The sequence below is a fragment of the Natronosalvus rutilus genome, from assembly GCF_024204665.1.
Lineage (GTDB): Archaea > Halobacteriota > Halobacteria > Halobacteriales > Natrialbaceae > Natronosalvus > Natronosalvus rutilus.
This window is the reverse complement of record NZ_CP100355.1, coordinates 1,916,881-2,032,223: the sequence shown is the minus strand read 5'-3', so window position 1 is coordinate 2,032,223 and position 115,343 is coordinate 1,916,881. Positions and strand designations below refer to the sequence as shown.

Genomic DNA, 115,343 nt, shown 5'->3' with positions numbered 1-115,343 from the left:
CACTATGATCCGAAGAGAGTGGCTCCACTTCGGCATGCTCTTTCTCGGTTTCGTACTCTTCTTCCCGGCTACACTCAGTGGACTCGCTGCGGTGGAGTACGAAATTGCCCTCGAGGAAACCGCTACGGACGGCGGTGAGGTCTCGGAGGAGATGGATCGGTACGGAGTCGCTCGGTACGACGAACTATCGACCGAGCACCGGCGGATCGTCGACGGCGCGGTCGAGGGTGAACGATATCGATTCGACGACGACGAGACCGTCGCCATCGCGTGGGGCGACGGTCGCGTCGTCTCCCGAGACGGACAGTATCACGTCATTCCTCGAGAGACGAACGTCGACTGGACTAGCACGAACGGATTGCTCGCACTGGCGTTCGGGGTCGGAGAGGTGGCGCTGATCGTGGAATCGATTCGACGGCACCACTTTCCTCGGTACCGTCCATTCCGAAGGTGAGGTCGTTTTCCGCTATTCGACCTCGGACAACCTAACGGCTACTCTTCCTCGAGCGACTCGTCGTTCACGCCAACAGCTCTCGACACGTCCACGTTCTCTGGCTCGTCCTGGCCGCCGACGACCAGTTCGCCGTCCTCGTTTTCGACGTAGACATCGTCGGCGAACCCGCCCTCGGCGTGGGGATGCACGGGATTCTCGAGGCGCTCGGGCGTCGACGGCGCCTCCGGAAGCCCACCGTCGGGTCTGAACTCGCCCAGGGGTCGATCGATCGTGATCCCCCAGGTCGCGAAGAAGTCGTAGTACCGGTCGTAGTGATCCTCGAGTTCGTCGGCAGGGAACTCCATCATCTCGGTCCAGCCGTGGTTGTAGAAGTCGAAGTTCGCCTGGATGTGCGTGATTTCGCGGGCCTCGGCCTCGGAGTACCCGGCGCGAAGGGCCTCGAGGTAGCTGTCCATCGTCGCCTCGAAGAGGCCGTCGAGGTGGGCCTTGCGCTCGTCGGCGCGGGCCGGGTCGGCCTTCCCCAGGAAGATCTTCGTGTGGAGGCGGACGAGACCCGAAATGGCTACCGAGCGAACGACTGGGGTCTCGAGGGCCTTCCGAGAGGCGAAGTGACGGGCGTTCTGGCGGAGTTTCATACTCGAGCGGACGGACTCGAGCCTAATGAGCGATGTGGAGTGGACGGGTCGTCTAGCTATAGAAAATATAGTATGTCCGACTCCTGGATGACGAACGAGCGACGCCCGCGACGAGACTACTCGACGATGGCGTATCGAGTTCGAGGGTAGTCCAGATAGCAACCGACTTTAACCCCCGTTACGAAATTTCCCGACATGACCGAGTACGTTATCATCGGGGACGGGATCTCCGGCAGTTCGGCCGCGGAGACACTCCGGGAGGAGGATCCGGAGTCGTCGATCACCGTCATCACCGATGAGGGCGAACCGCTGTACAATCGCATCCTGATCAAAGAACACGCTAAGGGCAAACTGCCCGAGGCGCCGATTTCGATTCACGACGAGGACTGGTACGACGAGCGCGACATCGACCTATCGCTAAACACGCACGTGACGACGATCGACACCGACGAGAAGGTCGTCCGCACCCACGAAAAAGACGACATTCCCTACGACAAACTGCTGATCGCGACGGGCGGGACGCCCACGCAGTTGCCGGTCGAAAACAGCGACGCCGAGGGCGTCCACCACTTCTGGACGTTCCAGGACGCCCGGAAGATCCGCGAGAGTGCCGAAGCGGCCGACGACGCCGTCATCGTCGGGGCCGGGTTGTTGGGCATCGACTTCGCGGCAGTCTGTGGCTCCCAGGGCGTCGACGGCAAGTTCCTGATGCGCGGGGACCGCTGGTGGCGCTACGCGCTCTCGGCTGACGGCGCCGAGATCATGCACGACGGGATGCGAAGCGTGGGCGTCGAGCCGATCTTCGACAGCGGCGTCAGCGAGTTTGAAGTCGACGACGACGGCCGCGTCGAGGCCGCCATCGGCGGCGACGGCAACCGCTACCCGTGTGACTTCGCCGGCGTCGCGATCGGCCTGACGTTCAACACCGAGTTCCTCCACGACACCGACCTCGAGCAGGACAACGGCATCGTCGTCGACGAGTACATGCAGACGAACCTCGAGGACGTCTACGCGGCGGGCGACCTGACGCAGTTCTACGACGTTCTCCTAGGAGAGCAGGCCCAGAACGGCTCGTGGGGCTCGGCCAAAGAGCAGGGTCGAGTCGCAGGCATCAACATGGCCGCCGACGAGGAGGCTGAGCCCTTCGAGTGGGTCTCCTCGTACTCGATTACCCACTTCGACTTCCCGTTCCTCTCGTTCGGCCATCCCACCCTGGGCGACGAACACGCCGAACGCCGCTACTCAGACACTGAGTGGCGCCGCATCGCGTTCAAGGACGGCAAGGTCATCGGCGGTGTCCTCATCGGCGACCTCTCCGCCCAGAGTAAGCTCAAACAGCTCATGCGCCAACAGCGTATCGTCGCCGACCAGGCCGAGGTCCTCCTCGAGAAGCAGGTCGACCTCGACGAACTCGCGCCGAGCCAGGATCAATAGTCGGGTAGTCATCACGAAGGGCCTGTCGCTCGTTCATCGACACACAGCAGGTATTGTTATTGTTGACGCCCTCGTGCGGTGATACGTTGTAGCGTTGTGCTGAACTCACAGCGCAAATGTTGCAACGACAAATGCTCGAGGAGCGGGTATCTGGATCACTCGATCCGTGTTAACGAGATCACTTCTGGGTTGACAGCTGCCTGCGTCTGGCGAAACTACCGGGTAGCACGCATGCGGATGTCAGGCCAGCGAGTTCGTCGGGTTCTACCGACTCTCGTCGAGATTCACCGCACTCGACAACTCCTGTTACTCGTCCGGTTCGTCCGTATTCGACTGCCGGCGCAGCCACTCGAGGCCGAGGAGTCCGCTGAAGATTCCTGCGCCGGTCGTAAAGCCGGGTGACTCGTCTGCGTCGGTCTGGTAGGTGCGTTCTTCGGACTCGGTAGCCCCATCGTCTCCGTCGTCGGAGTCGGTTGCGTTCTCGTCGTCGTCGTCGGATCCGGTCGTGTTCTCGCCGTCGTCGTTTTCGTCGCCGGGAACTTCGCAGCTGTCGCCGTCGCCAGACTCCTCATCTTCGTCCGACGTCTCCTCGTCACCGGTGTCGTCGGTGTTGTCGCCGTCGTCTGCGTCATCTTGCTCGTCGTCGGTTCCGTCTCCCTCGTCGGCGGAGTCGTCTTCGTCGTCCGTCTGTTCTCGAAGCGCGAAGAGTTCCTCTTCGTGTTCGACGTATATCGTCTTGCCGCTGATCGCCCGAATGTGTCCGACCGGTGCGTCGTCTTTCGAGAGCGTCCACTTCTCGCTCCCGTCGCGTTTGTCGAGCGCGACGAGTTTCTGATCGTAATCCCGGTCTCCGTAGTTGTGGCCGTCCACCTCAAAGTAGACGTAGACGGTCTCGCCACTGAAAACGGCCTCCCCGTAGGTGTACGTGACGTCGATACTCCAGTCGTACTCGTCGCCGTGGACCGAGTAACTGCCGTAGCCATTATCGTCTCCTCCGATCGCGGATTCGTTGCTGAGCGCCCGTCCGGAACGCGACGAGACATGGTTCAGCAACTCTCCAGTTTGTGCATCGTAGAGGGGGTTTTCCTCCCCCGACAACTCGGCGAGAACCGCCTTCTCAGTCGCGTAGATATCGTGTCCTGAGTTGTAGCTATAGTACCCTCGCCAGTTCTGCCAGACGGTCTCTCCAGTCGTGTGATCGAACGCGAGAGTGCCGTCCTCCGTACCGGCGTAGACGACGCCGTTCGCTGCGGCGGTCCCGGTGATAAATCCGGACTCCTGTTCGTCACCTTCGCTCGACTCGACGACGGCCGTGTCTTTTTGCCATCGGACCGACCCGTCGTCAGCCTCGAGCGCGTACAGAGTGCCGTCGACGACGGCGAAGACGCTGTCGTACGCTACCGTGTGGTTTCCCGTCCACTCCTCGGCACCGAGCGTGCTCTCCCAGCGGACGCTGCCATCGTCTCGATTGAGCGCTACAATCTCGCCGCCGTTGAGATACACCGTCTCACCGACTACCGCGGGACTGTGCGCGTCGATATCGGTGTTCTCCCAGAGGAGCGAGCCATCTGCCGCGTCGAGGGCGATGACCCCGTCCGTCGTCGTCGTGTACACGGTGTCGTCGGCGACCGCCGTCGTGTACACGTTGTCGTCACCGATTTCGATGGAGCCCGTCTGGTCGACGGACCAGGCGACCTCGAGCGAGTCGCCGTCGAACTCGTACCCGTCCTCGATGAACCTGGCGTGGCCGGCGTCACCACGGTGCGACGCCCAGTCTTCGTCCATCTCCGGATTGGGGACCAGCGACGGGTCGGGGAGGTCCCCATCGACGTCGGACGCGCCTACCCCACTCGAGGCGAGTCCAATTCCTGTCGAAAGCGCTGCACCTGCTGCAAGGACCGAACGGCGATGCACATCGTGCATACCCCTGTCACCATCACTGAGTCCCTTTACTATCCAGTTATTATGACTGAGTTATTCTATTTGCAACTATTTCACATGTCGAATTCACCCTCGTTGACCGGTTCGGGCAACGATTGCCAACAACAACTCGTTGCGATGAATCGAACCTCTGTCTCTCCCACTACACCTCTGACAACAACTCAGTAGTTTGTCGAGGTACTGCAAGATAGAACGGCGCAACTGTTTCACAAGATGCAAGTCAACAAACCAGAAGTAGTGGTTTCGCAGTATAGAGCGATCAGTTAACGGACGAAGCAAGTTAGTATCATAGCGACTCCGTGCGGGAGATACACTGGCTCTAGCCCAGCGATACACGTATTGACCCCGCCGTCAGGCGAATAGGTGGCTATCTGGCCAGTAACTCCCTCGAGTTCGTAGCCACCCAGCTGCCCGCCAGGCCCGTATTCCACATCACTACACGTTGACCAGAAGAATAGTGGACTGATGAGGACGAGGAGGACTCCAGAATAAAACAGTCTCCGCCTCGTCTTTGGCTTCATACGACGGCTTCCCGTTCGGGAGTCGTAGAATTTTCTAAGCTTGTACGAGCGCCGCCACCCACATCAGTTGGTTCCAGACCAAACGAAGCGATCAACAGCGGATTGCACCTCGTTCGATGCGCATTTTCCCACCTGTAATCGAGTATCAAACGACGTTCTGGTAACGCATCAATCATTGAACTAATAGCTCGAACGGAGCCACAACACGGATAACGTCCGAACTCACAGAAGAATGCGTAGAGACTCGCGCCGGGAAGCAGTGAAAGACAACTCATGGAATGGCACGTATCACTGTGGACGGCGCTTCTCGGTGTTACCGCGCTCGTTTCGTTTGGGTTCGCGGTGTACGTCTTTCGGAACTACTACCGACGAGACGACGCCGTCGCCGTGGCCTTTTTCGGCATCGCTACCGCGACCGTCTGGTGGTCGCTGGCCTACGCACTCCAGGTTTCGGTGACGACAGTGTCGGCCAAACTAGTCTTGAATCGATTCGTCTGGGTCGGCGTCGCACTGATGATGCTCTCGTGGCCGCTATTCATTCTCGTCTACACGGGGCACGATCGGTGGGCTCGTGGGAGACGGTTCGCCATGCTCGCCGCGATACCGACGGCGACGCTCCTGGTCGTGTTGAGTGGCAGGGCGGACCAGTTTCTGTATCTCGAGCCGACCGTCGAATTCGTCGATGGGCTCTATTTGCTCACGTTCACGCCGGGGGCGTTCTTCCTGTTCGTGCAGGCGTACTCTTACGCGATCAACATCGTAACGTACGTGCTGCTCTGGCGAACGATCCGGCGCCAGGCCGGGCCGGTCCGTCGGCAGGCGATACTCCTGTTACTCGCGGGAATCGTCCCGGCCGTCGCCACTATCGTCGGCATGGCCGGCTGGATCACGCCGCTGTTTTTCGATCTCACGCCGGTCGCGTTCCTGTTCACGACACTGCTCGTCGCCTGGGCGCTGTTCAGCCACCGGCTGTTCGAAATCTCGCCGGTCGCCCGGGACGTGGTGTTCGAGAACCTGGCGGAAGGCGTCGTCGTCCTCTCGGACGAAAATACCGTTATCGACGCCAACGACCCCGCACGGTCGCTGTTCGGTGATCGAATACTCGGAACCACGTTCGTTGACGCGTTCGAAGCGTATCCGGAGGTCGCCTCGGTCGTCGAGAACGAATCCGAGGACGCGCGCGTAACGGTCGAAACGAGCGAGGGAGCGAAACGACTTGAGGTATCTGCGCTGGGAGTGGCACCTGGAGGAACCGTCGCCACCGTCCTCCTGTTCGAGGACGTAACCGACGAGGAAACGCTCGAGCGACGGTACCAGAGTATGATCGAAAAGTCACCGAACGTGGTCGCGACCGTCGACGAAAGCTGGACGCTTCGTTACGCGAGCCCGTCGATCACGCGGGTGCTCGGTTACGAGCCGGCGCGGTTAGTCGGACGCTCGCTCCTCGAGTACGTCCATCCGGACGACCGCGAAGACGTCCGCGAGTTACGGAGCCAGGTCCGTGAACAGTCCAGGACCGGTTCGGTCCAGCATCGCGTTCGACACGTCGACGGGACCTGGAGCCTGTTCAGGACGATGATCGAACCGCTGTTCGACGGGGCCGGCGAGTTCGTCGTGACCGGGACGGACGTCACCGGCGAGCGGATTTACGAACAACGACTGCAGGTACTCAATCGCGTACTCAGACACGACGTCAAAAACAACGTGAACGTCATCACGGGCTACGCGGGTCTACTCGAGGATCACGTCGACGCCGATGGCGAATCGTACCTCGAAACGATCGAGGAGAAAGCGACGGCACTCGCTGAGCTCAGCGAACTGGCGCGAGACGTCGACATGGTGTTACACGGAGAAGCGGACCATCGCACGGTCGACATGGCGGCCGCAGTCGATGCGGCAACCGAGCGATTGCAGCGGAGGTACGACGACGCGGCCGTCACTGTCGACGTTGACATCGACGTCGACGTCGACGATAATGAAAAGGCACTCGCCCTGGTAAATCCCCTGTACTCCTCGGCGATCGACAACGTCCTCAAGAATGCGGTCGAGCACAGCGATCGGTCGACCCCGTCGATCGAGGTCACCGTCGACCAAACGGAGACGACCGTCGACGTGATCATCGCCGACGACGGGCCGGGCATTCCGGCGGTCGAACAGGAGGTGCTGACTGCCGGACGGGAGACGTCGCTGGAGCACGCCAGCGGACTCGGGTTGTGGCTCGTAAACTGGGTCGTCGCCCGATCCGGCGGAGACGTCGAGTTCGCCGAGAACGAGCCACGAGGGAGCATCGTTCGACTCCAGTTTCCGCGAGCGACCACGGCGACAGCGAGCGCGCAGGCCAGTTGATTCCTCGAGGGACTCGAGTCGGCCGTTTAGTTCTGTTCACGCTCGAGAAGGTCACTCGTCGCCGATTGCTGCACTGCGATGGGAAGTGACTGGAGCGAGTTCGCGTCCGGGGTCGAACGACTCTCTTCGTCCACTATCGGATCATTGGTGAGTGCATCGAGTTGCTGGTACGCGAAACGAATCGTCGGTGGATGAACATATTGTTCTGTGCGATTCTTCCTGGAACCGAACGTTTATGAGCGACCGTGTCAATTGGTATCCTGGAACATGTCCTCCAGTGACACTGAATCCCTCCATCGGACGGTGACTCTCCGGCGAACCGACTCGATCCCGACGTCGTCACGGGTTCGCCACGTCGATCAGCTGAGCGAGGAGGCACTGACCCGGTTCCTCGAGGTCGTGGAAGCCGGTTCGACTGCCGTCCGCGAGGACATGGAACTGGCCGATGGTGACGTGATTATTCACACCGGCTACTTCTACGTGAGTTACGACTGACCTCGATTCGTCCCAGTTCCAGGTCGCCGGTCCCAGGGCGTCGAACCACCCCACCTGCGGCTGGGTCGTCGATCAGTCTCTGGCCGGTGTGCCATCGGCCAGCCGCCGGGCGTATCGAAGCGGTTTTCCGGAGTGCGGCGCAATCTAGGCGACATGAACGGCGGAAGCGACATGACGCTCGCGTTCGAACTCGAGGCCCTGCAGATGCTCGCCTCGCCGGAGGCCGTCTTCGACGACGCCCGGGGCTGGAGTTCCTACGTCGGCGTCGTCTCCGAAGAGCCGACGTACGTGGTGACGAACTTCACCCGGAAGAACCGGGTCCGACAGGACTTCTTCTCCGGCCCGCGCGGCAAGGCTGAGAGCCTCGAGAGCGTCAAACGCCAGTTTGACACCGAGCGACACGTCTTCGTCGGTGTCGGCGACGACGACGAGGCCCTCGCCCACGAGGTCGGCTGGGAGTTCCTCCACGTCGAGGACGCCGCGGAGTCGGCCGAGTGGACGCTGGCGACCGAGCCGAAGGAAGCCGACGATCCGGACGAGGCGATTCGCGACGATTGGCCCTGAGCATGGCCCAGCTCTCGGTACTGACGGCTATCGACGAAGCGTTCGAGCGCATCAGCGACCGCCGCGCCGTGACAGTGCTCGGTGGGCTGGTCGTCATCCAGGCGCTGATGCTGGTCGGCCTCCAGAGCCAGCTCGAGGCCCAGCGGGCGCTCATCGAGGAAGAAGAGCTGTTCGTCCCGGGGTTCGAGACGCTCCCCGATGAGTTTCCCCTCGCCGTCGACCTCTCGGTCGGGGTGGCGACGGCACTTTGGCTCGCCATGCTGGTGGCGTTCGTCGCGCTCTCGATGGTCGCGTTTCGGGTGCTCTCTGACCAGGCGGCGCACACGCGGAGGCGGGCAGACGCCGTCAGGGATGAGGTCGAGGCCGAGATGGAGCCCGCGTCGGCCGAGCAACCGGCGTGGAACGACGAACTCGGCCGAACGACGCTCTCGGCGGTCGTCGTCGCGTTCGGCGGGTCACTGGTGGTAGGACTCGGCCTCGCGCTGTTCGTCGTCCCCGGACTCGTCGCCGCCACGGTCCTCGCGTTTACCCACCCGTACCTCGCGATCGAGCGAATCGGACCGATCGACGCGGCCCGCCGGAGCGTCGAGCTGACCCGCGGCTCCTGGCTTCGCGTCTTCGCCCTCCTCGTCGTCATCGTCATGAGCTTCCTCACCGTGAGTTCGCTCGGCACCGTCGCCCTCGCCGCCCTCGAGTCGGCGCCTGTCGCGGGCGAACTCGCGAACGTCGCGTTCGGCTCGCTGGCCTGGCTCTTCGCGCTGGCTCTACTCGCGAGCGGATTCGACCAGCTCGAGGCTCGCCGCGCCGAGGAGGACGAAAAGTGGGCGGGCATCGACGACGAACTCCTGCCGTAGGCTCGACGCGGGGTCGCCTCGAGTCGTCGTCCTTATCAGGACACCGGCCCAAACCCCGTCGATGGCCGACCCCGCGCCTCGCGTTCCGGGCGACGACACCAGCCGCCTCGAGCTACCCTGCGGAGAGTCGCTCGACCCGCACGAGATCGACCTCGGCATGCGCGAGTACAGCTGTTCGTGCGGTGATCGCCACGCCGTGGTCACCGACGTCCACCCGCCCTCGCGGTTCGTCCCCGAGTCGCTCGTCGCGGTCCTCCAGGAGACCGTCGACACAGCCGACGACTTCGACGAGTTCGGCACGCCCCACCTGCTCGGCATCGTCATGGAGGAGTTTCCCGATGAGGTGGTCGTCCACGACGCATCGGAGGACGGCGCCGTGGGGTACACGCTCCTGTGGGTGACCGACTTCGAGGCCCGGCGACTCCACGTCGTCGTCGTCGAACTGATCGTCGAGTTGATGGAACACGCGATCAGCCACGCCGACGATGGCGACGCAATCACCGAGTTCGAGACGCAGATGCTCGAGTTCGACGTCGAGTCGTTCGTCGATCAGTACCGTGACGTGCGGGACTTCGAGAGCGAGTACGACGCGCCGGTGTGACGCCGGCGTCCATTTTCGCCGAGACGTTTCGTGTCCAGGTCACCGTTTTATTGACGTCGAAGGTGTACTAGGAGCGGTGATCTACCGTGGCCTCGTTTCTGATACTGTACGGAACCGGTGAAGGACAGACGGCAGCTGTCGCGAGGCGAATCGGCGAGAAAATCGCCGAGCGCGGCCACGAGACCACGGTCGTCGACGCAGCCGAGACCGAACCGGACCTCGAGGTAGAGGACTTCGACGCGGTGCTCGTTGGGGCATCGATCCACGCCGGGACACACCAGGAAGCGGTCACCGAGTTCGTCCGGTCGTGGAGAGCGGTGCTTGCGGCGAAGCCGACTGCGTTCTTCCAGGTGTCACTCTCGTCTGCTTCCGAGGAGGGGCGGACGCAGGCGGCAGGGTACGTCGACGAATTCGTCGAAACTACTGGATGGCATCCGGATCGAGTCGGCCTCTTCGGTGGCGCACTCCGGTACTCGGAGTACGGCTTCCTCAAACGACTACTGATGAAACAGATTGCGGGGCGGACGATCCCCGACGTGCCGCCGGCGGACGAGTCCGGGGACGTCGAGTTCACGGACTGGCACGAGGTCGAGTCGTTCGCGGCCGACGTGGCCGCGTTCGTCGAAGGCCGTCTCGGGGTAGCTCCGCCAGCGAGCGATCCATCCGAACGAGATAGCTGAGTACGAGCATGGTGGCACCGTGAACGGCCCTATAGCCCTTCGCGCTCGAGTCACCGTGGCTCGACGAAACGAGGCCTACTCCGTATCGATCTGTGTCACTCGTTCTTCATCCCTGTTGCCGTCGCCATTGCCATCGACACCTCTCCCATCTTCTCCGAGCGAAACGTCGAATCGAGCGCCGCCAGCCTCGCTCTCCGTCACCGCGATCTCCCAGCCGTGAGCATTCACGACTTCCGTCACGATCGCCAGCCCGAACCCCGTTCCCTCTGGATGGGTCGTGTAGCCGGACTCGAGGACTGCCTCCCGTTCGTCCGGCGGGATTCCCGGCCCGTCGTCGGCCACGTAGAAGCCGTCGTCGGACGAACCCACCGTGAGCGAGACGTCGGACCCGACGTGCTCGAGGGCGTTTCGAAACAGGTTCTCGAACAGCGCGAGCAGTCGCGTCTCCTCGCCCGTCACGGCCGGAAGTGAGCCGTCGACGTCGAGGTCGAGCGCTGGATCGACCGTTCGGCTGGCCCGACGAACCACTGTCTCGAGGGAGATTGACTCGGTGTCGGTGAGTTCTCGCCCGCTGCGAGCGAGCACGAGCACGTCGTCGATGATGTCGTCCATCCGCTCGAGCGCCCAGTGGACTTCGCTGAGGTGGTCGCGCCACTCCTCGTCTCGTTCGGCGGCGAGCATGTCGATGTGGCCGGTCGCGAGCGTGAGCGGGTTTCTGAGGTCGTGTGAGACCGTTCCCGCGAACTCCTCTAAGCGCTCGTTCTGACGCTCGAGTTCTCGACGACGGCGCTCGAGTTCGCTCTCTCGCTCGGCGCGCTCGAGGGCGGCCTCGACGTTCGCAGCGAGTATGTTCGCGAGCGCGAGCGATTCCTCCTCGAAGTCGTTTCGTTCGGTCGAGGAGACGAGGAGGATGCCGTGCTCTCCCAGGGGAAGGTGGGCCTCGCTTCGAATCGACGTCTCGGGATTTCGTACGCCGTCTTCGTCCCGGACGTCACCGTGAGCGATTGGATCGCCCGCTTCGAACGCCGTCCAGGCCAGTCCACCATCGCGTTCGATGACGGGCGGCTCGCCGAGGAGGCTGGCGGCGTCGTCCGATATCGCCTCCGGAATGAGGGCGTCGACCTCCGGGTCGTACCGGTAGACGCCGGTGAGCGAATACTCGAGGATGTCGGTCGCGAGCGCACAGCCGACGGTCGCTACCTGCTTAGCGTTCTCCGCGGCCATCAGCCGTCGGGTGCCGTCGTGGAGCGCGCGAATCCGTTGTTCGCGCTCTTTTCGCGCACCGATGTCGCGTATAACGCCGACGTTGCCGACGAGGTCGCCGTCGTCAACCAGCGGGGCGACGTTCGCTTCGGCGACGTGGTTCTGATCGTTGGCGTCGGTGTATTCGAACTCGAACGTTCCCCATTGTCGGTCTTCCCGGAGAATTCCCCGAAGCTCCCGTTTTCCCCGTTCGAGTGCCGGTTCTGGCATGAACGAGCGAGCGGGAGCGCCGACGACCGCTTGCCGGGATCGGCCGATCGCCTCGGCCATCGCGTCGTTTGCCACCGCCACGGTCCCGTCCGCGTCGAGGACGTACATGGGATCGCCGACCGTCTCGACGAGCGTCCGATACTCCTCGAGTTCCCGTTCGCGTCGTTTTCGTTCGGTGACGTCGGTGTAGATGATGTACTCGTAGACGATGCCGTCGAGTTCGACGGCGAACCCCCTGAGGAGGAACTCTCGCGGGCCGTCGGCCGTGAGTCGCGTGACCTCCTCGGTGACGACTTCTCCCAGGCCAACCGCATCGTAGATCGGGACGACGTCTTCGCCCGCCGGAAGCAACAATTCGTCGAGGATCTCGCCTTCGATCTCGTCCGTCTCGTAACCGAACAGGCGCTCGAACCCGGGGTTGACGGCGACGATCCGGTCCAGTCCCGATTCGCTGACGACGACGACGCCGTCGGGGACGTTCTCGAACAGCGCGCCGAACCGATCACGTTCGCGACGGACGGCCCGTTCCGATCGAATGCGCGAGATCGCCGCGGAGACGTGGGCCGCGAGTAGTTCCGCCAGCGTGCGGTCGCGCTCGGTGAACGCCGCCGGGTCGCGCGAGGTGGCCTGGAGCACGCCGAAGGACCCGACGGGCACGCTGAGCCCGGAGCGAAGCTCGTCATCAACGGGATCGGCGTCGCCGTCGGAGCCGATGTCGAGGTCGAGGGACGATTCGCCGGACCGGTAGGTTCGCCCGACGACCCCCTGGTCGGGTTCGAACGTCTCGGTGAGTTCGGAGACGATGGCGCCGTCGGCGGCCGCCGGCCGCAACACGCCCCCTTCCTCGACGTAGAGTGCGCTGTCGTCGCTCTCGAGGACGTGAATCATCGCCTCGACCGCGAGCCGGTAGACGGTTTCGGGGTCGTGGCAGGTTTCGAACTCGAGAGCGACGTCGTGCATCGCGTCAACTCGGCGAAATCGGTCGCCGCCACTCTCGGCCAGGATGCATTCGATGCGGTCACACAGGCGTTCGGTGGCGTCCTCGGGGTTGTCGGGGCCGTCGAGCCCGTCGCGAGTGGCGGGGACGTACGCCGTCACATCCGTGTCGATCGCGCGACTCGCGAGTTCTTCGGAGCCGTGACGGGCGTACAGCACGATCGGAAGGGTGGAGTGGGTTCGACGGATCGTTTCGACGAGCGCGAGTCCGTCGGAATCGGGGAGTCGGTCGACGGTCACTACGCCGTCGACAGAGCGATTGCCAAGCGCTCGAACCGCGTCCGCAGCCATCTCGGCCCTGTGAACGGACAGTCCTGGACACGACGACTCGAGGGCGTCGACGACTCGCGGCGCTCGGTCGGTCGGGTCGACGTATACGAGCGACCCACCATCGAACGCTCGCTGCTCACCACCACTACCACCAGACATGTAGTTGGAGATAAATGAGGCGGTATTCCTATAAGGCGTTCGGCCGTTTGTGCGGCCTCGGCGACCGGGTGTGACGGGTCGGTCGTACGAAATTCGAAATTCTATTTCGAGAATCGCACTATTTCGTGGCGCTTATTACGATGTACACACTTCGGACGGACAACGAATGAGCACCGACCACGATACCGGGGACGACGGACGCACGATCCTGCTCATCGGCAGCGGGCCGATTCAGATCGGACAGGCCGCCGAATTCGACTACTCAGGCGCGCAAGCCTGCCGGGCCCTCCAGGAGGAAGGCGCGCGCGTCGTGCTCGTCAACTCGAACCCGGCGACGATCATGACCGATCCGGAGATGGCCGACCGGGTCTACCTCGAGCCGATCACGACCGACGCTATCGCCGAGATCATCCGGAAAGAGCGCCCGGACGGCGTCATCGCCGGCCTCGGCGGCCAGACGGGACTGAACGTCACGGCCGAACTCGCCGAGGAAGGCGTCCTCGAGAAGTACGACGTCGAGATCATGGGAACCCCCCTCGACACCATCTACGCCACGGAGGACCGCGACCTCTTCCGCCAGCGCATGGAGGGCATCGGCCAGCCAGTGCCGCGGTCGACGACCATCTCGCTGGATTCGGGCGAGTCGGTCACCGAAATCACGGACGAGGACCTTCGCGAACGCGTCGAGGACGCCGTCGACGCCGTCGGCGGCCTCCCGGTCATCGCCCGGACGACCTACACACTGGGCGGCTCCGGATCGGGCGTCGTCGAGGAGATGGACGAACTCCTCGCTCGCGTGCGGAAAGGACTCCGCCTCTCGCGGAACAACGAAGTCCTCATCACGGAATCGATCGCCGGCTGGGTCGAACTCGAGTACGAGGTGATGCGCGACGCCGACGACTCGTGTATCATCATCTGCAACATGGAGAACCTCGACCCGATGGGCATCCACACCGGCGAGTCAACAGTCGTCACGCCCTCGCAGGTCATCCCCGACGACGGCCACCAGGAGATGCGTACCGCGGCGCTCGACGTCATCCGCGAACTCGGTATCCAGGGCGGGTGTAACATCCAGTTCGCCTGGCACGACGACGGCACGCCAGGCGGCGAGTACCGGGTCGTCGAGGTGAATCCCCGCGTCTCTCGCTCGTCGGCGCTCGCCTCGAAGGCGACGGGCTACCCCATCGCCCGCGTGACCGCGAAAGTCGCGCTGGGCAAACGGCTCCACGAGATCGAAAACGAGATCACTGGCCAGACGACCGCGGCGTTCGAGCCAGCGATCGACTACGTCGTGACGAAGGTCCCCCGCTGGCCCAAGGACAAGTTCGACGACGTCGACTTCGAACTCGGCACGGCAATGAAGTCGACTGGCGAGGCGATGGCAATCGGCCGTACCTTCGAGGAAAGTCTGTTGAAGGCGCTTCGCTCCTCGGAGTACGACCCCGCCGTCGACTGGGCCGACGTTTCCGACGAGGAACTCGAGGCCGACTACCTCGAGACGCCGACGCCCGACCGCCCCTACGCCATCTTCGAGGCGTTCGAACGCGGCTACACCGTCCAGGACGTTTGCGACCTGACGGGCATCTACGAGTGGTACGTCGAGCGATTCGAGAACATTGCGGAAGCCTCGGTCGCCGCTTCCGAGGGCGACTTCACTGAGGCCGCCGAACTCGGCTTCACGAACCAGCAGGTCGCGGCCCGCGCTGGCGCCGACGTGGGCGCGGTCGAGTCCGCCGCCCCCGAGCGCACCTTCAAGCAGGTCGACACCTGCGCCGGCGAGTTCGCCGCCTCGACGCCGTACTACTACTCGGCGCGTGACGCCCTCGAGTCGGGTCCCTCGCCCATCGCCCACGACGAGGTCCAGGTCGACACCGACGTCGAGAGCGTCGTGGTCGTCGGCGGCGGCCCCATCCGCATCGGGCAGGGCGTCGAGTTCGACTACTGCGCCGTCCACGCGGTGCGCGCTCTGCGGGAACTGGGCATCGACGCCCACGTCGTCAACAACAACCCCGAGACCGTCTCGACGGACTACGACACCAGCGACGGCCTGTTCTTCGAGCCGATCACCGCCGAGGAGGTCGCCGACGTGGTCGAAACGACCGGTGCTGACGGCGTCATGGTCCAGTTCGGCGGGCAGACATCCGTCGACATCGGGGAACCGCTCGAGGCCGAACTCGAGCGCCGCGGCCTCGATTGTTCGGTGATGGGCACCAGCGTCGAAGCGATGGACCTCGCGGAAGACCGCGACCGGTTCAACCAGCTCATGGACGACCTGGGCATCGCCCAGCCCGAGGGTGGCGCCGCCTACAGCCGCGACGAGGCGTTCGACCTCGCCCACGACCTGGGCTACCCGGTCCTCGTCCGTCCGTCCTACGTCCTCGGCGGCCGCGCGATGCAGGTCGTCCACAGCGACGACGAACTCGAGACCTACATCGAGGAGGCCGTCCGGGTGAGCCCCGACAAGCCGATCCTGATCGATCAGTTCCTCGAAGACGCGGTCGAACTCGACGTCGACGCCGTCTCGGACGGCGAGGACATCGTGATCGGCGGTGTGATGGAACACGTCGAGAGCGCCGGCGTTCACTCAGGCGACTCCGCGTGTGCGATCCCGCCGCGCTCGCTCGACGACGAGACGATGGCTCGCGTACGCGAGGTCACTGAGGAGATTGCGACCGCACTCGAGACCGTCGGCCTGCTGAACGTTCAGCTGGCGGTCACCGGCGTCGGGACGGACGAGCCGACCGAGGTGTACGTCCTCGAGGCCAATCCCCGTTCCTCGCGCACCGTTCCGTTCGTCTCGAAGGCGACCGGCGTCCCGATCGCCAAACTCGCCGCGAAGGTGATGGCCGGCGAGTCGCTCGCGGAGCAAGGCGTCGACGAGCGGATCCCCGAACACACGTCGATCAAGGAAGTCGTCCTGCCGTTCGACCGCCTGCCGGGAAGCGACCCGCGCCTCGGCCCGGAGATGAAGTCGACCGGTGAAGTGATGGGCACCGCGAGCGACTTCGCGACGGCCTACTGGAAGGGGCAGCAGGCTGCCGGCAACGCCGTCAGCGAGGGGACCGCCGTGATCGACCTCGCGGTCGACGGCTTCGAGCAGTTCTTCGACGTCGCCGAGTTCGAGGACGTCCCCGCTGCGATCATGAAGGGCGAGGTCGACTTCGTCGTCAGCGACGACCGCGACGCTCTCGAGATGGCCGTCGAGGAGGACGTCCCGTACCTCTCGACCGAGGCGAGCGCCCACGCGTACCTCGAGGCGCTCGAGGGATTCGACGGCGACCTCGACGTGGCGGCCGTGACCGACCGGCCACAGCGGGTGGCGAACTGGGGCGGCTGATCGGGCCGGCCCCACCCTGGTGAGAAGTCACACACCACCGAAAGAATTCTGTCGAACGATTCGGTATCCGGGCTATGGACGACGTTCCCGAAGCCCGAGCGCTGTCGGCGTCAGCCGTCGACACGATTGTCCGGACGATCGACCCGGCGCTCGAGGTTCGAGACACAACTGCCGTCGAACGCGGCTTCTGTTCGGTCTACCGGCTCGAGGTCGCCGACGACGATGGATCACGGAGTCTGTTCTTGAAGTGTTCTCCCGACGGGCAGCCGTGGGGAATCTCCGACGAGGCGCGCGTCCAAGCCGTACTCGACGCCCACACGTCGATCCCGGTCCCCGAAGTACTCGGAGTCGTGGACGACCACGAGACGCTCCCCGCACCGTGTTACCTGATGGAGGCGCTGCCCGGTGAGGCGCTCCCCTACGAAGACGTGTGCTACCTCGAGGATGACCCCCTCTCGCGGCTTGCGCGGGAGACCGGCGAGTACCTGGCCGAGTTACACGCGGTGCCGGCGGTCGAGCGGTTCGGCCACGTCCGCCGCGACGGGCCCGACCTGGTCGGCGGGCGGCCCGAGTGCGAGCTGTCGACCCTGACGGTCGGCAATCCGCGGACGACCTGGTCGGAGTTTCTGCGGGCGTACGTCGACCGCGAACTCGAGCGACACGCCGACTCCCGGTTTTCGACGCTCACGTCCGACCTGACCCGGTGGCTCGAGGCGAGAATCGACGCGCTGGCGGTGGAAGGACCGTTCGATCCCGTTCTGGGCCGCAACGACCACGGATTGCACAACCTCCTCGTCGACTCCGAGACGGGCGAGATCACCGCGATGCTCGACTGGGGTTACACCCTCGCCGTCCCTGCGGCGTTCGATTTCGAGTTCGCCGCCTACCTCTACAGCGGCGCCTTCCTGGCGGGGCTACCCGACGTGTCGGATCGTCGCCCCCTCGTCCGCGAGGCGATGCTGTCGGGGTATCGAACGGCAAGAACGAATCGAGCGGAGGCGGTTTCGACCCCCGAACCGCTCTACGAACTGGTCGCGATGGTCCGAATCATGAACGACTTCGAACACCTCGAGGTGCCCGACGGGAGCGAACGCGCCGTGATGGACCGAATCGAGGCGGACGCTCGAGCGATTCTCGAGAGCCAGAACAGAGGGTCTTCCCGGGCGGAATAACGTACAGAACGCACTCCCTCGTGGTCACGTTTGCCTGTGCACGTGGACGGCCGTTCGTCGACTAGTCGTCGAGCTCGCTCCACGCGACTCCGAGCGCAACGCCGATTCCGACGCCGATAGCGATCCCCGCACCGATATTGTCCATTGCCACGCCAATAGATACCCCCATTCCGACGCCCACCGCAATTCCCACGCCCAGTTTCGACTCGTCGCCATCCGTTTCGATTCCCATAGCGATACAGACGCCCGCCGGATTATTACCGTATTGCTCGCCCCATTTAGCAGCGACGACGAGCGTGCGAGAGAGCCAAGCGACGACTCTCGAAGGACATCTCACGTCTCGTCGCGTTCGACGAGTCACCGCCACTCCTACGGCAGGTTCCCGGTTATCGCCGGGATTATCAAAACAAATTTGGCGAGCGACCCCGTACCGTCTACCGGTGATCGCAATGACGACGAGAGGCATCGATACGCCAACTGATCCCCGATTCGACCTCGAGACCGACTTCGACCGCTACGACCTGCATCTCGCGATTATCCCGCTCGCCTTCCTGGCCACCGCTGTGGCAAGTATGTTGGCCGACATCACACTCGAGACCGCGCTCGTGATGGCCAGTATGGTGGGTCTCGTGGCGATGCTCGACGGCATGGTGTTGCGGCCGCCGAACGGTCACGGCGGAGTTTGACGTCCGTTCGACTCGCGGTATCGAAGCTGAACCGCGCGTGGGAGTCGAGAGGGTCAAAGCTATAAAAAGTGTAGTAATGGAATCGGTACGGGGCTATCGCTTCGAATACGACATCTACGCGTGCCACCACTTATCGCGCCACCACTGATTTCGAAACGCACCACCTCTCGAGTCTCCGCTCACCGAGGTCCGACACCCTAAAGCGGCCGCGCTCTGAGTGACGCGTATGGAATACCACGAGGCGGCGGACCTCCTCGTCGGCCTTCGTCGATTCCGTCCCAGTCCGGGCACGGAGTCGACCCGGGCGTTCCTCGAGCACCTCGGGGACCCACACGAGGGCGTCTCGTTCGTACAGATCGCCGGGTCGAACGGAAAGGGCAGTACGGCGCGAATGCTCGAGTCGGTCCTCCGCGAGGCGGGGTTGACGGTGGGGCTCTTCACGTCCCCACACCTCGAGGACCTCCGCGAGCGGGTTCGCGTCGACGGGCGAAAGATTCCGAAGGCTGCCGTTCGGGAGTTCGGCGAGCGCACTGGCGAATACCTGACCGCCCAGGCTTCCGAGGGCGCCTCGCCGACGTTCTTCGAGGCGATGACGACCCTCGCGTGCTGGCACTTCGGTCGGAAAGACGTCGACGTCGCCGTCCTCGAGGTCGGCATCGGCGGCCGCTACGACGCCACCAGCGTGGTCGACCCCGTCGCCAGCGCGGTCACGAGCGTCAGCCTCGAGCACACGGGGATCATCGGTGACACGATCGAGGAGATCGCCGCGGACAAGGCCCAGGTCGCCCCTGCGGACGCGCCGCTGGTCACCGCCACGACCGGGACGGCCCTCGAGACGGTGCGGTCGGTCGCGGGTGAGGTGGTGACGGTCGGCGCTCTCGAGGATGAGGGTGAACCGACCGACCGACCCGACGTCACCGTTCGCTACGGAGGCCGAACGAACCACGCCGAGGCCGCCGTCTCGATCGACGGCGAGGACTGGGCCGTCGACGCCCGCCTCCCGGTACTGGGCGCCCACCAGGCCGAAAACGCCGGCATCGCCGCCGCGCTGGCCCGGCAGGTCGCCGACGTCTCGACGCGCGACCTCGAGCGCGGCCTTCGAAACGCCCACTGGCCGGGCCGGTTCGAGGTCATGGGGACCGACCCTCTGGTCGTCCTGGACGGTGCTCACAACCCGGGGGCCTGTGAGCGACTCGCCGAAACGCTCGCCTCGTTCGAATACGACGACCTCCACCTCGTCATCGGCGCGATGCACGACAAGGACCACCGCGAGATGGCCGCGGCGCTACCGACTCCCGACCGAGTCACCGCCTGCGAACCGAGCCTCGAGCGCGCCGAGGACGCCGACGTGCTCGCGCGGGTCTTCGCGAACGCCGGCGCTCCGTTGGTCGACACCGAACCGGCGGTCCTGGACGCCCTGAACGCGGCACTCGAGGCGGCGGAGCCGGGCGACTGCGTCCTCGTCACCGGGTCGCTGTTCGCCATCGCCGAGGCCCGTCGTCGGTGGACGCGAACGGCCGTCCCGAAGCGAGTTCGCGACCGGAACGACGCCCGTAACGTGCTCGAACACGCAGACGTCGACGCGGCGACGATCACCGACGTGACCGAGAGCGGCGTCCACCGCGTCGTCACGATGGCCCTGCCCCGCGACGGGGCGAGCACGATCGAACGGGAACTCGTGCGAGTCGGCGGGGAGTGTTCGCTCTCGCGCGTCCGGTCCGGGGACGATCCGGTCGAGGCCGTCCTGATGGGGACGCTCGCCCAGTTCGACCGCCTGACCGAGACGCTCGCCGACCGGTCGGACGGCCTGGCATCCATCGCCCGCGACCTGCGGACGACCCTCGAGCTCGACGCCCCTGCAAACGGGCCCGCGGGGACGAATTACCCCTGGGAGACCGGTCCCTGTATCATGGGCATCCTGAACGTAACCCCCGATAGCTTCCACGACGGCGGCCGATACGACACCCTCGAGGACGCCCTCGCCCGCGCCGAGCGCATGGTCGACGCCGGCGCCGAAATCGTCGACGTGGGCGGGGAGTCGACCCGCCCCGGTGCCGACCCCGTCTCGGTCGACGACGAAATCGATCGCGTCGTGCCCGTGATCGAACGGCTGGCTGGGGGTGGGGACAGAGGTGGAGATGGGGACGGGAACGGTGACGAGGGCGTGGACGCCCTCCTCTCAGTCGACACCCGTCGGGCCGCCGTCGCCGAGGCCGCCCTCGAGGCCGGCGCGGACGTCGTGAACGACGTCTCCGGGCTGGCCGACCCCGAGATGCGCTTCGTCGCCGCCGAGTACGACGCCCCCGTCGTCCTCATGCACAGCATCGACGCACCGGTCGTCCCTGATCGTAACGTCCAGTACGACGACGTCGTCGAGGACGTCATCGAGCAACTCACCGAGCGCGTGTTGCTGGCGGAGAAAGCCGGCCTCGAGCGCGACCAGATCCTCATCGATCCCGGACTCGGCTTCGCGAAGACGCCCGACGAGAGCTTCGAACTCCTGGACCGACTCGAGGAGCTTCGCACCTTCGGCTGCCCGATTCTCGTCGGCCACTCGCACAAGTCGATGTTCGAGCGTGTCGATCGTGCCCACGGCGAGCGCCTCGAGCCGACGATCGCGGCGACGTCCCTCGCAGTCGACCGCGGCGCAGACGTCGTCCGCGTCCACGACGTCCCAGAGAACGTCGTGGCGATGAAGACGGCGCTGGCGACTCGCGGCGGCGTCTCGAGTGGCGAGCCCTGATCGTGGGATCGGGGTGGAATTAGAACTGGGACCGAAACTGAATCGGGATCGGGGGCAGAAACTGAATTGGAACCGGGCTCAGATACTGAATCAGATCCGGAATCGATCCACCCAGCGATCACTCCGCACGAACCGCGGGAAGCGTAAACGAGAACGTCGCTCCCTCGTCAGGCGCTGACTCAACCCAGATCTCGCCGCCGTGGCGTTCGACGATGCGCTCACACAATGCGAGCCCGATGCCTGTACCCGGATGTTCCTCGTGGGTGTGCAGCCGCTGGAACACCTCGAAAATACGCTCTGCATCCTCCCGATCGATCCCGACCCCCTCGTCGCGAACCGAAAGCACCCAGTGGTCGCCCGCTCGCTCGGCGGAGGCGTCGATCTGCGGTGGCTCGTCACCTCGGTACTCGATCGCGTTCGTCAGGAGGTTCTGGAACAGCTGTCGTAACTGGCTGGCGTCGCCGTTCACACGGGGCAGGTCGTCGGTCGCGATCTCGGCGTCGCTCTCGTTGATCCGCACCGTGAGGTCCTCCCGAACGTCTTCGAGCACGTCGTCCAGGTCGACCGGTTCGAACGGGTCGCCGCGCGTGTCGACGCGCGAGTACTCAAGGAGTCCGTCGATCATCTCGCGCATCCGCTCGGCGCCGTCGACGGCGAATTCAAGGAACTCCTGTCCATCGTCGTCGAAGACGTCGCTATACCGGCGTTCGAGCAATTGGAGATAGCTCGTGACCATGCGAAGCGGCTCCTGAAGGTCGTGGCTGGCGGCGTAGGCGAACTGCTCGAGTCGTTCGTTCGACTCCTTGAGTTTTCGCTGGTACGCCCGGCGTTCGGTGATGTCGGTGAGCGTTACGACGGCGCGGCTCACATTTCCGCGCTCGTCTCGTACCGGCTTGCCGTGTTCCATGATGATTCGCTGTTCGCCGTCGAACGCGTCGATCTCGTAGACGTTCGGCTCCGTGACTTCCTCGCCCTGGAGCACCTGATACATCGTCCAGTCCTCGGGCCCGACCGGCTCGCCCGAGTCCGACCACACCGCAGGGTACTTCTCGTACTCCTCGACGGATTCGGCGTCGAAGACATCGCCGCCCCAGATGTCCCTGGCCGTGTCGTTCGCTCTACGCAGCGATCCGTCCGCGTTCGCGACCACGGCGCCGACGGGCAGGACCTGAAACAGCGTCTCGAGTTCTCTCGACTGTTTTTCGACCTCAAGTTCAGCTCGCTTGCGTTCGGTGATATCGGTGAGTGCGCCGGGGAACCGCTCGGCGTTGCCGTCTTCGTCGCACTCGACGTGACCGCGGGCGACGACCCACCGAAGTTCGTCGTCGGCGTTCCAGACGCGATACTCCGCCTCGTACGTCCCGCAGTGCTCGACGGCCGACTCGATTTCCGCAGCGACGCGGTCGCGATCGTCTTCGTGGATCGACGACAGTATTCGGTCGAGCGGGACGCCCTCACGAGCGGCTTCCGGATCGACACCGAACGTTCGCGCGAAGGAGGCGCCGGTGACGAACGAATCCTCGAGGACGTGCCACTCCCAGGTACCGACGGCGCCGGCTTCGGTCGCGGCCTCGAGTTGCGTCTTGGCTGCCTCCAGGTACTGCTCGCGCTCCTTGCGCTCGGTGACGTCCCGGAAGTACACCGACACGCCGGTCTCCGAGGGGTAGATTGTCGCTTCGACCCAGAACTCCAGTGGATCGTAGTAGAGTTCGTACCCCTGGGATTCCTGAGTTTCCATCGCCGCCTGAAAGGCGTTCCACACGTCGTCGATTTCGGCAGCCTCCGGATACAGCTCCCACAGCACTTCGCCGAGCAGTTCGTCCTCGGTCGCCTGGAGCAACTCTTCGGCCCGGTTGTTGACGTGGGTGAACCGGAAGTCCTCGTCGAGGGCGTAGAACGCGTCGGTTACCCGTCCGAGGATCTCCTCGACTTCGCTCTCCGCGTTGTGTTGGTCGGTGACGTCCTCGAACACGAAGACGGCGCCGTCGAACTCGTCGTTCTCGTTCCAATGTGGCGCGCCGTCGACCGACAGCCACGTGCACGCTCCGGAGGGGCGACGGAGGCCGACAATCTGATCAGAGATCGGGGTCTGTCGAGCGCGAACGCGATCGAACGGGGAGTCGCCTGGCTCGAGCCGTTCGCCGGCCTCGTCGACGAAATTCCAGCGAGCATCGTCAGCGAAGACGAGAACGTCTCGGGGCCGCTCGAGGAGGTCCCCGGCACGCTCATTCTCGAACGTCACCTCGCCGGCGGCGTCGACGACCGTGATCCCGTCGTCAATCGCGTTCACCAGCGATCGACAGCGCTGGCGGGCTTTGAGGCCGTCTTCGCTGTCCCAGAACCTCGCGTCGACGTCCTCGGCTCGCTCATTCATTATCGGCTACAGGGCATCGAGTTGGATAAGAGCCTCGGCAGACGATCACCACTGGGTTGGATGGGACCCCGGCAGACGATCTCACTACCCAACTAGAGCAGGCCGCGTGCGTCCTGGAGCTCCCGATAGGTCTCGAGATACGTCTCCAGCACCGCCTCTCGATCCAGGTCCGCGAACGACTCGTCGTAGGTCCGGTGCTCGAGGTCGCCAGCCTCGAGGATGGCGTCGGCGAGTTCCTGCTCACTCGTGGTCCGGAAGCCCCGTTCCCAGCCCTCGACGAGTTCGTGGGCCGCGGAGTCGGCGTGGTACTCAACGATGCCGACACAGCCCGCACCGAGCGCCCAGGCGAACTCGGTCGGGAAGACGCACTCGGTGGCGGTCTGGGCGAAGACGTGTGCGCTCCGGTAGGCCGCGATGCGCTCGTCCCGACTCGTCTCCCCGGCGAAGGTCACCCGGTCGTCGATCCGCAGGTCCCGCGCGAGTTGCTCGTACATCCCTCGCTGCGGGCCGTCCCCGAGGACGAGCGTGTGCCAGTTGCGGTCCCGGAGTTCCGCGAGCCCCAGGAGCAGGCTCTCGAGGTTCGCCCCCTCGTCGAGCCGCCGGGCGTAGACCACGTCGACCCAGTCGCCCGGCGGCGTCGCCTCGATCCGCTCGACGTCGATCGGGTTCGGGACGACGTCGACCCGGTCGCCCGACGCGCCCCGCTCTCTGACCCAGGTCCGGACCATCCGCGACGGTGTGACGATGTGGTCCGCGTTCCTGGCCGCGTAGCGATGGCCGCGGTCGTCCGGGATGCCGACGGCGCCGTCGACGCCGATCCCCGCACCGTACCATTCGAGGACCAGCGGGGCTCGAGCCAGCGTCGCCCCCCAGTTGGCCGCTCGCACCTGGCCCGTGGGATCGGCGCTCGCGTGAATCACGTCCGGGCCGATCGATCGGAGGACGAACGGGAGGCGAAGCAGGAACGATTGGCGTGCCTCGAGGCCGGTCGAGACGCCGTGGTAGGTGATCTCGTCTCGCTCGAGCGTAGACGCCTCGCCTGGCCAGAACTGGGCACAGCAGACGTGGATGTCGTGGCCGCGGTCGGTGAGGAGTTCGAGAACGGTCCGGAACCGTTCGTTCGTCTCCGTCTCTCGGTGGTGGGCGGTTTCGAAGGAGACGAACGCGATTCGCATCTACGCTGTAGATGCCAGCGAGGGGGTAAAAATATAGGGCATTTGGAATGCCGCCCTCGCTCGAGATGGTCAGTCACGACCTCGCAGCGAAGCGGGGGAGGTGACTCGTCACGTCCCCGCGGCGAAACGAGAGCGGTGGTCCGCCACCTCCCGCGGTGACGTGGGACCGTCTACCGGACGCGTCGACGGCACCTCTTTATTCTCCACTAGGACGAAATCGACGTCCGACCACGCGCTCGCGAGAGACGACAGAAACACGTAATTACGTAGACGAACAGTTGTCGCCGTTAATACCGTTGCACCCTCTCGCTCGTCCCAATGGTCACCGACGCGTCCGGCCGGGGAGCGGTCCTGCTCCCCGCGAAATTCAACCCCGCCTGCTACACGTGCGTTCGCTCGCTCGCCGACCGCGGGGTCCACACGGTCGTCGCCTCGGAACACGAAGACGTTCCCGCTGGCGGATCGCGATTCTGTGACGAACAGATCCAGATCTGTTCCCCCGACGACGACCTCGTCGCGTACAAAGACGCACTGAAGGGAATCGCCGCTCGACCGGACGTCCGAACGATCCTCCCGCTCCGCCCGGCCGATCCGTACGTGTTCGCGACCTACCGAGACGAGTTCGAACGATACGCGTCAGTGATCGCACCGCCGACCGAGGCGCTCGAAGTCGTCAACGACCGGACGAAACTCTTCGACGCCGCTCGCGAGGCCGGCGTTCCGGTTCCCGAAACGCGATGTCTTGACGAGGTCGACCGGTGGGACGACGCGTTCGTCATCAAATCCAGGTACAATCTTCTCACCGCGGAACTCACTCCGTCGCTCGCCTCGGATACGTCCGCGGTCGAAAAGGACGTCGTCTACGTCAAACCCGGAGACGAACCCGACAAAGCGACGATTCGCTCCGGTATGCGACACGAACCGATCGTCCAGGAGTACATTCAACACGACGACCAGTACGTGTTCGGCGCGCTGTACGACCAGGGCGAGGCGGTTGCGACGTTCCAGCACCGACAGATCCGCGGGACGTCCTACACCGGCGGTGGCGGCGTCTATCGGGAATCCATACACGATCCAGAACTGGAGGCGGTCGGCCGGACGCTACTGGATAGCCTCGACTGGCACGGTATCGCGTGCATCGAGTACGCCAAAGACGTCACCACCGGCGAGTACAAACTGCTCGAGATCAACCCCCGGTTCTGGCAATCGCTCCCCTGTGCGGTCCGGGCGGGCGCCGACTTCCCGGCGTACTACTGGCAGCAGGCGCTCGGCCGTGGCTCGTCGATCGACACGAGGTACGAACGTGGCGTCAGGAGTCACTACCTCTACGGCGAAGCACACTACCTGCTCAGTCTTCGACGAGACAAGCCGATACTCGTCGACCGACCCCCGGTCCTGGCTATGGCACGAGACATTCTCGAGTCGTGCGTCCGGACGCCTCACTTCGACGTCTTTCGACTCGACGATCCCGTTCCGTTCTCGCGCGAACTCCGACGGGTTCTCCAGAACAGGATCGGGTAGGGAGTTGAAGTGGGGTAGGAAGGAGCCAAAGCAGGTAGAGAGGAGTCGAAGTGGGCAACGGGTTCGCCGTTTCTCCATCACGAATACTCACGAATCGCCTTCCTCGACCCACAGGTGCACCCGGTATGGTGCGGACTCGATCGACGGCTCCGCAGGAGCGTCGCCGTCGACGTACAGCAACCAGACGATGCGCACCTCGCCGTTCGTGGTCGGCTCGACGTCGTGAGCGAGACGCCACGTCTCGCCGTGATCGGTCGTCATCTCGAACCGCTCGAGTTCTCGCTGGTCCACGACACGGGTTTCGTTTTCCGAGACGTCCATCTCCTGTTCGACGACGACGACCGTGTACGTCGTCGTACGTCGTTCGTGGTTGTCGACCCCCACGACGACTTCCTGGCTCTCTCCTGGCGGGATCTCGAGTACCGAATCCGCATCGTCCTCGGAGAGAACGTAAATCGTGGAGTACTCGTCGTCCTGTGGGAGTGCCGTGGCGGCGTATCCAACGCTCGCGATCACGAGCAATATCGTACAGACCAGTGCGACGTTCAAGATCGCTGAACCCCGAGAGTCGGGATCGAACACCGCCGCACGAAGGGTGCCCGTCCACTCGCCATATGGAACTCGAAACCGATCGTCCGGCGGGAGTGCCAGGCGTCTCCAGATTGCACCGACCGTGAGGGCGACGGTAACGGCCGAGACGGCGACGAACGTCGGTCCAAATCGGAACGTCCCCTGCGCAGTGATCAGGATGAAACCGATCACCGGAACGATAATGGCACTCGAAGCGATTGAAAACGCGATGCGTTCCGGGCCGTCGATCGTTCCCCACCACGACCGGGGGCGTTCAAGAATGGTCGTCGGTGACTGAACTTTGCCACTGGCATCGTCGAACCGGTCTACTGGCCCGCGCTCCGGGAACACGAGAGCAATCAGCGCGTATCCTGGAGCGACGAAGATGAAGACGAGGCCGATCGGAACGCGAAGGGGCGTTTCACGTATCACCGGGGCCAGCACGACGACGTTCGTCAGGGCCGTCAGAGAGAGGATTACCGTCAGGTCCACTGGTAGTCGACGAACGTGCGGTCTGACGAGGGAGCGGATCATCCTCTCTGTGTCTTTCACGAACCGCGATTAAAATCGGATGGACGGTTGTCCGGACTGTCTGGGCCCGATGATAGTTGGACCACCAAACGCTGTCGTAATGCGCGATATGGCCGCGGCCTCACTGCAAGAAATCGTCCGTTTAGACCCGTCAACGACAGGTAAACCGTGATTGACGACCAGCAATTTAAAGCAGTGGTCCTCGGTAGTTTGGGAAGAGACACTGTGACGACCCCCACAGACGGCCACGATCGCTCGCACGTCCCTCGGTGGCGGGACGAAGCTGGTTCGTGCCCTCGACGCCTATCCGACCCTCGCTGGCTTCAGAAGGCACGGTGGTGCGTCGACGAAACCTCCCATCCGAACGAACCGACGTCTCGCTTGAGTACCCCCACATGAGCCCGGAAGAGTACGATAGCACGCCGGATGCGTCATCCGCTGCGTTCGATCAGGGCGGTGAAAAGCGGGCTTTCGAAGGAGGAACTGCTCCAGCCAATGGTGCCGGAACCTCCGTCGTTCGTGATCGGACGGTACAGTTCCCCGTCGCCACTCGAACGACACGCGAGCGACTCACGATAGCGGGATTCGTCGCCATCGGTGTGTTCTGTTTCGCCGCCGGGTTCGTCGTATCGGCGGGTCGTGAAGTCCTCTTCTCGCTCGGCGGGATCGGGTTGTTCGCCAGCGTTCTAACGTACGGAGTGACGGGGACGCGATCGATCGAGGCCAGAGATGGGGCCGAGGTGTACAAGACGTGTGCGACCAACCTCGAGGCGATCACAGCGACGTTCGGTTCGAATACCGAGCGAATTTACGTGCCGAACCCGGACGGTGTCGAATCCGAGGCTCGGCTATTCGTCCCGGCCGCCGTCGACGGCGGCGTCCAAGATGCGGCTGGATTCTCTATCGTCGACTCGGGGGAACGTGGACTCGTCCTCGAGCCGACCGGGGCAACGCTGTTCCGGGAGTTCGAGCGGGCACTGGACGAACCGGTCGCAACCTCCCCGGAATTACTGGTCGAACAGTTGACCGATTCACTCAAACGCCGTTTCGAGTTCGTCACGGACGCCGACGCGACCGTGCGACCGGACGAAAGAGTTGTCACGATCACTATTTCGGGGAGCGTCTTCGGCCCTCTGGATCAGTTCGACCACCCGGTCGCCTCCTTCCTCGCAGTGGGTCTCGCAGTGGGTCTCGACCGCCGGATCTCGTTCGAGGCCACCGCGCTATCCAACGACGGAACGTGGGTCCTCGAGTATCGGTAGGCGTCGTTCGAAACAAAGGCTGTCGCTGATATCCCGGCTGCCACCGGTGAACTGGTGTCGTGTCGAATCTGAAGTGGTGAGACGAACCGATATTCGTGTCCCGTTCGTCTCATCGATTAACGCGTGACGGAGCACTGGCTATGGCGACAGGACGAACAGGGTGACGAAACGGTAGCAGAGCACCGCTGCGGCGCCCGCCAGCAAGACCTTGGTGAGGATTCGTGGTCGATCGACCCATCGCGGCTGCACGTGTGACATAGTGAGCAGGTTCGTCAAGATGGCGACGCCGAGTGCGGAGAACAGAATAAACAGGCCGTAAGTGAAGAGTCCGGTCACCGAGAGCACGAGTACCGTTCCCAGCAACCATGAACACTGAACGAGGACGAACCGCATTCGGTGCGGTCTCATCTGTGGACGGACCGAACGAGCAACGCGGTAAAAACTATAGCGACCGTATTCGTGGCGTTTCTCGAGTAATCCACGATTGAAATACGTTCGCCCCACCGTCTGTAAGCCGTATCCCCGCTCATTGATCCGTGACCTGAATGTAGTGATCGGGTACTGGCTGCAGAACAGATGTGAGGCGCGTCTGTCACCCGGATCGATGCCGTTCACAGTGTATCTGAAACGGTATACCGACCTCTTCGGTAGTCAGGAATTCCACACGATCCGAGACGTCTATCTCAACCAGATAGCGGTGATCCGAAATCGCGATCGACATCGTCGGTCAGGTGCGAACGGAACCATCGAAACGAGGACCAACGATATCGGGGCAGACGAGTACTACTCGGTTCGACTCGAGAGGACCGATGGGAGTTTCGCCGTCGCAGGATTCGATTCATCCTCGAGCCACGGTCGAAAACGTCACACTACTCTGAGGATTCGGACGAAGTTATTTCTGCCTCCCCGTGGGCTGTTGATCGACCGTAACGAAGCCCTATGTCCCTCACTGTAACGCGACTCGACAGTATCGAACAGGCCGATCGAAACCAGTGGAACCACGTCGTTGAGCAGGCCGATCTGGGAAGCGTCTTCCATCGTTACGGCTGGCTTCGAGCAGTCGAACGGGGCCAACCGCTAGAGTCACGTCATCTACTCGTCAAAAAGAAGGGCAATCCCATCGCGATTTCTCCAAACTTCGTCGGTTCGATTGGGTCAATCCCGGTTCGACGCCTCAACAGTATTAGACCGGGCTCGGGAGGTCCGATCGCCATGGGCGACGAGGAAACCGCGCTCGAGCTGATACTCGAATCGACGGCCCGCCTCTGTGACGGGCCGGTTCGCTTCCATCAGATCAGCAACGTCGATTCGTCCTACGTTCGATACCACGATAGCTTTCTGGAACACGGGTACAGCCTGCGAATTACTAACTGTGACATGCTCCTCGATACGTCGCGCGACTGGGACGCCCTCCTCGCGGAGATGGATAGCTCGAGGCGACGGGCGATCAGGCGAGGACACGATCACGACGGGGAGGTCGTCGAAGAAGAACTGACCAGAGCAGTCCTCAGTGAGATGCATTCGAATTATACCGACGTCGCGGAACGCGTCGGCGGCGCTCGATTGACTCGAGCGTTCTTTCTCGAACTCCGCAACTTCCCCGAACGGATCAAGGTATTCTCGCTCCACATCGATGGAGCGCGACGTGGACTGATGGTGTTCGTGCTGGACGACGAACGGTCGATGCTTCACTACCTCTGTTCGGGCGTTACGGAGGATCACTTCGAGCACAACGCGTCGGAGTTGATCCACGAACACGCCATCAAGTGGGCCATCGACAATGGCTACGAGACGTACAACTTCCGCGGAACGGAGCCCGACTTTCGAAATGGACTGTTTCGATTCAAGGAACGCTTCGCTACCCGCGCGGCCCCCAGCCTCACGTGGGAACGGGGCTATCCACAGGTCGCCCTGGCGGCGCTGAACGGCGGACGTGTCGCTCACCGGTGGGTTACGTCCTCGACGCCGGATACCCCCGAGACCCTTCGAGAAAGAACGGCGGAAATCAAATCGAGAGTTGTTGGTCAGGTTTTCTCGTGATCAGACTTCCGAGTAGCACGCGGTCACCGGGACGAACGCACGCTCCAGTCTGAACCATGCGCAATTCATTTTCATCCGCGGTCGTCTCGATCATCGTTTCGAAGGCGTACATCTTACTCCTCGGAGTGGGGTTCACACCGGTTCTCGTTCGGCTCCTCGGACCGGTCGAGTACGGTCGGTACGCGCTCGTCCTATCCGTCTATTCCGTCGTCGGAATCGTTCTGGTCTCGGGAACGGGCGATACGGTTCGAAAGTATATCTCCGAGCGGTCGGACGCGGCGTGGCAAGCCGCCATCTTCGGGTACGTGTTCAGAGCGGTGTTCTTCATCGGGCTCCTCGCCGCTACGCTATTCTCTCTGGCGGCGTACACGGGTCTCGCAGCATCCACGTTCGGACCGGCGTTTACGTCACTCTTCTACGTGCTTGCCGCGTACCTCGTTTTCAACCAGCTGGCGACGCACGTCCTGTGGACGCTCATGGGACTCCAATTGGAGTCTCGCTCGGAACCGCTAAAAGTAGTCAAGGAGACGCTATTCGTCGCGTTCGCGATCACGTTCGTCTACCATGGATACGGCGTCGAGGGCGTATTGCTCGGATCCATCGTCTCCAGTGCGTTCACCATCGTGTTCGGATTGGCAATCGTCAGCCGTCTGTTGCCCGTTCGCCAGGCCTTCTTCTCAAGCGGTGTGGACCTTCCGAAACGACAGATTCTCACCTACACCGCGAGCACGATCGGTTTCTTCCTCTTTTTGACGTCCCTGTACCACGTCGACGTGCTCTTGCTCCAGGTCTGGTTGTCCGACGAATTCGTGGGATACTACAAAGGCGCGCTGGTGATCGCCGAAGTCCTGTGGTTCGCACCGATCGCCGTTCAGTACGCGCTCTTACAGCGTGTCTCGCACCTCTGGGAGCGTGGGGACATCGACGCTATCGAGCAACAATCACAAATCGTTACGCGGTACGTGTTCCTGTTTACGACGTTGCTGGTACTCGGCCTCGCTGCGCTGGCAGCCGACTTCGTTCCGCTCTACCTGGGTGAGTCGTTTCGACCGGCGATCACGCCCCTGTTGTTGCTGCTTCCGGGGGTGCTCGGGTTCGCGGTCGCGAGACCGTCCCTCGCCATCAACCAGGCCAGGCGATCGCTTCGTCCGCTCCTCGTCGCGACTGGTGCCAGTTCGCTGATCAATGTACTGTTGAACCTGCTGTTGATTCCGGGCTACGGAATGATCGGGGCCGCCATCGCGACGTCGATCGGCTACGGAAGCCTCGTCGTGTTCCAGACGGCCATCGCTCGACGGATGGGGTACCGACCGCTCGCGGGCATCCGCTGGGGGGCTACGTTCGTCACGATCATCGTATCGGCAACGTCGATCTTTCTCGTTTCGTGGACGATCGACTCGTCGATCCTCTCCCTCGTGATCGTCCCGCCGTTCGGTGCGATCGTGTTCGCCGTCGCCTCAATCATGACCGGTGCGATCACGAGTGACGACCTCGAGGAGATTGCTAGCGCGACTGCGCTGCCGAAAACGGTCGAACGTCAGTTGCTCGAACTGATCGAGCGGATTCCGACCCGCCACGAATGACGTGAATAGGCCGACGCGTCGTACATCCGATCGCTGGAGGCTACGTTCGGCTTCCGAACGACTCAAATCTATTTGCGGCTCGAATTGAGCGGCTGACTCGAGAACCGTTTTCTCAGCCTGGTGCGAGTTTCGTGACGAGTTCGTTTCGATCCCGAAGCCTGAGATACAGCTGAACGGCGGCGGCCATTCCCCGACCGGACCGATACATCGTATAGTACGTCCGGACGTTCGGATTGTACTTCGACTTCCATGCGTTAATTCGTGGGATGTTGGCGTCGACGAGTTCGTAATCACTGACACCGCGTTCCATGGAGTCGGTGAGCATCCGCCACTCGAGGAGTTCGTTCGCTGGAAGAGACGTCCCGGGCTTCGTTCCACCTTGCCATCGGTGAGCCGTCTCCCCGTCCACGAGGAGAATCGTACCGGTGACGGGGTCTCCGTCGACGGAAAGCACGTACGGGTTCACGACACCGTCGGGAAGCCGTTCGTAGAGTTCGGCTACGAACGACGGCGACATTGTTGCGGTCTTCCCTTGCTCTTCGAATCGGCTGACCACCTGCTCCATGATCCACCTGGCCTCGTCGACGCCGCCGACCGTCACGGTGTACTCGTCGTCGAGATGGTTTCGGATCGTTCGACGCGTCGTTCGACTGAATCGACGGATCAACGTCTCTTCGTCGGTGTCGAGGTCGACGACGTAGGTGTAACTCGGGTGGACGTCGAAACCGTTCCACTTGAACGGTCGGACGTCGTCGTACCGCCAGGACGTTCGAATCGAGGTGTACCTGGGCTCGAGTTCGCGGTCGATCCACTCGAGACACCCGTCGATGAACCGACTGTGTCGCTTCTCGCGCTTGCGTTGCTTGAGTTGGTCCATGTTGAGCAATGCGGGCCCGAGAATAGGGACGTGTAACCCGTGTGGTGGGGAGAAGGCGAACGTGACTGGACCTTTGTGGCTTTCAAATATGGGAAAGATTCCGATTGGTTCCTGGCCCTTGTATCCAACGAGCGGGTACAGTCTGGCGTCCGAGTACGTCGCCTGTGTTCTGAGCGCGTCGTACCGATGGAAGACCGATCCTTGCGGCGACCGGTCGACGTATTCGTTCCACGATTCTCGATCGGCGGGGTTCAATACCGATATTCTGATACTCATCTCTAGTATCCTCGAGACCGGACAGCACTGGCCGAACTGTCGATACGTGCGTCTGAGATGGCCTTTGTTATCCTACTGGTACGGGACCGGAATGCGATATTACTCCAGCGTCGGAGGCGTGTCTCCATCCTCGCAGCCCTGGTTCAGGTGGCGGCCACTCGCCGTTCGTCCGTTCGCAAATCGGGCTGGCACTCTTACCAGAGAATGCTGCCAACGACGGATACTCAGGCGAAATATCAAATTGAACTGGTCATATAGGCATGCTTCTGAGAAATTGGTATCCCTCCACACGTGGTCTCTCGCCACGTATGGACCGCCGGAAGTACCTGACGGCAATTGGTGGCCTCCCACCGACAATCACTGGCTACATGTTGTCCAGCCAGGGTGCAGATATAGACGAAGACGGGAACGTACCGGCCCCCGACACCAACGAGGCGACGCTCGCGGATCACTGGCGACACGTCGACGTCGTCAACTATGGAGCGGACCCAACCGGCGAAGACGACGTCACGCCAGTTCTGGAGGAAATTCTCGCCGAGGAAGGCGGCGACGAACTCCTCGTACTCTTTCCACCCGGGACGTACCGGATGGACGCTGGATTCGAGCACGACTCGTTTCGAGACTTCGGGTTGCTCGGCTACAACGCAACGATCGAACCGTCCTCGACGTTCGAAGGGGTTGGTGTCTACGATTCCAAGGTGTTCGCGCTTGGTCCGTCCCGGTCGTACAGTGGACACAACGTATACATCGGCGGCTTCGAGTTCGATTTCCGGAACGTCGAGGAAGAGGACGGCGTTGCAGGCTCGGCCGTCGTCTCGTACGCGACCGGAGACGTGATTTTCGAGCACATCATGACAGTGGGCAGGCCGACGAGCGGGCGTCGCATGATCGAACTGATCGGGATGGAAGACTGCCGCGGACAGATTTACGATTGCGTCGTCAACGGGGGGCCAGGTGCCGGCGTGTACGTCGAGGCGACCGACAACGCGGTCGCAACGATCACGCACAGCCTGGCTCGAAACTGCGCCGACAACGGATTCTACTGTTCGAACGGGTCGGTCGTCGTCGAGAACTGTACAGCTATCGATAACGACATCTCGAACATTCGAATCGGCGGTGTCGTTCGCGACAGCGCCGTCTGGGTTCGCGATTCCGAGTTGTCCGACGCCCGCGGCTACTGGCTTCGAGACGGCGACTGCCGTCTCGAGAACTGCTACGGGTACAACGACGCCGAGGGGTCGCGGTCGGTGCTCGAGGTCGCGTCTTCCGGCAGGTCGGTGACGATAACCGGCTCCCGGTTGGGATCGGACGCGGACCGACGGATCGCGGTCGTCAACGAGAACGGCGAGGGCGGCGACGGCCTGGTAACGTTTCGAGACTGTACGTTCTTCGGTGAAAAGAATTCCAGCGCTACGGAGGATGCGATCATCGTCGCCAGGGATGAAACGGCGTTCCTCGACTGCTCGTGTACGCTCACCGGCGACGTGTATCCGATACGATTCAACGGGAGCGCACAGAACTGTCGCGTGATCGGCGGTCGATACGAGTCCGTGCGGCCAATTCGTTTCGAATCGGGCAGGGGCGGGGTCGTCCGTGACGTCACCCTCGAAACCGACCGCCAAGATGTCGTACTGGAGGTCGACGTCCCGGACGTTGCCGTCGACAACGTCCAGGGGGAGATTTCGACGGACGTTCGAACGGTCGTCAATGGACTCGGTGACAACGGATCGTCGAATCCGGCCGACGATGGCGACTGGCACGAACACGGGCGTGAGGGCGCCGTCGTCGCCTGGACGGACACGGATTCAGACGCAGAGCGACTCTCGATCTATCGAAACGGGGACTGGTACTCCTGGACGGTCGAGTGAGCGGCCAGCGTCGTCGTGCCTCGAGGCGGAAAGGGACGCTGTTTGTCGCTCATCGAGACGAGAGAGTCGTACTACCGGTAGAACGTGACCGAACCGGAGTCGTACACACGGTTACGCTCTGCCAGGTTCTCGAGCGGAATCTCCTCGTCGACGTACGCCGTGAACTGCAACGGACGGCGCTCGAGTTCGCCGTCTCGTACCAGTACGCTCTCTGCTTCCGCGAACATCGCGTCCTCCGCACCAGCGTCGACCACGACGCACTCGGCGTCGAGCATTTCGCCCACGTATCGACACGACGGCCTATCGGTTTCGATCAGCCCGTCGTACATCGCGTCGATATCCTCGTACGACTGGCGTTCCTGCTCGGTCAGGTAGTAGGTATAGAACGGACGCTCGACGGCGGGGTTGTCCCTCGCGACAAAGTCGTTGGAGACTGCAGTGAAGCCGAAGAGCGATAGCAGAAGCACGAGAACGACGAAGTATTTGAATCCGCCTCGTGAGAACAGCCGATACGCGCCGATGGCCCCCGTCAGCGCGAAGAACATGTACGTGTAGTGGACGAACCGATTAATGTTGATCCCGGCGAGGCCCTCGAGGAGAAGGGTGGGCCCCGGGACGGAGAGGGGCACGAGTAGGAGCGCGGAAATGCCGATGACACCGGCCGCGATCCACTCGCGGGTGTCGTCCCGGAGCCACAGCAGCGCACCGAGGAGCATGAAGAAGATAAAAAACGAGTACGGGACGTAGTTTGCGACCTCCGCCCACGGACTGGCGACGACCCCCTGCGGTGGCGGTTCGGTTCGAGAACCCGATGCGGCGCTCGTCAGTGCTCCGATGATCGTTTCGACCAGGGGTTCGGCCGCGTACAGCCAGTAGGTGAGCGTCATCACCCCCGTGGTTACCATCGTGAAGGAGTCGACGGTCGGCGGTTGGGCCCCGACCGCAGACGAGCGCCTGACGATTCGTTCGACCGCGTAGACGATCGTCATGATGATGAACACGAACGGGATAGAGACGGGGTGGTAGACGACGATCGCGACGAGAAACACCAGGCCAGCGAGGCGCATGCCAGGGGCCGTCCGGCCGAGAAGGGTGACGAGGAGCGCGAGAAAGACGATCGAGGTGACGCTCCGCGGAATCGAGTACATTCCGTAGAAGGTGTAGAACGGATGGAATATCGTGAACAGCGCCGTCAGGAGCGCTACTCGTTCGTTCAGCGTGACCCGTCGTCCGAATCCATACGCTGCGAGGATGCCGGCTCCAAACAGCACCCCGCTGAGTACGTACACCGTTCGGTGGGTCGTCAGGTATCCGCCCAGCAGCTGGTGCGTCGTCGCCGCGTACACGTGCCACAGCTGGAACGGTTCGTACAATTCTAACGACACTGGCGCACCGGTTTCGACGAGCGAATCGATCAGCGAGACGTGGACGATCAAATCTGTGTTCCCGATAAAAAAGTCGTACTTCAACGTCACGCTGAACACGGTGAGCGCGAAGGCGACGACCATGTGGTACAAACAGATCGGCGTGCGACCGGAGCCGAGGCTGGGCAACCAGATCAACACGATGATCAGTCCGTACAGGACGGCGAGTCCGACGAAGAACGCGAGAGGACGGACGTCGTAAATCGCAAGCGAGACGACGAGGCTCGAGACGACGAGGTGAAAAACGATGGAGAACACTCGCCAGTCGACGGCGATCCACCCGACCGGCTCTCGGTAGTGACGCTTCCCCCCACGCCACAGTACGACGACGGCCAGCGTCATCGGCAGGGCCAGGTAGAGTCCCAAGATCGAGAGGTTCACGCGGCCGACGACGAATGGACCAGCGACGCCCAGGGCGGCGAGGGGAATCAGAAAAACCTTCGAAACGAGGTAGGCATGGTCGAACATCGTCCTCATGCATCACCACGCTCCTTCTGTCCGCCTCTCAATGATCGTTGGCCAGTTGACTCTTCTCGAGGCACGCTCGAAAACCGCTCGCAATACCGGACGAATAGCTCATTGGAAGTACGCTCGAGACGTGCGGCCCGGCTGTCGTCCTGGCTGGAGCAACCAGCGCAGGGTCCACGGTCAACTCGCTGACACCCGTCATTGTCGATTCGGTTCCCACTGAAGCCTATCATCGTCGATCCTCTCCCACGTTCTGAGATTGACGGCCGGTTACGGCCCCGACGGCCGCCTCGACTCGAGACTCTACGTCGGGTACCCGTTCCATCGCGGCGACAGGTGGCATCAGCCAGGCGACAGGGTCGGTCCAGTCGAGACTCCACTTCGCCCCTGGGGTCAGTACCGTCCTGAGAGCGGTCGAGATTTCGTTCCGGGTCGGTTGCCGAACGCAGTACTGGAGTTCTCGAAGCGGAAATACCATCTCGTCGACCGTTCCGATAGACCTGACGGGGAGATCGACGTCTAAGTCGAGAGCGGCCGCGATCATCGTCGAGGCGAATCGGTAGCCACGCTCGCTTGCCAGTGCGTACGATGCCCAGAACTTTGGGTTCACCTCCATGAGCACGAACGACCCATTGGGACGGCGCTTGAACTCGACGAGTGCGATTCCGTGCCACCCCAGATCCTGTAACAAGTCCGTCGCCTGCGCCTCGAGAGAGGGGTTTCGGTAGGTTCGAAGATGCGTCCCACTTCCGCCCCATCGAGGAACGGACTGAAGTTCCTCGTGACTGAACCTGAGCACGACGTCGTTGTCCGAACAGAGGACGCCGACTCCGTAGGTCGACCCCGTCCCCTCGATTAGCTCCTGGACGAGTACGTCCCCGTCCGGAGCGACCGCCACAATGCGGTCGTAAGTCCGCCAGAAGCGAGCAGGGTCGTCGACTCGAGCGGTCGTCTCGCCACCGCCGGATTCGTGTCTGGCCTTGAGAAAGACGGGGAAGTTCAGTTGGTCGAATGCACTCCTCGGCCGCCCGTTCGCGTCGATTCGCTCGACGACGCTCGAGTACTCCGTCGGAACGTCGATTCCGAGACGGGCCGCACGGTCGAGGACGGCGGACTTGTCGGCACCAGTACGGAGCGACTCGCTCGAGGGGAGAGAGGTGGAAACGGAGGAGGGAAGGATCGACCGAAGTCGGTCGACTGCGACCGTCGATTGGTACCCGACCGGCAAGACGAAGTCCGGGCGATGGGTTCGAACCGCAGACTCGAGGGCGTCGGCGTATCCTTCGCTCTCCGGCGGAGGGGCGAGGATTTTCTCGTCGCAGTATCTCGACCGGAGCAGTCGGCTGTATCGCGTCGTTCCAACGCCGACGATCGTCGCACCGAGATCCTCGGAGAGTTCCCTCGCGACGGTCAGCGCTGTCGGGTAATCCCCATCGAGGAGGAGGACCGTCGGATCGGCACACATAGGGTTCGTAACCACCACCCTCCGTGAAAAGCCAACCGGTGGTACTCGATCATTGCGTTCGGTAACGCCTGTTTTCCCGTTCGAGTCGCTTCACTGACTGCGTGATTGACCGGCGTAGCAACAAGCAAAACCGTCACGATCACGAACCGAATACGCGAACGTCGCTCTTCCAGGGTTCGCTCCGAAGGTCAGATCGGTCGGTTTACCTCTTCTGACTGCCAGTATATTCTCTGAGCTCGAGTGTCTTTTGAAGTGGAAATTAAAATTCCGATTTATGAGATAAATGTACGATTTTCACACGACAAGGTTGATAACTGAAGGTTACTTCCTCGGTTTTGTATGCGAGGCAAGCAATCTGATGTTTCCGGCGACGAGCCCCGTGGCGATACGCGGCGAACGAAACGGCGCACGCTCGGCCGACGCTCGTATCTCTCACTGCTCGGAGCAACGGCGACGGGTGCGTTGTTCTCGAGCGCAGTTCGAGGGGAGGCGGGCGACCCGAAGGCGACCGACCTCGAGTTCATCGACATCGATTATGGCGGGAGCTACGATGCCTCATCGAGGTACAACGGCCTGGAAGACGTCTATCGCGTGTGGAATCACCGCTCGGGGGCCGATCCGGAGATCACAGCCGGTCAGCCAGAACCCGGGGACCGGTGTCTCGCACACCACTTCCAGGGGAACCAGATGACGGCCAATACGGTCTACTCGTTCGACGCCAATCACGGCGGCGTCGTAGACGAGACGTACCAGCGATTTCGATTCCACCCGAACGGAATGACACTGGCGGACAGGGGGACCTTCCGGTTCTTCTGGGCAGGACTTCGGAACGGACCGACGTCGTCGGGCGGGACGACCCAGGAAGATATCCCGAACGGCAAGGACGGGTGGTCGGTCCGACTGGGGTACGCCCGACGTGGATCTCACAACCATCCCGACGAGTACCCGCTCTTCGTCTACGTCTACCACATGGACCAGGTCAACCCGGTCCCCGAATTGAACGTCACTGAAACGGATGTTCGGATGAACGAGTGGAACGACATCCGGTGTCACCAGGTGCTGAATACGGTTGAAGGAGGTCAGGCGAACGCCGACGGCGAAATCCGCGTCTGGGTGAACGGCGAACTGGCGTTCGAGCGAACCGACTACCGCTGGACCAGCGTTCCAGGACAGGGTATCGAGGAGGCCGGCCCCTACGGCTACTGGTGGGGGTCGAATCAGAACGGTGAGACCGTTTACTTCGACGATCATCACATCGTTGTCGGCGGAATTCCCGAAAATATTGTACCGCCTACGCAGTCCTGACGTCCGCAAGCGGCGTTCGATTCGATTGCGCGCCAATAGAATCGGCGAACGGGCGTACGTGTCGATGTTTTCACTCGAGCGATTGCTCTGATTCGCAGGCGATTTACTACTATCTGACCCGTGAATCGAGTCTAACGGTACTGAATACCCTCTCTTACCGATTCGTGTATCTCGAGTACGGGTATCGTTTTCCGAGGTTAGACGAGGATACTACAGCCAACCTGACAGTAACTCATCGACGTATAAAGTTCCGATATGTTCATGAGAGCGTTGAGGTCAGCATAGTTGGCTAGTCAAGTTGCATGGCACGTGAGCGCTCGAAACGAGCAATCGATAGCACACTGGAAAGCGGCAAAGAGAACGGGACGGCGAACGACATCGAACGCAGAACGTATCTCAAGGTACTCGGTTCGACCGCGATCGCCGGTGGGGCACTCCTGAGTTCGGGCACCGCCGCGGCCGATTCTCACGACCAGGATCTGATCGAGATCGATTACGACCAGTACTACGATCCGTCGTCATCGTACAATGGCCTGGGTGACGTCTACGACGTGTGGAACCAGCGCTCGAGTACGAGCCCCGACATCACGTCAAACATCTCTCGAACGGGAGACACGAGTTGCGCACACTACCTCGACGGCGACCAGATGAGCGCGAACACGGTGTACCCGTTCGACGACCATTACGGCGCGGACGTCGACGAGCTGTATCAGCGGTTCTACGTCCACCCGAACGGGATGTGGCTCTCGGAGAACAACACGATGCGGATCTTCTGGGCTGGGCTACGGAGTGAGGGAGACCAGGACAGCGGAAACTTCGTCACGCCGCCGCCGTTCACGGGCGAAGACGGGTGGTCGGTCCGGGTCGGCTTCACCCGTCGGGAGAACCACGACCACCCCGACACGTACACGTTCTTCGTCTACTCCTACGACGCTCGACTCACCGACAGCACGACCCCGTACATCGAGTACGGCAACCGGGTCCAGATGCCGATGAACGAGTGGGTGAAGGTTGAAACTTACCAGAAGCTGAATACGTACACCTCGAGCGGGTCGATGAACAACGACGGCGTCTTCCGTGCGTGGGTGAACGACGAACTCGCCTACGAGCGGGAAAATCTCGCGTGGCGGTCCGCCGACGGAAACGGGATTGAATACGCGGGTCCGCTCGGGTACGACCTCTACCAGGACAACGATCCGCACACGATTTATTTCGACGACCACGTGATGCTGGTCAACGGAACCCGCGAAGACTGGCTGAACTACGACGGTGGAGAGAGCGGTGACGGTGGAGACGAAGAGAAGGAGACAGACGATACCGGGGACCAAAACGAACTGGCGATCCTGACAGAAGCCGGTGCCGACCGCGTGCGCTACCGGTTCGTCGCCGACGGCCCCGTTTCGACCGCCGACCTCGGCACCTCGCCCTCCGGCAATTCTGTTTCGGCGAACGGCAACGACACGATCACCGAACGCGAGGACGGCACCTACGAGGTCGAAGGATTGACGGGCAACGGCTGGGGCGATGGTTTCGCCGTAGACGGCGAAATCGTCGCTTTCGAGGCCGAGAACGCCGATTCCGACGCCGACCCCGCCTTCTGGCTCGAGTGGAACGGCGAAGAAGTCGCCGTCGCCGACCTGGTCGGTGACGATGAAGAAGGAACAGAAGACGATTCCAAGAGCGAGAACGAACTGGCGATTCTGACGGAACCCGGTGCCGACCGCGTCCGTTACCGGTTCGTTGCCAACGGCCCCGTCTCGACCGCCGACCTCGGCACCTCGCCCTCCGGCAATTCCGTCTCGGCGAACGGCAACGACACGATCACCGAGCGCGAGGATGGCACCTACGAGGTCGATGGTTTGACGGGCAACGGCTGGGGTGACGGCTTCGTCGTCGAAGGTGACGTCGTCACCTTCGAAGCCGAGAACGCCGATTCCGACGCCGACCCCGCCTTCTGGCTCGAGTGGAACGGCGAGGAAGTCGCCGTCGCCGACCTGACCGGTGGGAACGAAGACACCGATCCGGAACCGGCCGAGTTCGCAATCCTGACCGAACCGGGAGCAGATCGGGTGCGCTATCGATTCGTCGCCAACGGTCCCGTCACCGTCACCGACCTCGAGACGTCGCCCTCCGGAAACCCCGTCTCGGCGAACGACAACGACACCATCACCTACTACGAGACCGGGTACTACGAGGTCGAGGGGCTGACCGGGAACGGCTGGGGAGACGGCTTCGTCGTCGAGGGTGACATCGTCACCTTCGAGGCCGAAAACGCTGATTCCGACGCCGACCCCGCCTTCTGGCTCGAGTGGAACGGCGAGGAAGTCGCCGTCGCCGATCTCTAGGCGGCGCTTCAGGACATCGAATTCGGTCGGGCCACGGCCGATACCGGTCAGAACGGCTCATCGTGGGTTGATAGCGATTTAACGATTTTTGCGGTCACCAACAGTAACCGCAGGTTCAAGAATAGTCGATCATCTCATAGTGGGCGTATACCGTTCCCTCGAGATTGGCGAATGCCACCGCATCCGGGACCGTACGGATCAGAGCGTTCACGTAGAACCCGATCAGATCGACGGCCTTGTGGTATATTTGAATGTCATTAGTACGCCGCATCTGGAGGCTACGGGCGCTCTCGAACTGGCTTTCGCTCCAATTCTCTCGATCCGTCGACGCGCCGGAGAAACTCCGCACAGGAGCCGACCCAGGCGTTGCGCTCCTGGGCGTACTCGACGAGGTCGACGTACAACTGGCGATACCCACTGAATTCGTCCTCGTTGAAAAATCTCGGGTGCCATAGCAACGTGGCGACGGCGTCGTTTCGCTCGGCCTCACGGAACAGGTCGTAGCCTCGTTCCCGGGCCGACTCGAGGTCCGTTTCCGGCCCCAGAAGCGCGACTTCCATCGCGGTGAGCGGGAAGACCGCGAACTCGTCGTCGAAGGGGCGCAAAAGACCGTACCCGTGGCGAAAGCCGACCTCGTCTGTCGAACCGAGACTGGCGTCGTACCGTAACCCGAGTTCTCGGTGAATCTCCCACGTATCCGGCCGGGCCAGTCGGAGATAGTGCTGCCTCCCACCGGTGATTTCGTGACCCAGGACTCGTTCCAACTGCGACTTCTCCTCTCTCAACCGAACCGGATCGTCAGGAGACTCGTAAGAACCGTGCAATCCGACTTCCCACCCGCCGGCATCGAGCTCGCGAATTACGTCGACGATCGCCGGATCCGTAATCTCGTATCGGCCCACGAAGAGTTTCCAGTTGGCCGGCCGCAGCCACTCTCGCGGCGATTTGTCGCGGAACAGGCTCTGCTCGTTCAGAAAGAAGAACGTCGACCTGACGCCGAGGTCGTCCTCGAGAGCCATTATCTCCTCAAACTGCCAGTACGGTCGCTCCCTCGAGAACAGCGACCGCAGTTGCGACAGGTCGCGGTTCACGAGAGCGTAGTACGGCGCCTGGTACGTTTTGTACGGACGGTCGACGTCGTGGGTGAGACAGACCGCGAACGCGTGGTCATCGAGCACGCTCGAGCACCTCGACGATGGATTCGGCCGCTCGCCCGTCGCCGTACGGCGAGGGCTTGTCCTCGAGGGAGCGTTCCCGTTCCAGGGCACGTTCGATCGCTCGTCGATCCGTGCCGACGAGTTCGTTCCAGCCACACTCGAGCGTCTCGGCCCACTCGGTCTCCTCCCGGAGCGTGACACAGGGGGTATCGAGGAAGAACGCTTCCTTCTGGACGCCGCCCGAGTCGGTCACGACGCGGTCGGCGGCGTCGAGTAACTGGACGAAATCGAGGTATCCAACCGGCTCGGTGAGGTGCAGTTCGCGTCTCGCTCGCTCGAGGAGATCGTTGCGCTCGAGTCGGTCGATCGTTCGGGGGTGTGCCGGGAATACGACCGGCAGCGACGACGTCGAGAGAGCGTCGACGATCGATCGCAGTCGGGACGGATCGTCCGTGTTTCGCTCGCGGTGGACGGTCGCCAGGACGTAGTTTCCAGGCGTCACCTCGAGTCGCTCGAGGATTTTCGACCACCCAGTAGAGCGGTCGACGACCCGCAAGAGCACGTCGTACATAACGTCGCCGCTCCGGTAGACGCCCTCTTCGAGGCCTTCGGCGGCGAGGTTCGTAACCGCTCCCGCCGTCGGCGCGAACAGCAGGTCAGCCGCGTGATCCGTCAGTCGTCGGTTCACTTCCTCGGGCATATCGGTGAAACTCCGCAGACCGGCCTCGACGTGAGCGACCGTCGCATCGACCTTCGAACCGACGATCGCTCCGGCGAGCGTCGAGTTCGTGTCACCATAGAGGACGATTACGTCCGGTTCGACCTCGGCAACGACTGGTTCGAGGCCGTCGATCATCGCCGCCGTCTGTGCGCCGTGAGATGCCGAACCGACCCCCAGTTCGAAGGCGGGGTCGGGAATCTCGAGTTCCTTGAAGAAGACGTCCGAGAGTTCCGCGTCGTAGTGTTGACCGGTGTGAACGAGTTGCTCGTTGTGGCCGGCCGCGTTCAGCGCACGCGAAACGGCCGACGCCTTCACGAACTGTGGACGAGCACCGACGACGGTGAGTACCTTCATCGACCAGCCTCCGTCTCGAGATCGATCCCAGGTTTCCGACGCGGTTCGCCCGCCGTCTTGAGGATAGTGTCGAGGAGATAGGCAGTGACGTCGATCTTGTCGTCGAGGAGTCGCCGTCGCTTTTGCCTCCAACGCGCTTTGGCGTCGGGATCGGTCGAGAGGTCGCGAGCGAGCGCCAGCGTCTCCCGTTCGTCGGATAGAGAGGAGAGGAGGCCGTACGTGGACTCGAGTTCCACGAAGTTGCTCATGTCGTCATCGCCGACGAACGAGTTCGATCGGATCGCCGGCGTCCCCAAGATGGCCGCCTCCGTCGCCATCGTCTGGGAGTCGCCGACGTAGAGATCGGCGTAGTAGAGCAGATCGTGAATCAACTCCGGCGGGACAGGGAGACGATAGGGCTCGAACTCCGGCGAAAGCGGATCCTCGCTGGTGACGTACGTCCGTCCCTCCTCGGAGAGGATCGAAAGCAGTTCGCGTTTTCCCTCGGGGGAGAACCCGCGATTGCCGGTGTCGTGGTTGGCACTCCAGGAGACGAATCGACAGACCGAGTAGTGCTCGTGCGGATCGACGCCGACGGCTCTGAGTCGGTCGGGATCTGGTTCAAACCGATTCGGATGGAGGTACGCGAGTTCGTGATACCCCGCGTACCGCTCCTGTTTCGCACCGAGGTCACGACCGTAGTTTACCGGCGTACAGATTTTGGTCGCGAACGGATGCGTCAGCCGTGCCTGCAACGTGGCGACCTCGCTGTCGTCGAAGACGATCATCGGCGTCCCGGTAACTCGTGCGGCGTGGGCGGCCGGCGGCATCGGTGAACTGACGACTACGTCCGGATCGACTCGCCGCATAGCCCGGAGGGTTCGAATCTCGCGCTCGAGGAGTTCGAGAAACAGTCCGGCCACGCTCGATCGCTTCCGTGAGAGCAGAGTGTGGTCGATCCCGTACCGGTCGAGGAGCGTGACCGTGAGGTCCTTTTCCCGGGAGAACACGTGCGTGTCGTGGCCGAGATCCTCGAGTTCTCGAATAGCGTGTTTGAACAGGTGAACGTGTGCCGGATGGCCGACGTCGAACAGGACGGTCGCCGTCATTCGTGAATCACCACCTCACGGTCTTCGTTTTCCTGCATGTCGAACACCATCGCGAACAGCAGGAACAACCAGCCGACGAGAAACAGCTGGGTGCTCGCGAGGACGCGAACGAACAGCGATTCTCCGGATCGGCCGCGGGAGAGGAACGACCAGAGCACGCCGAGTGATCCGAGCGCGGACGCGCCAGCACCGAAGAGGTAGAATAGGACGACCGGGTGGAAGTCGAACCGCAGGTACCGAGTTTCGAGCCGCCAGAGGAAGTTCCGAAGGAGCATTCCCGAGACATTCCGGACGTACGTCGAGTAGACGATGCTCGACTTCTCGTCGCCGTAGACCGCGGGAATCGAAACATCGGCGACACGGGTACTTCTGGCGTTCAGCTTCACGAGGAGGTCGTTGCAGTAGCCGTAGTACTCGTACATCGACTCGAGGTCGACCGCCTCCAGTGCGTCCCTCGAGATGGCGGTGTAACCGTTCTGGGGGTCGCTCAGCTTCCAGTATCCCGATGCGATTTTCGTCAGTAACGAGAGAAGTGCGTTGCCGAACAGTCGGAACCGCGGCATCGATCGCTGGTGATCGGGTGCGAGCAGTCGATTCCCCTTCGCGTAGTCCGCGACTCCGTCGACGATCGGATCGAGGAGCTTCGGCATCGCGTCGAGATCCATCTGACCGTCGCCGTCGACGGTGACGACGATGTCGAGTCGTCCGGCCCGCGCCGCCAGATAGCCGGTCTTGATCGCGCCGCCGGCACCGCGATTCTCACGGTGATCGATCGGTACGACGCGACCGATCGGCTCGTGAACGGTTGCTCTCGCTGCAAGCGCGGGGTTCTCTCCACCGTCGGGTCGAATTCGTTCGACCCGGTCCGCAACCGCCCCCTCCCGATCGATCCGGCGGCGTGCGTCCGTCTGCGCCGCCTCGAGAATTGCCTCCCACGTACTGTCCGTGGAACAGTCGTTCACGACGTACAGTCGGTCGACGAACGGAGGCATCTCTCTGACGACGTCGCCGATGAATCGTTCCTCGTTGTACGCCGGAACGACGGCGGCGACGGAGTGATCCCGGTACATTACAACCTCCAGTAGCGACAATCGTGTTCGCCCACCCGATCCTCGAACATCCCGTCGACGTCGACGAGGACGGGATTCTCGTTCATCTCGGCGAGTAGCCCTCCGACATCGAGTTCGTCGAAGGCGTCGTGGGGCGTTCCGATCACGACGGCATCGATCCCATCCCCGGACGGTTCGGGAACGACGTCGATACCGAAGCGCTCTCGGATCTCGGCGTCGGCCGCGTACGGGTCGTACCCGACGACCGAGATGCCGTACTCGCGGAGATAGTCGATCACACCGCCGATCGACGACCTGAGGTCCGCCACGTTCGGCTTGTAGGTCAATCCGAGGATCAAGACGGTACTGTGCTTGAGTACGTTCTCGGCGTCGTTCAGGGTCTTTACAGTCATCTCTCCGACGTGGGTTGGAACGTAGTCGTTGATCTCGCGCGCGGTTTGAACGAGTTCGAGCTTGAACCCGTTTCGTTCGCTCTCGTAGACGAGGTAGAACGGATCGACCGGAATACAGTGGCCGCCGACGAGGCCGGGTCGGTAGTCGTGAAAGTTCCACTTCGTCTTCGCCGCGTCGAGCACGGCCTGTGTGTCGATCCCAAGGTGCGTACACGCCACCGCGAGTTCGTTCACCAGCGCGATGTTAACGTCGCGCTGCGTATTCTCGACGCACTTCGCGGCTTCGGCGGTTTCGATCGTCGGCGCCTCGTGGACGCCCGCGTTGACGATCGATCCGTAGAGGTCGACGAGATTCGCCCGCGACCCTTCAGTCAATCCGCTCACGATCTTGACGACGTGGCGCAGACCGTGGTCGTCGTCACCCGGGACGATTCGTTCGGGCGAATAGCCGACCCCGAATTCCTCGCCCGCCGTCATACTCGAGCCCCGCTCGAGTGCCGGAACGAAGATCTCGCGAGTCGCCCCCGGATACACCGTCGACTCGAGGACGACGGTCGTCCCCTCGGTGAGGTGTTCGCCGACCGTCTCCCCTGCCCGTTCGACCAGGCTGAGGTCAGGCTTCTCGAGTTCGTCGACCGGGGTCGGCACCGCGACGACGACGTAGTCGGCCGTCGATATCACGCTCGGGTCGGTCGTAAACTGTATCGAGCTCTCGGCGATCGATCGATCGCTGACGTCGCCCGTCGGATCGATTCCACGCTCGAGCGTTCGAATTTTGTCCGTATCGACGTCGTAGCCGCGGACGTCGTAGCCGACGCTGTCGAACTCGCACGCGAGCGGGAGTCCGACGTAGCCGAGTCCGACGACGCAGATCCGGTTGGCAGATGGAGTGAAAGCAGTGCTCGCGTTCGCGGTATTGCTCACGAATCCCACCCCTGCTCTTCGCGAACCCCGCCACCGATTTCGTATACCCGCGAACCGATCGGGCCAGCGACGGTTCCGCGACCGTCGACGACGACCGGACGGTGGTCTCTATGAGCACTGGGTTCGTCTTCACGGTCCGTTCCCAGGTCAGCCCACCGAATCTCGTCGAACTCCTCGTGCGGTGTGACGAGAATCACGCCGTCGATCGGGAGGTCACACGCCGCCTCGAGCGAAATCGCCTCGAGATCGAACGCTTCGAGGTCGTCCGACTCGAGCATCGGATCGACGCCGTAGACCGTCGCGCCGGCCGAAGCGAGTTCGGCGGCGATGTCGATCGACGGCGAGGCCCTGATCTCTTCGACACCAGGTCGATAGGTGAGTCCGAGCACCAGTACCGTCGCGTCCGACAGCGCCGTCCCCTCGGCCTCGAGGCCGTCGCGCAGTTTTGCGACCGTGAACGCCGGCATCGAGTCGTTGACCGCTCGAGCGGTCTCGAGCAACGGGGCGTCGGTCTCGAACGGAGCGATCACGAAGTACGGGTAGAACGGGATGCAGTGGCCACCGACACCGGGTCCCGGTTCGTGGATGTCACAGTAGGGCTGGGTGTTCGCGACGTCGATTGCCTCGCGGACGTCGATTCCAAACTCGTCGGTGAACGTCGCGAGTTCGTTCGCGAGCGCAATGTTGACGTCGCGGTACAGTCCCTCGAAGACCTTGACGCACTCGGCGGTGGTCGCGTCGGAGACCGTAATCACGCCCTCGTCGTTGATGGTTTCGTAGATCGCTCGCGCGGCCGCGGTGCTCTCCGCGTCGACGCCTCCGACGACCTTCGGGTACGCACCGCGGATGTCCTCGAGGGCCCGTCCCGAGGACGTCCGTTCGGGGCAAAAGGCCACGCCGAACGACCCACGGGAGAGTCCCGACGTCGCCTCGAGCGCCGGAAGTACCCGATCGCTGGTCGTCCGGGGTGGAACGGTACACTCGACGAGCACCAGGTCGCCCGGGTCCAGTCCGGTGCCGATCGCCTCGATCGCGGCGTCGAGGATCGAGAGGTCGGGCGCTCGCTCGTCCGTGATCGGCGTCGGCACGATGACGACGTGAACCGAGCATCGCCTCGCAGCCTCGCGGGGGTTCGTCGTCGCCTCGAGCGCGCCGGCGGACACTCGTTCGGCAACCAGCTCGTCCAGGCCGGGTTCCCGTTTGACGTGACAGTCTCCGGCCTGAATCGTTGCCACGACGTTGGGGTCGATATCGACGCCGAGGACATTGTCGGTCGTCTCGGCGAACACTGCGGCGAGGGGGAGTCCCATCTTTCCGAGTCCGTAGACGGCCACCGGGACCGACCCCGAGACGAACGCCCGACGCAGTCGTTCGCTCGAGCGGCCGGTTCCGTACGGTCGGGTGCTGGCCGCTGTGGATTCCGTCGACGAGTCACGGTCGTCTGCACGGCCGACTGTTCCGTCGTCGGCCTCGGTGACCTCAAGTCCGCCGGCCCCATCGACCGACCCGCCGTCGGTATCAGTGGCCTCAAATCTGTCAGTGTCGGCGACCTCGAGTCCGTCACCCTCGGCGATCGATCGTCGATCAGTCATCTGCCACCCTCACTCCGAGGTCAGATCGGTCGCCCATGGCCTGGGCTTCGATCTGGTGGGTCAACTCGAGCGCGGCCAGTCCGTCGTCGATGGTCACGGTCGGCGTCTCGTTCGACGCGACGGCCTGGACGAACGCCTCGAGTTCGTTCCGCAGCGGTTCCTCGTTCGGCACCTGCGGCCGTTCGACGACGCTCTCGTGCTGGAATCGAACGTTGCCGTCGCGTTCAGCGTACTTGGGAATCGAGTTGCGGTGAATCGCGATTGATTGAGCGATGTAATCGAGTTCGACGAGACACTCCCTGGCGGTCACGGTGAGGCGACGGACTTTCCGCTGGGTGAGTCGACTGGCGGTGAGCGACGCCATGATCCCGGAGTCGAACTCGAGCAACGCCGACGCGTGGCGATTGTCGTTTACGCCGGTGCTCTTGACGCTCGTCGGCGACTCGTCAAGCAACGAGAGCACGACGTCGATATCGTGGATCATCAGGTCGAGGACGGCGCTGTCGTCGATTCGCCGGTTCGGCGGTGGCCCGAGCCGTTCTGTGTGTATACTGATGATCGAGAGATCCTCGACGATCTTGCGGAGCGTCACCACGGCCGGGTTGAACCGTTCGACGTGACCGACCTGTACCGGCACGTCGGCGCGGTTCGTTCTCGAACGGAGCCGTCGCCCCTCCTCGAGATTCGTGACGAGGGGTTTCTCGATGAGCATCGCGACGTCCGCCTCCAGACACTGCACGGCGACGTCGTAGTGATGCACTGTCGGGACGGCGATCGAGGCGGCGTCGACCGACGCGAGGAGCGACTCCAGGTCCATCGCAGCCGCGCCGTGTTCGCCGGCGACGCGAGCGGCGCGTTCGTCGTCCACGTCGAAGACGCCGACCAGATTCGCTTCCGGCAGCCCGGCGTAGACGCGCGCGTGCTGTCTCCCCATCGAGCCGACGCCGATTACGCCGACGTCTATCCGTCGTTCAGTTTGCATACGCGACGCTCACCTCCCTGGCGAACGCGACGACGGCGATCATGCAGCGTTCCCCCCTCGAAGCGACGGCGGAAGTGGTTCGTGTCTCGCCGGCACGCCGACGGCCAGCGTCTCCTCGGGGACGTCCGCCGAGACGACCGCACCCGCGGCGACGAACGAGCCTCGCCCGACGGTCACGCCGGGGAGGACGGTCGCGTTCGCCCCGATCGAGACGTGATCCTCGAGAGTCGGGCCCTCGAGGTCGCCCTCCCGACGGAGTGGATAGGGATCGTTCGTCAGGACGGCGTTCGGACCGAGAAAAACGTGGTCTCCGATGGTAGTCTCCGCAGGTACGTAGACGCCGGTCTGCATGCTCACGTTCGAACCGACGGTCGACGTCCCGTCTATAGTCGCGTTCGTCCCGACGAGTACGTCGTCGCCAATTCGGGTTCGCTCGCGAATCAGCGCGTAGTGACCGGTGCTGAATCGGTCGCCGATCACGACGTCATCGTAGATAATCGACCCCGCCCTGATCGTCGGATCGGCGCCGATGACCGGCGATCGCGTATCGTCGTCGTACTCATATCCAATCGACAGCCCTTCGGTTGATCCGCTCAGCAATTCGTTGTCTCTCATTCTTAACCCCTAACCTCGGATGAACACACGCTCTCAAAAGGGACCGCGACCGTTACAGCCGTTAATTCACGGCCCGAGCCCTGCAACCGCTGTGTAGCCAGCGGAGCGACGGACCCCACTCGTCGGGAACGACGTCGTTGCTTGACGACGATTTCACGCCCTCATCGATTCACAGAAACGGGTGAACACCGCCGCCAGCGACGGTTGCCGTCTCACCACATCTCGAGTGCGAGTAACGGTTTCTAACCTCGCTGTTTCACCCATATCGACGGACGCTGTTCGACTCTCCCCGTTCAGCACTAAAACACCGGAACCGCGAGCGAACAGTCGTGGACCCGGTAATACGAATTTATCCCCATAGGGTCGAGCAACGATGGCCCAGCTTGAGTGCCCTTCGTCCTGGAAAGCATCGACTGACCGGTTTCGTCGAGGACACAATGCCGGGACTGGATGGGACCGAGCACGCAGGTCAGTCCTGGCACTCGAGGGACCGAGTCGAAACCGTTACCATTTCGAATCGAGACTGGTGAGCCATGGGAACGTACGACATCGAGCGCTATCTCAATATTCGAAGCGCCTACGGCGCCTCCCTCGGCCCGGCGGGCGACCGACTGGCATTTCTGATGAACACCACCGGGACGCCCCAGGTCTGGACGCTCGAGGAGGCACAGGCGTGGCCCGAACAGCGAACGTTCTACGACGAGCGGGTGACCTTTGCCTCCTGGTCGCCCGAACGCCCGGAGCTGGCGTTCGGTATGGACGAGGGCGGCAACGAGCGCGCGCAACTGTACCGACTCGACGCCGAGACGGGCGAGATCACGAACCTGACCGGGATGCCTGCGGCGAAACACCGCTGGGGCGGCTGGAGCCACGACGGCGAACGATTCGCATTCACCTCGAACCGCCGCGAGGAGAGCGTCTTCGACGTGTACGTCCAGAACCGAGCGGACATCGGCGATGACGCCGAGCTCGTCGCCGAGGGCGACGGCTGGCTCACGGTCGGCGGCTGGAGTCCCGACGATTCCCGACTGTTGGTCTCGCAAGCCTACTCGAACTTCGACCAGGACCTCTACAGCCTCGAGGTCGAGACTGGAGCGATGGCCCACCTCACGCCCCACGAAGGGGACGTCCGCTACCAGAACGCCTCCTGGGCACCCGATGGCGAGGGACTCTACCTCGTGACCGACGAGGAGACCGACACGCTCGTGCTCGCCTACCTCGACCTCGAGACCCTCAAGATCGAAACGATGGTCGAGGGAGATAGATGGAACGTCGACGGCCTCGCCCTGGACGACGAGACCGGCCGATTCGTCTACTCGAGAAACGTCGAGGGCTACACAGAGCTCACCGCGGGCGAACTCGCGGCCGGCGACCCGACGGCGTTCGAGACGTTCCCCGAACCCGACCTGCCGGGCGGGCTCTCGGGCGGCGTGAGCTTCGGCCCGGACGCCGAAGTCTTCGCCTGCTCGACGACCGGCGACGCGGTCAACGCGAACGTCTTCGTCGTCGACGTCGAATCCGGCGAGAGCGAGCAGTGGACGCTCGCCCCCACGGCAGGCATCCCGCCCGAGACCTTCCGGTCCTCGGAACTCGCTCACGTCGAGAGCTTCGACGGCCTCGAGGTGCCCGGATTCCTGACGCTCCCGGCGGGGTCGGCGGAGTCGCTCGAGGACGTAAGGGATGGGAACGGAACCGCCGCCGACGGCTACCCCGTCATCGTCGACATCCACGGCGGTCCCGAGAGCCAGCGCCGGCCCTCGTTCTCGAGCGTCAAGCAGTACTTCCTGAACCGGGGGTACGCCTACTTCGAACCCAACGTCCGGGGCTCTTCGGGGTACGGGAGCGAGTACGCCAGCCTGGACGACGTCGAAAAGCGGATGGACTCCGTCGCCGACGTCGCGGCTTGCGTCGAGTGGCTAGTCGGCCACGAAGCGATCGACCCCGACCGCGTCGTCGCCATGGGCGGCTCCTACGGCGGGTTCATGGTACTGGCCTCGATCACCGAGTATCCGGAGCTCTGGGCCGCCGGGGTCGACGTCGTCGGCATCGCCAACTTCGTCACCTTCCTCGAGAACACGGGTGACTGGCGCCGGAAGCTCCGCGAGGCCGAGTACGGCTCGCTGGCCGAGGATCGCGAGTTCCTCGAGTCGATCTCCCCGATCAACACCGTCGACGCCATCGAGGCGCCGCTGTTCGTCCTCCACGGCGAGAACGACCCCCGCGTGCCCGTCGGCGAGGCCGAACAGATCGTCGAGGAGGCCCGCGAGCAGGGCGTCCCCGTCCGAAAGCTCATCTTCGAGGACGAGGGCCACGGCTTCAGCAAGCTCGAGAACCGGATCGAGGCCTACTCGGCGATCGCCGAGTTCCTCGAGGAGCACGTCTGATTGCGGTCCACTGGCCAAGACGGTCGCGCCGAATACCGAACAGTGAACGTTCCGTTCCCCGACAGTACGTTCAAGTCAACGAGTGTCGTTGCTCCCGGCAGATGCGCCGATTACGGGTGGTCGCCGGCTTCGCCGTCGCACTCCTGATCACGGGGATACTGGTATACAGTGCCGGCTGGGAGGCCGTGGTCTCGAGTATCCGTCGTGCTAATCCGATTCTCGTCACCGGTGGTGCGGTCGCCGGAGCGACGATGCTCGCGCTCCGCGCCCTGATCGTTTACCGACTGCTCGATCCGATCGAGGGATCGGCCGACGGAACCGCGTTCGTCGGCGCGTTCCTGGCAGGGTACTTCTCCCGGAGCGTCGTGCCGTGGGGACAGTCCGTCGGCGTCGCCGTGACCGCGTACCTGCTCGCGGGATCGTCCGAGTCGCCGTTCGAGGACAACGCCGCTGTCGTCAGCGTGGCCGAGGTACTCGTCTTCCTCACGTCCGTCGTCGTAGCCGTCGTTGGACTCGTCGGGGTAATTGCGAACGGCTCCATCGACGTCTCCTCGAGCGTGACCGCCGGGTCGCTCCCGTCGAACCGTCTGAGGACCGGCCTCCTGGGGGCGCTGTTCGCAGCCGTTCTCGTCGCCGCCTCGGTCGTCTCAGTCACCCGCGGCGGCGTCGCGCGGCCGATCCTGTTCGAGATTACCGCTCGGCTCGAGGGGGCGCTGGCCAGAGTGCCCGGTGTCGAGCGCGCTGCCGTTCGAACCCGCGTCCGTGGGTTCCTCTCGACGATCGACGACATCGCGGCGGATCGGTCGGTCCTGATGGGGGCGGTGACGGTCGCGCTGGCGAGCTGGATCTTCAACGCCCTCGCTCTGTTCCTCTCGCTAGTCGCCCTCGGCGTCGACGCCCCGTTCGCGGTTGCGCTTCTCTGTGTGCCGCTGTCGACGGTGGCAGCCGTGGTCCCGCTCCCGGGCGGGATGGGCGGTGTCGAGGTGTTCCTGGCCGGGCTACTGGTCGCGACAACCGCCATCTCGGGCGACGTTGCGACGGCCGCTGCGCTGCTCTACCGGCTGTGTACCTACTGGGTACACGTCGGTCTCGGGGGAATCGGCGCGACGTACGTGTCGGCCACCGGCGTCGGGCTGGTTCGCGTCGACGGGTGATGTACGTTCAGCCGGCGACATCAATTCAGCCGATAACGCCCGTCTTCACCGCAACCTCTCGAGCGGCCCGCTCGTCCATCCCGTCGCCCAGAATCGTGTACCGGTCGCGGATGGCGTGACAGGTCGTCAGCGCCTCGATCACGGTTTCGTCGTCGATGCCGAGATCGGCGGCCGTGGTCGGCGCGTCGATGCTCGCCAGCGCGTCTCGAATCTCCGTCCAGATGCCCGACTCGCCCTCGTGCAGGTAGGCCGTCATGATCGACCCGACGCCGACCTGGTGGCCGTGGAGGGCTGCGCCGGGCGCGAGGCGATCCAGCTGGTGGGAGAAGAGGTGCTCGGCGCCGCTGGCCGGCCGGGAGGAACTCGCGATGGACATCGCCACCCCCGAGGACATGAGCGCCTTGGTGACGATCCAGGCGGACTCCTCGAGGCCGGGGCGGATCATGTCGGCGTTACCCACCAGAATTTCGGCGGTCATCTCCGCGAGGGCGGCCGCATACTCGGAGTACTCGACGTTCTTGAGTCGGTGGGCGAGTCGCCAGTCCATCACCGCGGTGTAGTTGGAGATGATGTCGGCACAGCCCGCGGTCGTCAGTTCCCAGGGTGCGTTCGCCAGAATCCCGGTGTCGGCGACCACGGCGAGCGGCGGTTCGGCGGCGACGCTGTGGCGCGTGTTGCCGTCCGGGACCGAGCCGCGGTTGCTGACGATGCCGTCGTGACTCGCGGCCGTCGGCACCGAGAGGAAGCCGGTGTCGAGGTGGTCGGTGGCCATCTTGGCGATGTCGATGGCCTTCCCGCCGCCGACGCCGATCAGGTACGAGGCATCCACCTCCTCGGCAGCGTCGATGACCGACTCTACGGCCTCGAAACTCGCCTCCTCGACGGTGACGATGGCGGGTTCGATACCGCGCTCCTCGAAGTCGGCGGCGATCGGTTCGGCCGCGAGTTTCCGCGGCGTTGGGCTCGTGACGAGCAGCGGCCGCCCCTCGAGGTGAAGGTCGTCGACGACGCTCACGGTCTCGGCGAGGACGTCGTGGCCGACGACGACGTTCCGCGGGAGGCGGATCCACGTCGACTTCTCGAACATAGGTGAGAGGAGGAGGGGAACGATATAAAGGCGTTCCCGTCGATCGAGCGGTGCCAGCCTCTCGAGGCGAGGGACCTCGAGGAGAGCGTTCGAATTGTCTCTCGATGGTACGTCGGACGAGACCGGCTAGACTCATCTCGTGGGTTGTGCTTTTTGCGGCGGGGACAAACCGGACAACTGCGGAATCGAAAGATCCACTCGCCGGAGTAACTGCGCGTTAATCGCGACGATCACGGTGCTGAGCGACATGAGCAGGGCGCCGATGGCAGGGGAGAGGAGGATCCCAATCGGCGCGAGAACGCCGGCCGCGAGCGGAATCGCGAAGACGTTGTACCCCGCCGCCCAGACGAGGTTCTCCTGCATCTTCCGGTAACTCGCGCGGCTCAGTTTGACGAGTCGGGCTACGTCCATCGGGTTATTCTGCACGAGAACGATGTCCGCCGACTGGACGGCGACGTCGGTTCCCGATCCGATCGCGATCCCGACGTCGGCGCGGGTCAGAGCCGGGGCGTCGTTGACGCCGTCGCCGACCATCGCCACCAGTTTGTCCTGGTCCTGCAGTTCGGTCACCTTCTCGTCCTTGTCCTCGGGCAGCACCTCGGCGAAGACCGTCTCAATGCCGAGTTCGTCTGCGACGGCCACGGCGACGTCCTCGCTGTCGCCGGTCAGCATCGCCACCTCGATGCCGAGGTCGTGGAGCGCGTCGACGACCCGGTAGCTCTCCTCGCGGATCACGTCCGCGAGGGCGAAGGCGGCGATTGGTCTTGCCTGGTCGATACCTGGCTCCTGATCGGCACCTACCACTGTGTTCGCCTGGGCGCTCGAGTCGCCGTCACGCTTGCCCTCGCGAACGAGGTAGACGACCGTTCGTGCGTTTTCTCCGGACCGATCCGCGAACTCCGCCAGTTCCGGGGGGACTTCGGCCTCGAGGTAGGACAAGAGGTTCGGTCCGCCGACGTAGAGCGCGCCGCCGTCGACGGTTGCGCGCACCCCGCGACCCTTGAGCGCTTCGAAGTCCGAGACGTTCGGTGGCTTCAGACCGCGGTCGGCCGCGGCCTCGCGCATTGCCTGGGCGATCATGTGCTCGGAATCGCTCTCGACGGCGGCGGCCAGCGCGAGCGCCTCGTCCTCGTCCACGCGGTCGACTGTCGCGACGTCGACGACGCCCTGTTCGCCCGCCGTGAGCGTCCCCGTCTTGTCGAAGACGATGGTATCCAGGTCCCGCGCTCGTTCCATGGCGATTCGGTCCCGGATTAACATCCCATTGCGCGCGGCGAGGGACGTGTTGATCGCGACGACGAGTGGAATGGCGAGTCCGAGGGCGTGCGGACAGGCGATCACCAGGACGGTCACCACGCGCTCGATGACCGTGGCGTTGAACTGCATGGCGGCGGTCCAGGCGACGGCGGTCACTGCGGCTGAAGCGAGAGCGACGTAGAACAACCAGCCCGCTGCCCTGTCGGCGAGCATCTGTGTTCGAGACTCGCTCTGCTGGGCTTCCTCCACGAGACGCATGATCCCCGCCAGGGTCGTCTCCTCGCCCGTCGCGCTGATCCGAACGCGAAGGCTCCCGTCGCCGTTGATCGTGCCGCCAATCACCTCGTCGCCCGGGTCCTTCGAAACCGGTTTCGACTCGCCGGTGATCATCGACTCGTTCACGTCCGAGTCGCCCCCCTCGACGACGCCGTCGGCGGGGACGTTCGCCCCGGGACGGACGAGTACGAGGTCGCCCTCCGACAGGTCGCTGACGGGGACCTCCTCAGTGTCACCGTCCTCGGTGATGCGCTCTGCGGTGTCCGGGAGCAGTTTCGCTAACTCGTCGAGCGCGCTCGAGGCGCGACGAACCGATCGCATCTCGATCCAGTGACCGAGCAACATGATGTCGATCAGCGTCACCAGTTCCCAGAAGAACGCCGACTGGGTGGGGAAGACGACGCTCGCCAGGCTGTAGACGAACGCGACGGTAATCGCCATCGAGATGAGCGTCATCATCCCTGGCGATCGGTCCTCGAGTTCGGGCACGGCCATTCGAAGGAAGGGAACGCCACCGTAGGCGAAGACGATCACTGCGAATACGGGATTGATCCACTCGCTTCCGGGAAACGCCGGAACCGAGAAGCCGAGCCACGATTGCAGGGTCTCGCTGTACAGGAGAACGGGGATCGAAAGCAGCGTCGAGACGAAGAATCGCCGGCGGAACATTTGCTCGTGGCCCTCGTGCATGCCGCCGTGGTCGTGGCCGCCGCCCCCGTGGCCGTCCTGGTGATCGTCGTGACCACCGTCATCGCCGTGCTCGCCGTGTCGGTCAGCATCCCCGTGACCCGTACCGTGTTCGTCTCGCTCGCCGACCTCGCGTCTCGCCTCGTCGGCGTCTTCGGCTTCATCCTCGAGCATGGACTGTTCTACTCGGTCGCCCTCTAATTGGTCGTCCGAGTGATCGTGGGAGTCCGAATGGTCATCCTCACCAGACCGCCGGTGGCCCGCAGAGGGCTCGTGACCGCGGTGGTCGCTTTCGGACTCGCCCTCGTCGGAGGTGTCTCTGTGGTCGTCCATGCGATAGGTCAGTATACGCTGTCACGTGTGAAGAGTCTACGTCCGGTCGGCGGGTGATCGTGACCGGCGAACTCGAGACGGACAGCGCCCTCCCCCGCGAACCAGACGCTGTTTCCTTCTCTGGTCGGTGGTGTCCGCGGGCCACCGGCACCCGTCTGATTCGCCGACCGGCTCTACTCGGTCGCAGTTGCCGACTGTCCCCATCCAGGCAGTGATGCGCGACCGAATCAAAACTGGTACCAGGGAGCCTCGCTAACGAGTACCCATGAGCGAGTACCGTGACGACTCGAGGTGGGCCTGATGGATCGACGCCGCGTCGACCTCGTAGTCGGACTCGCCCTCGCCGCCGTTCTCGTCGTCGGTGGCGCGCTGAGCTGGCAACTCTACCAGCAACAGCGCGTTCACGGTCAGATGATGGGATCGATGATGGGGTCCCCCTCTGGATTGGGGGCGCTGTGGCCGCTGCTCGGGGCGCTCTTCGTCTCGGTCGCCGTCGGTGGCCTCTATCTCGTCGTCCGCGAGAGTCAGTCGCCCGCCGAAACCAGCGCTCGGTTCCCGACGAATACGACGGAGCCTGCCGCCTCGACGGTCGAAGACCCGCCGAACGCGAACGTACAGCCGAACACCGCGAATACGGCAGGTAACGCGGAATCAGCGCCTCGAGCCCGCGTGCTGGACCTCCTCCCGGAGGACGAGCGGCGGGTGCTCGCCCCGGTACTCGAATCCCCTGGTATCACGCAAATCGAACTGCGTGACCGATCGAACTTCTCGAAGAGCAAGGTGAGCCAGACCGTGAACGCCCTCGAGAAACGGGGGCTGTTGTATCGGGAACGGCAAGGCCGAACCTATCGCATTTATCCCAGCGACGACCTGGGTCAGGAGCCGAATCGCCCCGGCTGAACGTCGTTTATCGACGCCGCTGTCCAACCCGTTCAGCGACGGTTCCCAGGCAGCCAGATTGCGGGTGAGGGTGAGAGTGACTCGAGAGGTGCTCCCGAACGTAGTTGTCAGCGATCAGCTCCGGTCAGCGTCTCGGTAGCCGTTCGATGGCCAAATTCGGCACGTACGAACGATCTCGTTCGCAAGAAACGATTAGATCGCACCATAAACGTTCTCGGACGTTCTCCTGCGTGTGTTCACACCCTCGTCGATAACCCCTGGTCCGGTCTACGAGTAACTGAGGAGATCGACCATGATATCTACCACGCTCGGACGCTGGCTACTCGTCGCGATTGCAGTCGTCGGACTCGCAGTCGCCGTGCCGCTGGTCGGCGCACATGGCAACGACACAGCTGGAAACGACACGGCTACAGAAACCGATGGAGCCGATTGGATCGCCTGGATGATCGGTCACGTGAACGGCGATGGCGACCACGCGGGATCACACGGAGCTGGCATGCACGAAACCGGCACGCATGGAACTGGCATGGACTCACACGCAAGCGGTAGTATCGACGATATGAACCAGCACATGGCCGGTACCCACGACGACGGACAGGTACACGGCCAGGGGAACGGGTGCTAACCGTCAGATCCGATCCCCGCAACTACCAAAACAAGTGAATACAACATGACACCACGAATCGAAACCGTCGGACGTACTGGTCGCCAAACAGCGATGCTCGCGATCCCATTGTTCGTCGGAGCGACCGAGTCGGTCGCCGCCCACGGCGGCGAGAGCACCTGGGGTGGAATGATGGGAGACGGATGGGGGCTCTTCGGTGGAGCAATGGGTCTCTGGGGGCTTCTCTGGATGGGCGCCCTGATCGCCATCCCCCTCTTCCTCGTCTACTCGATGGTCGACCGCGGAACGAACGGCAGTGACGACCGATCGCTCTCGGTTCTTCGCGAGCGATACGCCCGCGGCGACCTCTCCGACGACGAGTTCGAACGACGGCGGGAACGGCTCGAGCGAGACGGCTAACCGCCATTGGCTCGTTCGCTGACCCGGTCCCCGTTTAGAGCGTATCGAGAATCCCAAGCACCCGTTCTTCGGCGTCCCGTCCGGGATCGTACTCGCTCCCGTCCCGGTCGCTCGCCTCGTGTTCCTCGAGCGTCCGCGCCATCGCCTCCTCGAGTGGGGTCGACTCCCAGCCGAGGGCGGCGAGTTTCGCGGTCGAGAGGACGTGCGGGTAGTCGCGGTAGAGGACGTAGTCGTCCGTCGAGAGGCCGCCGGCCTCGAGTTCGCGCGGGCCGGCGTGGACGACCTCGACGTCCCTATCTGCGGTGTCGGCGATCAGATCGACCATCTCCTCGAGCGTGACGATCCGGCGGTCGCCGACGTTGTAGAACTCGCCCGGCTCACCCCGCTCGGCGACGATCCGGAGGGCGCTGGCGACGTCCTCGACGTAGGCGCGGTGCCAGACGTTGGTGCCGTCGCCGGGGACGATCACGCGGTCGTACTCCAGGACGCGGTCGAGCCAGAAGTCCAGTCGCTCGGTGTAATCGTGGGGGCCGTACACGATGCAGGGCCGGACGGACATGGTGTTCACCCCCCGGTCGGCCGCGGCGACGACCGCGCGGTCGCCCTCGGCCTTGCGATTGCCATACGTGTCGTCCGACTCGTCGGTCGCCTGGTCGGGGCTGCAGGGTCGCATCGGCGTCTCGTCCTCCCGCTTCGGAATCTCCTCGCGGCCGTAGGCGTCCCCGCTCGAGATGTAGACGTAGGCGTCGACGTCGGCGAAGATCTCGGTGGCCGCGCGCACGTCCCGTGGGTAGTAGGCCACGCAGTCGAAGACCGCGTCCGGATCGACGTCCGCCGCGGCGGCCTCGAGCGCCGAGTCGTTCGTTCGGTCCCCCTGAACGTGGTCGACCCGGTCGTCCTCGGCGAAGGGGTCGTCGTGGTTCCCGCGGTTGAAGAGGGTGACGTCGTAGTCGTGTGCGAGGAGGTCGTCGACGAGGTGGCGGCCGATGAATCGCGTGCCGCCGATGACGAGTGCGGTGTCCATACCGGACGCTCGCTCGAGAGGGTCAAAACGGTGCCGGAGGCGGCGAGGGAGACGCTCGGATGGCCGTCACACGTGTGAGTTACTCGAGTGTAATCGACCCACACTCGAGAACGGCGCACGAGCAATCGCCAACGTTCATTACGAAGGGCTTCGTCCCCCTGGGTATGGGATTTGACGAGATGGACGTCGACACGATCTGGATGGACGGCGAGTTCGTCGACTGGGAGGACGCACAGACCCACGTCCTCACGCACGGACTCCACTATGGGACCGGCGTCTTCGAGGGGGCGCGCTGTTACGACACCGAGAACGGGCCCGCGCTCTTTCGCTGGGAGGAACACGTCGACCGCCTCTTCCAGTCCTGCAAGCCCTACGAGATGGAAATCGGCCACTCCCACGAGGAACTGACGGAAGCCACGAAGGAACTCATCCGCCGCCAGGATCTCTCGTCGTGTTACATCCGTCCACTCGTCTACTACGGCTACAAGAGTCTCGGCGTCAGCCCCCAGGACTGTCCGACGAAGACGACCATCGCCGTCTGGCCCTGGGGCGCCTACCTCGGTGAGGACGCCATCGAGAACGGCATCGACGTCAAAGTCTCCTCCTGGCGCAAGCACGCCTCGAGCCAGATTCCGACGAATGCGAAGACCACTGGCCTGTACGTCAACAGCCTGCTGGCCGGCGAGGAGGCCCGCCGAAACGGGTTCGCCGAAGCCATCGTCCTCAACAAGGAGGGCAACGTCGCGGAGGGCCCCGGCGAGAACATCTTCCTCGTGCGGGACGGCGAAATCTTCACGCCCGGCCTCTCCGAGTCGATCCTCGACGGCATCACCCGCAACGCGGTCATCCGGATCGCCCGCGACCTGGGCTACACCGTCCACGACACCGTCTCCATCTCGCGAGGCGAACTCAACACGGCCGACGAACTCTTCTTCACCGGCTCTGCCGCTGAGGTGACGCCGATCAAGCGCGTCGACAACGTTACGATCGGCGAGGGAACCCGCGGGCCGATCACCGAGGAGATCCAGCAGACGTTCTTCGACGTCGTCGAGCGCCGGACCGACGAGTACGAGGAGTGGTTCGACTACGTCGAAGCGTAAATCGCATTCAGTTTTTCGAGTTGTGCGGTTCGCACGTTCCGAGTCGTTCGCTCGAGACACTCACTCGAGCCCCTCGCTACCGAGAAACGCGTCGAACGCATCCGTCGGTCCGTCGTCCACATCGACGTCGGCGGCGTCTCCGTACGTGTAGAAGTAGCCGTTCTCGTCCTCGGCGATTCGGGCCTCGAGGTACGACTGGGCGGCCCGCCGCGAGAGGACGCCCATCTCGACGACGTCGGCGAGGGCGGTCTTCGTGGCGCGAAACCAGGTCCGGACGGCAAGGTCGCGCTCGCCCGGTTCGACGGCGACGAGTGCGCCCCGGCCCTGTTCTCGGCCGTCACCCCACTCAAGCCAGCAGACGCGGTAGGCGCGAATCTCGTACTCGGGTGAAACCAGAATCAGCGCCTCGTATCCACAGGGATCGAGGTAGTCGGTGAGGACGCTGTCCAGGGCGACGGAGTCGGCGAGCAGGTCGGAGTCGATTCGCCCGCCTGCGAGTGGCGTGTCGACGGGGAGGGATTCGAGGACGCTGAGTTCGTCGCCGCCCCAGTGGCTGTACCGGAGGTCGTAGAGTCGGTCGGGGCGACGGTAGGCGACGAGCGCTCAATGCCCCATCGTGCCACCTCGATCGGTGTTGCTGGATCGGCCGTCGAGAGGGGCGAGCAACGACCCGACGGACGACTCGGATACGCGAACGGGAGTGCATCACCACCCTCTGGCCGCGGACTGGTACTTGAACTCGAGGGTCGTCAGCGGGGTATCGACGACTCGAGGGTTGGACGACCCCGCCGGTCCAACAGCCTGCCGACCCAGCCATTCGACGGTCCAGCGATCCAACGATCTGACGATTTGACGATTTGACGACCCCAGAGCCCACCGGGCGTAAGGCCAAAACCCTCTCGCCCCCTATCTCCGCTGAATGGCATACGACGCAGTCGTCTTCGACAACGACGGCGTGTTGACGACCCCGACCAGCTACGAGGCGCTCACGCGAGCGATGACCCTCGCGTTCGAACGCCACGGCATCGACGACCCCGCCCAGGACGACCTCGAGACCCTGATTTCCCCGACGATCGACGAACTCGAGGCCGTCACCGATCGGTACGACCTCGAGCCGGAATCACTCTGGGCGGCCCGCGAACGGGCGGCGATCGAGGTCCAGCGTGAGGAACTCCTGAACGGGAACAAGACGCTCTACGACGACGTGTCGACGCTCGAGACGCTCGACGCCCCGATGGCCATCGTGAGCAACAACCAGCACGAGACCATCGAGAACATCGTCGACCACTTCGAACTCGAGGCGTTCGACCCGTACTACGGCCGCGAGCCGACTGTCGACGGCATCAGACGAAAGAAACCCACGCCGTACTACCTCAAGCGCGCGATCGGCGACCTGGGATGTGCGAACCCGCTGTACGTCGGCGACAGTTGGGTCGACGTCGCGGTCGCGGAGGCCCTCGAGATTGACTCGGCGTTCATTCGTCGCCCTCACCGCGAAGACTACACCTTCACCGAGTTCGGCTACGACGGCGAGCCTACCCACGAGATCACGTCCCTGGAGGCGCTGTCGCGGCTCGACCCGTCGTCCTGACCCGTCATCAGGTTTCGATTTCGGCGCGCCGACCCTCTCGAAGCTACGTTCAGACGGTCGCCCGAACCCGGCGCTCCGCTCGGTTCCTGAGCGCCCGGTTCATCGCGCGGAAGCCCCGTTCGATTCGACGTCGGTGGAATAGTACCGGTACCAGCGCTCCTCGAAACGTCTCCCGCTGGAGCAGCCGCGTCCGTCGTCCGCCGTCGATCGGCTCGAGGTGAAACTCGTGGTAGCCATCGAAGGCGAACGGGACCCCTAGCCGGCCGAGCCAGACGATCCGACGGTTCGTCTCGACGGTGAGCACCGTCGTTCGAATCGTTCTAGTCCGGCCACCCGGCAACCGGACGCGGATCGACAGCCGCTCTCCTTCGACGGGGAGTCCCTCTACGGAGCGGAGAAACGGGTTCCACTCGGGATAGGCGTCGAACTCGAGGAGGACCTGCCAGACGGTCTCCGGTGGGGCGTCGATCGTCTCGAACACCTCGAGTTGTTCCATGGCAACATCGAACGTGGCGAATGGCAAAGCACCTGTCGGTCACGCGACCCACCACAACCCCCATTACCGCGTAGTCCCGAGAGCCGAATATGACGCGTTCGTCGCGCACGATTTCGCGCCGATCCTTCGTCCGTAGCGCCGTCGCCATCGGCGGTGCGAGCGCCCTCTCCGCCTGCCTGGATCGAGAGAGCGGAGATGCGGACGCTCCGCCTCGAGGCGTCGACGCCGGCGGCCTCGAGGAACTCCCCGAGCGCCAGCACGCCTGGACGGCCGCCCAGCGGACCGACGAGCACGGCAACCCGCTCGTCCCCGAACACCACGTCACCCTCCACTTCTCGTACATCGGCGGCAGTCCGACCGACGAAGAGCGCACGCAGGTCGAGACGGCGTTCGAAACCCTCGAGCGAGCCTACGCCCGGAGCAACGAGGGCTTGCTGTTCACCGTCGGCTACGGTCCCACCTACTTCGACCGGTTCGACGAGTCCCTGCCAGAGCACGTCGACCTACCCGAGCCGACGGCGCTCGCACCCATCGAGACGCCCGAGTTCGATAGCTACGACGCCATGTTCCACCTCGCCAGTGACCGCGGATCGGTCGTGTTGAGCGCCGAAGAAGCGCTCACCGGCGAACTCGAGTCGATCAACGGCGTCGACGTCGAGGCCACGCTCGAGGGCGTCCTCGAGGCCGAGGAACGCAGAACCGGGTTCACGGGGGCCGGATTACCCGCCGAAAATCAGGACGGCGTTCGCGGGATTCCCAACAGCGAACCCGTCTCCGAGGACGCTCCGATGTTCATGGGCTTCAAATCCGGGTTCAAAAAGAACCAGGCCTCCGAGGACCGTGTGACAATCCAGGAGGGGCCGTTCGCCGAGGGCACCACGACGCACCTTTCTCGCATTCGCCTCTCGCTCGACCAGTGGTACGAACAGGACAGCCGAACGATCCGCGAACGAAAGATGTTCTGCCCGGCCCACGCTGAGGAGGGGAAAATCGAGGGTGCGGGCGACAACCTCGGCGACTCGAGTCAGCTAGGCGACTGCCCGGCGCACACGCTCGAGGACGCCCGCGAGTACGGGACCGTGGGCCACTCCCAGAAGTCAGCGCGTGCCCGCGAGAACGACGAACCGATCATCCTTCGTCGGGACTTCAACTCGACGGACGACGACGAGGCGGGCCTGCACTTTCTCTCCCACCAGCGTCGCATCGAGGACTTCGTGAAAACGCGCGAGGCGATGAACGGGACCGACGTCGCCGAACAGTCGGCAATCGGCGCGCGGACGAACAACGGAATCCTCCAGTACATGACCGTTCGACGCCGGGCGAACTATCTGGTTCCGCCGCGACGGCACCGGTCGTTGCCAACGCCGCGGCCCAAGTAGGGCTGGACGGCAGTACCGAAGACAGACGAGTCTGAATTCTCGAGCCAGGTCCTCGAGTACGCGGTCGAGAGTAGCTTCTCGAGGCAGTTCTCCGTGAATTGACCGCGAAATGCACCGCTCGAGGGTATCTGAAGACGAAACAGGACGGACCTTGAAAACACCTCGAACGCGAAAACAGAACAGTCGGGGCTCCCGCCCGCCGCCTACATCAGGTAGAACAGCGGGAACAGGAACACCCAAACGATGTCGACGAAGTGCCAGTAGAGCCCGAAGTACTCGACCGGCCGGTGATCCTCGAGGTAGGCGTCGACCGTGGCCACGCGGTAGATCATGAAGCCGGCGACGAGCAGCCCCAGGATCACGTGCAGGGCGTGCAGGCCCGTCGTGACGTAATAGATCGAGTACTCGAGGCCGCTGAACCAGTAGTCGCCGTGAGAGAACTTCTGGCTCCACTCCCAGCCCTTGACGCCCATGAACGTCAGGCCGAGCAGGACCGTCACGCTCATCGTCGTGAGCAGGCCCTTCTTGTTCCCGCGTTCGGCCATCACCAGCGCCAGGATGACCGTGAAACTCGAGGTCAACAGGATGTAGGTGTTGACGAGTCCGGCCATGGGGATCGCGTCGAACTCCCAGGCAGACCACCCCATGTGGATGCGCATGAACACGAACGCGCCGATGGCCGCTCCGAAGACGACCACGTCCGACGCCAGGAAGAACCAGACGCCGAGTTTCGTGTTGTTGACCCCCTCGAACGGCCAGCGCTCGGCGACGTCCATCACCGGGGCGTTGAACTGTTCCATACCGAAGTTCCAGAGGGTGTAGCCGAGCATCCCCACGCCGAGTACGATCAGCGCCGGAGAGAGCATGCTCGGCTCTTGAGCGGAGACGTCGGCCCCGTTCGCCGCGGCGAACTCCGCGACGTACGGCGTCAGGCCAGACAGCCCGAGGAAAAAGACGGCCAGCGAGAGTCCGATACCGAACGGCCAGATGCTGGCGTGGTCGGCGTGTTCTTCCTCGTGGGCGTGCTGAGTCGTTGCCGGCGTCGCGTGACCATGGCCCGTCTCAGGAACGGCGACGGTCCCGCCGTCGGTCGCGGCACTCGAGTCGTCGTCGACGAACTCGAGGCGACCGCTCGCGTAACTCGGGCGACCAGACCAGTTCTCGAGCGGGGGTGGGGACGGAATCGCCCACTCGGCCGTCCGGGAGAACTCCCACGGGTTGTCCGGCGCGTCCGGGCCGGAGATCAGGCTCTTGCCTAGGATGTAGAACATGAGCAGGAACGACGCGCCGAAGATGAACGCGCCGATCGTCGCGAGCTGGTGGTAGATTTCCAGTCCCTCACCGAAGTGGAAGACGCGCCGTGGGGTCTCCCAGGCGAGGAACATCGGGAAGTAGAGCAGGTTGAACCCGAAGAAGTAGATCGCGAAGTGGATCTTTCCGAGGGTTTCGTCGTACATCTTCCCGCTGATCTTCGGCCACCAATAGTAGATACCGGCGACGAGCGCGGTCACGCCCGAGACCATCACGTAGTGGAAGTGAGCGACGACCCAGTAGGTGCCACGGAACTCGTAGTCGAGCACGACGGCGCCGAGGAACACCCCGGTGATGCCCCCGAGGATGAACAGCAAGAGTGCACCCAGGCTAAACAGGAACGGTGTGGTGAACCGCACCCGGCCCTTGACCATCGTGTAGATGAGCGAGAAGACCATCAGGTCGAACGGCAGCGAGATCCCGATGGTCGTGGCCATGAACAGCGTCTTGATCTCGAGGTTGATCGTCGTCAGGAACATGTGGTGCATCCAGACCAGGAAGGACTGCACCGCGACGAGGACCATCGCGATGATGACCCACTTCCGACCGACGAGACGCCGACCACAGAAGGTCTGGAACGTCTCGAACATGATCCCCAGCGCGGGGAAGAAGACGATGTACACCTCGGGGTGGCCGAAGAACCAGAAGACGTGCGCCCAGAGCAGACTCGAGCCCTGGTCTGTCGCGAAGTACTGGGTCAAGAAGATGCGATCGATCCCGAGCAACAGCAACGCGGCGAGCAGGGCTGCGAACGCGAACAGCATCATCCAGATGGTCATGAGCCACGACCAGGTGAACATCGGCATGTTCCACAGACCGAGGCCTTCCGCGCGCGAGCGGTGGATCGTCGTGAGGAAGTTGACCGTCCCCAGCGTGATCGACATCACGAACAGCATCAACGCGAGGATGGTTGCGGTTCCGCCGGTGGTCGCCTCCACGGCGGGGGTGTACGTCGGCACGTTCAGCGGGGCGTACATCGTCCAGCCACCCTCGAACGTCCCGCCCTGGAAGAACGAGATCATGAACATGGCGCCCGAGAACAGGTAGAACCAGTAACTCAGGGCGTTCAAACGGGGGAACGCGAGGTCTTTTGCCCCGATCTGGAGCGGGACGAAGTAGTTCGCAAAGCCCGAGGCGATGGGCGAGAGGAACCAGAACACCATCAACAGTCCGTGGGCGGTCACCGCCTGGTTGTAGGAACTGTCGGAGAGGAGACCGGCACCGCCGCTCTGCCAGAGGTGGGCTCGGAACAGGAGCGCCATCAACCCTCCGAAGAGCAAGAAGAACAGGGCCGTCGCCATGTAGAGGATCCCGACGTCTTTGTGGTTCGTCGTGACCAGCCACCGCTTGACGGACGTCATCGGTGGGAAGTCATCGGACATCAGTTCTCACCTCCGCTGTCGTCAGTTTCGTTTCCGTTTCCATTTTCATTTCCGTCACTGCTGGATTCGTTACCGCCGTTTCCGCCGAGCTGGAGCGATTCTTCGGGACCATCGACGATCTCGAAGTCATCCTCCGTGGTCTCGAAAGAGCCGTCGGTCGACTCGACGATCACGGTGTAGGTGTCGCCCTGCTCGACACCGATTTCGAGGGCGCCCTCGTCGTCGAAGTCGTCGCCAGTGTAGGTTCCGACCGTTTCGCCGTCGGGGTCCTGCACCGTGACCTCGACGTTTTCGGTGTCGTTGATTTGATTACCGTCACCGTCCTCGAGGGTCAGCGTGAGCGTGAGCTGATCCTGAACCCACTGGTCGTAGGTTTCCTGGCTCGTGACGTTGAGCGTGCCCTCCATGCTGGAGTGGCCGGGGCCACAGAGTTCGAAGCACTCGATCAGGTACTCACCTTCTTCGTCGGCCTGGAACCACGTCTGGTCGGACTCGCCCGGAATTGCGTCGGCTTTCACCCGTTGTGAAGAGATGCCGAACGAGTGCCACACGTCTACTGACGTCACATCGACCCAGACTGGTGTTCCCGCGGGAACGACGAGTTCGCCGTTCGTTTCGACGCCGTTCTCGTAGTAGAACGACCAGCTAAAGGTCTGGCCTTCCACGTCGACCTCGAGGGCGTCTTCGCCGGGGCTCTCGGGCCCGTTCTCGACGTCGATCAGCATGCCGTACGACCAGAGCGTGAGCGAGATGACGATGAGCGCGCTCAGGAAGAACGACACGAAGAGTTTCTTCCCACCGGTTCCGCCAGTCGGAAGCTCTCCGAGCGTCGGCAGGTCCTCGTCCGGGTGGCGCTCTCCGTCGTCACGGTATTTGTACGCATTGTACAGGATGTACGCTACGACGATGATGCCGACGATCGTCCCTAATCCCAGGAACACGAGGAAGAGTTCCTGGAAGATGTCGACACGCGTCATCTGCGTCTGAAGTGGAGTGGAGATTGTGTTCACCTCAATTATACGGGTCTCTTAGTGGGGGCTCATTGCCGCGTGCACTTATCTATTTGGAAACGCCCGATGGCGACCGTAGTCCGACGACGGCGGGACACGTTGTGGCCGCCTTCGGAGTCTCCTGGGAACCCCCATGTGCCCTTGGGTAGACCGATTGACTCGGGTACCTTCTGTCTATCGTTATCGCGGACGGACACTGTCGTCGCAGATGATCGTTGGCGGAAACATGTTCGGGCGTGCTCGGGCAATGCCCGATTATCGGACGTCGACTACCCTGGACGAAACCCTGGATCCCGGTCTCTCCGCGTATTATTTACACCTGGACACCCAAGGAAGGGTATGCCAGAAGAGGTACTCTTTACGTTCGAGCAGTCACTGACGCGAGCCGAAATCGGCGATTACCTCCGGACCGTCGCCGATCGACTCGAGAGTGGCGACGACCTCGTCCTCGAGAGTGGGGGCGACTCGGTCACGATGCAGCCACCGGGGCGGCCGACGTTCGAAGTCAAGGCCGAACGGGAAACCTCGCGGTCGGGCGGTCCAGCCGAGTTCAGCGTCGAGTTCGAACTCGAGTGGGAGGAAGGAGACGACGAGAACGGAGACGGTGACGGCTCCCTGACGATTTCCTAATTCCAGGACGTTCGGAGTTGCCTCAGCACCCGATCACTCGCCCTTGAGCGCCGCGTTCGTCACACGGCGGCGATCCAGATCGTCGCATCCTCTGGACACTCGAACACTGCACGCAAAACGTGCTCGCAGAACTGGGCGATCCGGTTGGGGTCGGCCTTCGCGCTCACGCGTACATTCGTTCCGTCGGCGTCTTCCGGCCGCGTCAACTCGTCGATTTTGAACGCGGGGTACTCGTTCAGCAGCGTTTTCAATCGCTCAAGTTCGTCGTCCGTGCAGTCGAGGCTCACGACCCCATCGGCGAACTGGATCCAGGGCACGCCCAGGTCGGGATCTGGGGCGTCCTCGCGCTCGAGGACCGCTTCGTCGACCTCGATGGTCAGAAACGGGCTCGCTCGCTCGCGGTGGGCGACGATGGCGTCGACGATCAGGCGTCGCCGCTCCTGTGGGTCGGCAGCCGAGAATCGCGTCATACCCGGACGATTGTGCGCCATTCTTTAAGCCTTTATGCGCTGGGGCAGAAGGACGGAGTATGGCACAGCCACGGATTCTCATCCTCGGTGCCCCCGGGGCGGGGAAAGGGACCCAGAGCGCAAAGATCGTGGAGCATTTCGACGTCGAACACATCACCACGGGCGACGCCCTTCGGTCGAACAAGCAGATGGACATCTCTCACCTCGACCTCGAGTACGACACTCCGGCCGAGTACATGGACCAGGGCGAACTCGTCCCCGACGAGGTCGTCAACGCCATCGTCGACGAGGCGCTCTCGTCGGCCGACGGATTCATCCTCGACGGCTATCCGCGAAACCTTGAGCAGGTCGAGGCGCTCGAGGACATGACCGACCTGGACGTCGTCCTGACGCTCGACGTGAGCGAGGAGGAACTCGTTCACCGCCTGACGGGCCGCCGGATGGACCCCGAGACGGGCGACATCTACCACGTGGAGTACAACCCGCCGGAGGACCCCGAGGTGGAAGAACGGCTCGAGGAGCGCGAAGACGACACCGAGGAAACCGTCCGCGAGCGCCTGCGCGTGTACCAGAAGAACACAGCGCCAGTAATCGAGTACTACGAGGACGAGGGGTCCCTCGAGCGCGTCGACGGCGAGCAAGCGCCCGACGAAGTGTGGGATGACGTGAAGGCGACGATTGAAGAAAACGCGTAACGGCAGTCGATTGAGCAGCAATTAGCTTTCTTCTGCAATCTCGACGTTCCAGTGATCGACGGCGATGGCGTAGTCGTTCGATCCGCCGACGGCGGAGTAGTCGGCGTGGACCTCGAACCGCGTGTCAGCCTGGACGACGTCCTCTGCGATTCCGTCGAAGATATCCATGAGATCGTCCGCGTTGTCTGCGTGTCTGTATTCCCCGCCAGTCGTCGTAGCGATTTCCTCGAGGAGATCCTCGTCTGCCCCGTCTCCGAGACCGATCGTGTATATCGTAACCCCTGCATCGGCGGCATCTTCAGCAGTTGCTACCGTCTGACGGTCTACAGCGGCTGAATTGCCGTTTCCTACGTCGTTGTACCCGTCACTCAGGAGTACCATAATACGGTCCGCGTCTCTGTCGTTAGTCTCGAGTTCGTTCAGCCCGGTCTCGAGGCCGGCAGCCATGTTCGTACCGTCTTCGTGGTTGTTTTCGACGCTCGCGTTGACCGACTCGAAGTCAGTCGAAAGGTGATGGCGAAGGATCCCCTCCGTATTGAATTCGATGACCGCCGCACGATCACTCTCTTCGAGCGACCCCGTGGCGTTCAACTGTCCAATGAACGACCGAGTTGCATCGACGCGAAGGCCATTGGGGTCGTATCCCGGGTGATACCAACCCGTTCCAGGGAACCCGTGCGGCCCCATCGAGCCAGACCGATCCAGGACGAATCCAACGTCGATCGGATTCCTGGTTGTCACGTTTTCGAACTCGAGCGTCCGGTTCTCTTCCGGAATCGGGACGTCGGTTCGAAGTGATCGATCGAAGTGCACCTCGAGGTCGGAGCCACCGTCGGCGTTCCCCAATTCGCCGATTCCCTCGAGTGCCCCGCTCACGATGGCGCCGTAGATTTCGGTCCCGTCCTCGACCTCGAGGGAACCGGCACCTGGCGCGTAGACGACGCCCTGGACCGTGCCCGCGACGGCGACATTGGTTTCGCTCGTCCCGTATACCCAGAGCTGTGACGCCCGGTCGTCCGGGACCGTCACGGACTCAAGGTCGATTGCGGAGCCGCCGGCATAGATACTGACCTGTCCCGGGCCGACGATGGTGACGTCCTCGAGGGAGACGTCGCCGTCTACAGCGACGTAGACGTCGCCGCTGGTCGTGTCGAATTCGATGCCTTCGCGAGTGAAATCGCCGTCGACGGTGTACGCTCCGGCTTCGATGTCGCCGTCTGCGTTCGCCTCGAGTTTCGTCTCGTTTTCGAGGAGCGTCGTCGTGCGCGCAATCTCGTCGTCGATCGGTTCGATGGAATCGAACGCGTTCGCCAACTTCGCGGCCGGAACGTCGACGCTCGCCGGCGAGCGATCATCCCTGACGTACAATGCGGCCGGTGAGACGTCCGCCTCGGGCTGAATCTGGATGTCGCCGTTCACCACGGGAAACCCGGTGATCTCGGCCTGTTGAATCCAGAGCGTATCGACGTCCGCAACGAACAGGTCGTCGGTTACGTTACCCGAATCGGCGTACGATCCCACGCGTCCATCGTAGGAGTCAACGATGAGAGATTCGTGGGTTCCGAACTGGACCGTCTCGTCCGACACGTAGAGGCCGCCGTAAATCGTGGGGTCGACGCCGAGATAGTCGTCGATGGAACGATCGACGTCGACCGTGGCGAGAACTGACACCGTCCCCGTCGATTCGTCGTGGCAGACGGTGTTCTCGTCGCCCGCGTTCTCGAGTGAACAGTCCTCGGCTGCGGCATCCTCCACGTCGGTCGCCTCGAACTCCTCGCTCAGGAAGTCGTACCAGCCGTCGTGGTAGGTCTCGTCGGTGATCTCCAGGTGGACGTACCGGACGAATCCGAGATCAGACACGCAGTCGGCCGTCCCGGTCTCGGAACGCGTCGCCGTCATCGAGTGCTCGCCGACTCCGACGTCCCCCTGGAGATCCGAGACAGAGAACTCGAGGTACTGCGTCCCGCGTTCGTCCGCGACGTAGCGAAGGTCCGGTTTCGACTGAATGACGGTTCCGCCGTCGCTGTGCCTCCAGGTCCCCCCGGCCTGCTTGGCCAGCCGTTGCCCGTCGGATTCGTACTCGAGCGTCCCGAGCGTAGCGTCGTCGAGCACCGTGCATGACTGTCCGAATCGGTTGGCCACGGTCAGCGACGCGGATCCCGAGTCGGTCAGTTCGTAGGTCCCGTCTTCTGCGTCTGGAATCGTGACAGCCGCCGAATCCGAACTCGAGTGCAGCAACGTCGTCAGTTCGTGATCGAACGTGGAGAACGTCTGTTCGGTTCGTTCGTCGCCGAGGTCTCCCTCGAGCGCGTCCAGCGCGATCATCCCGGTTATCCCGACCAGCGTAGCACCGACGAACACCATTCCGAACAGCAGGACGATGCCGACCAGGGGGGCGGCCCCCCGGTCCCCAGTCCGACACCCCATAGATGCACCAAACATATCACTGTATTCAAGATAGTTAGGTTATAAAAAACCACCAGATGTGGGCGTTCGAAACCGACGTTCACAGCACCGGAGTCGTGAAACCGCCGTACGTCTCGGCGTCTCAGTCACCCCTTTCCGGAGAGATAGGACGGATTGAATCGGGCGCTGGAACGGATAGGCGGCATTGAAACAGTGGTGGGCCCCGTCACGAGCGGCTTCGAACAACTCTCCTGTGCGTAGCTGCTCGTGGATCACGCGATCGCTGGGCCTCGAGTCGAGCGAGAACGAGCGTCACCGTCACTACCGTTCGGTCATCAATGCAACGTCACTACCGCTCCGTCACTACCCTACCACTACCGCTGCCACCACTCCGCCTGCACTCCGTCACCACCACCGCCTCGCCACCGAAGATAAACACTTGTATACCGAAGGTGACCTAGCCCAAAACAGATGACGCGCACAGCGGAGAAAATAGGCGCCCTCGTCCGCGAGGACTCGTCGTTCGAGGAGGCCCTCGAGGCGATCCGCCGGAAGGCCGACGAGAACGGCGGCGAGGTCGAGTGGGCGGACGTCCGCGACGACCTGTCGAGTGGCCAGTGGGGTCGACTCATCGAAAAGGGGATCCTCGTCGACGGCCAGGACGGGTTCGAAATCGCCGATCGGTCGGCGTTCGACGACGCCCTCGACGGCGACGGCGAGGACGGCGGCCTCTCCGACGACCTGCCCGAGATAGACGCGGAAGAATCGAAGTGGTCGCAGTGGGACAAGATTGCGGGAGTGACCGCGCTACTGTTCATGTTCGGCTACTGGATCACCTCCGTCAGGGATGCCGTCGGCGAGGTGCTCGACATTGCCCTCGGACCGCTGGCGACGACGATGCCCTTCTACACCGTGATCCTCGCCATCGCAATCATGACGGGCCTGTACTCGACGCTCCTGCAGGCGAACCTGATGAACATGGAGCGGATGGGGAAGTACCAGGAGCGCATGAAAGCCATGCAGGACAAGCGCTCTGACGTACAGGACCGCAAGAAAGAAGCCGAGGAGCGAGGCGCGAGCGAAGCCGAAATCGAGAAACTCGACAACGAACTCCAGCAGGTACAAGAAGAGCAGATGGAGGCGATGGCCGACAACCTCGGGATGTTCAAAGAGCAGTTCCGGCCGATGGTCTGGATCATGCTCTTTACGATTCCGCTGTTCCTGTGGATGTACTACCGGATCCACGGCACCGGCCCCCAGACCATCGAACAGACGGTCGTCATGCCGATGGTCGGCGAGGTCGAGTGGCAGGAGGGCGTCCTCGGCCCCATGCGCGCGTGGATCGTCTGGTACTTCCTGTGCTCGATGGGGTTCGTCCAGCTGTTGCGCAAGGCGCTCAACATCGACATGTCTCCCGACACGAGTTGAACGAGTCAGTTTTCACGGTTCGACGCCGGTCACAGGCTCCCGGTTTGCCTCGACCTACCTCGAGCGATTCAAAACCCCTTTGAGGTGGCCCCGCGCACATCGAGTATGTTACTGACCGTCTCCGGACCGCCGGGCGGAGGAAAGACGACGAACGCGGCGTTGCTGGCCGAGGAGTTCGGTCTCGACCACGTCAGCGGCGGCGACATCTTCCGCCAACTGGCCGACGAACGCGGCTACACCCCCCTCGAGTTCAACAAACTCGCCGAGGAGAACGACGAAATCGATCGCGACCTCGACCGACGACTGCGCGAGATTGCCGTCGAACGCGACGACGTCGTCCTCGAGTCCCGACTGGCCGGCTGGCTGGCGGCCGAGCAGGCCGACCTCAAGTTCTGGCTCGACGCGCCGCTGTCGGTCAGGGGAGAGCGGATCGCCGACCGCGAGGACAAATCCCCGGAACGGGCGACGGAGGAGACGCGCGCACGGGAAGCCAGCGAGGTCGGACGATATCGCGAGTACTACGGAATCGAGTTCAGCGACCTGAGCATCTACGACCTCTCGATGAACACGTCCCGCTGGAGCCCCGAGGCCGTCGCCGACACGCTCGTGACGGCCGTCGAGGCGTACGATCCGGCCGCCGACGAGGGGAAAACGCCCGTCGACGTCGACTACGAATTCTAATGATCCGTCGCGGTCCCCCCGAGGAACGGTCGCCCGCGGCGCTCCTTCAGTTCGGCGTCGTCAATCTCGACAAGCCGCCGGGGCCGTCCTCTCACCAGGTAAGCGGCTGGCTGCGCGACGCCGTCGCCGAGACCCTCGAAGCGGCCGGGTTGGAACCGATCGATCGGGCTTCCCACGCGGGGACGCTCGATCCGAAGGTCACGGGCTGTCTGCCGATCATGCTCGGCCACGCGACCCGGCTGGCGCCGGTGTTCCTCGAGGGTCACAAGGAGTACGTGGCCGTCCTCGAGTGTCACGCCCCAGTCCCCCACGACGCCGAGTCCGTCATCGAAGAGTTTCAGGGACCGATCTACCAGAAGCCGCCGCGAAAGAGTGCCGTCTCGCGACGGGTTCGCGTGCGCGAGATTTACGACCTCGAGGTGCTCGAAACGAGCGACCGGCAGGTCCTCCTGCGAATCCGCTGTGAGAGCGGCACCTACGTCCGCAAACTCTGTCACGACCTCGGCCTCGCGCTGGGGACGGGCGGGCACATGGGCCACCTTCGCCGGACGGCGACGACACCGTTCGACGACCGAACGCTTCACTCGGCCCGGGACTTCCTCGACGCGCTCGCGTTCTGGTTCGAGGACGACGACCCCGACCCGCTCCTGGACGTGGTCGAACCGGCCGAGCGTATTCTCGCGGACGTCCCTCGAGTCACCATCGCCCCCAGTGCCGCCGAGTCGGTCGCTACCGGGGCGCCGGTGTACGCGCCGGGAGTACTCGAGGTCGACGATGTCGCCGTGGACGCCATGAACCGAGGCAACGACCCGCTCGTGGCCTGCTACACGCCTGATGGCGCGGCAGTCTGTCTCGGTCGGTTCGTCGGCGACCACGAGGCCGACTCGGGGACCGTCGTGGCGCTCGAACGCGTATTAGTGTAGGAGTCCGTGGGAGTCTGCAAGCCTCGTAGGAGTCCGCAAGCCTCGGTCGGGTATCAGCCAGTCATCCCCAGCCCGACGCGTGTCCGAGGCAGTAAAATAACGCGATCCAACCGACGAAGAGGCCCGCGACGACGACCGTGAAGTCCGCCAGGCAGGTGCCGACAACGACGCAGTAGCCAATCCCAATCGTCAGAAGCAATAACGAGATGCCAAACAGCGCGTGACAGCGGCGTTGAGCCGTCGGCTCCATATCCGGAATCACCACAGTCGAGCCTAAATAACTATGTCAAAAGTTTGTGGCATTCACGGGTCGCTAGAGGAGTTTCGTGAGGAGGGCTTCCGTTTTCGAACGGTCGGTCTCAAGGCCCGGCGATTCCGCTCGGACGGGGCGTGGCTCGGTGTCAGGCCGTAGTCGAGGTCAGCCCTCGTGAGCGAGCGAGAGTACCGTGGCTTCCCCCGAGACGACCACGTCGTCCTCGACGCGGGCGATCGTCTGGACGCGGTAGCGGTCGTCGCCCAGGTCCTCGAGCACCTCGGCCGTCGCGGTGACGGTCTGACCGGGATACACGGGCGCCTCGAACGAGAGGTCCTGGGAGAGGTAGACGACGTCGCCGGGGAGGGAAGCGAGGGCGCTCGAGATGAGGCCCGCCGCGAGCATGCCGTGGGCGACGGGGCCGTCGAAGAGGCCCTCCGCGGCGTACTCGGGATCGAGGTGGAGCGGGTTCTCGTCGCCGGTGAGGTCGGCGAAGCGCTCGATGTGGTCGGTCGTGATTCGCTGGCTGATCTCGCTCCGGTCGCCGGGGCTGGCAGTCGACATACGTCTTCTTTCGTCACGACCCGCGTGTAGTCGCGGGTTGATACTCGAACGTCGGAGTACTTGAGCGCGGACGGAAACTAGGCTAGTATGACTCGAGCGACCAACGGCGACGTGGAACTCGCCTACGAGGTCGGCGGCGACCCGGACGGGGAGCCCGTCGTCTTCGTCGAGGGACTCGGCTACAGCCGGTGGATGTGGCGCTGGCAGCGCGAAGCGCTGGCCGACGAGTATCGGACGATCCTGTGGGACAACCGCGGCACGGGCGACTCCGACGCCCCGGAGGGACCGTATTCGATCGAGGAGATGGCTGACGACCTCGAGACCGTACTCGCGGACGCGGGCGTCGACCGTGCCCACCTGGTCGGGGCGAGCATGGGCGGGATGATCGCCCAGCGCTACGCCCTCGAGTACGGCCGTGCGGCGACCCTCTCTTTGCTCTGTACCACCCCCGGCGGCCCGGAGGCGGTTCCGGTGCCCGAAGAGACGCAGGCGGCGATGTTCGCGGTTCCAGAGGACGCCGACGAGCGCGAGCGAATTCGTCATCGAATGGCCCCCGCTGTCTCGCCGACCTTTTTCGAGGAGAACCCCGACGTGACCGAGGACATTATCGACTGGCGCCTCGAGAGCGACGCGAGCGACGCGGCCAGGAAGGCCCAGGCGGCGGGCGTGGCCGAGTTCGACGCGGCGGACGAGGTGTCGGCGCTCGAGGTCCCAGTAGTGATCCTCCACGGGAGTGACGACCAGGTCGTCCCCGTCGAGAACGGTCGCCTACTCGAGAACCTGATCCCGCAGGGCCGACTCGAGGTCTGTGACGGCGGTCATCACCTCTTCTTCGTCGAGCGGTCCGACTGGGTGAACGAGCGGGTGATCGACTTTCTCGAGGCGAACCCGGTCGAGGGCGGCCTCGACGTCGGCGACGAATCCGGGAGCGAGACCTCGCTCGAGGCCGGTGATCGCGAGTGAGCTGGAGCGACGACGACTACGGCTGGGTCGGCGACTGGACCGCCAGGCGGGCGTCGCTCTCGCCCGACCGGACGGCGATCGTCGACGCCACCGACGGCACGCGAGCAACGTACGCGGACCTCGAGTCGCGGGCGAATCGCACGGCTCGATTGCTCGAGGACTACGACGTGTGCGAGGGATCCCGGGTCGCCCTCGTCTCGCGAAATCGCCTCGAGGTCTTCGACCTGTTCTTCGGGACTGGCAAGACTGGCAGCGTGCTCGCGCCGCTGTCCTACCGACTCGCGCCGCCGGAACTGGCCGAACTGCTGGAACTCGTCGACCCGAACCTGCTCGTCATCGAGTCGCCGTTCGTCGAGCGCCTCGAGCACGCGATGGCTCGCTCGAGCGTCGATCCATCGGTGCTCGAGATCGAGACCAACGAACCCGCGGGCGGGTGGGACGTCTATCGAGACCGGCTTCCGGTGAACGACGGCCCCGTCGAGAGCCGCGACCGAGCTCTCTCGGATCCGCACCTCCTGCTCCACACCGGCGGCTCGACGGGGACGCCAAAAGAGACGACGGTCACTCACGGCTCGCTGTACTGGAACTCCACGAACACGATCACCGCGTGGGGTCTCCGGCCGGACGACGTGACGCCGATGGTGTTCCCCAACTTCCACACCGGCGGCTGGAACGTCATCACCCTCCCGCTGATCCACATGGGCGGCACGCTGGTCATCGACCGCGAGGTCGACCCCCGACGAGTCCTCGACCAGGTCGAGACCCACGAGGCGACTGTTCTCGTGGCCGTCCCCGCCGTGTTGCGGTCGATGGCGACCCACGACGACTGGGATCGGACGGACCTCTCGAGCCTGCGGTTCGTCAAGAGCGGCGGCGGTCCCTGCCGGGACTCGATCGTGCAGGCCTGGCGCGACCGCGGCGTCGACATGTCTCAGGGGTACGGCCTCACCGAAATCGGTCCGAACAACTTCGCGATGCCCGACGAGTACGACCCCGGGAAGGTCGCGAGCGTCGGCAAACCGGTTCTCCACGCTGACGCCCGGATCATTGACGAAAACGGACGTGAGGTCGAGGCCGGGGAGATCGGCGAACTCGAGTTGCGCGGTCCCCACGGTTCGGCGGGCTACTGGCGCAACCCCGAGGCGACCAGGGAGACGTTCGGGAACGAGGCTGACGCCGAACGGTGGGTGTCCACCGGCGACCTCGCCCGAGTCGACGAAGATGGATTCTACCACATCGAGGGCCGAAAGAAGAACATGTTCATCAGCGGGGGCGAGAACGTGTACCCGCCCGAGGTCGAGGACGTGATCGCGGATAACGACGCGGTGGCGGAAGCGATTGTCGTCGGCGTCCCCGACGACCAGTGGGGGACGGTCGGGAAGGCCGTCGTCGAACTGACCGACGAAGCCCGGACGAACGCGGCAACCCCCGAGGACGCCCTGGCACTGGAAGACCTCGAGGTGTTCCTCTCCGGGAAACTCGCGCGGTTCAAGATTCCCAAGTACCTCGCGTTCGTCGACGAGATGCCGATGAGCGGCCCGTCGAAGATCGATCGGACGGCGCTCGAGGATCGGTTCGGGGACGACGAGGACGAGGGGAGTCAGAACGAGAGCGGCGAGGGCGGCGAGAATCGCAACGACACCGACGACGGAGCGGAGGTCGAACCGTGACTCGCGCTTTGTTCACCCGCTCTCCGTCCCGAAATCGACGGGTAAGGTTATGGCGTTCACCTAACAATACGTGTCAATGATCGATCTCACCCTGGACATGGAGCAGTACGACTGCCCGTTCATCGACACGACCGACGATCACGACGTGTCGTTCACCGCCGTTCAGTGGGAGTTCGACGGCCAGCGTCGCGAACTCGAGACGCGGATGATGGTCGAGGGTGAGGACCGGTCGACGCTCGAGTCCGGCCTGTCGACCCTGCAGGCCCACGACAACATGTACGAGTGCACGCTCTTCAAGAAACACGAGGGGACGGCGCTCCTGCGGACCGTCATCGACGAGACGAACGCGATGCGCGTGATCCGGGACAACGGCGGCTACATCACCGGCCCGTTTCACATCGAGGACGGCAGCGAGCGCTGGGAGGTCGGCTTCGACGAGACCCGGACGGCCGACGACGCCCTCGCCGACCTCGAGCGCAACAACGAGTTCGACGTCCTCGCCGAGGACGCCCTCGACCTGCCCGACCTCTTCGACGTGCTCGACAACGCCGACGCGGCGAGTAACCTGATCGAGGGCTGTCGGTCGCTCTCGGAGGTCGAACGCCAGACGCTCACGGTCGCGGCGGAGAAGGGCTACTTCGACCAGCCCCGGGGAGCGACCCTGCAGATGCTCGCCAACGAGTTCGACGTCTCCGACACGGCCGTCTCGAAGAACGTCCGCCGCGCGGAGCGAAAGGTCCTCCGGCGGGTCGTCGACGCCCTCGAGGACCTCGAGTAATAGCGGTGCAGATTTCGAGTAGCGCCGCTCGCGGATTCGGCGAGAGGACGGGAATTTCACATCGTTTTTTAGCACGGACCGCTTCAGTACGCGTATGCACCAGGCACGTATCGTCGGGGTTGGCATGACCAACTTCGGCGTCCACGACCAGCCGCTTCCGGAACTCTTCTCGAGCGCGGCGTTCGACGCGATGGACGACGCGGGTGTCGACGCGCCCGCCATCGAGTCGTTCTACCTCGGGAACGCCATGGGCGGACAAACCGAGCGGGACACCCACCTCGCGCCGACGCTGGCGAGTCACATCGGCCTGGCGGGCATCCCCTGCCAACGCTACGAGGACGCCTGTGCGACCTCCTCGAACGCGTTCAAACACGCCGTCCGCGCGGTCGAGGCCGGCCAGCACGACGTCATCCTCGTCGGCGGCGTCGAACGTTGTACCCCGACGACGGGCCTCGACACGCCCGAGATGACGTCCGTCTTCGCCTCCGCCTCCCACCGCCAGTACGAACAGCCGACCGGGCTCTCCTTCCCCGGCGTCTTCGGCCTGTTGACGACCCGCCACATGCACGAGTACGGGACGACCGAGGAGGACCTCGCCGCCGTCGCGGTCAAGAACCACCACCACGGAACCTACAACCCGCGCGCCCAATTCGGCTCGGAGACGACGGTCGAGGAGGTCCTCGAGAGCCCGATCGTCGCCTCGCCGTTCCACCTGTTCGACTGCTGTCCGTTCTCCGACGGCGCGGCGGCCGTCGTCGTCGCAAACGAAGAGGCCGCAGCCGACTTCTCGGGCGAGTCCGTCGCCGTCTCCGGTGTCGGCCACGCCACTGACACGATTCCGCTCGCGGACAAGGCCGACTTCACGGCGACGCAGTCGGCTCGAGACGCCGCGAACCAGGCCTACGAGCAGGCCGGTGTCGGCCCCGACGACATCGACGTGGTCGAGCTCCACGACTGCTTCACCGGCGCTGAGGTGCTGGCCATCGAGGCGCTCGGCTTCTTCGAGGACGGCGAGGGCGGCCCGGCCGCCGCGAACGGGGAAACCGCCCTCGACGGCCGCATCCCGGTCAACCCAAGCGGCGGCCTGAAGGCAAAGGGCCACCCCATCGGCGCCACCGGGGTCGCACAGCTGGTCGAACTCACCGAACACCTCCGTGGGGAGGCTGGCGAGCGCCAGGTCGAGGGCGCGCGTCGCGGGCTCGCACACAACCTGGGCGGCGACGCCGGAACTACCATCGTCTCCATTCTGGAGGTGGACGCATGAGTGACGCGGGTCTCCCCGACCCCCTGACCCACGCCGAGTGGACCGCAGGGCTCCGCGACGGTCGGCTCTTGGGCCAGCGCTGTGTCGCCTGCGGCAACGAGACGGCAGCGCCGAAGGCCGCCTGCAACGAGTGTGGTTCCCGCGAGATCGAGACGGTCGAACTGCCGACGGAGGGAACGGTCTACACCGTAACGACCATCGCCGTCGCCCCGGCAGCCTTCGAGGGCGGCTACCGCGTCGCGGTGGTCGACCTCGGCACCGAGGGCAACGCCCGCGTGACCGCCCGCCTCGAGGCCGACGCCGAGATTGGCGATGCCGTCGCGTTCTCGGACGTGCTCGAGGTCGAGGAGGCCGTACCGGTCTTCCGCTAATTTTCCGACGCCGACGTTCGTTCACCAGCGAGACGGCTCGAGCGACGAGGGTTCGGTTGTCAACCCCTGGTTATTGCCTCACGGCTCACCTCTACCTGTCTATGACAGCCCTGTCGGTTCCACCGATTGAGCGAGAGGACGTCCACGAGTTCGACGACGACCGCTTTCACCCCGGCCGCGTGTGCGTAGTGACCGGCGGCGCGTCCGGAATCGGCCGGGCCGTCGTCCTCGCCGCCGCCGTCAACGGGCTCACCGTGCTCGCGACCGACGTCGACGAGGCGGGACTCGCCGAGACCATCGAGCACGCCGAGCGCCTCGCGGTCGCCGATCGCGTGGAGACGGTCGCCGCGGACCTCGAGGACGACGCGGCCCTCGAGGCAATTACCGACGCGGCCCGCGAACGCGGGAACGTTTCCTACCTCGCAAACGTCGCCGGCCTCCAGCACGTTGCGCCCCTCGAGTCGTTCCCGCTGTCAGCCTACGATCGGATCCAGCGGGTGATGCTCCGGGCGCCGTTCGTCCTGACTCGCCACCTCTGGGAGGACCTCGAGGCGAACGACGGGTGTGTCGGGAACATGGCCTCGGTCCACGGCCACTACGTGACGAGCGACAAGGTGGCCTACAACACGGTCAAGTTCGGGATCCGTGGGCTCACCCAGTCCATCGCCGCCGAGGGCGACGGCGACGTGCGCGCGTTCTCCGTGAGCACGGGATACGTGAAGACGCCGCTCGTCACGGAGCAGATTCCCGAGACGGCCGCCCAGCGCGGCCTCGAGGTCGACGAAGTGATCGAGGACGTGATGCTCGGCCAGGCCAGGACTGGCGAGATGATGACGCCGCTCGAGGTGGCGAACCTGTTCCTGTTCGGCTTTTCGGGCCTCGCGAGTCACCTCAACGGCGGCGACTTGCTGTTCGACGACGGGATGACGCTCACCTACGAATGAGTGGCCGGGCACCAGTCCAGGGGCCAACGACTAACTATACATTTTATAGCCAGCGTAGAGACCCGAGACGGCCGTCGACGCCTCGAGGTTCGTATATCAACCGTCCCTGCTTAGGAGGGGGAATCCATCTAGAAACCTAGTATGGCACAAGGTACCAACCGGCGGGACGTGCTCCGGCGAACGGGTGCGCTCGCCGCGCTCGGATCGGCCGGACTGGCAGGGTGTATCGCGGACGAGAACGGGAACGGCAACGGCGGGAACGGTGGTAACGGTGGCAATGGCGGGAACGGTGATAGCGACGGCGACGGGAACGGCAATGGCAACGGCGACGGGAACGGAAGCCAGCAGGTCTCCGACGAAACCATCCGCATCGGCGCCTTACAACCCGTCTCCGGCGACCTCGAGTACTACGGACAGATCAGCCTCATGGGCTTTTACTCGGGGATTGCCTACAAGTACGACGTCGATCCCGTCACCGAAATGACGACGGGAACCCACACCATCGACCCCGACAACGGCCCAACCTTCGAGTTCATCGTCGAGGACACCGAGTTCACTCCGGACATCGCCCAGTCGGTCGCCGAAAGCCTAGTGCTGGACGAGGAGGTCGACCTCCTCTTTGGCGCCTCGAGTTCCGACTCCGCGCGGCGGATCTCGACAAACATCCTCGACGAGGCAGGGGTTCCGTACATCGCCGGGCCATCGGCTGACGCGGACATCACGGCCTCGAGTGAGTACTGCCACGACCTGCTCTTCCGTGCGAGCGAGCACACGGGGATGGACGCCCGCGCGGGCGGTCGATACGTCGCCCAGCAGGGGGACGTCTCGACGGTCGCCATCTTCGCCGCGGAGGGCGCGTTCGGCGAGGGCGTCGCGAACAACTACACCGAAGTGCTCGAGAACGAGGGCGTCGAGGTGCTTGAGCCGCGGTTCGTCGAGCCGGGCTACAGCGAATTCGAGGGGCTGTTCGACGAGGCCCTCGACCAGGGCGCAGACGGCGTCGTCGGCGGCTTCACCTTCATCACGCTGCCGGAGTTTCTCCCAACGGCGATGGCGTACGACGAGATCCAGGCCTTCGGCGGGTTCGCGGAACTCGTGACGACCCAGATCACGGGTCAAGCCGTCGAGGCGACCCTCGGCGAGGACTTCACGGCCGAGGACATCCAGGAGTCCGGGCTCGGGCCGTTCACGACGCGCTACCACTGGAACCAGTACGACAACGAGATCAACGACGCCTTCATCGAGCTGCACACCGAGGCCTACGGCCTGATGCCCGACCTGTTCAGCGCGGGCACGTTCGTCGGCGGCTCGGCTCTCGTCCAGGCCATCGACGAGACCGGGTCGGTCGACAGCGGCGACATCGCCGACGCGATGCGCGGCATGACGGTGACGGACACGCCGAAGGGCGAGGGCGCGTACACCTTCCAGGAGCACAACAACCAGGCCGCCTCGGCGATGACCGTCGCCTGGCCGGTCCCGACCAGCGACGACGTCTCCGAGTACTGGGACGCCGCCGTGATGCCGGGCGAGCCGGTCGAGACCATCCCGGCCGAGGAGGTCATGATACCGGCCGAGGACGCCAGCTGTTCGCTGAACTGATCGTCATGGTGCTCCGGACGACCAATTTGACGAAGGAGTTCGGCGGCATCACCGCCGTCGACGGCGTCGACTTCAGCCTCGAGGCCGGCGAACTCTGCTCGGTGATCGGGCCGAACGGGGCCGGGAAGACGACGTTTTTCAACCTGCTGACGGGCGTGCTCGAGCCGACGCAGGGGACAGTCGAGTTCGCGCCGAGTGGCGGTGATGGGACAAGTAACGGCGACGTCGGCGGACCGACCGCAACCGACGGCGGACCGACCGCAACAACCAGTGACGAGTCTAAGCAGTGGGTCGACATCACCGACGCCCCGCCCCACGAGACGGCGCTACTCGGCCTGCACCGGTCCTACCAGATTACGAACGTCTTCCCGACCGTCTCGGTCCTCGAGAACGTCCGCGTGGCCGTCCAGGCCCACCGCGGCAACGACTCCTGGCAGTTCTGGCGCAACGTCGGCGCGTTCGACGATCACTACGCCGAGGCCGAGTCCATCCTCGAGAGGGTCGGCCTCGCCGCGGAAGGCGACCGGACCGCCCAGAACCTGAGCCACGGCGAGAAGCGCAACCTCGAGATTGGCATCGCACTGGCCGGCGACCCGGACGTGCTGTTGCTCGACGAACCGACCGCGGGCGTCTCGAGCGAGGATGTCGACCAGGTGACGGCGATCATCGAGGACGTCGCCGCCGATCACGCGGTCATGCTGATTGAGCACAACATGGACGTCGTCATGGGAATCAGCGACCGCATCGCAGTGCTCAACCGCGGCGAGTTGATCGCCGATGGCGAGCCCGAGACGGTTCGCGAGAGCGAGGCCGTCCAGCAGGCGTATCTGGGGGGCTACGACGGTGACGGCGACGGCGACAGCAAAGAAGGCAGCGGCGGCGGAGCGTCCCGAACTGACGACGAGAACGATTCCTCGACGGGGGTGGCGTCGTGAGCCTGCTCGAACTCGAGGGTGTCCACACGTACTACGGCGAGAGCCACATCCTCCAGGGCGTCAATCTGCACGTCGAGGAGGGCGAAGTCGTCGCCCTGATCGGACGCAATGGCGTCGGGAAGACGACGACCCTGCGAACGATCCTCCAGTTGACGCCGCCGCGGGAGGGCACGGTTCGCTACGCGGGCGAGGACGTCACCGGCCTCCCGACCCACGAGGTCGCCACCCGCGGCATCGGCTGGGTGCCCGAGGAACGACGGATGTTCGGTTACCTCAGCGTCGAGGAGAACCTGCGGGTCGCTGTCGGCCCGGAAGGCGACTTCGACGTGCTGCGAGACGAGATGTTCGACCTGTTCCCGGACCTCGAGCGCTTCCGCGAGAAGGAAGCCCGGAACCTGAGCGGCGGGCAACAGCAGATGCTGGCCATCGCCCGCGGGATCGTCGGCGGGAACGATCTTCTCCTGGTCGACGAGCCGAGTGAGGGGTTAGCCCCGCTGATCGTCGACCAGGTCGTCGAGGCGTTGCGCGACGTCTCCGCGGACACCACGATGGTGCTGGTCGAGCAGAACTTCCCGCTGGCGATGGACCTCGCCGACCGATTCTACCTGCTCGATCACGGCACGGTCGTCGAGTCGGGTTCGACGGAGGGCGTCACCGCCGACGACGAACAGATACGGAGGTATCTCTCGGCATGATCAGTACGTTCGGTACGATCGGTTCGTTCGGCACGATCAGTTCGTTCTCGTCCCTCCCACTCGGCACGAACGCACTGTTCGTCTCGCTCCTGACGATGCTCGAGATCGGGTTCGGTCCCGGTGTCGTCGGACTGCTCGATCCCTCGTTCCCGCTCGAGTGGATCGGAACATTTGCTTCTGTCGCCGCTGTCGCCCCGCTCGAGGGGCTCGACACGGTCGCCCGCATCCTCATCGAGGGCCTCGGCAAGGCGTCGATCTACTTCATCATCGCCATCGGCCTCACCCTCGTGTTCGGACTGATGGGCGTGCTGAACTTCGCCCACGGTGCGTTCGCCATGGTCGGCTCCTACGTTGGCGGCGTGTTGATGGTCCTGCTCGTCGCCTCGAGCGCGGGCGCGGCGACCCGGATCGTCTTCTTCGTGATCGTCGTGGCCGTCGTCTTCGCTCTGCTGACGGCCGTCGGCGCCGCCCTCGAGGTCGGCCTCGTCCGTCCGATCTACGACCGGACGCCGATGTACCAGATCCTGTTGACCTTCGGCGTGGGACTGATCCTCGAAGAGGTCGCCAGAATCGTCGCCACCGCTCGCGGTATCCAGCCCGAGCCGAAATGGTCCGGGGCGCAGGCGACGATTCCGTCGGCACTCGACGCGCCGTCGGAGATCCTACTGACGCTGTTCGGTGCCCGGATCCGCGGGTTCTACCTGTTCGCCATCGTCGCCGGCGCAATCCTGGCCGTCGTCGTCTGGGCGTTCCTGACCCGGACGCTGTACGGCCTCTACATCCGGGCCGGCAGCGAGGACTCGGAGATGGTGGAGGCTCTCGGGATCGACGTCCGTCGGGCGTTCACCATCGTCTTTGGCCTCGGAACCGGCCTCGCAGCCGTCGGCGGCGTCTTCCTCATGTGGGACCCGACGGCCGGGCCGAGCGTGCTGCTCAACCTCGAGGTCCTCCTGTACGCGTTCGTCGTCGTCGTTATCGGCGGACTGGGCTCGTTCAAGGGAACGGTCGTCGCCGCGCTGATCGTCGGGCTGGCGGACTCGCTGACGACGTGGTTATTCACCTCCGGAACCGTGCCCTTCCCGGGCCTCTCCGAGGTGACGCTATTCCTGTTGCTCGTGATCGCCCTCGTGATCCGCCCGCAGGGACTGTACGGCGTCGAGGAGGTGGGCGGCCATTAGCTCCTCGTCCGACCTCGAGACCGAGGCCGTCGAGGAGCACGACGAGGGGGCAGGCAGAGAGCGCGATACGCAACCTCGAGGTGGCAATCGCGCCGGAAGCGACTGGCCTCGCCAGTACCTCCGCGATCACCTGGCACACATTGCCGTCATCGCGTTCTTCGCGGTGTACCCGATCGTCTACGGCCCGTTGACTGGGTTTCCAGCGCTTGACGTCGGCGTCGGAATCGTCGATCCAGGCGCGTTCTTCGACGCGTTCCTCCCGGCGACGACGTTCCTGATCGCGATGCTGTTCCTGGGGCTGTTCGCGATGAGCTTCGATTTCGTCAGCGGCTACACGGGCTACCTCTCGTTCGGTCACGCCGCGTTCTACGGCATCGGGGCGTACTTCATCGTCCTCGTGGCCAACGGGAAGGTGCCGGGTCTCCCCGACAGCACGCCGTTCATGCTGACGATGCTGTTGGGCGCCCTGCTCGCCGTCGTCCTCGCGCTGCTGATCGGCGCGGTTTCCTTCCGGCTGTCGGGAGTGTACTTCGCCATGCTCACCCTCGGCTTCGCTCAGGTGCTCTACCAGCTCGTGCGCAACTGGGACTACGTCGGCTCGAACCCCCAGCAGGGACCGAATCTCGCTGGGCCGACCCCCGAGGTGGGTGTCCCCTACGTCGACTCCCTGTCGATCGCGCTCGGACGGCTCGCTGGTGACAACTTCAAGAACGTCCTCGGAACCGGCATCGACGTCTCGGCCACGATGACCTCCTACTACGCCATCGGGATCATCGTCGTTCTCTCGTACTTCGCGATGCAGCGAATCGTCCACTCGCCGTTCGGTCGCGTGATGATCGCCATCCGGGAGAACGAGGAACGCGCCCGCGCCGTCGGTTACAACGTCTTCTGGTACAAGATGGCCGCCTTCGCCATGAGCGCCTTCTTCGCCGCCATCGCCGGCGCGCTGTTCGCGGCCTACCGGAGCAGCGCCTCCCCCGACACGACGTTCTACTTCCTCGTCACGGCCGACGCGCTCATCGTGACGATCATCGGCGGCATCGGGACGCTCGCCGGACCGCTCTTCGGTGCGTTTACCTTCGAGTGGCTCGAGGACGTCCTCTCCTCCCAGCAGGGCGGGCTTGCGCCGTACCTCCGGGGCGGTCTCCCCGAGAGCGTCCTGAATGCAGACGTCGCCGGCGTGACGTTCCTCGACGTGATCAACACGGCGATCGACGGACGCGCCCCGCTGTACCTGGGAATCGTCTTCGTGCTGTTCGTCCTGTTCGTCCCCAACGGCCTGCTCGGGTCGATCCGCGACCGACTCGGCGGGACCGTCGCGAACCGACTGCCGGCCCACCTCGAGCGCTACCGACGATGACTCCACGTTTTACCACACCACGACTACGGTCACGGTATCACGACCGCCCGATCGGCCACTGGTACTGGACTCGAGTCGACCCTTCCCCCGCGCGAGGTGATCCGCGATGACGACCGTCGGTCTGACCGGCTACGGCCGCTACCTCCCCGACGAAGTCGTCACCGGCGAGGAGATTGCCGCCCAGAGCGGGATTCCCGAGTCGGTCATCGTCGAGAAGATGGGCGTCCGCGAGAAGCGCGTCTGTCCGCCCGACGACGACCACGTCACCGACATGTGCGTGGCCGCCGCGGAGGACGCCCTCGAGATGGCCAACCGCGACACCGCGGACGTCGACCTCGTGCTCTACCACGGCAGCGAGTTCAAGGATCACGTCGTCTGGTCGGCCGCGGCCAACGTCGCCGAACGGCTGGGCGCGGAGAACGCCTTCGCCACCGAGAGCTACACCCTCTGTGCCGGGGCGCCCATCGCGATCCGACAGGCGCGAGCCCAGCTCCAGGTCGACCACCTCGAAACCGCCCTGCTCGTCGCCGGCAGTCGCGAGGAGGACCTGGTCGACTACGAGAACGAGCAGTCCTCGTTCATGTTCAACTTCGGCTCCGGGGCCAGCGCGATGGTCCTCGAGACCGATCCCGGCTCCCGAGCACGGGCACTGGTCCACGAGAGCGCGGCCCTCACGGACGGCTCCTTCTCGAAGGACGTGATCATGCCCGCGGGCGGCTCGCTCAAGCCCGCCAGCGAGGATAGCGTCGCCGCGGGGCGACACACCCTCGACGTGCCCGACCCCGACGGGATGAAAGAACGGCTGGCACCCGTCTCTCTCCCGAACTATCTCGAGGTAGCGGACACCGCCCTCGAGCGTTCCGGGTTCGCCCGCGACGACCTGGATTTCGTCGCCGTCACCCACATGAAGCGGTCGTTTCACGACCTACTGTTCGAGGAACTGGGGCTCGATCCGGCGACCGACGGCGTCTACCTCGACACCTACGGACACGTCCAGAGCGTCGACCAGATCCTCGCCCTCGAGGACGGTCGTCGGGAGGGGCTGCTCGAGGAAGGTGACCTGGTCTGCTTCCTCGCCGCCGGCACGGGCTACACCTGGGCGGCGACGGCGTTGACCTGGCTCGAGTGACTGGTACACGGGCCGGTGATCGGTGCACAGCTCGGAGGGTCGGCATTCGCCTAGATTTTTGCCTGCTCCTACCCACCCTCGAGTCATGACAGACGCGCTCGTCCAGGCACTTCAGGCCGATACCGGCGTAACGGCCGTCGTCGGCGCCGGTGGAAAGAAGTCGACGCTCTACACGCTCGCCGACCGCCTCGAGCGCGCCGTACTGACGGCGACGGTTCGGATTCCGATCTTCGACGAGCGGGTGGCCGACGTGGTGCTCACGCCCGACCCCGTGGGCGAGCTCGAGGCTCGTCTCGAGCGCGCCGCCGACGGCAGGCTCGAGAACGATGTCGACGGTGTCGAGAGCGACCAGTCAGCCTGGCCCCTCGGACTGGTTCCCGAACGCGACAGGGGCGACCGCTATCGAGGATACGAACCGGATGAAATCGACGCGATGGCCGACGTCGACGGCGTCGACCACGTACTCGTCAAGGCCGACGGTGCCCGGACGCGACTGTTGAAGGCACCGGACGAACGAGAGCCGCAGATCCCGGCTAGGGCCGACACCGTTCTCGCTATCGCCAGCTGTCACGCCGTCGGGCGACCTCTCGACGCCGAGACCGTCCATCGACCGGAGCGCGTTGCCGACCTCACCGGCCGTAGCGCTGGCGAGCCGATCACGCCGACGGACGTCGCGACCGTCCTCACCCATCCCGGGGGCGGGCTGAAACGGGTTCCCGAGGACACCTCTTTCGTTCCGGTGGTGAACATGGTCGACGACGACGGCGACCTCGAGACCGCTCGAGCCATCGGGGAGGCGATTCTCGAGGACGGCGGGGCGAGCGAGGGCCGGGTCTCTACGGTCGTTCTCACGAGCATGATCCGCGATGAGCCGCTGGTGGCCGTCCTCGAGTGAGTTCCGGTTTCAACGGGATTCCGGGACTCGGTGTTAGCGTGAGGAGTCTCGAGTCCAGTTCAACGTGGAGACTCGGAGAGGTGAGCGGTCACGTCGGTCGAGGAGACCATGCCGACGTAGTCGCCGTCGACGACCGGGAGGTGCTTGATTCCGTACGTCGTCATCATCGCGGCGACTTCCTCCATGTAGAGATCCGGGGTGGCCGTCTCGACGTCGGTCGTCATCACGTCGGCCACTGTCAGTTCCGCAACGTTCCGTCCCTGCGCGACTGCCTCGAGTACGTCCGTACTGCTAATGATCGCTCGCGGCGTGGTCGGGACGACCAGGGCGCTGATGTCCCCGTCGCGCATTCGCTGGGCGGCGTCCATCACCGTCGCGTCCTTCGAAATCGTTTCCAGCGGACTGGACATGACGTCTCCGACCGTCGTTCTGTCGTTCGACATACCCGTACGACGGGCACGAAACGTATGGTGTTTTCCCTCGAGGCCTCGGGCTCCCCGCTCGAACGGTGCACTCGTTACGCCAGTCCATCGCTTCCGAGTCGCCAGAGTGCCCGGTACAGCGACACCAGTCCGAGGTCGTGGTCGCGAGCGAATGCTCGACAGCACTCGAGGTAGCGCCGATAGGCGTTGGCGTCGATTGGGTCGGGTGGGGGCGCCTCGAGCGAGCCGCGTTCGGCCACCGCGGTCCACAACTGCTGATCGACGACGATGTAGCGTTCGGGGTCGACGTAGTGCAGAAACGCCGAGGCGACGGGCACGTCGACGCCCTCGAGCGCGGTCAACGCCTCGAGCGCCGCCCTCGTGTTGTCCACTCTCGCGGCGTCGACGGTCGTCTCGATCGCCGTCTGGAGGTTGTCCCACCCGTTCTCTCGAAACGCCGACTCCGCCGGGTGTGGCTCGCTCGAGCGGGTGCGTCGGGAGTACCAGCGAACGACCCACTCGACGTCTTTCCAGAGGAACGAGCCGTCGGCGAACGCCATGGGCAGCGTCTCGAGACGCTCGTCCTCGACGGTCGCGAACGGCTCGTACTCCTTGTAGGCGACGGCCGCTCGCTCGAGTTCCCCGATTGCAGGTCCGTCCATCGAGTCGACCGACGGTCCGAACCGACAAAAACCGTTGCCGGAGCGAACGGACGGTTTTAGCGATTCCCGGCGATCCATCACGTCGATCCATCCCGTCGGGTGACTGTCCGCTCGAGACTCCCAAAGACTGATACGTGTAATGGTAGCAATCGACAGTATGAGCTCCGAGAACGAGGGCGTCGAGACGATCTGTCCGTACTGCGGCGTCGGCTGCGGGCTCACCTTACAGGAGGGTGAGGAGCCCGGTGAGGTGTCCCTGAAGCCGTGGTTCGACGCGCCCGTGAACGAGGGCGCGCTGTGCATCAAGGGCGGGGCCTCGCCGCAGGTGGTAAACCACGAGGACCGATTGAAAACGCCGCTGATTCGCGAAGACGGCGAGTTCCGCGAAGCGACCTGGGACGAGGCTCTGGAACTGACCGTCTCGGAACTCGAGCGGATCCGCGACGAACACGACCCCGACGCGGTGGGCTTTTTCGGCTCCTCGAAGGTGATGAACGAGGAGAACTACCTGCTCCAGAAACTCGCCCGCCGCTACGGGACGAACAACGTCGACAACTGCACCCGGATGTGTCACGCCTCGACCGTCTACACGCTCCGGCAGAGCCTGGGGGCGGGCGCGATGACCAACAGCATGGCCGACCTCGAGAGCCACGGCGACGTCTACTGGGTCCAGGGGGCGAACCCCGCCGAGCAACACGTCATCGCCCACAGCAACTACTTCCGGCGGGCCGTCCGCGACGGGGCGACGCTGATCCAGGTCGACCCGCACGCGAACAAGACGAGTCGGGACGCGGACATTCACCTCCAGCTCGAACCTGGAACCGACATCCCACTGTTGAACGTCGTCCTGCACACGATTCTCGAGGAGGGGCTGTACGACGAGGACTTCGTGAAGGAACGAACGCGAGGGTTCGACCACCTCGAGGCGACCCTCGCGGACTTCGACGCGGCGGCGGCCGCCGACACTTGTGGCGTTCCGCTCGAGGACATCCAGGAGGCCGCCCGGATCTACGCCGAGGCCGAAAACGGCGCCATCTTCACCGGCATGGGGATGAGCCAGCACGCCTGCGGCGTCGACAACGTGCAAAACGAGGTCAACCTCGCACTGATCACCGGCAACGTCGGGCGGCCCGGCACGGGCGTCAACCCGCTTCGCGGCCAGAACAACGTCCAGGGCACCTGCGACGTGGGCGCGATGCCGAACGTCCTGCCAGGGTACCAGAACGTCGACGACGACGAAGCCCGGGAGGCGGTCGAATCGGTCTGGGGCTTCGAGATTCCGCCCGAACCGGGGTTGACGAACGTCGAGGTCTCGAACGCCATCGGCGACTCAGTCCACGGACTCTACGTCATGGGCGAGAACCCGGTGATGAGCGAACCCGACGCCCTCGAGGTCGAAAAACGCATAGCCGACCTCGAGTTCCTCGTCGTCCAGGACATCTTCATGACCGACACGGCGGAGTTCGCGGACGTGATACTGCCCGCCACGTCGTGGGCCGAACGCGGCGGCACGGTCACCAACACCGACCGGCGCGTCCAGCGAATGCGAAAGGTGACCGACGTCCCCGGAAACACCCGCCACGACCTGGACATCCTCTGTGACGTCGGTACCCGACTCTTCGGTTCGGGATTCGACTTCGACGGCCCCGAAGCCGTCTTCGAGGAACTCCGGGAGGTGTGTCCGATCTATCACGGCATGACCTACGACCGCATCGGCCGCGAGGGCATCCAGTGGCCCTGTTACGAACCGGGCGACGAGGGCGACCAGTACCTCTACGCCGACAGCTTCGATACCGAGGACGGCCTCGGCGTCGTCCGCGGCGTTCGCCACCAGGCGCCCGACGAGGTTCCGGACGACGAGTTCCCGCTCGTGCTCACGACCGCCCGCCTCGAGGAACACTACAACACGGGGACGATGAGCACCCGGTCGCCGACGCTTCGCCGGAAGACCCCCGAGAACTTCGTCGACGTCCACCCCGCCGACGCCGCGAACCGGGGAATCGAGGACGGGGAGTACGTCGTGCTCCGGTCCCGTCGCGGCGAGATCGTCCTCGAGGCGAACGTCACCGAGGACATCAAGGAGGGCGTCGTGTGGACCACCCCGCACTTTTCCGACGCGCGGGCGAACACGCTGACGAACGACGTGCTGGACCCGCTGGCGAAGATTCCGGAGTACAAGGCGGCCGCGGCTGAGGTCGAACCGGTCGGCGAGGGCGGAGCGCCGGCCGACGACTGACCGCGGTCGAGTCGTCGCGGCTGGAACGAGAAATGAGGATGACGGCGGCTCAGTCGTGATCCAGCGTCTCGAGTGGCTCTCGCGGTTCGAACTCCTCGGAGAGCTCCGACTCGATCTTCTCGGTGAGCAGGTCGATCGCCATCCGGTTGACCCCCTCGGGGATGATGACGTCCGCGTGCTTCTTCGTCGGCGCGACGAAGCGCTCGTGCATCGGCTTGACCGTCTCGAGGTACTGGTCGATGACGCCCTCCAGGTTCCGGCCGCGGTCGATCACGTCCCGCTGGATCCGCCGGAGGATACGGACGTCGGCGTCGGTCATGACGTAGACGCAGAGGTCGAGCATTTCGAGGATCACGTCGTCGTACAGCGCGAGGATCCCCTCGACGACGATGACGTCCGTGGGCTCGACGGTGACCGTCTCGTCCATCCGGTTATGGCGCTCGAAGTCGTACTGGGGCATCTCGATCGGTTGCCCCATCGAGAGCGTATCGAGCTGCTCGCGCAGGAGTTCCCACTCGAAGGCCGAGGGGTGGTCGTAGTTGACCTCGGTCCGTTCCTCGTACTCGAGATGCGAGAGGTCCTCGTAGTAGTTGTCGACGGGGATTCGAGTGACGGCTTCGCCGACCGCCTCGGCGACGTCGCGGGCGACGGACGTCTTCCCGGCGCCCGTTCCCCCGGCGATCCCGATGACGAAGGAGGGGATACTCATTACTCGAGGATCGAAACGCACGGTTAAGAAGACGGTGGTCTCGGGCGGCCCAAGACGGCGCGAAAGGCGAGGCCCGGATAGCCGACCGGGACACCGAAATACTGCCGGCCGATAGTCATCACATGGACCTGCCACCGATCGGCCTCGGCACGATGGGCATCGAGGACCCTGACGTGATCGCGACCGCCCTCGAGGTCGGCTACCGTCACCTCGACACCGCACAGATCTACGGCAACGAGGCCGTCGTCGGTGAGGGAATCGCCCGGAGCGACGTCCCGCGAGACGAGCTCACCATCGCCACCAAGGTCTGGGCCGACAGCCTCGCCCCCAACGACGTGATCGACAGCACCGACGCGAGCCGCGAGCGCCTGGGGGTAGAGACGATCGATCTGCTGTACGTCCACCGACCGATCGAGACCTACGACCCCGAGGCGACGCTCCGCACGTTCGACAGCCTCCGCGAGCGCGGCTGGATCGAACACGTCGGCCTGAGCAACTTCACACGCGAGGAACTCGAGACCGCCCGATCGATCCTCGTGGCCCCGATCGCTGCCCACCAGGTCGAGTTCCACCCGCTCTTTCGGTCTCCGGGCCTGCTTGAGCACGCTCGACGCTACGAGTACCCCGTCGTCGCCTACTCCCCGCTCGCCGGTGGTCGGGTACGCGACCTCGAGCCCGTCGTAGCGGTCGCCGAGAAGCACGAAACGACGCCCGAGGCGGTGGCACTCGCGTGGGTCCTCACTCACGACGGCGTCCACGCGATTCCGAAAGCCAGCAGTCGCGACCACCTCGAGGCCAACCTCGAAGCAGCCAGAATCGATCTCGAGTCCGTCGACATCGACGCGATCGACGCGATCGAGCGGCGGGAAGAGCTGTTTCCGGAGTAATCCTTTGGGCTGGGTGGGTTCGTCGACGAGCCTCGAATAGGGTGGCACGGCCCTCGGGAACGGTGCCATGCGTCCCGAGAACGGTGCCATAAGCCCTGAAAACGGCACCACGTGTCCGAAAACGGCGATGTCAGACGACAGGTTACTCGAGTGACTCCACCGGCGGCTCCGCGTCGACGATCTCGAGCGGCAGTCGCTCGCCGGCCCGGTCGAAGGCGGCGAACGACTCGGGGGTCGGCTCCCACGGCGGAACGGCGACGAAGACGACCTCCGCGAGGTCGTCCCGTCGCGTGACCAGCAGTTCGCCGGTCGGGTGGGAGACGAACCGACCCTGGGTCTCCCTGGCCGGCGTCGACAGATTGACGCCGAAGACGGCGTTGACCGCGTTGCCGGGATCGGGCAGGAAGAAGTCGGTGAACACCGGCGTCTCCGCGGGGATCCCACCGGCATCGACGCCCTCGAGCGTCGATGACTCCGAGACGGAGAGGCCCGTCGTCATTCGCGACGGCTCGGCGTCGGCCGCCAACTCGAGCAAGACGTCGACCAGCCCACGGGTGATGTAGACCACTGTTACGACCAGAGTTCGGCCCGGAAGCTACATAGACCTGTTCCCGTCGTGGGTTGGCTCGCGGCCTTCGTTTGGCTCACAGGGGTCAAAACGGCAGGAACTGCCGAACCGCCCCGGCGTACACTCTGGGGGTCCGCCGCCGCGACGTATCGAGGGTCTCCGACAGGATCCGAGCCGCATCGTCGTGGATGCCCTCGCCGTGGCCGACTAGAATCCGTTCGGGCCGGTAGCCGCCGAGCGTCCCGCGCGGGGGCGACAGACGGCGCATCGGATGGACGCCGAGCGGTTCGTCGCCCGCCAGGAAGTACGCCACGGTCCCGAGCGATTCGGGGACGATCAGGGTTCCATGGGCTGGATCGTATAGCCCGACCTCCTGCCAGAAGCGCCCGTCCTTCACCACGAACGACTCGAGGCCCGTGTCCGCGAGTTCGTCGCCGAACCTGACGACCGGCGCGCCGACCTCCTCGCTCACGCCGTCGAACCACTCGGGCAGGTAGACCGCGGCGTCGTGGCGTTTGGCGATCGCTCCCGCGTCGCGCTTGTGTCGGTCGAGCATGACGACGACACCGGCCACCTCACCGAGCGACGCGAGCAGTTCGTCGACCCCATCGGCGTCGACGGGGTCGAAAACCCAGACTTCGCCGTCGATTTCGAGGGCGTGGCTGGCCCGCTTCATCGCCTCCTCTGGATGAGCGATCCAGCCGACGCCGCCGTCGAATCGGTCGATCTCCTGGAGGGCCGTCTCACTCTCGTCGACACGAAAGCTCATGAGTAGCCCTTCGAACGCGACGAATATAAACGTCATACAGGCGAACAAACAGGTCGACCGAAGGACAGATGCTCGAGGCAGCGATGGGACTTTGAGGCCATCCGGCGTACTCGGCCGTATGCTGACCAGGCTGGCCTGGCTGGGGCTGGAAGTCGAGTTCCTCGCACCCGCACGCCGATTCTACGAGGAGACCCTCGAGCTGTCGGTCGCGAATCGACCCCTCGCTCGGCACGTGAACGACGCGCGAAGCGACGACGAACGAGCGGTCACGCTCGACGCTGGCGGCACGGAGCTGATCCTCCGGCGACCGACGGGACTTCCGCGCGGCGGGCTTCATACCCACTTCGCCTGCTCGATCCCGGTCGCCGAGTACGACGACTGGTGGGACGCACTCGAGGACGAACACGACCTCCAGGAGCACACCTTCGGGGACGCTCGCTCGCTCTACCTCTACGACCCCGACGGCAACTGCGTAGAACTGGGCCAGGGCGACGTTCGAGGGCCGGGGATCGACGGCGTGTTCGAGGTCGTCCTTGAGGTCGCGTCACTCGAGGACGCCGAGGACCGCTACGGGCGTCTGGGGTTCGAGACCGTCGACCGCGGCTCGGATCGCCGTCGCGTTCGGATGAACGGCCCCGTCGCGCTCGAACTCTGGGAACCGCAACTGGGGCTGGCCGACGCCAGAGGCGGTGTCCACGTCGACCTGGGATTCGAGACGGACGACCTGGACGCCGTCGAAGCCGCGCTCGAGCAGTGGGTTTGCTCGCTCGAGCGATCCAACTCTCGGCTCATTGCGCGCGACCCCGATGGCCACCACCTGACCGTGCTCGAGGACTGAAAAACGGAACTCGCTTAGAGGCGGCTCGTGTCCACGTCGACGCCCGGGGGCGCGACGATCAAGAAGCCCCGAAAGTGGACTAACGTGCCGCCCGCTTCCTTGATGTCTCGAGCGAAGCCCGCCGCCAGTTCGTTGACGTCGCCGTTGACGTTCAGTACCAGGACGTTGCCCGCGTTGACGGCCTCGAGCCACGCTTCGGGGTCTTTCGAGCCGTCGAGGACGTCCAGCAGGATGCTCCCCTCGAGCTCGAGTTCGTCGTCGATGTGTTCCTCGACGGTTCGCAGGTCGAGGTCGAAATCACTCATGTGCGGAGGTTGAACCCCGACGAGAAAAACGTTCCCCCCGTCGGTAGCGCTCCTGGTGGGTGTCAGGTGGGGCGACGGGTTGGTGGGGGCGAGCGAAGGAGTCACACCCTGCCCCCGAAGCGATACCCTTAAACGACACACGCGCATCGTTCGAGATGCGGGACCGTGGGGTAGTGGTATCCTCTGCGGATGGGGTCCGTAGGACCCGAGTTCGACTCTCGGCGGTCCCACTCTTTCATTCGCGCTGCTCACTCAATCGTGAGACCGACGTACATCGCAAACTCTTCGAGTTTGCTCAATCTCGGCGGTCTCATATTCTGACGCAAACAAATCCATGAGCGGCAGGGCTATGCATCGAGCCGTGATCGAACATGCAAAGGTCTCTTACCGGGTCCCGAAGCACCGGGAGGAAATCCGTCGTTCGTCGAGAACATCGAGTACGGCATCGAGAGCTACGCCGATCGTATCCAACACATCATGGGCTTGGCGGAGCGCATCGTCGAGTGCTCGCCTTTCCAGAAGTGGCTGGCCGAGCACGGCGCCGAACTCGAGTTCGACCAGGATGGCGAACCGAAGCGCCTCCGGATAGATACGATCCTGTCGACGCTGAAAGCCTCGAGTTCTACAACAGCGACATCGTCCAGTTCCTCTTCTGGGTTCGCCTCCCCGGCGACACGTTGATCATCCTCGGGACGTTCGTCTTCCTCTACGACATGGTGGCGAAGCGGTTCACGTTGCGCTCGGTTTCGATGCCACGCGACGGCAGGACGCGAGACGATTCCCGATTGGGTGATGGCCGAAGACGACGACTGACCACGAGAAGAACCACGTCTGATTCCATTCCGGATTCGTTCACCCGTTTACGCCCTCGAGTTCACGACGTCCTCGTCGTCTCACTGAAAACGAGTCGCGTACCGAGCGACGACGAAACGGGGACCGATCCGTTCAGCTCGAGAGACCGAGCGCCGCGGCGACGTCGAGCAGGCCGCTTCCCTGCTCGTTGTCCGAGAGCCCGATGTCCTCGGCCGTGTCTTTCAATTGCTGGCGGGCTTCGGTGTTCGTGTAGCCGTTGGCCATCAGTTGGCCGCCCGCGCCGGCAACGTGCGGGCAGGCCATCGAGGTCCCGGAGAACGTGTCGTACCCGCCGCCGGGGACCGTCGAGTTGACGTCCTCGCCGGGCGCGGCGATTTCGACCTCGGAACCGGTCGAGGAGAAACTCGCCAGCGAGTCGTCCGCGCTGGTCGCGCTGACGGCGATGAACTCCGGATAGGCGGCCGGGTAGCCGACACAGTCAGAACACGGCCCGTCGTTACCCGCAGCAGCGACGAGCAACACGCCGTTGTTGTACGCGTACTGACCGGCGTCTCTGAGGGCCTGAGATCCGGAACTCGCGCCGAGGCTTAGGCTGGCGACGTCCCAGCCCTGGTCGGCGACGTACTCGACACCGGCCGCGATGTCGGAGAACGATCCGCTTCCGCGCTTATCGAGGACCTTGACCGCGTGTAGCGTCGCCTCGGTGGAGACGCCGACGACCCCTTCGTTGTTGTCGACGGCGTCGGCGGTGCCCGCACAATGGGTGCCGTGGTCGTTGTCGTCGTCCCAGTCCTGGCCACACGAATTCGGGCCGCCTTTGCAACTCACGAACGCCCGGCCGTCGCCCAGGTTAGCCTGCAAATCGGGGTGATCGGAGTCGATTCCGGTGTCGAGAATCGCGACGTCGGCCCCGGCGCCGGTCTCGCCGTTGTCGTGTGCGACGTCCGCGTCGACGCGGTCGATCCCCCATGGAGTGGACTGTGCGAGCGCGTGCATCTCGCCGTTCTCCTCGACGTATCGTACGTTGGGGTTTCTCTGTAGCCCGGAGACGGCGCGTTTGGGTACTCGAATCGTCACCGCGTCGAACGCGAACTCGCGAACCGTGTCCGAGGCCGCCTCGAGCGCCGCGGTTCGACCGCGGCCGTTCGAGAAGCCGACGTTGACTTCGACGACGTCGTCCGGGTCTGCCGCTGCCAGCCCGGAGACCCCGGCGGTCGCGAGCGTGCCGCCCACTGCTTTCAACACTGTTCGTCTGTCAACTGGGTGCGTGTCCCGTGACATCCGTTTTCACGTGACACTCACTCAAAGATGAACGTTTCGGTCGAGACAGCCATATGTTAAGTGAATAGTAAATTAAGTAAGGCAATGATGATCACCATCGTATATAAAAGTACACTCGAACTAATTTGGAGTCAATAACAATATAATAACAACTCCCCAACACAACTGTCCGTGCCGGTTGTATCGACGTATCAACGCTATCGATTCACCTACGATGGTCGAGACAAGGGTCGGTATCGGCCACACGCTGTATGCTCGAGGGTGGACAGTACCTGTTGCATGTTCGAGTGCGGGCAATAACGTTACACGCCAGACCGTCGGCTGGTCGAGTGTGTCGTCACGGAGTGAAAGGGGCGTTCGCGATTGTTGTGGCGAATCAGTTCACCTGATCGCTCGGAAGTGTTCGGATCCACACCGACAGGAGTGCGTTCCGATCGGGCGGATACGACCGCTCTGGAGCTGTTTCGCTGCGTATACCGACTCGCAGCGTTCGCACACGGCCATGACGCGATTGTGCTCGCGCAAGGCGATCACCCCGGTTCTGCAGACGATGCCTGGGAATTTCAATATTCACCACGATTTCCTGATACGATGGCGGGGTCGAGGGTCGATGGTCACATAGCGTCTATGCGAACAGATAGTTCAGCGAAACGGACGTCAGTCGGTGAGAGAACGCCGCCCGCACCCGCTCAGTCTCGAGTGAGCCGCGGATTCGTCACGGCGCCGTTCGACGCCGAGTCGAAGTCCCGACAGTACTTCGCCAGGACGCCCCCGTCGTAGACCGGGTCGGGACGGTCCCACGCCTCGCGTCGGTCCTCGAGTTCCGCGTCGTCGAGGTCGACCTCGAGGGTTCGGTCGGGGATGTCGACCGTGACGACGTCCCCGTCCTCGAGCAGGCCGATGGGCCCGCCGACGAAGGCTTCCGGGGCGACGTGGCCGATCATCGGGCCCCTGGTGCCCCCGGAGAACCGGCCGTCGGTGATGAGCGCGACGTCGTCCTCGTGACCCGCGCCGACGACGGCCGCGGTGACGCCGAGCATCTCGCGCATGCCGGGACCGCCGCGCGGGCCCTCGTTGCGGATGACGATCACGTCGCCGCTCTCGATGTGGCCCTCCTGCACGTAGGCCATGGCGTCTTCCTCGTGCTCGAAGATCCGGGCTGGCCCCTCGTGGTGGAAGGCGTCGTCCCCGGTCACCTTCAACACGGCGCCGTCGGGGGCGAGGTTGCCATCGAGGATCTTGATCGCGCCCTCTTCCTCCTTCGGGTTCTCGACGGTGTAGAGGAAGTCCGCCTCGAGGTCGCCATCGTTCGCCGGCAGGTCGCCGGTTTCCTCGAGGTGAGCGAGTTCCTCGGCGATCGTTCGGCCGGTGACGGTCATCGCGTCGCCGTGGAGCAGGTCGGCCTCGAGCAGTCGGCGGAGGACGACCGGGACGCCCCCGAGTTCGTGGAGGTCGTTCATCACGCGCGTGCCACCCGGCTGAAGGTCGGCGATCTTTGGGGTCCGCCGCGAGATTTCGTCGAAGTCGCCGATCTCGAGGTCGACGTCGGCCTCGCGGGCGAGCGCGAGGAGGTGGAGGACGCCGTTGGTCGACCCCCCGATGGCGGTCTGGAGGGCGATGGCGTTCTCGAAGGACTCGCGCGTGACAATGTCCGAGGGGCGCCGCTCTTCCTCGATGCACTCGAGAGCGAGTTCGCCCGCGCGTCTGGCGACCTCGTATCGCTCTTCGTCCTCGGCTGGTGGCGAGGCGCTTCCCAGCGGAGCCAGCCCGAGCGCTTCCGAAATCGAGGCCATCGTGTTCGCCGTGAACATCCCGCCACAGGAGCCGGCGCCGGGGCAGGCGTGGCGCTCGAGGTCGTCGAGTTCCTCCTCGTCCATCTCCCCGGTTCCGTACGCTCCGACGCCCTCGAATACCTGGACGATGGTCACGTCCCGGCCCTCGTGCTGGCCGGGCATGATCGACCCGCCGTAGAGGAAGACGGAGGGGAGATCGGTGCGGATCGCAGCCATCATCATCCCCGGGAGGTTCTTGTCGCAACCGGCGACGGTGACGAGGCCGTCCATCCGCTCGCCGAAACTGACCAGTTCGACGCTGTCGGCGATGAGTTCCCGCGAGATGAGCGAGGCCTTCATCCCCTCGGTTCCCATCGAAATGGCGTCGGAGATGGTAATCGTGCCGAATTCGATTGGCATGCCGCCGGCCTCGTCGATCCCGTCGAGCGCCGAGTCGGCCACGTCGTCGAGGTGGACGTTACAGGGCGTGATGTCCGCGGCGGGGTTCGCTACCCCGATCATCGGCGAGCCGAAATCCTCGTCGTCGAATCCCATCGCCCGAAACATCGCCCGGTGGGGCGCCCGGTCGGCCCCCTCGGTCACGTCGCGGCTGGTCAACCGCTCGTCTTTTCCGTGGTCGAACGCGTCGTCGCTGCTCATGGTCGCCACTTGGCTCGAGCGTGCATAAGTCACCCCACTCGGTCAAGTGGTGCCGGATTTCGAGGGCGAATCGTACGTGTTCGGCTCCGTCCGCTGTGGCACACGCTCGATCCAGCGGCGTCTGGCAGGAGCATGACGAACGTCAGACTCCTGTCACCACACAATCAATGGGATATTTATCGTCGGTTGTAGCCACCAGAAATATGCAGGAGGACCACGATATCGGCTACCGGATCATCGAAGCCATCGCCACGCGAGAGGGTATCGACCCGCTCGACGTCGACCCACCGCTCCACGACGCAGTCGACGTCGGTGCGCTCGAGGACGTTCTTCGATCGACGAACGATTCCACCTCCATCTCGTTCGAGTACGGCCGGTACACGGTGCACCTCGACGGGCCCGAGTCGGTCCAACTCACCCCGCGCCCCGAATGTGACTCCTCCACCGCTTGCGGCAGCCAGTCACACCACAGCGAGGCGTAGCTGGGTACGGACGACCGACGACCCGACCCTTCGAGGTCTCGGTCGAAGTCGAGGTACTTCTCCTGATCCCACGAACGGGACCGCGCGCCGAACGCTACTCCTCGAGCAAGCGGCTCCCGCCCGGGGGCAGGAAGTGTGCGATCTGATCGGGGCTCGCGATCTTTCGGACGAACGATTCGTCCGCGAAGCGTTCGCGGAGTTCGCGATAGATGCGCTTCGCGGCGTCGGCCTGGGCGAACCGTCCGGGTTCGACCTCGATCGTCGTCACCGCCTGGCCCTCGATCGCCGACGGCGGCCCGCCGACGACTCGCGTGTACGGCTCACACTGGATACCCACCGCGACGCCCACCGGCGTGTCGTCCAAGTAGGTCCGGTCCCCGCGAATCGCGAACCCGCCCTTTTCGAGGTACTCGCCGCTCTCGGGCGTCTTCGACACCTGGTCGGAGTCGACGACGTAGACGTCGCCCGCGTAGCGCCCGTCCTTCCAGACCGAGGAGTACGAGACCGCGAACTGGGCCGCTTCCTCGACGCTCGAGTCGGGAATCTCGATGTCGCCCGAGGACGCTTCGCTGGGATCGGTGGCCTTCAGGACCGTGACCGGCCCCCCGTGAGCCTGCGTGTGTAACACGCGGTCGCCGCGCTCGAGATACTTCTTGACGAGTTCCTCGTTCTGGTCGGCGTTTCGACCCCCGATCACGAGGTAGTCGTCGCTGGTCCGGAACCACCGGAACCGCTCGTACCACTGCTCGTTCTGGCGAATCGGGACGGAGGGTTCGGCGAGCCAGTCGCGTTCGTCGTCGCCCTCCTCGTCAGCCGCCTCCTCGTCGCTGTCGTCGGTTTCCCACTCGTCGCGCCGACGCTCGATCTCCGCGAGTTCCTCGCGGGTGTCCTCGATCGCCGCCAGCGCGCCCTCCTTCTTCTCGGCGATGCGTTTCGCCTCCGTGTAGAGCCGGTCAGCGTTCTTCTCGACGCCGTCCTCGACCAGGAGCGTGATGGGGTCGCCCTCGAGGCGAATCGTCACCGTCCCTTCCTTCCCGTTGACGTCGACGAATGGCTGGGCAGCGTCCATTCCCTCCTCCTTGGCCTCGTCGAGTCGGCCGGCGATCTCGCCCCAGGGAACGCCGTCGTCGCGGGCCGAACGAACGGTCGACAGGAGGTCGTCGACCGTGCCGTAGTGGGCGTACAGCAACTCGGCCTTCTCGCGCTCGGCTTCGGCTTGCTCGTCGAAGCCCTGGATTGCGCCCTCTTGCTGGTCGATGATCCGCTGGTGCTTGGCGATCTGTTCCTCGAAGTCCGGACGCTGATCGCGCGGATCCGGTTCGTCGGCATCGAGGTCCAGCCGGAAGAAGTACTCCTCGAGGGCGCCGTTGAACGTCTCGTGGGATTCGCTGGCGAGGCCTTCGTGCTCCTCGAGCGGGAACGGGGTGACGTCGACGACGTGGGCGTTCGTCTCGTCGTCGCGTTCCGCATCCACGTCGTCGCTGTTGCCGTCGCCGCCGCTGTCGCCGTTTTCGTCGTTACTCTCGGAGTCACCGCTGCCGTCGTTCCCTTCGCCCTCCAAATACACCCGCGGCTCGAGAGTGGCGTTTCGAAGGTCGAGCGCCAGTCGCTCGATGGCCTGGTAGATCCGCTCGTACTCGTCCTCGCTCGCGTCCTCGATGTCGAGGGTCTTCTCGACGCCCGCGCGGGTACACAGTTCCTCGGCATAGAGGCCGCCAAAGTTGAGCTGGGTCGCGAGCGTCCGGACGACGTCCGTGTCGGAGTCGTCCATCTGCTGATCGAACGCCTCCCGCGAGACGGTGAGCGGATTGACGCGAGACTCCGGGAACTCGTATCGCGAGCCTGGAACGACCGTCCTGGACTTCAACCGAACGGTCTCGAGAGAGTCGATCACCTCGTACTCGCGATTGGTGACGGCGACGTTGCCCTGGCCGAACAGTTCGACGATAATCCGCGTCATCCCGTCCTCGCGGTCGAAGACGAACTCGAGGATGCGGTCAAATTCGTACTGCTCGACGCCGACGAAGTCCGCCCCCGAGAGCCGGTTTCGGAGCATCATCGCGAACTGCGGCGGGCGCCCTGGCGCGTCCGGCACCCGTTCGGGCGAGACGGTGTGGACGCGTTTGCGGTCGCCGACCTCGAGCATGAGTTCGACCCGGCCGCGGTCGAAGTCACGCATCTTGAGGCGAACGAGGTCGTCGCCGTAGAGGTAGGCCTTGTCGACTTTGGCCCCCTCGTAGGATCCGAGTTCACCGACGAGCGCCGCGAGGTCGACGCTGGTGAGTTCCTGCTTTGGCTCGGTGCTCATACACCACAGTGTCGCCCACGGTGGGAAAGACGTGTCGCTCTACGAGTGTGAAGAGTACGAGCGCGCACAGGTCCGTCCACGGCTCCCGTTTCGGGCCGCTCGCAGCATCGACTGATCCTCGAGGTTCGAAAGAAAAAATCTGAGACGAGGGTAATCGCGTCAGTTGCCGCCGCCGTTGCCGCCGCCGTTGCCGCCGCCGTTTCCGGCACCATCTTCGGTTTCGTTCCCAGCGCCGCCGCCGTTTCCGCCGCCGGCGCCGTTCTCCTCTTCCTCCTCCTCGTCTGCTGCAGCGCCTCCACCACTGGCGGCGCCGATATCGAGTTCGAGCAGGTCCAGCTCCGGATTGCGGAACGACACGGTGTCAGTCGACATCGTTGCCGTATCACCTTCGCTCACTTGCGCCTCGTCTTCGTCGACGAAGATGTGTCCTAACGGGCCGCCCGTACCGATGTCGACCTGGATAATGTACACGTCCCAATCGTTGTCGAACTCGTCGCCGAGTGCCTCGACGAGGGTGTCTCGAGTTCCCGAGTCCATTTCCGCAAGGACCGTGAAATCGGCGTCCGGGAAGTAATCGCGGCCGTGGATGACGACTTCTCCTTCCTGGAGTCCTTCACCGTCCTCCTCGTCATCTTGAGCCGCCACGTTCGTGCTGGCACCGGCACCGACAGCCAGGGCGGTTGTTGCTAACGCGCTCTTCTTCATGAATGACCGTCTTCCGTCGTCTGGGTCTCGTTCTTCTCTCATGTCTCTCAGCCCAGGTTGGGCGGTCGGTTGTTTGGCCAAGGTTTCGTATAAGTAAGTTCGTTCGTTTCACTTCTTTTCGAAAACAGTCGGTGAATAATACCTCGTGCGGACTCAAAAATGGCTGTATCGGCGCTTCTCTCGTCTATCGAATTCGATCTGTAACTGTTGATTTCTTCACCGAGCAGACGGCCGCCACCGTAACGGACGCATTTCCACCTGAAACGCACGGACAGAGAGGGGTAATGATTCCTCCGTTCGAAATCGGGAGCTCGCCCGAAGTGTCCTGGTAGATACGGTCTCACAGAGCGTATTCGGTAGTGTGCTCAATCCGCCGTTAAATCGCAGTGTAAACCGCTCATGCCGACGTCCAGCGCCACAGGACCGATCCGATGCGGCAAAAGGAGTCAGGTTTTGGCGGGGCAATTGAACCAAATTTCTCCCCGAAACGGCTCGATTACGTGAAAGTGAACACCCGGTCCAGTACGGCGACCATTGGGGGCGAACGCGATCTGGCCCCGTTTTCCGTTACGAACAGCGCTCGATATTCTCGTCGGCACGAACGCTGAACGCCACGAACGGCGAAAGCGTCCGTCGTACAATGGAAAAGGAACAATCAGTGCGGGCCGAGGGCGGCTCCGAATGAAGGCCCCGTTTCGATGCCGTCCCTCAAGCCATCGACGGGGCGTCATCGTGTTCTCTGTTGATCCTACGGTCTCCCTGTCCCCAGGCGCCCGAGTGGCACGTTTTGATGAGTTTGTCAAAAGACACTGTGTTACGGCCGTGGTAGGTGTGCGTGTCATGACCGACCCAAACGAACTCTCTGAGGTCATCGCACAGTGCACCAATTGCGGGAATGTGTACGCCTCCCACGTGAACCCCGATGGAACCGTCAGCCCGATCGGGCAGCGAAACGGCTGCTCGTGTGGCTCGAGCGAGTTCACCGTACTCGAGGGGGATCGCACAGCCGCTGGGCCTCCGCCCGGTACCGAACGCGACCACGACCGAACGCTCCGCAACCTCTTTCACCTGGCCTAATTGCTGAGCGGCCGATTTCCGACCACAGCGCGTCGAGGAGATTCGTCGAGAAGTCGTTTCACAGCCGGCCTGTAGGTCGCCTACGTTTCCTCCTCCCGGAGTTCCTTGCTCGCCTCGCGAACCTCGCGCATCACGCTCGAGATGCGCTCTTCGGCCTCCAGTTCGTCCTCGACGGAGAGGTCGACGCCCTCGACCTCCAGGAGGAACTTCGCGACCTCGGTGGCCTCGTACATCACGTCGTCGAGTTCCTCCGCGGTGAAGAAGTCACACATCGCGCCGTAGAGGAAGGTCGCGCCCGACTTTCGGACCTTCTCCTCGAATGACGACCGGGCCTGGTTGACCGCCTGAGGCGTGTAGGTGTCGGTCATGAACGGCACGAGTTCGGGCAGGTTCTCGCCGATTTTGGTCATCTCGACGCCCGTCTCGGTCCGAAAGTCCGAACAGAGTCGGGCGATGGCCCACTCGCGGGCGGTGACGTACGTCCGGTCGCGCAGGAACTCGTTGACCCGGTCGTACTGGGCGCCGTCCATCTTCTGGAAGCGGGCGTACTTCTGGACGTCGGCCGGGATCTCGTCGTCCTCGTCGACGGCGTCGGGTTCGGGGACGCCGGGCATTGGCGTTTGCTCCGAGTCGTCGTCTGGACTCGATTGGCTCGGGTCGTCGTCTGGCGTCGGTTCGCTCGAGTCGCCCTCCAGGGATGCCTCGGCCACGTTCGACGGCTGTTCCTCCCCACCCGTCTGCTTGGTCCGTTCCAAATCGTCGTCCCGTCCAGTGTCCTCGTCCATGGTCTGTCGTTTCGAAACGAACGGGATAAGGCTTAAGGGTTCCCTCGTCGCCGATCGACGAATTCGTCCCTCGAGTCGCCCGAGTGTCGTAGGGTTTCTGCGGTTCCCAGCGCCCGGCTCTGGCCACACCCCGATGGGTTCTCGAGGATCCGCTGGATCAATCCGAGGTCGCCGTCAAGTCGAGGCGAGCGTTACGTTTGCGAGACGTCCTCATCCGTATCGTTGGTGTCGTCGGCGTCTGCAGTACTGTTACTATCGATGGCAACACTATCGAGACCGTTCGACGCCCTTTGGCCGCTCGAATCGTTCGCCGGTTCCGCCATGTCGCTCGTCGCGTTCTCGCCGGCCGTGTTCGAGGAGGCAGACGACGACACGCTGTCGTTGCTCGCCGTTTCGTGTTCGGGTTCGCGAACGTCGGTCGAAACCTCGACTGGAACGCTCGCCTCGTCGCTGAAGAGGGCTACAGTGGCGCCGCCGCTCGCGACTGCCGCGATCAGCGCCGCGAGAAGCCAGAGCGAGAGAACGACGTGACGGTTCATCGGACACCTCCGCTCGAGGTGTACAGCCTCGCGAGTAACAGGAAGGCCGTGACGGTGCTGGCCGCCACGGCGATGGTCCAGAACGAGAGCACGATCGAGGCAATCCAGACGCTGTACGCGGCGAACGCACTGGTCACGAGGAGCGTCAGTTTGAGGTCGGCGGGCTGGAGCGTAAGCCAGCCACGCTCCGATCCGGACTGGGCGTCCCCGGCCCCGTCTCTCGCCCCGGTTTCCGAACGCCGGTTCCAGGCCTCTGTGAGCACGAGCGCGCCGAGCGGAACGACGACCAGCACGCCGAATCCGACCGTCGTACCCGCGAACTGGACGACGTTACCGACGAGCGGGATCACGAGAGCGACGCCACCGATCGATGCCACGCGACCCTCGACCTGCGAGGCCGCCACGGGCGCCTGATCGGCCTGAGCGTTCGCATCGCCTTTCGTCCGGAACTCGAGACCGGCCTCTGAGTCGCGTATCTCGGTGACGCGATGGGTCGTGGTGTAGGCGTTCCCATCCCGGGTAAACGTGATGACGTCTCCCTCGTCGATCGCCGACGGTTCGACCGACTCGACGATGATCGCGTCGCCGGGGCTGATCGTGGGTTCCATGCTGCCGGAGAGAACCACGTAGCTCTGATTCGCGCCGACGACCTGTGGCACCGCGTAGACGACGAACGGGAGGACGACCGTCAGCAAGACGAGTAATCCGACGAAATTCGCGAGTCGCCACCAGGGGATTCGCTTCCGAAACGTCTCGAGTCGTCGCGCGATTCCGGTCGACGGATCGCTCTTTGACTCGGTCATGGCTGTCCTCCGTTCGACGACTTCGCTGACGCTGTGAGCACGCCGTTCGTCGCATTTCCGTCGAAGTCGTCCCCATCGTAGGTCTCGACGCCCGGTCCACCCTTTACGTCAACGCGACACAGTTCCGGATCAACTCCGCCGTCGTCGGTCATGAGCTCGAACGCGAGGCCGATCGTTTCGCCGTCCTCGTTCGTTCGGGTTGCTCTCACGTCGACGAAGTAGCCGGTTGGCTCGTCACACGCGTCACCGTCCGGATAGAGGACATACTGCCCGACCTCAATCGAGTTCGCACTAATTCCGTCCTGGCTACAGTAGCCGCTCTCGCTGAGTTCGAGTTTGCCTGCCAATTCGGGCGTTTCCTCGTCGTCGCAGACGTAGATCTCGACGTGACTTATTCCGTGGTAATCCTCCGCCGCGTCACACTTCCGAGCAGTGAACGGATTCGCCGTGGCGTCCCCGTGACGACACTGCTGGCCCACGAACCGGAATTCGAATGCGGTGGTCTCCTCGCCAGCGTACTCGGGGTCGAGTACCCACTCGAGGAGGAGACACAACTCGTTGCCGGGTTGGAGGCAGGCCCGATCCTCGTCACCTACTGACGCCCTTCGACCTCCGTCGAGCGCGACCCCACCCGTGAGCGTTTCGGCCACCTCCAGCAACGAACCCGAGACGAGTTCGCTACCGTCAAGCGCGGTTTCGTCCGTACAATCGGCGTACGAGATCGTGAGTGAGAGATGCTCGAGGAGCGCCGATTCGGTGGGGCAGGTCGCCCCCAACCAGGCGTATGCCTGGTTGTTCGAGCCGTCGTCGGGGAGTGACACCCGAAGAATCTCCTCGCCGCCGGTTGCGCCGTCCGAGAACTCAATCTCGAGCGGTACCGTTCCCGCGCTCGAGCCGCCGTTCCACCCGACGCGAAGGTCGAGTGTACCCGCTGACAGTCGGTTCTCGAACCGTACTCGATCGGCGAGGACGGCGCCGGTCCCGACACCGGTGAGCGCTCCGGCACTGCCAGCGAGGGCGACCCCTGCAAGTATTCGTCGTCGACTCAATCCTGATTGATCCATCCTTCCCAAACCCCCTGTTCGTCCGTGGTTCCCCGGTTCACGAGTGTCATCTATCTATCACGCGTTCGTTCTCGAATTCCGCTTTTGGTTATGACCTCCGTTCGATTCATCAGGCCCCGGCTTCGCATCGGTAGCTGCCGTTAAACCCTATCTTCGAATTTCCGCTTACGACGAGACGCCCCTCCCGTCGTTGTGCCGCGCCTGTTCGGCGTAGAAGCCGACGTCGAAGACGACCGAGTCCGACTGCACCTCGTTTCCGACGGTGGGTGGGAGCTCCCATTCGAGACCGATACAGTGGGTTCGCTTCGGGCCGAACGGCTCGCGGTGATCGTCGTCTCCGTCGGCAGGCTCGCCGTCGACGACCTCGTCGTAGCTGGTCTCTCGATTCCCGTCGAGCGGGATGCCGTGGCCCGTCGAAAGGAGCGACGTGAGTTCCTCGAGCGTTCCTTCGAAGATAACGCGTTCACCGGCGATGATCCGACCGATCTGGCTGAAGGCGTCGATCAGCTCGTTCTCGTTGGCGGCCTGGAAGAAGTGAGCATCCCACGGATCGCTGGCCATATCCTGCAGAGTACTTTCGTCCGCAGAGCCGAACGCGACGGTGTATATTTCGATACCCTCACCTTTGGCGTCGTCGGCCGCATCCACCGGATCGCCGCCCTGATTGTGTTCCCCGTCGGACATGACGACCATGATCTTCTCCGCGTCGGGGCGGGCGTTTGTCCCGTCAGTGAGTTCCTCCTGTGCCGTTTCCACGCCGTCGACGATATGGGTCTGGCCGCTCGAGGACAATCCGTCAATGGCTGTTTTTACGGTGCCGTGGTCGCTGGTCAGTTTTTGGTCGAGCGTCGCCGAACTCGAGTAGCTCACGACGCCAACGTTGGCAACGGCGTTATCGAGTTCGTCCACGAGTCCTTTCGCGGCATCCTTCATTGCCGTCATCGAGCTCGACATCGAACCGGACCGGTCGAGGACGAGCACGATGTCGACCGTTCCCCCGCCCTCCCCTTCTTGATCGAGTTCGCAGTCGCAGTTCTCGTCGTACCATACGCGCGTTTCAATATTATTTGCCAGCTCCCCATCTCCGGCTCCAACCGTCGCGTCGACTTCCGACTCCGGGTCGGTAAATCCATTATCGTCGTTCGCCGTCAGTCCACCGTTCATCCAGATGTATCCCGCATTGTCACAGAGGTGGAGACTCGTCGTAAGACAGCCCGAATCCCCGGGTTTGACGTCCCCGAGTTCGATCGGCGCTATTTCGTCGCCGTTGACCATCTCTTTCCGTAGCTTGTGGTCGCACCAGCCGACCTCACGGACAGCCTCGTCCCATTTGAGGTACTCGCCGTCAACGATCACCATCGCGTCTGGAACTTGTTCCAGGAGGTAGACACCTTCCTCTTCGTCGAGTTCCTTCGCATCCGCGTATCGTCCATCCTTCATTTCACGGATATGCTCGAGACGCCCTGACCCCCCGTGGTAGGTCAGTCGATAGTCGAGCAGAAGATCGAATTCGCCCGCGTTGATCGTGTTGTTCCGGAACGTTTCCTCGTCGCTGAAATACGCGCTCGTACCTAATCCCGCACCGGCGCCGGCGAGGCCAACTGCGCCGACGCTCCCGAGGATCTTCCGTCGCGTTAGTTCGATTCCGTCGTCTGTCATCTGTATCCCCTCCTGGGGAAACCCACCGGCGGAGTCGAACCGCCGTCAAACACCGGCGTGGGTAATTCGCTGTGGGGACTATCTCGGGAGGTCGTCCCAATCGTCGATCCCATCTCCCGTCGGCCTCGTGGCCATGTCGGAGAACGGGTGATCGTTGTGGCGGGCCTGCTCGGCGAGGAACTGCAGGTCGAACGATAGCTCGGCTCCCTGGAGTTCGTTGCCAGCCTCCTCGCTTACCGTGATTTCGATGCAGTAGGCCACCGCCTCGTAGTCGGCACCCTGACCGGTGGGGCCGATCAGAACGTAATCGGCTTCGCCCTCATCGAGGTTCCCATCAGTCCGGTGACCGACACCGTTGTGTGAACCGATGGGAACACCATCCTGGCTCGAGTACTCGCCGTTCGAAAGGCTGCTAACCCAGTTTCCGAGACCGCCGTCGTGATCGTATTCGCCGCTGTCGTCTGGTTCGTACGTGATATCCTCCTCGAAGAACGGCTCACCCAGTTCCCTTCCCTCGCACACGTGGAGGTTCTTTGAAACCGTGATGTCTTCCGAGCCGAGCAGGTTCTCGAAGTCGTCATCCTCGTCGATGTCGTAAATATCCGCAGCGCGGACGTTACCTGCCTCATAACCCGTCTTTGAATCGATGGACTCCCACGGGATGAACGCCCGAACGACGCCAGGGTTGTCGTGAACTCTGATACACCAGCAGAATTTGTAGGAGTCACCGGGCTTCAGGTCGCTAATGTTGAGAGAGGCTCCGACCATCGCGTTGTCCCCCTCCGATTCGGAGTACCAGTCGTCCTCGTCGGGACCCATTCCGTCCTGATCGACGGCCCCCTCGAGGTCGAGGAGCTCGACGTCCATCGAGAATGTCCCTGCGTTGATCGAGTTGTCTTCGAACGATTCCTCGTCGCTAAAGTACGCAGTCGTTCCCATTCCGGCGACAGCACCGGCGACCCCGATCGTTCCGAGGCCGGTCAGCACCTTCCGTCGTGAGAGATCGTATCCTTCGGTCATGGTTGCACGAGTCCGAGCCGCCCGTCATCGGTCGGCCCGAACGTGAGAACCACTGCATTCTCCCCGCCATTAGCTAATTACTGGATCGAACACTGCTAATGAGACGATCGCTAGCAGAACGGCCCGTTCAAACGGCCGAAACGATCGATTCGACCGGAGTAAGCGCCCTCTATGCAGGGTAGGTCACTCCTGCGAGGGAGAGGGTCAGTCATTCCACCATTCGAACACGTCGTTTGACGCGCTGCCCCCTGGTGTTTTTCGTCCCGACTTGTGAACAGACTGGTATATTTATATGTGACAATCAAATCAGTTTCGGGTGTACGACAGCCGGTCCTCTGGGGGGAGGAACGTGCAGGACAACCGGAACCACGATCCGGCAGCAGATGGGGGAATATGCTCGCGACAAACCAAAAGAAGAGCCGAATCGATCCGAAGGAAATCCACGATATCCTTCGCAACAGTCGACGCCGACACGTCATCAGACACCTCGAGGCGCGGCTCACGCCAGTAACACTCCGAGAGCTTTCGGAGCGAATCGCTGAACTTGAAACCGGCGAATCGCCGGCGCCGCGCAACGTTCGCGAGAGCGTCTACAATTCGCTTCACCAGACGCACCTGCCCAAGTTAGACGCCTTGGGGGTCATCGAGTACGACGACGACCGAAAGACGGTCGAACTTCGCGACTCGGCTCGGCAGGTCGACCTGTACATGGAAGTCGTGATGCGTCACGGCATCTCCTGGGCCGGCTACTACCGAACGCTCGGGGTACTCGCGCTCGTGACGGTCGTCGCTACCAGCGCCGGGGTTCCATTTCTCTCGACGGTGCCGACCGTCCTCACGGCTAGCGCGTTCCTCGTCGTCTTCGCGATCTCGACGGCCTATCAACTGTGGACTCGACGCTGGTTCTACCTCCACTCGCTAGTCGCGAACGTCTCGCCGGAGAAAACGGGGATCGGGAACAGGAGGTCGTAAACCACCTCGAGTGGTACCGACTCGGATTCGTCATAGAGCGCGGGCGCCATTCGATTTGTTCCGAGAAATCTCGAGTAGCTCGATCGCTAAAGCTCGAGTCGCTTCACCTCCTCCCAGGTCGTCTGGTCGACGACGACCAGTTCGCCCTCGCCAAAGACGTACAGCGAGTCGTCGATGTAGGTCGCCCGGAAGGCCGGACCATCGGTGTCGACGGTCATCACGTGCTCGAGGCCGTCCTCGTAGGCGTAGACGTGGCCGCCCTCGCTGCCCGGCAGGAAGAACACGCCGTGGCGTTCGTCGAGCAGGAAGGCGTTGTGACTCTCGCTGACGGCCGACCAGCGGTCCTCGAGGATCTCGTCGTCCTCGATCACCGGGTTCTCGGGATCGCTCGCATCGAAGATGACGGCCTTGACCTTCCCGTCTTCCTGTCCGATTCCCAGA

Annotated in this window: 97 protein-coding genes, 1 tRNA gene and 2 pseudogenes (1 of these 100 running past the window's edge); 53 read left to right on the top strand and 47 right to left on the bottom strand. The window is 63.8% G+C overall.

The genetic code is table 11. The annotated features are described in order from the left end of the window. Positions 1-4: 4 nt before the first annotated feature. Positions 5-454, top strand: coding sequence for a DUF7979 domain-containing protein (locus tag NGM29_RS09775; RefSeq protein WP_254155861.1), 450 nt, complete (start codon positions 5-7; stop codon positions 452-454). A gap of 38 nt (positions 455-492) precedes the next feature. Here the strand turns inward: NGM29_RS09775 and NGM29_RS09770 are convergent, their stop codons facing one another. Continuing rightward, positions 493-1,089, bottom strand: coding sequence for a DUF6149 family protein (locus NGM29_RS09770; RefSeq protein WP_254155860.1), 597 nt, complete (start codon positions 1,087-1,089; stop codon positions 493-495). Between the two features lie 195 nt (positions 1,090-1,284). Here NGM29_RS09770 and NGM29_RS09765 point away from each other — a divergent pair, with 195 nt between their 5' ends. Beyond that, positions 1,285-2,523, top strand: coding sequence for an NAD(P)/FAD-dependent oxidoreductase (locus tag NGM29_RS09765; protein WP_254155859.1), 1,239 nt, complete (start codon positions 1,285-1,287; stop codon positions 2,521-2,523). A gap of 306 nt (positions 2,524-2,829) precedes the next feature. On the opposite strand, the gene NGM29_RS09760 is transcribed toward NGM29_RS09765, so the two are convergent. After that, the gene (locus NGM29_RS09760; RefSeq protein ID WP_254155858.1) at positions 2,830-4,446 is read right to left on the bottom strand and encodes an outer membrane protein assembly factor BamB family protein; all 1,617 of its coding nucleotides are present in this window, start codon (positions 4,444-4,446) and stop codon (positions 2,830-2,832) included. An 812-nt stretch (positions 4,447-5,258) separates the two neighbouring features. Between NGM29_RS09760 and NGM29_RS09755 the strand changes: the two genes are divergently transcribed. From NGM29_RS09755 to NGM29_RS09730, 6 genes are all read left to right on the top strand, one after another. Then, the gene (locus NGM29_RS09755; RefSeq protein ID WP_254155857.1) at positions 5,259-7,331 is read left to right on the top strand and encodes a histidine kinase N-terminal 7TM domain-containing protein; all 2,073 of its coding nucleotides are present in this window, start codon (positions 5,259-5,261) and stop codon (positions 7,329-7,331) included. A gap of 267 nt (positions 7,332-7,598) precedes the next feature. After that, positions 7,599-7,826: a DUF7979 domain-containing protein gene (locus tag NGM29_RS09750; protein WP_254155856.1), complete on the top strand. Its 228-nt coding sequence runs from the start codon at positions 7,599-7,601 to the stop codon at positions 7,824-7,826. 153 nt (positions 7,827-7,979) lie between these two features. Further along, positions 7,980-8,390, top strand: coding sequence for a DUF7124 domain-containing protein (locus NGM29_RS09745; RefSeq protein ID WP_254155855.1), 411 nt, complete (start codon positions 7,980-7,982; stop codon positions 8,388-8,390). A 2-nt stretch (positions 8,391-8,392) separates the two neighbouring features. Next, the gene (locus tag NGM29_RS09740) at positions 8,393-9,244 is read left to right on the top strand and encodes a DUF7847 domain-containing protein (RefSeq protein ID WP_254155854.1); all 852 of its coding nucleotides are present in this window, start codon (positions 8,393-8,395) and stop codon (positions 9,242-9,244) included. 61 nt (positions 9,245-9,305) lie between these two features. Further along, positions 9,306-9,845, top strand: a complete 540-nt coding sequence (locus NGM29_RS09735; protein WP_254155853.1) for a DUF5815 family protein — start codon at positions 9,306-9,308, stop codon at positions 9,843-9,845. A gap of 86 nt (positions 9,846-9,931) precedes the next feature. Further along, complete coding sequence (locus NGM29_RS09730; RefSeq protein WP_254155852.1) at positions 9,932-10,525, top strand: flavodoxin domain-containing protein; 594 nt, start codon at positions 9,932-9,934, stop codon at positions 10,523-10,525. Between the two features lie 75 nt (positions 10,526-10,600). Here NGM29_RS09730 and NGM29_RS09725 read toward each other — a convergent pair whose 3' ends face one another. Beyond that, positions 10,601-13,423: a PAS domain S-box protein gene (locus NGM29_RS09725; protein ID WP_254155851.1), complete on the bottom strand. Its 2,823-nt coding sequence runs from the start codon at positions 13,421-13,423 to the stop codon at positions 10,601-10,603. Positions 13,424-13,589: 166 nt separating this feature from the next. Between NGM29_RS09725 and carB the strand changes: the two genes are divergently transcribed. Next, positions 13,590-16,760 (top strand): carbamoyl-phosphate synthase large subunit, encoded by a 3,171-nt coding sequence (gene carB / locus NGM29_RS09720; RefSeq protein ID WP_254155850.1) that lies wholly within the window; start codon positions 13,590-13,592, stop codon positions 16,758-16,760. 74 nt (positions 16,761-16,834) lie between these two features. Beyond that, entirely contained in the window at positions 16,835-17,932 is a 1,098-nt protein-coding gene (locus NGM29_RS09715; RefSeq protein ID WP_254155849.1) for a phosphotransferase family protein, read from the top strand. A 61-nt stretch (positions 17,933-17,993) separates the two neighbouring features. Here NGM29_RS09715 and NGM29_RS09710 read toward each other — a convergent pair whose 3' ends face one another. Next, entirely contained in the window at positions 17,994-18,164 is a 171-nt protein-coding gene (locus tag NGM29_RS09710) for a glycine zipper domain-containing protein (RefSeq protein ID WP_254155847.1), read from the bottom strand. 217 nt (positions 18,165-18,381) lie between these two features. Between NGM29_RS09710 and NGM29_RS09705 the strand changes: the two genes are divergently transcribed. Further along, positions 18,382-18,618 carry a DUF8015 family protein gene (locus NGM29_RS09705; protein WP_254155845.1) on the top strand — a complete coding sequence of 79 codons (237 nt, stop codon included), beginning with the start codon at positions 18,382-18,384 and terminating at the stop codon, positions 18,616-18,618. A 226-nt stretch (positions 18,619-18,844) separates the two neighbouring features. Further along, entirely contained in the window at positions 18,845-21,361 is a 2,517-nt protein-coding gene (gene folP, locus NGM29_RS09700) for a dihydropteroate synthase (protein ID WP_254155844.1), read from the top strand. 118 nt (positions 21,362-21,479) lie between these two features. Here the strand turns inward: folP and NGM29_RS09695 are convergent, their stop codons facing one another. Continuing rightward, complete coding sequence (locus NGM29_RS09695; RefSeq protein ID WP_254155843.1) at positions 21,480-23,735, bottom strand: PAS domain-containing sensor histidine kinase; 2,256 nt, start codon at positions 23,733-23,735, stop codon at positions 21,480-21,482. Between the two features lie 92 nt (positions 23,736-23,827). Then, entirely contained in the window at positions 23,828-24,910 is a 1,083-nt protein-coding gene (locus NGM29_RS09690) for a glycosyltransferase family 4 protein (protein WP_254155841.1), read from the bottom strand. Positions 24,911-25,228: 318 nt separating this feature from the next. On the opposite strand from NGM29_RS09690, the gene NGM29_RS09685 reads away from it, so the two are divergent. Further along, positions 25,229-26,431: a carboxylate--amine ligase gene (locus NGM29_RS09685; protein ID WP_254155839.1), complete on the top strand. Its 1,203-nt coding sequence runs from the start codon at positions 25,229-25,231 to the stop codon at positions 26,429-26,431. Positions 26,432-26,518: 87 nt separating this feature from the next. Here the strand turns inward: NGM29_RS09685 and NGM29_RS09680 are convergent, their stop codons facing one another. After that, a complete protein-coding gene (locus NGM29_RS09680; protein WP_254155837.1) occupies positions 26,519-27,493 on the bottom strand; it encodes a DUF1616 domain-containing protein in 975 nt (324 codons plus the stop codon). A gap of 377 nt (positions 27,494-27,870) precedes the next feature. Between NGM29_RS09680 and NGM29_RS09675 the strand changes: the two genes are divergently transcribed. Beyond that, the gene (locus NGM29_RS09675; RefSeq protein WP_254155835.1) at positions 27,871-28,794 is read left to right on the top strand and encodes a DUF7982 domain-containing protein; all 924 of its coding nucleotides are present in this window, start codon (positions 27,871-27,873) and stop codon (positions 28,792-28,794) included. 138 nt (positions 28,795-28,932) lie between these two features. Here NGM29_RS09675 and NGM29_RS09670 read toward each other — a convergent pair whose 3' ends face one another. Next, positions 28,933-29,202: a DUF8044 family membrane protein gene (locus tag NGM29_RS09670; RefSeq protein ID WP_254155833.1), complete on the bottom strand. Its 270-nt coding sequence runs from the start codon at positions 29,200-29,202 to the stop codon at positions 28,933-28,935. Positions 29,203-30,006: 804 nt separating this feature from the next. On the opposite strand from NGM29_RS09670, the gene NGM29_RS09665 reads away from it, so the two are divergent. Both NGM29_RS09665 and NGM29_RS09660 read left to right on the top strand, forming a co-directional pair. Further along, complete coding sequence (locus NGM29_RS09665) at positions 30,007-30,834, top strand: peptidoglycan bridge formation glycyltransferase FemA/FemB family protein (RefSeq protein ID WP_254155831.1); 828 nt, start codon at positions 30,007-30,009, stop codon at positions 30,832-30,834. 56 nt (positions 30,835-30,890) lie between these two features. Beyond that, a complete protein-coding gene (locus NGM29_RS09660) occupies positions 30,891-32,417 on the top strand; it encodes an oligosaccharide flippase family protein (protein WP_254155828.1) in 1,527 nt (508 codons plus the stop codon). A 112-nt stretch (positions 32,418-32,529) separates the two neighbouring features. Here the strand turns inward: NGM29_RS09660 and NGM29_RS09655 are convergent, their stop codons facing one another. Further along, complete coding sequence (locus NGM29_RS09655; protein WP_254155826.1) at positions 32,530-33,570, bottom strand: GNAT family N-acetyltransferase; 1,041 nt, start codon at positions 33,568-33,570, stop codon at positions 32,530-32,532. Positions 33,571-33,878: 308 nt separating this feature from the next. Between NGM29_RS09655 and NGM29_RS09650 the strand changes: the two genes are divergently transcribed. Further along, entirely contained in the window at positions 33,879-35,438 is a 1,560-nt protein-coding gene (locus tag NGM29_RS09650) for a right-handed parallel beta-helix repeat-containing protein (protein WP_254155824.1), read from the top strand. A 71-nt stretch (positions 35,439-35,509) separates the two neighbouring features. Here NGM29_RS09650 and NGM29_RS09645 read toward each other — a convergent pair whose 3' ends face one another. Continuing rightward, positions 35,510-37,339 (bottom strand): hypothetical protein, encoded by a 1,830-nt coding sequence (locus tag NGM29_RS09645; protein WP_254155822.1) that lies wholly within the window; start codon positions 37,337-37,339, stop codon positions 35,510-35,512. A 220-nt stretch (positions 37,340-37,559) separates the two neighbouring features. After that, positions 37,560-38,795, bottom strand: coding sequence for a carboxylate--amine ligase (locus NGM29_RS09640; protein WP_254155820.1), 1,236 nt, complete (start codon positions 38,793-38,795; stop codon positions 37,560-37,562). A 339-nt stretch (positions 38,796-39,134) separates the two neighbouring features. Between NGM29_RS09640 and NGM29_RS09635 the strand changes: the two genes are divergently transcribed. Beyond that, positions 39,135-40,100 (top strand): hypothetical protein, encoded by a 966-nt coding sequence (locus tag NGM29_RS09635; RefSeq protein ID WP_254155816.1) that lies wholly within the window; start codon positions 39,135-39,137, stop codon positions 40,098-40,100. A gap of 302 nt (positions 40,101-40,402) precedes the next feature. Next, positions 40,403-42,445 (top strand): hypothetical protein, encoded by a 2,043-nt coding sequence (locus NGM29_RS09630; RefSeq protein WP_254155813.1) that lies wholly within the window; start codon positions 40,403-40,405, stop codon positions 42,443-42,445. Positions 42,446-42,723: 278 nt separating this feature from the next. On the opposite strand, the gene NGM29_RS09625 is transcribed toward NGM29_RS09630, so the two are convergent. Genes NGM29_RS09625 through NGM29_RS09590 form a run of 8 tightly spaced genes read right to left on the bottom strand, consistent with a single transcriptional unit; the run spans position 42,724 to position 51,340 of the window. Then, complete coding sequence (locus tag NGM29_RS09625) at positions 42,724-43,623, bottom strand: polysaccharide deacetylase family protein (RefSeq protein WP_254155811.1); 900 nt, start codon at positions 43,621-43,623, stop codon at positions 42,724-42,726. After that, the gene (gene wecB, locus NGM29_RS09620; RefSeq protein WP_254155809.1) at positions 43,613-44,677 is read right to left on the bottom strand and encodes a non-hydrolyzing UDP-N-acetylglucosamine 2-epimerase; all 1,065 of its coding nucleotides are present in this window, start codon (positions 44,675-44,677) and stop codon (positions 43,613-43,615) included. The genes NGM29_RS09625 and wecB overlap by 11 nt, the downstream gene beginning before the upstream one ends. Then, positions 44,674-45,765: a DUF354 domain-containing protein gene (locus NGM29_RS09615; protein ID WP_254155807.1), complete on the bottom strand. Its 1,092-nt coding sequence runs from the start codon at positions 45,763-45,765 to the stop codon at positions 44,674-44,676. Before NGM29_RS09615 ends, wecB begins: the two co-directional genes overlap by 4 nt. After that, positions 45,762-46,835: a glycosyltransferase family 2 protein gene (locus tag NGM29_RS09610; RefSeq protein WP_254155805.1), complete on the bottom strand. Its 1,074-nt coding sequence runs from the start codon at positions 46,833-46,835 to the stop codon at positions 45,762-45,764. Before NGM29_RS09610 ends, NGM29_RS09615 begins: the two co-directional genes overlap by 4 nt. Further along, entirely contained in the window at positions 46,835-48,151 is a 1,317-nt protein-coding gene (locus NGM29_RS09605; RefSeq protein ID WP_254155803.1) for a nucleotide sugar dehydrogenase, read from the bottom strand. Before NGM29_RS09605 ends, NGM29_RS09610 begins: the two co-directional genes overlap by 1 nt. Then, complete coding sequence (locus NGM29_RS09600; RefSeq protein WP_254155801.1) at positions 48,148-49,743, bottom strand: nucleotide sugar dehydrogenase; 1,596 nt, start codon at positions 49,741-49,743, stop codon at positions 48,148-48,150. Before NGM29_RS09600 ends, NGM29_RS09605 begins: the two co-directional genes overlap by 4 nt. Continuing rightward, entirely contained in the window at positions 49,736-50,725 is a 990-nt protein-coding gene (locus tag NGM29_RS09595; RefSeq protein ID WP_254155798.1) for a Gfo/Idh/MocA family protein, read from the bottom strand. Before NGM29_RS09595 ends, NGM29_RS09600 begins: the two co-directional genes overlap by 8 nt. Positions 50,726-50,764: 39 nt before the next feature. After that, positions 50,765-51,340, bottom strand: a complete 576-nt coding sequence (locus NGM29_RS09590; RefSeq protein ID WP_254155796.1) for an acyltransferase — start codon at positions 51,338-51,340, stop codon at positions 50,765-50,767. A gap of 533 nt (positions 51,341-51,873) precedes the next feature. On the opposite strand from NGM29_RS09590, the gene NGM29_RS09585 reads away from it, so the two are divergent. Continuing rightward, complete coding sequence (locus tag NGM29_RS09585) at positions 51,874-53,724, top strand: S9 family peptidase (RefSeq protein ID WP_254155794.1); 1,851 nt, start codon at positions 51,874-51,876, stop codon at positions 53,722-53,724. Between the two features lie 101 nt (positions 53,725-53,825). Further along, positions 53,826-54,878 (top strand): flippase-like domain-containing protein, encoded by a 1,053-nt coding sequence (locus NGM29_RS09580; protein ID WP_254155792.1) that lies wholly within the window; start codon positions 53,826-53,828, stop codon positions 54,876-54,878. A 25-nt stretch (positions 54,879-54,903) separates the two neighbouring features. Here the strand turns inward: NGM29_RS09580 and NGM29_RS09575 are convergent, their stop codons facing one another. Both NGM29_RS09575 and NGM29_RS09570 read right to left on the bottom strand, forming a co-directional pair. Continuing rightward, positions 54,904-55,965, bottom strand: coding sequence for an NAD(P)-dependent glycerol-1-phosphate dehydrogenase (locus tag NGM29_RS09575; RefSeq protein ID WP_254155791.1), 1,062 nt, complete (start codon positions 55,963-55,965; stop codon positions 54,904-54,906). Positions 55,966-56,097: 132 nt separating this feature from the next. Then, positions 56,098-58,518, bottom strand: a complete 2,421-nt coding sequence (locus NGM29_RS09570) for a heavy metal translocating P-type ATPase (protein WP_254155790.1) — start codon at positions 58,516-58,518, stop codon at positions 56,098-56,100. Between the two features lie 300 nt (positions 58,519-58,818). Here NGM29_RS09570 and NGM29_RS09565 point away from each other — a divergent pair, with 300 nt between their 5' ends. From NGM29_RS09565 to NGM29_RS09555, 3 genes are all read left to right on the top strand, one after another. Then, positions 58,819-59,418, top strand: coding sequence for a helix-turn-helix transcriptional regulator (locus tag NGM29_RS09565; RefSeq protein WP_254155789.1), 600 nt, complete (start codon positions 58,819-58,821; stop codon positions 59,416-59,418). A 292-nt stretch (positions 59,419-59,710) separates the two neighbouring features. Then, entirely contained in the window at positions 59,711-60,043 is a 333-nt protein-coding gene (locus tag NGM29_RS09560) for a hypothetical protein (protein ID WP_254155786.1), read from the top strand. Positions 60,044-60,088: 45 nt separating this feature from the next. Beyond that, the gene (locus tag NGM29_RS09555) at positions 60,089-60,442 is read left to right on the top strand and encodes an SHOCT domain-containing protein (protein ID WP_254155784.1); all 354 of its coding nucleotides are present in this window, start codon (positions 60,089-60,091) and stop codon (positions 60,440-60,442) included. A 34-nt stretch (positions 60,443-60,476) separates the two neighbouring features. On the opposite strand, the gene NGM29_RS09550 is transcribed toward NGM29_RS09555, so the two are convergent. Next, a complete protein-coding gene (locus NGM29_RS09550; RefSeq protein WP_254155782.1) occupies positions 60,477-61,466 on the bottom strand; it encodes an NAD-dependent epimerase/dehydratase family protein in 990 nt (329 codons plus the stop codon). Between the two features lie 164 nt (positions 61,467-61,630). On the opposite strand from NGM29_RS09550, the gene NGM29_RS09545 reads away from it, so the two are divergent. Then, positions 61,631-62,566 carry a branched-chain amino acid transaminase gene (locus tag NGM29_RS09545; protein ID WP_254155780.1) on the top strand — a complete coding sequence of 312 codons (936 nt, stop codon included), beginning with the start codon at positions 61,631-61,633 and terminating at the stop codon, positions 62,564-62,566. Between the two features lie 60 nt (positions 62,567-62,626). Here NGM29_RS09545 and NGM29_RS09540 read toward each other — a convergent pair. Next, a pseudogene (locus NGM29_RS09540) lies at positions 62,627-63,181 on the bottom strand (DUF6735 family protein). Positions 63,182-63,485: 304 nt separating this feature from the next. On the opposite strand from NGM29_RS09540, the gene NGM29_RS09535 reads away from it, so the two are divergent. Beyond that, positions 63,486-64,157, top strand: a complete 672-nt coding sequence (locus tag NGM29_RS09535) for an HAD family hydrolase (RefSeq protein WP_254155778.1) — start codon at positions 63,486-63,488, stop codon at positions 64,155-64,157. Between the two features lie 49 nt (positions 64,158-64,206). On the opposite strand, the gene NGM29_RS09530 is transcribed toward NGM29_RS09535, so the two are convergent. Further along, positions 64,207-64,653, bottom strand: coding sequence for an SRPBCC domain-containing protein (locus NGM29_RS09530; protein ID WP_254155776.1), 447 nt, complete (start codon positions 64,651-64,653; stop codon positions 64,207-64,209). A gap of 89 nt (positions 64,654-64,742) precedes the next feature. Here NGM29_RS09530 and NGM29_RS09525 point away from each other — a divergent pair, with 89 nt between their 5' ends. Next, positions 64,743-66,032 (top strand): DUF7405 family protein, encoded by a 1,290-nt coding sequence (locus NGM29_RS09525; RefSeq protein ID WP_254155774.1) that lies wholly within the window; start codon positions 64,743-64,745, stop codon positions 66,030-66,032. A 203-nt stretch (positions 66,033-66,235) separates the two neighbouring features. Here the strand turns inward: NGM29_RS09525 and NGM29_RS09520 are convergent, their stop codons facing one another. After that, positions 66,236-68,725: a cbb3-type cytochrome c oxidase subunit I gene (locus NGM29_RS09520; RefSeq protein WP_254155772.1), complete on the bottom strand. Its 2,490-nt coding sequence runs from the start codon at positions 68,723-68,725 to the stop codon at positions 66,236-66,238. After that, complete coding sequence (gene coxB / locus NGM29_RS09515) at positions 68,725-69,702, bottom strand: cytochrome c oxidase subunit II (RefSeq protein WP_254155769.1); 978 nt, start codon at positions 69,700-69,702, stop codon at positions 68,725-68,727. Before coxB ends, NGM29_RS09520 begins: the two co-directional genes overlap by 1 nt. Before the next feature lie 372 nt (positions 69,703-70,074). Between coxB and NGM29_RS09510 the strand changes: the two genes are divergently transcribed. Beyond that, the gene (locus NGM29_RS09510; RefSeq protein ID WP_254155767.1) at positions 70,075-70,365 is read left to right on the top strand and encodes an amphi-Trp domain-containing protein; all 291 of its coding nucleotides are present in this window, start codon (positions 70,075-70,077) and stop codon (positions 70,363-70,365) included. Between the two features lie 59 nt (positions 70,366-70,424). On the opposite strand, the gene NGM29_RS09505 is transcribed toward NGM29_RS09510, so the two are convergent. After that, positions 70,425-70,835 (bottom strand): DUF7975 family protein, encoded by a 411-nt coding sequence (locus NGM29_RS09505; protein ID WP_254155765.1) that lies wholly within the window; start codon positions 70,833-70,835, stop codon positions 70,425-70,427. Positions 70,836-70,894: 59 nt separating this feature from the next. Here NGM29_RS09505 and NGM29_RS09500 point away from each other — a divergent pair, with 59 nt between their 5' ends. Beyond that, on the top strand, positions 70,895-71,530 hold the full coding sequence (locus NGM29_RS09500; RefSeq protein ID WP_254155763.1) for an adenylate kinase: 636 nt from the start codon (positions 70,895-70,897) through the stop codon (positions 71,528-71,530). A 21-nt stretch (positions 71,531-71,551) separates the two neighbouring features. On the opposite strand, the gene NGM29_RS09495 is transcribed toward NGM29_RS09500, so the two are convergent. Further along, positions 71,552-73,957: a vWA domain-containing protein gene (locus NGM29_RS09495; protein ID WP_254155761.1), complete on the bottom strand. Its 2,406-nt coding sequence runs from the start codon at positions 73,955-73,957 to the stop codon at positions 71,552-71,554. A gap of 450 nt (positions 73,958-74,407) precedes the next feature. Between NGM29_RS09495 and NGM29_RS09490 the strand changes: the two genes are divergently transcribed. The 3 genes from NGM29_RS09490 (at position 74,408) to NGM29_RS09480 (ending at position 76,968) form a co-directional block, all read left to right on the top strand. After that, positions 74,408-75,364 (top strand): DUF106 domain-containing protein, encoded by a 957-nt coding sequence (locus NGM29_RS09490; protein ID WP_254155759.1) that lies wholly within the window; start codon positions 74,408-74,410, stop codon positions 75,362-75,364. Positions 75,365-75,469: 105 nt separating this feature from the next. Beyond that, positions 75,470-76,045 (top strand): (d)CMP kinase, encoded by a 576-nt coding sequence (gene cmk, locus NGM29_RS09485; RefSeq protein WP_254155757.1) that lies wholly within the window; start codon positions 75,470-75,472, stop codon positions 76,043-76,045. After that, positions 76,045-76,968: an RNA-guided pseudouridylation complex pseudouridine synthase subunit Cbf5 gene (locus NGM29_RS09480; protein ID WP_254155756.1), complete on the top strand. Its 924-nt coding sequence runs from the start codon at positions 76,045-76,047 to the stop codon at positions 76,966-76,968. The genes cmk and NGM29_RS09480 overlap by 1 nt, the downstream gene beginning before the upstream one ends. A 61-nt stretch (positions 76,969-77,029) precedes the next feature. Here the strand turns inward: NGM29_RS09480 and NGM29_RS09475 are convergent, their stop codons facing one another. Next, positions 77,030-77,218: a hypothetical protein gene (locus NGM29_RS09475; RefSeq protein ID WP_254155755.1), complete on the bottom strand. Its 189-nt coding sequence runs from the start codon at positions 77,216-77,218 to the stop codon at positions 77,030-77,032. 168 nt (positions 77,219-77,386) lie between these two features. Further along, entirely contained in the window at positions 77,387-77,785 is a 399-nt protein-coding gene (locus NGM29_RS09470) for a MaoC family dehydratase (RefSeq protein ID WP_254155754.1), read from the bottom strand. A gap of 87 nt (positions 77,786-77,872) precedes the next feature. Between NGM29_RS09470 and NGM29_RS09465 the strand changes: the two genes are divergently transcribed. The 13 genes from NGM29_RS09465 (at position 77,873) to yqeC (ending at position 91,566) form a co-directional block, all read left to right on the top strand. After that, on the top strand, positions 77,873-78,748 hold the full coding sequence (locus tag NGM29_RS09465) for an alpha/beta fold hydrolase (protein ID WP_254155752.1): 876 nt from the start codon (positions 77,873-77,875) through the stop codon (positions 78,746-78,748). Next, positions 78,745-80,418, top strand: coding sequence for an AMP-binding protein (locus NGM29_RS09460; RefSeq protein ID WP_254155750.1), 1,674 nt, complete (start codon positions 78,745-78,747; stop codon positions 80,416-80,418). The genes NGM29_RS09465 and NGM29_RS09460 overlap by 4 nt, the downstream gene beginning before the upstream one ends. Positions 80,419-80,494: 76 nt before the next feature. Next, on the top strand, positions 80,495-81,196 hold the full coding sequence (locus NGM29_RS09455; RefSeq protein WP_254155748.1) for a helix-turn-helix domain-containing protein: 702 nt from the start codon (positions 80,495-80,497) through the stop codon (positions 81,194-81,196). 94 nt (positions 81,197-81,290) lie between these two features. Then, positions 81,291-82,460, top strand: a complete 1,170-nt coding sequence (locus tag NGM29_RS09450) for a thiolase domain-containing protein (protein ID WP_254155745.1) — start codon at positions 81,291-81,293, stop codon at positions 82,458-82,460. After that, positions 82,457-82,831, top strand: coding sequence for a Zn-ribbon domain-containing OB-fold protein (locus tag NGM29_RS09445; protein WP_254155743.1), 375 nt, complete (start codon positions 82,457-82,459; stop codon positions 82,829-82,831). The genes NGM29_RS09450 and NGM29_RS09445 overlap by 4 nt, the downstream gene beginning before the upstream one ends. A 95-nt stretch (positions 82,832-82,926) precedes the next feature. Further along, positions 82,927-83,775, top strand: a complete 849-nt coding sequence (locus NGM29_RS09440; protein ID WP_254160520.1) for an SDR family NAD(P)-dependent oxidoreductase — start codon at positions 82,927-82,929, stop codon at positions 83,773-83,775. 141 nt (positions 83,776-83,916) lie between these two features. After that, the gene (locus NGM29_RS09435; RefSeq protein WP_254155735.1) at positions 83,917-85,374 is read left to right on the top strand and encodes an ABC transporter substrate-binding protein; all 1,458 of its coding nucleotides are present in this window, start codon (positions 83,917-83,919) and stop codon (positions 85,372-85,374) included. A 5-nt stretch (positions 85,375-85,379) separates the two neighbouring features. Further along, positions 85,380-86,309, top strand: a complete 930-nt coding sequence (locus tag NGM29_RS09430; protein WP_254155733.1) for an ABC transporter ATP-binding protein — start codon at positions 85,380-85,382, stop codon at positions 86,307-86,309. Further along, positions 86,306-87,004 (top strand): ABC transporter ATP-binding protein, encoded by a 699-nt coding sequence (locus NGM29_RS09425; protein WP_254155731.1) that lies wholly within the window; start codon positions 86,306-86,308, stop codon positions 87,002-87,004. The genes NGM29_RS09430 and NGM29_RS09425 overlap by 4 nt, the downstream gene beginning before the upstream one ends. Positions 87,005-87,099: 95 nt before the next feature. Next, the gene (locus tag NGM29_RS09420; protein WP_425499258.1) at positions 87,100-88,182 is read left to right on the top strand and encodes a branched-chain amino acid ABC transporter permease; all 1,083 of its coding nucleotides are present in this window, start codon (positions 87,100-87,102) and stop codon (positions 88,180-88,182) included. A gap of 130 nt (positions 88,183-88,312) precedes the next feature. Beyond that, complete coding sequence (locus tag NGM29_RS09415; protein WP_425499257.1) at positions 88,313-89,542, top strand: branched-chain amino acid ABC transporter permease; 1,230 nt, start codon at positions 88,313-88,315, stop codon at positions 89,540-89,542. Positions 89,543-89,648: 106 nt separating this feature from the next. Then, positions 89,649-90,671: a 3-oxoacyl-ACP synthase gene (locus NGM29_RS09410; protein ID WP_254155721.1), complete on the top strand. Its 1,023-nt coding sequence runs from the start codon at positions 89,649-89,651 to the stop codon at positions 90,669-90,671. An 85-nt stretch (positions 90,672-90,756) separates the two neighbouring features. Then, entirely contained in the window at positions 90,757-91,566 is an 810-nt protein-coding gene (gene yqeC, locus NGM29_RS09405; RefSeq protein ID WP_254155718.1) for a selenium cofactor biosynthesis protein YqeC, read from the top strand. A 59-nt stretch (positions 91,567-91,625) separates the two neighbouring features. On the opposite strand, the gene NGM29_RS09400 is transcribed toward yqeC, so the two are convergent. Beyond that, entirely contained in the window at positions 91,626-92,009 is a 384-nt protein-coding gene (locus NGM29_RS09400) for a CBS domain-containing protein (RefSeq protein WP_254155716.1), read from the bottom strand. A gap of 74 nt (positions 92,010-92,083) precedes the next feature. Continuing rightward, positions 92,084-92,650, bottom strand: a complete 567-nt coding sequence (locus tag NGM29_RS09395; RefSeq protein ID WP_254155711.1) for an 8-oxoguanine DNA glycosylase OGG fold protein — start codon at positions 92,648-92,650, stop codon at positions 92,084-92,086. 157 nt (positions 92,651-92,807) lie between these two features. On the opposite strand from NGM29_RS09395, the gene fdhF reads away from it, so the two are divergent. Further along, on the top strand, positions 92,808-94,886 hold the full coding sequence (gene fdhF / locus NGM29_RS09390; RefSeq protein WP_254155709.1) for a formate dehydrogenase subunit alpha: 2,079 nt from the start codon (positions 92,808-92,810) through the stop codon (positions 94,884-94,886). 49 nt (positions 94,887-94,935) lie between these two features. On the opposite strand, the gene udk is transcribed toward fdhF, so the two are convergent. Further along, complete coding sequence (gene udk, locus NGM29_RS09385) at positions 94,936-95,595, bottom strand: uridine kinase (RefSeq protein WP_254155707.1); 660 nt, start codon at positions 95,593-95,595, stop codon at positions 94,936-94,938. Positions 95,596-95,717: 122 nt separating this feature from the next. Here udk and NGM29_RS09380 point away from each other — a divergent pair, with 122 nt between their 5' ends. Then, positions 95,718-96,482: an aldo/keto reductase gene (locus tag NGM29_RS09380; RefSeq protein ID WP_254155705.1), complete on the top strand. Its 765-nt coding sequence runs from the start codon at positions 95,718-95,720 to the stop codon at positions 96,480-96,482. Positions 96,483-96,624: 142 nt separating this feature from the next. Here NGM29_RS09380 and NGM29_RS09375 read toward each other — a convergent pair whose 3' ends face one another. Together NGM29_RS09375 and NGM29_RS09370 are read right to left on the bottom strand one after the other, a co-directional pair. Next, positions 96,625-97,050, bottom strand: coding sequence for a JAB/MPN domain protein-containing protein (locus NGM29_RS09375; protein WP_254155703.1), 426 nt, complete (start codon positions 97,048-97,050; stop codon positions 96,625-96,627). Positions 97,051-97,135: 85 nt separating this feature from the next. Beyond that, the gene (locus NGM29_RS09370) at positions 97,136-97,819 is read right to left on the bottom strand and encodes a hypothetical protein (protein ID WP_254155701.1); all 684 of its coding nucleotides are present in this window, start codon (positions 97,817-97,819) and stop codon (positions 97,136-97,138) included. A gap of 118 nt (positions 97,820-97,937) precedes the next feature. Between NGM29_RS09370 and NGM29_RS09365 the strand changes: the two genes are divergently transcribed. After that, positions 97,938-98,657, top strand: a complete 720-nt coding sequence (locus NGM29_RS09365) for a VOC family protein (RefSeq protein WP_254155699.1) — start codon at positions 97,938-97,940, stop codon at positions 98,655-98,657. A 14-nt stretch (positions 98,658-98,671) separates the two neighbouring features. Here NGM29_RS09365 and NGM29_RS09360 read toward each other — a convergent pair whose 3' ends face one another. Then, positions 98,672-98,962 carry a DUF5779 family protein gene (locus NGM29_RS09360; protein ID WP_254155696.1) on the bottom strand — a complete coding sequence of 97 codons (291 nt, stop codon included), beginning with the start codon at positions 98,960-98,962 and terminating at the stop codon, positions 98,672-98,674. 159 nt (positions 98,963-99,121) lie between these two features. Between NGM29_RS09360 and NGM29_RS09355 the strand changes: the two genes are divergently transcribed. Then, positions 99,122-99,192 (top strand) — tRNA-Pro (locus NGM29_RS09355). Positions 99,193-99,341: 149 nt separating this feature from the next. Continuing rightward, positions 99,342-99,595 (top strand): annotated as a pseudogene (locus NGM29_RS21595) (DUF7845 domain-containing protein); the annotation flags it as partial. 312 nt (positions 99,596-99,907) lie between these two features. On the opposite strand, the gene NGM29_RS09345 reads toward NGM29_RS21595, so the two are convergent. After that, positions 99,908-101,056, bottom strand: a complete 1,149-nt coding sequence (locus tag NGM29_RS09345) for a S8 family peptidase (RefSeq protein WP_254155693.1) — start codon at positions 101,054-101,056, stop codon at positions 99,908-99,910. A gap of 689 nt (positions 101,057-101,745) precedes the next feature. Further along, entirely contained in the window at positions 101,746-103,488 is a 1,743-nt protein-coding gene (ilvD, locus tag NGM29_RS09340; RefSeq protein WP_254155691.1) for a dihydroxy-acid dehydratase, read from the bottom strand. A gap of 203 nt (positions 103,489-103,691) precedes the next feature. Here ilvD and NGM29_RS09335 point away from each other — a divergent pair, with 203 nt between their 5' ends. Beyond that, positions 103,692-103,970, top strand: a complete 279-nt coding sequence (locus tag NGM29_RS09335) for a HalOD1 output domain-containing protein (protein WP_254155690.1) — start codon at positions 103,692-103,694, stop codon at positions 103,968-103,970. 94 nt (positions 103,971-104,064) lie between these two features. Here the strand turns inward: NGM29_RS09335 and rqcH are convergent, their stop codons facing one another. Both rqcH and NGM29_RS09325 read right to left on the bottom strand, forming a co-directional pair. Then, entirely contained in the window at positions 104,065-106,278 is a 2,214-nt protein-coding gene (rqcH, locus tag NGM29_RS09330; protein WP_254155688.1) for a ribosome rescue protein RqcH, read from the bottom strand. Between the two features lie 159 nt (positions 106,279-106,437). Beyond that, positions 106,438-106,983, bottom strand: coding sequence for a calcium-binding protein (locus NGM29_RS09325; RefSeq protein WP_254155687.1), 546 nt, complete (start codon positions 106,981-106,983; stop codon positions 106,438-106,440). 840 nt (positions 106,984-107,823) lie between these two features. On the opposite strand from NGM29_RS09325, the gene NGM29_RS09320 reads away from it, so the two are divergent. Further along, complete coding sequence (locus NGM29_RS09320; protein WP_254155685.1) at positions 107,824-108,060, top strand: hypothetical protein; 237 nt, start codon at positions 107,824-107,826, stop codon at positions 108,058-108,060. Between the two features lie 80 nt (positions 108,061-108,140). On the opposite strand, the gene NGM29_RS09315 is transcribed toward NGM29_RS09320, so the two are convergent. The 6 genes from NGM29_RS09315 to NGM29_RS09290 all read right to left on the bottom strand — a co-directional run bounded on the left by NGM29_RS09315 (position 108,141) and on the right by NGM29_RS09290 (position 113,930). Continuing rightward, complete coding sequence (locus tag NGM29_RS09315) at positions 108,141-108,845, bottom strand: DUF5806 family protein (protein WP_254155683.1); 705 nt, start codon at positions 108,843-108,845, stop codon at positions 108,141-108,143. Between the two features lie 191 nt (positions 108,846-109,036). Beyond that, positions 109,037-109,384 (bottom strand): hypothetical protein, encoded by a 348-nt coding sequence (locus NGM29_RS09310; RefSeq protein WP_254155681.1) that lies wholly within the window; start codon positions 109,382-109,384, stop codon positions 109,037-109,039. Then, positions 109,381-110,187 carry a signal peptidase I gene (locus tag NGM29_RS09305; RefSeq protein ID WP_254155679.1) on the bottom strand — a complete coding sequence of 269 codons (807 nt, stop codon included), beginning with the start codon at positions 110,185-110,187 and terminating at the stop codon, positions 109,381-109,383. The genes NGM29_RS09310 and NGM29_RS09305 overlap by 4 nt, the downstream gene beginning before the upstream one ends. Continuing rightward, positions 110,184-111,251, bottom strand: a complete 1,068-nt coding sequence (locus tag NGM29_RS09300) for a hypothetical protein (RefSeq protein WP_254155677.1) — start codon at positions 111,249-111,251, stop codon at positions 110,184-110,186. Before NGM29_RS09300 ends, NGM29_RS09305 begins: the two co-directional genes overlap by 4 nt. A 165-nt stretch (positions 111,252-111,416) precedes the next feature. Beyond that, a complete protein-coding gene (locus NGM29_RS09295; RefSeq protein WP_254155675.1) occupies positions 111,417-112,910 on the bottom strand; it encodes a vWA domain-containing protein in 1,494 nt (497 codons plus the stop codon). Between the two features lie 78 nt (positions 112,911-112,988). Then, on the bottom strand, positions 112,989-113,930 hold the full coding sequence (locus tag NGM29_RS09290) for a SipW-dependent-type signal peptide-containing protein (RefSeq protein WP_254155673.1): 942 nt from the start codon (positions 113,928-113,930) through the stop codon (positions 112,989-112,991). 393 nt (positions 113,931-114,323) lie between these two features. On the opposite strand from NGM29_RS09290, the gene NGM29_RS09285 reads away from it, so the two are divergent. Beyond that, a complete protein-coding gene (locus NGM29_RS09285; protein ID WP_254155671.1) occupies positions 114,324-114,902 on the top strand; it encodes a DUF7344 domain-containing protein in 579 nt (192 codons plus the stop codon). Between the two features lie 86 nt (positions 114,903-114,988). Here the strand turns inward: NGM29_RS09285 and NGM29_RS09280 are convergent, their stop codons facing one another. Continuing rightward, positions 114,989-115,343, bottom strand: partial view of a beta-propeller domain-containing protein gene (locus NGM29_RS09280; RefSeq protein ID WP_254155669.1) — the 3' end only. 1,613 nt of this gene lie beyond the right edge of the window; only the last 355 of its 1,968 coding nucleotides appear in the window; its start codon lies beyond the right edge, outside the window — the gene reads right to left on this strand; it ends in the stop codon at positions 114,989-114,991.

What these genes read in the sequence shown, in the direction of transcription:
- NGM29_RS09480 (WP_254155756.1), top strand. Translation starts at nt 76,045, where the DNA reads ATGATCCGTCGCGGTCCCCCCGAGGAACGGTCGCCCGCGGCGCTCCTT.
- coxB (WP_254155769.1), bottom strand. Translation starts at nt 69,702, where the DNA reads ATGACGCGTGTCGACATCTTCCAGGAACTCTTCCTCGTGTTCCTGGGA.
- ilvD (WP_254155691.1), bottom strand. Translation starts at nt 103,488, where the DNA reads ATGAGCAGCGACGACGCGTTCGACCACGGAAAAGACGAGCGGTTGACC.
- folP (WP_254155844.1), top strand. Translation starts at nt 18,845, where the DNA reads ATGGAATACCACGAGGCGGCGGACCTCCTCGTCGGCCTTCGTCGATTC.
- NGM29_RS09365 (WP_254155699.1), top strand. Translation starts at nt 97,938, where the DNA reads ATGCTGACCAGGCTGGCCTGGCTGGGGCTGGAAGTCGAGTTCCTCGCA.
- NGM29_RS09315 (WP_254155683.1), bottom strand. Translation starts at nt 108,845, where the DNA reads ATGGACGAGGACACTGGACGGGACGACGATTTGGAACGGACCAAGCAG.
- NGM29_RS09595 (WP_254155798.1), bottom strand. Translation starts at nt 50,725, where the DNA reads ATGCAAACTGAACGACGGATAGACGTCGGCGTAATCGGCGTCGGCTCG.
- NGM29_RS09580 (WP_254155792.1), top strand. Translation starts at nt 53,826, where the DNA reads ATGCGCCGATTACGGGTGGTCGCCGGCTTCGCCGTCGCACTCCTGATC.
- NGM29_RS09705 (WP_254155845.1), top strand. Translation starts at nt 18,382, where the DNA reads ATGACGACGAGAGGCATCGATACGCCAACTGATCCCCGATTCGACCTC.
- NGM29_RS09500 (WP_254155763.1), top strand. Translation starts at nt 70,895, where the DNA reads ATGGCACAGCCACGGATTCTCATCCTCGGTGCCCCCGGGGCGGGGAAA.
- NGM29_RS09290 (WP_254155673.1), bottom strand. Translation starts at nt 113,930, where the DNA reads ATGACCGAAGGATACGATCTCTCACGACGGAAGGTGCTGACCGGCCTC.
- NGM29_RS09450 (WP_254155745.1), top strand. Translation starts at nt 81,291, where the DNA reads ATGCACCAGGCACGTATCGTCGGGGTTGGCATGACCAACTTCGGCGTC.
- NGM29_RS09650 (WP_254155824.1), top strand. Translation starts at nt 33,879, where the DNA reads ATGGACCGCCGGAAGTACCTGACGGCAATTGGTGGCCTCCCACCGACA.
- NGM29_RS09545 (WP_254155780.1), top strand. Translation starts at nt 61,631, where the DNA reads ATGGGATTTGACGAGATGGACGTCGACACGATCTGGATGGACGGCGAG.
- NGM29_RS09565 (WP_254155789.1), top strand. Translation starts at nt 58,819, where the DNA reads ATGGATCGACGCCGCGTCGACCTCGTAGTCGGACTCGCCCTCGCCGCC.
- NGM29_RS09745 (WP_254155855.1), top strand. Translation starts at nt 7,980, where the DNA reads ATGAACGGCGGAAGCGACATGACGCTCGCGTTCGAACTCGAGGCCCTG.
- NGM29_RS09310 (WP_254155681.1), bottom strand. Translation starts at nt 109,384, where the DNA reads ATGAACCGTCACGTCGTTCTCTCGCTCTGGCTTCTCGCGGCGCTGATC.
- NGM29_RS09755 (WP_254155857.1), top strand. Translation starts at nt 5,259, where the DNA reads ATGGAATGGCACGTATCACTGTGGACGGCGCTTCTCGGTGTTACCGCG.
- NGM29_RS09285 (WP_254155671.1), top strand. Translation starts at nt 114,324, where the DNA reads ATGCTCGCGACAAACCAAAAGAAGAGCCGAATCGATCCGAAGGAAATC.
- NGM29_RS09420 (WP_425499258.1), top strand. Translation starts at nt 87,100, where the DNA reads ATGCTCGAGATCGGGTTCGGTCCCGGTGTCGTCGGACTGCTCGATCCC.
- NGM29_RS09320 (WP_254155685.1), top strand. Translation starts at nt 107,824, where the DNA reads ATGACCGACCCAAACGAACTCTCTGAGGTCATCGCACAGTGCACCAAT.
- NGM29_RS09470 (WP_254155754.1), bottom strand. Translation starts at nt 77,785, where the DNA reads ATGTCGACTGCCAGCCCCGGCGACCGGAGCGAGATCAGCCAGCGAATC.
- NGM29_RS09575 (WP_254155791.1), bottom strand. Translation starts at nt 55,965, where the DNA reads ATGTTCGAGAAGTCGACGTGGATCCGCCTCCCGCGGAACGTCGTCGTC.
- rqcH (WP_254155688.1), bottom strand. Translation starts at nt 106,278, where the DNA reads ATGAGCACCGAGCCAAAGCAGGAACTCACCAGCGTCGACCTCGCGGCG.
- NGM29_RS09725 (WP_254155851.1), bottom strand. Translation starts at nt 13,423, where the DNA reads ATGTCTGGTGGTAGTGGTGGTGAGCAGCGAGCGTTCGATGGTGGGTCG.
- NGM29_RS09610 (WP_254155805.1), bottom strand. Translation starts at nt 46,835, where the DNA reads ATGTACCGGGATCACTCCGTCGCCGCCGTCGTTCCGGCGTACAACGAG.
- wecB (WP_254155809.1), bottom strand. Translation starts at nt 44,677, where the DNA reads ATGAAGGTACTCACCGTCGTCGGTGCTCGTCCACAGTTCGTGAAGGCG.
- carB (WP_254155850.1), top strand. Translation starts at nt 13,590, where the DNA reads ATGAGCACCGACCACGATACCGGGGACGACGGACGCACGATCCTGCTC.
- NGM29_RS09495 (WP_254155761.1), bottom strand. Translation starts at nt 73,957, where the DNA reads ATGGGGTGTCGGACTGGGGACCGGGGGGCCGCCCCCCTGGTCGGCATC.
- NGM29_RS09520 (WP_254155772.1), bottom strand. Translation starts at nt 68,725, where the DNA reads ATGTCCGATGACTTCCCACCGATGACGTCCGTCAAGCGGTGGCTGGTC.
- NGM29_RS09475 (WP_254155755.1), bottom strand. Translation starts at nt 77,218, where the DNA reads ATGGAGCCGACGGCTCAACGCCGCTGTCACGCGCTGTTTGGCATCTCG.
- NGM29_RS09325 (WP_254155687.1), bottom strand. Translation starts at nt 106,983, where the DNA reads ATGAAGAAGAGCGCGTTAGCAACAACCGCCCTGGCTGTCGGTGCCGGT.
- NGM29_RS09585 (WP_254155794.1), top strand. Translation starts at nt 51,874, where the DNA reads ATGGGAACGTACGACATCGAGCGCTATCTCAATATTCGAAGCGCCTAC.
- NGM29_RS09740 (WP_254155854.1), top strand. Translation starts at nt 8,393, where the DNA reads ATGGCCCAGCTCTCGGTACTGACGGCTATCGACGAAGCGTTCGAGCGC.
- NGM29_RS09765 (WP_254155859.1), top strand. Translation starts at nt 1,285, where the DNA reads ATGACCGAGTACGTTATCATCGGGGACGGGATCTCCGGCAGTTCGGCC.
- NGM29_RS09775 (WP_254155861.1), top strand. Translation starts at nt 5, where the DNA reads ATGATCCGAAGAGAGTGGCTCCACTTCGGCATGCTCTTTCTCGGTTTC.
- NGM29_RS09465 (WP_254155752.1), top strand. Translation starts at nt 77,873, where the DNA reads ATGACTCGAGCGACCAACGGCGACGTGGAACTCGCCTACGAGGTCGGC.
- NGM29_RS09370 (WP_254155701.1), bottom strand. Translation starts at nt 97,819, where the DNA reads ATGAGCTTTCGTGTCGACGAGAGTGAGACGGCCCTCCAGGAGATCGAC.
- NGM29_RS09670 (WP_254155833.1), bottom strand. Translation starts at nt 29,202, where the DNA reads ATGAGACCGCACCGAATGCGGTTCGTCCTCGTTCAGTGTTCATGGTTG.
- NGM29_RS09750 (WP_254155856.1), top strand. Translation starts at nt 7,599, where the DNA reads ATGTCCTCCAGTGACACTGAATCCCTCCATCGGACGGTGACTCTCCGG.
- NGM29_RS09530 (WP_254155776.1), bottom strand. Translation starts at nt 64,653, where the DNA reads ATGGAACAACTCGAGGTGTTCGAGACGATCGACGCCCCACCGGAGACC.
- NGM29_RS09305 (WP_254155679.1), bottom strand. Translation starts at nt 110,187, where the DNA reads ATGACCGAGTCAAAGAGCGATCCGTCGACCGGAATCGCGCGACGACTC.
- NGM29_RS09295 (WP_254155675.1), bottom strand. Translation starts at nt 112,910, where the DNA reads ATGACAGACGACGGAATCGAACTAACGCGACGGAAGATCCTCGGGAGC.
- NGM29_RS09590 (WP_254155796.1), bottom strand. Translation starts at nt 51,340, where the DNA reads ATGAGAGACAACGAATTGCTGAGCGGATCAACCGAAGGGCTGTCGATT.
- NGM29_RS09615 (WP_254155807.1), bottom strand. Translation starts at nt 45,765, where the DNA reads ATGACGGCGACCGTCCTGTTCGACGTCGGCCATCCGGCACACGTTCAC.
- NGM29_RS09640 (WP_254155820.1), bottom strand. Translation starts at nt 38,795, where the DNA reads ATGTGTGCCGATCCGACGGTCCTCCTCCTCGATGGGGATTACCCGACA.
- NGM29_RS09505 (WP_254155765.1), bottom strand. Translation starts at nt 70,835, where the DNA reads ATGACGCGATTCTCGGCTGCCGACCCACAGGAGCGGCGACGCCTGATC.
- NGM29_RS09560 (WP_254155786.1), top strand. Translation starts at nt 59,711, where the DNA reads ATGATATCTACCACGCTCGGACGCTGGCTACTCGTCGCGATTGCAGTC.
- udk (WP_254155707.1), bottom strand. Translation starts at nt 95,595, where the DNA reads ATGAGTATCCCCTCCTTCGTCATCGGGATCGCCGGGGGAACGGGCGCC.
- NGM29_RS09655 (WP_254155826.1), bottom strand. Translation starts at nt 33,570, where the DNA reads ATGAGTATCAGAATATCGGTATTGAACCCCGCCGATCGAGAATCGTGG.
- NGM29_RS09660 (WP_254155828.1), top strand. Translation starts at nt 30,891, where the DNA reads ATGCGCAATTCATTTTCATCCGCGGTCGTCTCGATCATCGTTTCGAAG.
- NGM29_RS09695 (WP_254155843.1), bottom strand. Translation starts at nt 23,735, where the DNA reads ATGAATGAGCGAGCCGAGGACGTCGACGCGAGGTTCTGGGACAGCGAA.
- NGM29_RS09525 (WP_254155774.1), top strand. Translation starts at nt 64,743, where the DNA reads ATGACGCGTTCGTCGCGCACGATTTCGCGCCGATCCTTCGTCCGTAGC.
- NGM29_RS09380 (WP_254155705.1), top strand. Translation starts at nt 95,718, where the DNA reads ATGGACCTGCCACCGATCGGCCTCGGCACGATGGGCATCGAGGACCCT.
- NGM29_RS09630 (WP_254155813.1), top strand. Translation starts at nt 40,403, where the DNA reads ATGGCACGTGAGCGCTCGAAACGAGCAATCGATAGCACACTGGAAAGC.
- NGM29_RS09400 (WP_254155716.1), bottom strand. Translation starts at nt 92,009, where the DNA reads ATGTCGAACGACAGAACGACGGTCGGAGACGTCATGTCCAGTCCGCTG.
- NGM29_RS09395 (WP_254155711.1), bottom strand. Translation starts at nt 92,650, where the DNA reads ATGGACGGACCTGCAATCGGGGAACTCGAGCGAGCGGCCGTCGCCTAC.
- NGM29_RS09550 (WP_254155782.1), bottom strand. Translation starts at nt 61,466, where the DNA reads ATGGACACCGCACTCGTCATCGGCGGCACGCGATTCATCGGCCGCCAC.
- cmk (WP_254155757.1), top strand. Translation starts at nt 75,470, where the DNA reads ATGTTACTGACCGTCTCCGGACCGCCGGGCGGAGGAAAGACGACGAAC.
- NGM29_RS09665 (WP_254155831.1), top strand. Translation starts at nt 30,007, where the DNA reads ATGGGCGACGAGGAAACCGCGCTCGAGCTGATACTCGAATCGACGGCC.
- NGM29_RS09455 (WP_254155748.1), top strand. Translation starts at nt 80,495, where the DNA reads ATGATCGATCTCACCCTGGACATGGAGCAGTACGACTGCCCGTTCATC.
- NGM29_RS09535 (WP_254155778.1), top strand. Translation starts at nt 63,486, where the DNA reads ATGGCATACGACGCAGTCGTCTTCGACAACGACGGCGTGTTGACGACC.
- NGM29_RS09685 (WP_254155839.1), top strand. Translation starts at nt 25,229, where the DNA reads ATGGTCACCGACGCGTCCGGCCGGGGAGCGGTCCTGCTCCCCGCGAAA.
- NGM29_RS09570 (WP_254155790.1), bottom strand. Translation starts at nt 58,518, where the DNA reads ATGGACGACCACAGAGACACCTCCGACGAGGGCGAGTCCGAAAGCGAC.
- NGM29_RS09435 (WP_254155735.1), top strand. Translation starts at nt 83,917, where the DNA reads ATGGCACAAGGTACCAACCGGCGGGACGTGCTCCGGCGAACGGGTGCG.
- NGM29_RS09735 (WP_254155853.1), top strand. Translation starts at nt 9,306, where the DNA reads ATGGCCGACCCCGCGCCTCGCGTTCCGGGCGACGACACCAGCCGCCTC.
- NGM29_RS09445 (WP_254155743.1), top strand. Translation starts at nt 82,457, where the DNA reads ATGAGTGACGCGGGTCTCCCCGACCCCCTGACCCACGCCGAGTGGACC.
- NGM29_RS09760 (WP_254155858.1), bottom strand. Translation starts at nt 4,446, where the DNA reads ATGCACGATGTGCATCGCCGTTCGGTCCTTGCAGCAGGTGCAGCGCTT.
- NGM29_RS09555 (WP_254155784.1), top strand. Translation starts at nt 60,089, where the DNA reads ATGACACCACGAATCGAAACCGTCGGACGTACTGGTCGCCAAACAGCG.
- NGM29_RS09690 (WP_254155841.1), bottom strand. Translation starts at nt 24,910, where the DNA reads ATGCGAATCGCGTTCGTCTCCTTCGAAACCGCCCACCACCGAGAGACG.
- NGM29_RS09430 (WP_254155733.1), top strand. Translation starts at nt 85,380, where the DNA reads ATGGTGCTCCGGACGACCAATTTGACGAAGGAGTTCGGCGGCATCACC.
- NGM29_RS09345 (WP_254155693.1), bottom strand. Translation starts at nt 101,056, where the DNA reads ATGTCACGGGACACGCACCCAGTTGACAGACGAACAGTGTTGAAAGCA.
- NGM29_RS09770 (WP_254155860.1), bottom strand. Translation starts at nt 1,089, where the DNA reads ATGAAACTCCGCCAGAACGCCCGTCACTTCGCCTCTCGGAAGGCCCTC.
- NGM29_RS09635 (WP_254155816.1), top strand. Translation starts at nt 39,135, where the DNA reads ATGCGAGGCAAGCAATCTGATGTTTCCGGCGACGAGCCCCGTGGCGAT.
- NGM29_RS09360 (WP_254155696.1), bottom strand. Translation starts at nt 98,962, where the DNA reads ATGAGTGATTTCGACCTCGACCTGCGAACCGTCGAGGAACACATCGAC.
- NGM29_RS09410 (WP_254155721.1), top strand. Translation starts at nt 89,649, where the DNA reads ATGACGACCGTCGGTCTGACCGGCTACGGCCGCTACCTCCCCGACGAA.
- fdhF (WP_254155709.1), top strand. Translation starts at nt 92,808, where the DNA reads ATGAGCTCCGAGAACGAGGGCGTCGAGACGATCTGTCCGTACTGCGGC.
- NGM29_RS09510 (WP_254155767.1), top strand. Translation starts at nt 70,075, where the DNA reads ATGCCAGAAGAGGTACTCTTTACGTTCGAGCAGTCACTGACGCGAGCC.
- NGM29_RS09300 (WP_254155677.1), bottom strand. Translation starts at nt 111,251, where the DNA reads ATGGATCAATCAGGATTGAGTCGACGACGAATACTTGCAGGGGTCGCC.
- NGM29_RS09645 (WP_254155822.1), bottom strand. Translation starts at nt 37,339, where the DNA reads ATGAGGACGATGTTCGACCATGCCTACCTCGTTTCGAAGGTTTTTCTG.
- NGM29_RS09710 (WP_254155847.1), bottom strand. Translation starts at nt 18,164, where the DNA reads ATGGGAATCGAAACGGATGGCGACGAGTCGAAACTGGGCGTGGGAATT.
- NGM29_RS09335 (WP_254155690.1), top strand. Translation starts at nt 103,692, where the DNA reads ATGCAGGAGGACCACGATATCGGCTACCGGATCATCGAAGCCATCGCC.
- NGM29_RS09715 (WP_254155849.1), top strand. Translation starts at nt 16,835, where the DNA reads ATGGACGACGTTCCCGAAGCCCGAGCGCTGTCGGCGTCAGCCGTCGAC.
- NGM29_RS09600 (WP_254155801.1), bottom strand. Translation starts at nt 49,743, where the DNA reads ATGACTGATCGACGATCGATCGCCGAGGGTGACGGACTCGAGGTCGCC.
- NGM29_RS09490 (WP_254155759.1), top strand. Translation starts at nt 74,408, where the DNA reads ATGACGCGCACAGCGGAGAAAATAGGCGCCCTCGTCCGCGAGGACTCG.
- yqeC (WP_254155718.1), top strand. Translation starts at nt 90,757, where the DNA reads ATGACAGACGCGCTCGTCCAGGCACTTCAGGCCGATACCGGCGTAACG.